General features: G+C 44.5%; 81 protein-coding genes, 6 tRNA genes, 6 rRNA genes and 1 pseudogene (2 of these 94 running past the window's edge). 51 read left to right on the top strand and 43 right to left on the bottom strand.

The genetic code is table 11. From position 1 onward, the window contains the following. The 7 genes from ACSUPM_RS13670 to ACSUPM_RS13640 form a co-directional block, all read right to left on the bottom strand. Positions 1–1910: the 5' portion of an ABC transporter permease gene (locus ACSUPM_RS13670; protein ID WP_025652995.1), read on the bottom strand. It extends 733 nt beyond the left edge of the window; 1910 of the gene's 2643 nt are visible here — the first part of the coding sequence; it begins with the start codon at positions 1908–1910; the stop codon falls past the left edge of the window. Then, positions 1888–2610, bottom strand: a complete 723-nt coding sequence (locus ACSUPM_RS13665) for an ABC transporter ATP-binding protein (protein ID WP_201582718.1) — start codon at positions 2608–2610, stop codon at positions 1888–1890. Before ACSUPM_RS13665 ends, ACSUPM_RS13670 begins: the two co-directional genes overlap by 23 nt. After that, positions 2607–3446, bottom strand: coding sequence for an arylesterase (locus ACSUPM_RS13660; RefSeq protein WP_201566678.1), 840 nt, complete (start codon positions 3444–3446; stop codon positions 2607–2609). Before ACSUPM_RS13660 ends, ACSUPM_RS13665 begins: the two co-directional genes overlap by 4 nt. A gap of 91 nt (positions 3447–3537) precedes the next feature. Beyond that, positions 3538–4806, bottom strand: coding sequence for an MFS transporter (locus ACSUPM_RS13655; protein WP_227687632.1), 1269 nt, complete (start codon positions 4804–4806; stop codon positions 3538–3540). A gap of 486 nt (positions 4807–5292) precedes the next feature. After that, positions 5293–5538 (bottom strand): (Na+)-NQR maturation NqrM, encoded by a 246-nt coding sequence (gene nqrM / locus ACSUPM_RS13650; RefSeq protein ID WP_025652990.1) that lies wholly within the window; start codon positions 5536–5538, stop codon positions 5293–5295. Between the two features lie 307 nt (positions 5539–5845). Then, positions 5846–6991 (bottom strand): FAD:protein FMN transferase, encoded by a 1146-nt coding sequence (locus tag ACSUPM_RS13645; protein WP_025652989.1) that lies wholly within the window; start codon positions 6989–6991, stop codon positions 5846–5848. Between the two features lie 145 nt (positions 6992–7136). After that, on the bottom strand, positions 7137–7937 hold the full coding sequence (locus ACSUPM_RS13640; RefSeq protein ID WP_350588218.1) for an SDR family NAD(P)-dependent oxidoreductase: 801 nt from the start codon (positions 7935–7937) through the stop codon (positions 7137–7139). A gap of 376 nt (positions 7938–8313) precedes the next feature. Between ACSUPM_RS13640 and ACSUPM_RS13635 the strand changes: the two are divergent. Then, positions 8314–9869, top strand: a pseudogene (locus ACSUPM_RS13635) (IS3 family transposase). A 353-nt stretch (positions 9870–10222) separates the two neighbouring features. On the opposite strand, the gene nqrF reads toward ACSUPM_RS13635, so the two are convergent. From nqrF to ACSUPM_RS13605, 6 genes are all read right to left on the bottom strand, one after another. Further along, on the bottom strand, positions 10223–11458 hold the full coding sequence (gene nqrF, locus ACSUPM_RS13630; protein WP_025652987.1) for an NADH:ubiquinone reductase (Na(+)-transporting) subunit F: 1236 nt from the start codon (positions 11456–11458) through the stop codon (positions 10223–10225). A gap of 123 nt (positions 11459–11581) precedes the next feature. Continuing rightward, positions 11582–12190 (bottom strand): NADH:ubiquinone reductase (Na(+)-transporting) subunit E, encoded by a 609-nt coding sequence (gene nqrE / locus ACSUPM_RS13625; protein WP_025652986.1) that lies wholly within the window; start codon positions 12188–12190, stop codon positions 11582–11584. Continuing rightward, positions 12190–12861: an NADH:ubiquinone reductase (Na(+)-transporting) subunit D gene (locus ACSUPM_RS13620; protein WP_025652985.1), complete on the bottom strand. Its 672-nt coding sequence runs from the start codon at positions 12859–12861 to the stop codon at positions 12190–12192. Before ACSUPM_RS13620 ends, nqrE begins: the two co-directional genes overlap by 1 nt. A 1-nt stretch (position 12862) precedes the next feature. Next, positions 12863–13777: a Na(+)-translocating NADH-quinone reductase subunit C gene (locus ACSUPM_RS13615; RefSeq protein WP_025652984.1), complete on the bottom strand. Its 915-nt coding sequence runs from the start codon at positions 13775–13777 to the stop codon at positions 12863–12865. Then, complete coding sequence (locus ACSUPM_RS13610; protein ID WP_025652983.1) at positions 13758–14993, bottom strand: NADH:ubiquinone reductase (Na(+)-transporting) subunit B; 1236 nt, start codon at positions 14991–14993, stop codon at positions 13758–13760. Before ACSUPM_RS13610 ends, ACSUPM_RS13615 begins: the two co-directional genes overlap by 20 nt. A gap of 5 nt (positions 14994–14998) precedes the next feature. Next, complete coding sequence (locus ACSUPM_RS13605) at positions 14999–16351, bottom strand: Na(+)-translocating NADH-quinone reductase subunit A (RefSeq protein WP_025652982.1); 1353 nt, start codon at positions 16349–16351, stop codon at positions 14999–15001. 953 nt (positions 16352–17304) lie between these two features. Here ACSUPM_RS13605 and hisA point away from each other — a divergent pair. From hisA to ACSUPM_RS13590, 3 genes are all read left to right on the top strand, one after another. Beyond that, positions 17305–18042, top strand: a complete 738-nt coding sequence (hisA, locus tag ACSUPM_RS13600; protein WP_025652981.1) for a 1-(5-phosphoribosyl)-5-[(5-phosphoribosylamino)methylideneamino]imidazole-4-carboxamide isomerase — start codon at positions 17305–17307, stop codon at positions 18040–18042. Positions 18043–18176: 134 nt separating this feature from the next. Then, on the top strand, positions 18177–19832 hold the full coding sequence (locus tag ACSUPM_RS13595) for a mechanosensitive ion channel family protein (protein WP_025652979.1): 1656 nt from the start codon (positions 18177–18179) through the stop codon (positions 19830–19832). An 83-nt stretch (positions 19833–19915) separates the two neighbouring features. Beyond that, the gene (locus tag ACSUPM_RS13590; protein WP_025652978.1) at positions 19916–20218 is read left to right on the top strand and encodes a hypothetical protein; all 303 of its coding nucleotides are present in this window, start codon (positions 19916–19918) and stop codon (positions 20216–20218) included. A gap of 88 nt (positions 20219–20306) precedes the next feature. On the opposite strand, the gene rnr is transcribed toward ACSUPM_RS13590, so the two are convergent. The 4 genes from rnr to thrS all read right to left on the bottom strand — a co-directional run bounded on the left by rnr (position 20307) and on the right by thrS (position 26820). Continuing rightward, positions 20307–22574: a ribonuclease R gene (rnr, locus tag ACSUPM_RS13585; RefSeq protein ID WP_025652977.1), complete on the bottom strand. Its 2268-nt coding sequence runs from the start codon at positions 22572–22574 to the stop codon at positions 20307–20309. 141 nt (positions 22575–22715) lie between these two features. Further along, on the bottom strand, positions 22716–23960 hold the full coding sequence (locus ACSUPM_RS13580) for a toxic anion resistance protein (protein WP_025652976.1): 1245 nt from the start codon (positions 23958–23960) through the stop codon (positions 22716–22718). Positions 23961–24358: 398 nt separating this feature from the next. Next, positions 24359–24862 (bottom strand): translation initiation factor IF-3, encoded by a 504-nt coding sequence (infC, locus tag ACSUPM_RS13575; protein WP_021813163.1) that lies wholly within the window; start codon positions 24860–24862, stop codon positions 24359–24361. 23 nt (positions 24863–24885) lie between these two features. Continuing rightward, positions 24886–26820, bottom strand: a complete 1935-nt coding sequence (thrS, locus tag ACSUPM_RS13570) for a threonine--tRNA ligase (protein WP_201566691.1) — start codon at positions 26818–26820, stop codon at positions 24886–24888. 1329 nt (positions 26821–28149) lie between these two features. Here thrS and ACSUPM_RS13565 point away from each other — a divergent pair. The 12 genes from ACSUPM_RS13565 to ACSUPM_RS13510 all read left to right on the top strand — a co-directional run bounded on the left by ACSUPM_RS13565 (position 28150) and on the right by ACSUPM_RS13510 (position 41324). After that, positions 28150–29688: ribosomal RNA gene (locus tag ACSUPM_RS13565) — 16S ribosomal RNA — on the top strand. 92 nt (positions 29689–29780) lie between these two features. Further along, a tRNA-Ile gene (locus ACSUPM_RS13560) sits at positions 29781–29857 on the top strand. Between the two features lie 9 nt (positions 29858–29866). Beyond that, positions 29867–29942 (top strand) — tRNA-Ala (locus ACSUPM_RS13555). Between the two features lie 356 nt (positions 29943–30298). Further along, a 23S ribosomal RNA gene (locus tag ACSUPM_RS13550) occupies positions 30299–33160 on the top strand. Positions 33161–33340: 180 nt separating this feature from the next. After that, positions 33341–33454: ribosomal RNA gene (rrf, locus tag ACSUPM_RS13545) — 5S ribosomal RNA — on the top strand. A 1426-nt stretch (positions 33455–34880) separates the two neighbouring features. After that, positions 34881–36419: ribosomal RNA gene (locus tag ACSUPM_RS13540) — 16S ribosomal RNA — on the top strand. Between the two features lie 92 nt (positions 36420–36511). Further along, a tRNA-Ile gene (locus ACSUPM_RS13535) sits at positions 36512–36588 on the top strand. 10 nt (positions 36589–36598) lie between these two features. Further along, positions 36599–36674 (top strand) — tRNA-Ala (locus ACSUPM_RS13530). A 356-nt stretch (positions 36675–37030) separates the two neighbouring features. After that, a 23S ribosomal RNA gene (locus tag ACSUPM_RS13525) occupies positions 37031–39892 on the top strand. Positions 39893–40072: 180 nt separating this feature from the next. Continuing rightward, positions 40073–40186 (top strand): 5S ribosomal RNA (gene rrf / locus ACSUPM_RS13520). The 16S, 23S and 5S rRNA genes sit together here with 4 tRNA genes alongside, the layout of an rRNA operon. A 248-nt stretch (positions 40187–40434) precedes the next feature. Beyond that, positions 40435–40758 carry a hypothetical protein gene (locus tag ACSUPM_RS13515; protein ID WP_025653175.1) on the top strand — a complete coding sequence of 108 codons (324 nt, stop codon included), beginning with the start codon at positions 40435–40437 and terminating at the stop codon, positions 40756–40758. Positions 40759–40937: 179 nt separating this feature from the next. Continuing rightward, entirely contained in the window at positions 40938–41324 is a 387-nt protein-coding gene (locus tag ACSUPM_RS13510; RefSeq protein WP_025653176.1) for a hypothetical protein, read from the top strand. A gap of 50 nt (positions 41325–41374) precedes the next feature. Here ACSUPM_RS13510 and ACSUPM_RS13505 read toward each other — a convergent pair whose 3' ends face one another. Then, complete coding sequence (locus tag ACSUPM_RS13505) at positions 41375–41635, bottom strand: DUF1289 domain-containing protein (RefSeq protein WP_173240416.1); 261 nt, start codon at positions 41633–41635, stop codon at positions 41375–41377. 187 nt (positions 41636–41822) lie between these two features. Between ACSUPM_RS13505 and ACSUPM_RS13500 the strand changes: the two genes are divergently transcribed. The 3 genes from ACSUPM_RS13500 to ACSUPM_RS13490 all read left to right on the top strand — a co-directional run bounded on the left by ACSUPM_RS13500 (position 41823) and on the right by ACSUPM_RS13490 (position 45291). Next, positions 41823–42455 carry a YqiA/YcfP family alpha/beta fold hydrolase gene (locus ACSUPM_RS13500; RefSeq protein WP_025653178.1) on the top strand — a complete coding sequence of 211 codons (633 nt, stop codon included), beginning with the start codon at positions 41823–41825 and terminating at the stop codon, positions 42453–42455. A 110-nt stretch (positions 42456–42565) separates the two neighbouring features. Beyond that, complete coding sequence (gene parE, locus ACSUPM_RS13495; RefSeq protein ID WP_201567161.1) at positions 42566–44452, top strand: DNA topoisomerase IV subunit B; 1887 nt, start codon at positions 42566–42568, stop codon at positions 44450–44452. Positions 44453–44595: 143 nt separating this feature from the next. After that, positions 44596–45291 carry a lysophospholipid acyltransferase family protein gene (locus ACSUPM_RS13490; RefSeq protein WP_201567163.1) on the top strand — a complete coding sequence of 232 codons (696 nt, stop codon included), beginning with the start codon at positions 44596–44598 and terminating at the stop codon, positions 45289–45291. An 82-nt stretch (positions 45292–45373) separates the two neighbouring features. Here ACSUPM_RS13490 and ACSUPM_RS13485 read toward each other — a convergent pair whose 3' ends face one another. Beyond that, complete coding sequence (locus ACSUPM_RS13485; protein WP_025653181.1) at positions 45374–46156, bottom strand: SDR family NAD(P)-dependent oxidoreductase; 783 nt, start codon at positions 46154–46156, stop codon at positions 45374–45376. A 417-nt stretch (positions 46157–46573) separates the two neighbouring features. Between ACSUPM_RS13485 and ACSUPM_RS13480 the strand changes: the two genes are divergently transcribed. After that, positions 46574–48046: a hypothetical protein gene (locus ACSUPM_RS13480; RefSeq protein WP_201567165.1), complete on the top strand. Its 1473-nt coding sequence runs from the start codon at positions 46574–46576 to the stop codon at positions 48044–48046. A gap of 363 nt (positions 48047–48409) precedes the next feature. Here the strand turns inward: ACSUPM_RS13480 and ACSUPM_RS13475 are convergent, their stop codons facing one another. Continuing rightward, entirely contained in the window at positions 48410–50113 is a 1704-nt protein-coding gene (locus ACSUPM_RS13475) for a mechanosensitive ion channel (RefSeq protein ID WP_101210857.1), read from the bottom strand. 498 nt (positions 50114–50611) lie between these two features. Here ACSUPM_RS13475 and ACSUPM_RS13470 point away from each other — a divergent pair, with 498 nt between their 5' ends. Further along, on the top strand, positions 50612–51343 hold the full coding sequence (locus ACSUPM_RS13470) for an FKBP-type peptidyl-prolyl cis-trans isomerase (RefSeq protein WP_025653184.1): 732 nt from the start codon (positions 50612–50614) through the stop codon (positions 51341–51343). 139 nt (positions 51344–51482) lie between these two features. On the opposite strand, the gene argA is transcribed toward ACSUPM_RS13470, so the two are convergent. Continuing rightward, entirely contained in the window at positions 51483–52805 is a 1323-nt protein-coding gene (gene argA / locus ACSUPM_RS13465) for an amino-acid N-acetyltransferase (protein ID WP_101210856.1), read from the bottom strand. Between the two features lie 529 nt (positions 52806–53334). Between argA and ACSUPM_RS13460 the strand changes: the two genes are divergently transcribed. After that, positions 53335–53934 carry a hypothetical protein gene (locus ACSUPM_RS13460; protein WP_025653186.1) on the top strand — a complete coding sequence of 200 codons (600 nt, stop codon included), beginning with the start codon at positions 53335–53337 and terminating at the stop codon, positions 53932–53934. Between the two features lie 306 nt (positions 53935–54240). Here the strand turns inward: ACSUPM_RS13460 and ACSUPM_RS13455 are convergent, their stop codons facing one another. After that, positions 54241–55260 (bottom strand): patatin-like phospholipase family protein, encoded by a 1020-nt coding sequence (locus ACSUPM_RS13455; RefSeq protein WP_201567167.1) that lies wholly within the window; start codon positions 55258–55260, stop codon positions 54241–54243. Positions 55261–55618: 358 nt separating this feature from the next. Here ACSUPM_RS13455 and recG point away from each other — a divergent pair, with 358 nt between their 5' ends. From recG to ACSUPM_RS13405, 10 genes are all read left to right on the top strand, one after another. Then, entirely contained in the window at positions 55619–57982 is a 2364-nt protein-coding gene (gene recG, locus ACSUPM_RS13450) for an ATP-dependent DNA helicase RecG (RefSeq protein WP_227691775.1), read from the top strand. A 291-nt stretch (positions 57983–58273) separates the two neighbouring features. Beyond that, positions 58274–59155 carry an IS982 family transposase gene (locus ACSUPM_RS13445; protein ID WP_436880028.1) on the top strand — a complete coding sequence of 294 codons (882 nt, stop codon included), beginning with the start codon at positions 58274–58276 and terminating at the stop codon, positions 59153–59155. A 251-nt stretch (positions 59156–59406) separates the two neighbouring features. Continuing rightward, positions 59407–60315 (top strand): OmpW/AlkL family protein, encoded by a 909-nt coding sequence (locus ACSUPM_RS13440; protein ID WP_227687534.1) that lies wholly within the window; start codon positions 59407–59409, stop codon positions 60313–60315. Between the two features lie 387 nt (positions 60316–60702). Then, the gene (locus ACSUPM_RS13435; RefSeq protein WP_201575391.1) at positions 60703–62073 is read left to right on the top strand and encodes an efflux RND transporter periplasmic adaptor subunit; all 1371 of its coding nucleotides are present in this window, start codon (positions 60703–60705) and stop codon (positions 62071–62073) included. Then, positions 62070–65174 carry an efflux RND transporter permease subunit gene (locus tag ACSUPM_RS13430; RefSeq protein ID WP_025653193.1) on the top strand — a complete coding sequence of 1035 codons (3105 nt, stop codon included), beginning with the start codon at positions 62070–62072 and terminating at the stop codon, positions 65172–65174. Before ACSUPM_RS13435 ends, ACSUPM_RS13430 begins: the two co-directional genes overlap by 4 nt. A gap of 168 nt (positions 65175–65342) precedes the next feature. After that, positions 65343–65957: a YceI family protein gene (locus ACSUPM_RS13425; RefSeq protein WP_025653194.1), complete on the top strand. Its 615-nt coding sequence runs from the start codon at positions 65343–65345 to the stop codon at positions 65955–65957. Positions 65958–66514: 557 nt separating this feature from the next. Further along, positions 66515–67537, top strand: coding sequence for a DUF1852 domain-containing protein (locus ACSUPM_RS13420; RefSeq protein ID WP_025653195.1), 1023 nt, complete (start codon positions 66515–66517; stop codon positions 67535–67537). A 61-nt stretch (positions 67538–67598) separates the two neighbouring features. Then, on the top strand, positions 67599–68627 hold the full coding sequence (locus ACSUPM_RS13415) for a methionine synthase (protein WP_025653196.1): 1029 nt from the start codon (positions 67599–67601) through the stop codon (positions 68625–68627). Positions 68628–68832: 205 nt separating this feature from the next. Further along, on the top strand, positions 68833–69336 hold the full coding sequence (locus ACSUPM_RS13410; RefSeq protein WP_025653197.1) for a flavin reductase: 504 nt from the start codon (positions 68833–68835) through the stop codon (positions 69334–69336). A 66-nt stretch (positions 69337–69402) separates the two neighbouring features. Next, complete coding sequence (locus ACSUPM_RS13405; RefSeq protein WP_201575389.1) at positions 69403–70218, top strand: sulfite exporter TauE/SafE family protein; 816 nt, start codon at positions 69403–69405, stop codon at positions 70216–70218. 146 nt (positions 70219–70364) lie between these two features. On the opposite strand, the gene ACSUPM_RS13400 is transcribed toward ACSUPM_RS13405, so the two are convergent. The 8 genes from ACSUPM_RS13400 to hisF all read right to left on the bottom strand — a co-directional run bounded on the left by ACSUPM_RS13400 (position 70365) and on the right by hisF (position 79710). After that, the gene (locus ACSUPM_RS13400) at positions 70365–71174 is read right to left on the bottom strand and encodes a hypothetical protein (protein ID WP_201575387.1); all 810 of its coding nucleotides are present in this window, start codon (positions 71172–71174) and stop codon (positions 70365–70367) included. A 396-nt stretch (positions 71175–71570) separates the two neighbouring features. Next, entirely contained in the window at positions 71571–73415 is a 1845-nt protein-coding gene (glmS, locus tag ACSUPM_RS13395; protein ID WP_201567171.1) for a glutamine--fructose-6-phosphate transaminase (isomerizing), read from the bottom strand. A 191-nt stretch (positions 73416–73606) separates the two neighbouring features. Then, entirely contained in the window at positions 73607–74983 is a 1377-nt protein-coding gene (glmU, locus tag ACSUPM_RS13390) for a bifunctional UDP-N-acetylglucosamine diphosphorylase/glucosamine-1-phosphate N-acetyltransferase GlmU (RefSeq protein WP_201575383.1), read from the bottom strand. Between the two features lie 163 nt (positions 74984–75146). After that, positions 75147–75728 (bottom strand): phosphatidylglycerophosphatase A family protein, encoded by a 582-nt coding sequence (locus ACSUPM_RS13385; protein ID WP_101210846.1) that lies wholly within the window; start codon positions 75726–75728, stop codon positions 75147–75149. Between the two features lie 3 nt (positions 75729–75731). After that, positions 75732–76781, bottom strand: coding sequence for a thiamine-phosphate kinase (gene thiL, locus ACSUPM_RS13380; protein ID WP_201575381.1), 1050 nt, complete (start codon positions 76779–76781; stop codon positions 75732–75734). Positions 76782–76783: 2 nt separating this feature from the next. Next, complete coding sequence (nusB, locus tag ACSUPM_RS13375; RefSeq protein ID WP_201575379.1) at positions 76784–77845, bottom strand: transcription antitermination factor NusB; 1062 nt, start codon at positions 77843–77845, stop codon at positions 76784–76786. Between the two features lie 262 nt (positions 77846–78107). After that, a complete protein-coding gene (gene ribH, locus ACSUPM_RS13370) occupies positions 78108–78629 on the bottom strand; it encodes a 6,7-dimethyl-8-ribityllumazine synthase (RefSeq protein WP_025653207.1) in 522 nt (173 codons plus the stop codon). Positions 78630–78927: 298 nt separating this feature from the next. Beyond that, positions 78928–79710, bottom strand: coding sequence for an imidazole glycerol phosphate synthase subunit HisF (gene hisF / locus ACSUPM_RS13365; protein ID WP_201575377.1), 783 nt, complete (start codon positions 79708–79710; stop codon positions 78928–78930). A 188-nt stretch (positions 79711–79898) separates the two neighbouring features. Here hisF and ACSUPM_RS13360 point away from each other — a divergent pair, with 188 nt between their 5' ends. The 5 genes from ACSUPM_RS13360 (at position 79899) to ACSUPM_RS13340 (ending at position 84088) form a co-directional block, all read left to right on the top strand. Beyond that, positions 79899–81149 carry a homoserine kinase gene (locus ACSUPM_RS13360; RefSeq protein ID WP_201575375.1) on the top strand — a complete coding sequence of 417 codons (1251 nt, stop codon included), beginning with the start codon at positions 79899–79901 and terminating at the stop codon, positions 81147–81149. A gap of 47 nt (positions 81150–81196) precedes the next feature. After that, positions 81197–81529, top strand: coding sequence for a hypothetical protein (locus tag ACSUPM_RS13355; RefSeq protein ID WP_227523180.1), 333 nt, complete (start codon positions 81197–81199; stop codon positions 81527–81529). Further along, a complete protein-coding gene (locus ACSUPM_RS13350) occupies positions 81530–82438 on the top strand; it encodes a class II glutamine amidotransferase (RefSeq protein WP_201575373.1) in 909 nt (302 codons plus the stop codon). 73 nt (positions 82439–82511) lie between these two features. After that, positions 82512–83624: an AAA family ATPase gene (locus tag ACSUPM_RS13345; RefSeq protein WP_025653213.1), complete on the top strand. Its 1113-nt coding sequence runs from the start codon at positions 82512–82514 to the stop codon at positions 83622–83624. After that, the gene (locus tag ACSUPM_RS13340; RefSeq protein WP_025653214.1) at positions 83621–84088 is read left to right on the top strand and encodes a type II toxin-antitoxin system VapC family toxin; all 468 of its coding nucleotides are present in this window, start codon (positions 83621–83623) and stop codon (positions 84086–84088) included. Before ACSUPM_RS13345 ends, ACSUPM_RS13340 begins: the two co-directional genes overlap by 4 nt. A 3-nt stretch (positions 84089–84091) precedes the next feature. Here ACSUPM_RS13340 and ACSUPM_RS13335 read toward each other — a convergent pair whose 3' ends face one another. Together ACSUPM_RS13335 and ACSUPM_RS13330 are read right to left on the bottom strand one after the other, a co-directional pair. Then, positions 84092–84646, bottom strand: a complete 555-nt coding sequence (locus tag ACSUPM_RS13335; RefSeq protein ID WP_436880022.1) for a YchJ family protein — start codon at positions 84644–84646, stop codon at positions 84092–84094. A gap of 44 nt (positions 84647–84690) precedes the next feature. Further along, a complete protein-coding gene (locus ACSUPM_RS13330) occupies positions 84691–85407 on the bottom strand; it encodes a metal-dependent hydrolase (protein WP_201567459.1) in 717 nt (238 codons plus the stop codon). Between the two features lie 113 nt (positions 85408–85520). Here ACSUPM_RS13330 and ACSUPM_RS13325 point away from each other — a divergent pair, with 113 nt between their 5' ends. Continuing rightward, entirely contained in the window at positions 85521–86537 is a 1017-nt protein-coding gene (locus ACSUPM_RS13325; RefSeq protein ID WP_201575366.1) for a DUF3025 domain-containing protein, read from the top strand. A 288-nt stretch (positions 86538–86825) separates the two neighbouring features. After that, positions 86826–89612: an aconitate hydratase AcnA gene (acnA, locus tag ACSUPM_RS13320; RefSeq protein ID WP_201575364.1), complete on the top strand. Its 2787-nt coding sequence runs from the start codon at positions 86826–86828 to the stop codon at positions 89610–89612. A gap of 243 nt (positions 89613–89855) precedes the next feature. Here the strand turns inward: acnA and ACSUPM_RS13315 are convergent, their stop codons facing one another. Together ACSUPM_RS13315 and ACSUPM_RS13310 are read right to left on the bottom strand one after the other, a co-directional pair. Then, positions 89856–90314 (bottom strand): hypothetical protein, encoded by a 459-nt coding sequence (locus ACSUPM_RS13315; protein WP_201575362.1) that lies wholly within the window; start codon positions 90312–90314, stop codon positions 89856–89858. Between the two features lie 32 nt (positions 90315–90346). Next, positions 90347–91000, bottom strand: a complete 654-nt coding sequence (locus ACSUPM_RS13310) for a LysE family translocator (RefSeq protein WP_201575360.1) — start codon at positions 90998–91000, stop codon at positions 90347–90349. A gap of 285 nt (positions 91001–91285) precedes the next feature. On the opposite strand from ACSUPM_RS13310, the gene ACSUPM_RS13305 reads away from it, so the two are divergent. Continuing rightward, positions 91286–91585 (top strand): peptide-binding protein, encoded by a 300-nt coding sequence (locus ACSUPM_RS13305; RefSeq protein ID WP_101210707.1) that lies wholly within the window; start codon positions 91286–91288, stop codon positions 91583–91585. Positions 91586–92044: 459 nt separating this feature from the next. Then, positions 92045–92953: a DMT family transporter gene (locus ACSUPM_RS13300; protein ID WP_201575358.1), complete on the top strand. Its 909-nt coding sequence runs from the start codon at positions 92045–92047 to the stop codon at positions 92951–92953. Positions 92954–93270: 317 nt separating this feature from the next. Here the strand turns inward: ACSUPM_RS13300 and ACSUPM_RS13295 are convergent. The 5 genes from ACSUPM_RS13295 to gltX all read right to left on the bottom strand — a co-directional run bounded on the left by ACSUPM_RS13295 (position 93271) and on the right by gltX (position 97476). Next, positions 93271–93346: transfer RNA gene (locus ACSUPM_RS13295), tRNA-Glu, on the bottom strand. 155 nt (positions 93347–93501) lie between these two features. Next, positions 93502–93577, bottom strand: a tRNA-Ala gene (locus tag ACSUPM_RS13290). A gap of 122 nt (positions 93578–93699) precedes the next feature. Beyond that, positions 93700–94059: a hypothetical protein gene (locus ACSUPM_RS13285; protein WP_201567447.1), complete on the bottom strand. Its 360-nt coding sequence runs from the start codon at positions 94057–94059 to the stop codon at positions 93700–93702. Positions 94060–94143: 84 nt separating this feature from the next. Next, positions 94144–95685: a hypothetical protein gene (locus tag ACSUPM_RS13280; protein ID WP_025653222.1), complete on the bottom strand. Its 1542-nt coding sequence runs from the start codon at positions 95683–95685 to the stop codon at positions 94144–94146. 261 nt (positions 95686–95946) lie between these two features. Further along, on the bottom strand, positions 95947–97476 hold the full coding sequence (gene gltX, locus ACSUPM_RS13275; RefSeq protein ID WP_025653223.1) for a glutamate--tRNA ligase: 1530 nt from the start codon (positions 97474–97476) through the stop codon (positions 95947–95949). Between the two features lie 383 nt (positions 97477–97859). Here gltX and rsmH point away from each other — a divergent pair, with 383 nt between their 5' ends. From rsmH to ACSUPM_RS13240, 7 genes are all read left to right on the top strand, one after another. After that, a complete protein-coding gene (gene rsmH / locus ACSUPM_RS13270) occupies positions 97860–98903 on the top strand; it encodes a 16S rRNA (cytosine(1402)-N(4))-methyltransferase RsmH (RefSeq protein ID WP_407074196.1) in 1044 nt (347 codons plus the stop codon). A gap of 526 nt (positions 98904–99429) precedes the next feature. After that, a complete protein-coding gene (gene ftsL, locus ACSUPM_RS13265; RefSeq protein WP_101211361.1) occupies positions 99430–99912 on the top strand; it encodes a cell division protein FtsL in 483 nt (160 codons plus the stop codon). Continuing rightward, positions 99909–101999, top strand: coding sequence for a peptidoglycan D,D-transpeptidase FtsI family protein (locus tag ACSUPM_RS13260; protein ID WP_101211360.1), 2091 nt, complete (start codon positions 99909–99911; stop codon positions 101997–101999). The genes ftsL and ACSUPM_RS13260 overlap by 4 nt, the downstream gene beginning before the upstream one ends. Before the next feature lie 70 nt (positions 102000–102069). Then, positions 102070–103779 (top strand): UDP-N-acetylmuramoyl-L-alanyl-D-glutamate--2,6-diaminopimelate ligase, encoded by a 1710-nt coding sequence (locus tag ACSUPM_RS13255; protein ID WP_436880017.1) that lies wholly within the window; start codon positions 102070–102072, stop codon positions 103777–103779. Positions 103780–103885: 106 nt separating this feature from the next. Next, positions 103886–105337 carry a UDP-N-acetylmuramoyl-tripeptide--D-alanyl-D-alanine ligase gene (locus ACSUPM_RS13250; protein WP_201575347.1) on the top strand — a complete coding sequence of 484 codons (1452 nt, stop codon included), beginning with the start codon at positions 103886–103888 and terminating at the stop codon, positions 105335–105337. Between the two features lie 3 nt (positions 105338–105340). Continuing rightward, positions 105341–106459, top strand: coding sequence for a phospho-N-acetylmuramoyl-pentapeptide-transferase (mraY, locus tag ACSUPM_RS13245; protein WP_025653232.1), 1119 nt, complete (start codon positions 105341–105343; stop codon positions 106457–106459). Positions 106460–106633: 174 nt separating this feature from the next. Continuing rightward, positions 106634–107620, top strand: coding sequence for a putative RNA methyltransferase (locus ACSUPM_RS13240; RefSeq protein WP_436880015.1), 987 nt, complete (start codon positions 106634–106636; stop codon positions 107618–107620). Between the two features lie 43 nt (positions 107621–107663). Here the strand turns inward: ACSUPM_RS13240 and cls are convergent, their stop codons facing one another. Continuing rightward, on the bottom strand, positions 107664–109115 hold the full coding sequence (gene cls / locus ACSUPM_RS13235; protein ID WP_436880014.1) for a cardiolipin synthase: 1452 nt from the start codon (positions 109113–109115) through the stop codon (positions 107664–107666). A 247-nt stretch (positions 109116–109362) separates the two neighbouring features. On the opposite strand from cls, the gene ACSUPM_RS13230 reads away from it, so the two are divergent. The 3 genes from ACSUPM_RS13230 to ACSUPM_RS13220 all read left to right on the top strand — a co-directional run bounded on the left by ACSUPM_RS13230 (position 109363) and on the right by ACSUPM_RS13220 (position 112589). Then, entirely contained in the window at positions 109363–111123 is a 1761-nt protein-coding gene (locus ACSUPM_RS13230) for a TrkH family potassium uptake protein (protein ID WP_101211355.1), read from the top strand. 124 nt (positions 111124–111247) lie between these two features. Then, the gene (locus ACSUPM_RS13225) at positions 111248–111949 is read left to right on the top strand and encodes a potassium channel family protein (RefSeq protein ID WP_025653236.1); all 702 of its coding nucleotides are present in this window, start codon (positions 111248–111250) and stop codon (positions 111947–111949) included. Between the two features lie 97 nt (positions 111950–112046). Further along, a complete protein-coding gene (locus ACSUPM_RS13220) occupies positions 112047–112589 on the top strand; it encodes a DUF3124 domain-containing protein (RefSeq protein WP_025653237.1) in 543 nt (180 codons plus the stop codon). A 56-nt stretch (positions 112590–112645) separates the two neighbouring features. Here ACSUPM_RS13220 and ACSUPM_RS13215 read toward each other — a convergent pair whose 3' ends face one another. The 3 genes from ACSUPM_RS13215 to ACSUPM_RS13205 all read right to left on the bottom strand — a co-directional run. Beyond that, positions 112646–113434 carry a YdcF family protein gene (locus tag ACSUPM_RS13215; RefSeq protein WP_350588191.1) on the bottom strand — a complete coding sequence of 263 codons (789 nt, stop codon included), beginning with the start codon at positions 113432–113434 and terminating at the stop codon, positions 112646–112648. Positions 113435–114092: 658 nt separating this feature from the next. Next, complete coding sequence (locus tag ACSUPM_RS13210; protein ID WP_101211353.1) at positions 114093–115067, bottom strand: WG repeat-containing protein; 975 nt, start codon at positions 115065–115067, stop codon at positions 114093–114095. A 24-nt stretch (positions 115068–115091) separates the two neighbouring features. Further along, positions 115092–115343: the 3' portion of a hypothetical protein gene (locus ACSUPM_RS13205; protein WP_101211352.1), read on the bottom strand. 417 nt of this gene lie beyond the right edge of the window; 252 of the gene's 669 nt are visible here — the last part of the coding sequence; its start codon lies beyond the right edge, outside the window; the stop codon is at positions 115092–115094.

Genomic DNA, 115343 nt, shown 5'->3' with positions numbered 1-115343 from the left:
GTTTGCGGATCTTGATCTTTGATAGGCGTATAGAGCTTATCTTGAGTCGCGGTATCGCTAATAAACTCGGTATCCATTACGCTATCGGCGTAGCTTAAGTTAAACACTCGCGTCGGGTCGTCTTGGTTGTCAGGGGCATCGATATCGGCAGCGGCAACGTCATTAGCGGTGACCACGCGCGCGCGAATGACAGGATAATAGCTGACAGGCGCTTTGAGTATATTGTTGATCGCTTCATGCTGTTCGGTTTGTACATCGAGCAAGAATATATTGGGCGCATCCTCTGGATAAGCATCGACGAACTGCGCGTTGATGCTGTGATTGAGAGTGGTAATCAGCGTCAATACCGCTACAGATAGCGCTAAGGTCACAAAAAATAATGCCGATTGATTGCCTTTACGCGCCAGATTATGAATGGCGATACGCTGCATCCAACTGACTTTACGACGCTTAGCAATGCCCGCTAGCAGCCCTAACCAACTTCGAGCCAATAGCCAAAACACCGCGACAAAGGCAATTAGGCCAATGAGTAATTGCGCGGATAATATCCATGAGCCGACTTCATAAGCGAAGAACAGATAGAGACCGATAAACATCACCGTATACGACAGCAGTGGCAAACGTTGAAACCAAGATTGATCGGCAGCGGCTTGGCTAGCGCCTTGATTGAGTAGGGTAGCAGGGGTAGTGGTGCTCAGCTCACTGAGACCGCGCTGGGTAATCACTATCGTCAGTAGGATAGCGATAATAAGCGTTTTGACAATGCTAATAGGGTTAATAGCCAAACCAATATCGGCAGGCAAGATAGCCGACAGATAGGGCTGACCAATCTGTAATAGCCCGAGACTGAGCACAGTAGCGGCGATACTAGCGATGATCGAAGTGGTCAATAATAACCGATAATAACTGGCTTTAATCTGCCTAACCGGTTCGCCCATCGCCATACGAATGGCATTATTAGACTGCTGCTTCGTGACAAAAGCGGTGATAACGCCGTACATAGCGACCGCTGATAATAGCAGTACCGCGATAACCAGCAGCTTTAAAAACATCAATACATTGTCAGAGATACGCGAGACTTGCGTGTCCTCAGAGTCTATATCAGAGAGCTGAATGTCAGGATAGCTGACTAAGGTTTGCTGTAATTGCTCATTTAACGTGGTGATGGTTTCCGCGTCACCTGCTATCTCGATACGATAACGCACACGGCTACGCTGACCTAACAGGTTAGTCGCGGCTAAGCCGTCCTCTTGCATCAATACATGCCCGCCAAAATCAAAGGCACTTAGCGGACGATCGGGCTCTTTGGTCAGTATATCGCTGATAGTAAACTCAGCTTCACCGATTTTGATAGTATCGCCAACGCTAGCGTTAAGACCCTGCATGACTTCTGGCGCGACGACTACGGTGTTAGGTTTGAGCTGTTGCCATAGAGGTTTGCCTGAAGCAGTTTGGGCTTCACCGTATAGCGGATAAGCAGGGGTGACGCCCTTGACGCGGACGAGTAAAGTTTGCTGATCGGTCACTGCCATTGAGCTAAACTGATAATCGTAAACGATTTGGTCATCAGGCAAATCTTTGACTTGTTCTATGATTTGCGCAGGCCACTCCTGATTGGCCTCTAACACTAAGTCGCCACCGACGAGCGCGCGCTGATTATCGGTGATGTATTTATCGACAGATTGCTGAATAGAATCAAGGGTTAGATAAGTGGCAAGTGATAAGGTTAAGGTAATTAGGAATAAAACCGGATAAACCCAACGTCGCCACCAGCTACGGGTTAAGGCTTTAGTGCCTAAAGTAGAGGCAAAGACAGCAAGCATAGTAGACATTAAGCTTTGATTTGATTTATCGCTAGATAATCTATTCTTATCATTATTAGCAGTATTATCCATTAACTTTTGATCCATCTATCATCCCATCATGCATAGTAATCACCCGATCCGCCATCTCGGCAAGCGCAGGATCATGAGTGACTACCACTAGCGCGGATCCTGTTTGTTGACGTAGATCTAATAATAGCTGCATGACTTGATCAGCGTTTTGCTCATCTAGATTACCTGTTGGCTCATCAGCGAAGACAATTTTAGGGCGTGAAACCAAAGCGCGCGCGACAGCAGTACGCTGCTGTTCACCGCCTGATAGTTGACTCGGTAAGCTATCACGGCGATGACCCAATCCGACGGCTTCTATTAATTCATCAACGCGCGCTTGATCGGGACGACGAGCGATATCGAGCGGGAAGGCGATATTTTCAGCGACAGTTAAAGTTGGCAATAGATGAAAGGACTGAAAGACAAAACCCATATCGCGTTGACGAATAGCGGCGAGTTTATCTTCATCAAGATTGCTTAAGGTTTGCTCTGCCAATTTAACCGAGCCACTATTAGGATAATCGAGCGCGGCTAGTAAGCCAAGCAAAGTTGATTTGCCTGAGCCGGACTTACCCATAATCACCACGAACTCGCCAGCATTGACATGGATATCGACGTTCTTAATAATTGTCAGCGAACGCTCGCCTACCGAGACCGTTTTGGTTAAGCCAGTAGCGCGGAGCAGTACTTCTTGGTTGGAGGCAAGATTCACATTATTAGCTTTCGTTAGGCTCATTGCGTAGTCTCAGTGGTAGGCGTTTCTACAGGGGTTAGCGAGTTTGCTTGCATGGATTGCAGCATTCTATCGACCTCAGGTTCAAGCACTGGCAAGATATTATTATTAACAATAATGGTATAACCCTCTTTAGTCGGGTGAATAGCGTCGGCCTGATTAAGCTCAGGGTCACCGCCAACGCCTTCTAAAAAGAACGGGATCATTTTAAGATTCATATCTTCAGCGATGCGTGGATAGATAGCTGAGAAGGATTTGACATAATCATTACCGAGATTGTCATAAATCTGCATACCACCCAAGATGACTTCGCTACCATTATCTTGTAGATGGGTAACCGCGGTACGAATATTTTTTTCAACCGTTGCCACATCGAGACCGCGAATCGCGTCATTAGCGCCAATAGTTAATATCGTGATATCAGGTTCGGTCTGGCTCACCCAATCGAGACGATTGACTAATCCGTTACTGGTTTCGCCACTGAGACCTGAATTGACCACATCTACATTGGTATAGCCCATTTGCTTGAGCTTAGCTTCTAGTTGCGCAGGATAGTTATCATCAGGATCGACACCTAAGCCTTCGGTTAGTGAATCGCCAAGGGCTAAAATGGTTATAGGTTGTGACTTTTCTTCCTGATCCGTAGCACTGATACTTGCCGCTCCTTCAACCACTACAGGCTTATTAACCGTTGCCGTTTCAGTGGTTTGTGGCTCGTTAGCAGCTTCTGTTTCAGCAGGTTTTTGACAGCCACTTAACAGCAAAGCTATGCTAAAAATCCCGATAGTTACGCTAAAAATAGACCGCTTAATTAAGCTAAGGTTGTTATTTTTCATCATGTAAGTATCTCTTAATCAATCGAACCAGTTTAGCAAAATAAAGTGATAGTCAATATAAGGGTAAAGTTACGGCAAGTAGGTTAATTCTATCTTAAGCCTTCTGTCCGTCGACCATAATGGGGCGACTGACTAACCACGCAAAACCGACATTAATCACCATCAGGATCAGCATAAGTAACAGTGCTAAGCCCCAATTACCAGTTAATTCATGTAGCCAACCTGTGCCTAACGGACCAAAGAAGGCTAGCAAGTAACCAACGAACTGCGCCATGCCCGATAGCTCGCTGGACTGGTTGGTGGTATAAGTGCGCAGGGAAAACAGCATCATACTGAGCGTAAAGATAGCAGAACAACCTGCTCCCATCAAACCTGACCACAGCCAAGCTAAATCAGGGGTTAGATAACTGACTCCTAACACCCCAATGACGTTGAGCACCGCAGCTAAGATCGCGAGCGCTTGAATAGGGCGGCCACGATTGACGAGCCAAGTCAAACTTAAAATAGAGAGCGGCGCCATAAATTGAAACACCGAGCCCATCTGGCCAGCAGCAACTGGAGTTAAACCCTTACTGACCCAAATAGAAGGTAAAAAGCTGGCAACGGTATAAAACAGTAGTGACTGCAAACCCATAAAGACCGCGATCTGCCAAGCAAAGGCCGTGCGCCACATCGAAATCTTTGAAGATCCTGAGGGCGGCAAAACAGCAGCTTGATGATTAGAAGAGCCCAAACTAAAACGCAAAAATACCCAAATCGCTAGGGCAAATAGTCCCAACAACGACCAACCACCGAGCGACCATTGCCAACCGACACTTTCAGATAACGGTAATACCACCCCTGCGACAATACCCGCAGACACCGTCATGGTCAGGCTAAATAGGCCAGTAATCAATGGAATATGTTGCGGAGTGCGCTGCTTGATAACGGGTGCCGCCAAGGTGTTAGCAAAGCCGATAGCCAAGGTCAGTAATAAAGTACCCGTTAAGAATCCCAGCCAAGTTGGTATGACAGTACGAATAATCATACCTGCCGTTAATAAACCAATCATCGCAATGAGCGTATTCTCAAGACCAAAGCGCTTACCAATCGTTGGTGCGATAAGCGCGCCCACTGCAAACGTTAGCATCGGCACCGCACCCAGCCAACCAATCTGCGTCTCAGAGATATTGAGCGCCTCTTGCACCACTGGTGCAATAGAGCCAAGGGCGACAATAGGCGCACGCATATTGGTCGCCAGTAATATCATGGCGCATAGTACGAGCCAAAAAGTGAAGCGCGATGAAGGCAGCTTAAACGCTGACGAGGTATCTGGGTGAGACTGTGGTGGCAAATCAGACGGCAAATGGGAGGAGGTAGACATAGCAGCACGACTATTATTAAAATGAGAAAAAGGACACGTCATTAAACAACGCCGAAGAATCGTCGCTGATAAATAACACTAAGGAAAACGCACCTAAACGGTGACTAACATTATCAATCAGAATCGCAAATCAGAACTAGACATTACTTGCACAGCGCAAGGAGTACGAGCTTGTTACCCTATAAGCTAGGGTAAACATAATGTATGGGTAGTGGCTTTATATATGAGTAATAGCCTATACGAGTATGGCTTTGAGAGATTGATTGTCGTCAATCACACATAACGTGGCTACGGCATCAGGCGCGCTGAAGCTATTATTGGCACTTTTTTCACTCACCCTTTTATGGACAACTGATCTAAAACCAAGCATATAAACAGCTGATGGCACAATAAAAAATAGCGCCAGCCACTTTCAAAGTGACTAGACGCTATTATAAGAACAGATGTAAGGTAAATGCTACCAGCGTATGGTAACCAATGTGACCTTTATACAGATTTGCCTAATTGAGCAGCTCTAAGCGCGTTTTCTTGCTGCTCTGCGATGATTGAATCGCATTTGTTAGGATCGTTACCACAAAACGAGCAGTTTTCATCGCCCATCAGTTTTGCAACGCCGCCGCAAGATCCTCTAAGCGGCTTTTTTTTGACCATATAACCGATACCCATAAACACAAAGAATAGGATAAATACAGTAAAGGTAATAGCAAGCATGGGAAGTAGTTGGCTAAGCATAGAGGAGGCCTCGTTTTAAAAATAGGGCAGTCATCAGTAAAGATAACTTACTAATAGTATAGCAAATTTTTGCATTGCTCGTTGATACTAATAGGGTGTTCTTTACAGCATTACACTAGGGCATGCCCTCAATTCAACCGATAGCGATCTAAATAGGCTAAAAGTGGTTAAACATCGCCAAATATCGGCCAAACATCATCAAATAGCTAGATAATATCATCGATATGATCTGCGCTATTTTCCTTGTTTGACAGCAATTTACCTTGCTTTTATCCTCATTTCTAAAATGAGGACACGCCCTAGAAATTTACGGTTGTTTATCAGCACGCAGGTTCATCATCGCCGGTGTCTGTACTAGTTGCCAATCGTCGATACTGTCTAAACGTTCTTTGGCTAAAGAATCACTAGGCTTGATACCGTCAGCTAATATCACAAACAGCGCGGCTAGGTTTTGTTCCTTAGCGACTTTTAAGGCCTTTTCATAAGGCATCGCCGTCAGTGCCGTTGCCCAGGCATCTGCCAACGCAACCGAATCTGCAGCCACGGTGACCGAAGGAGCACCACCAACAATAGGCTTGCCAGTGGTGGGATCGATCGTGTGACTATAGTGCTTACCATTAAAGACGACCGAGTTGCGATAGTTCCCTGACGTTGCTAGATGCATCTGATTCGTCGTGTTCATCGGTTGACGGATGGCGGTAATTGTTTGGCGTTCGCTAACGGTGCTACCGTCGATAGGCGCATCAATCGCAATTTGCCACGGTTGCTGTTGGTTATTGACACCAGAGGTCGCAATTTCACCACCAATCTCGACCATATAATTACGGATTTTATAGTTGTTTTTGAGGACGTCAGCGATAACGTCAACTCCGTAGCCTTTTGCCACTGCTGAAAAATCAAGCTCGATGCCGTCTTTGGTTTTAATAAGACCGTTGTCGTTTTGCACCACGCTCTCAAAGTCTACCAAGGCTTTTGCTTGCGCGATGTCTAGCGCAGTTGGCGGGCTTTGTAGGCGCTCAACCGTCATGGTGCTACCAAATCCCCATGTCTCAATCAGTGGCATCACTGTCGGGTCAAAGGCACCGCCTGATTGTTGATAGACTTGCCTAGACGCCTCTAATACATGGCTGAAATCGGAGTCGATAGCAATCGGCGTATCTTTGCCTAATTGATTAAATTTAGAAATAGTAGAGTCCGCTTGATAAGTGGACATGCTGTCATTGATATCTTGCAAACGCTTATCAATCGCGGCTTGGATGGCAGTTTCGTCTACATCATCCGGTAGTTGATAGCTAATATGGTAGCTGGTGCCCATCGTCTCACCGCTCAGATAATTATAATCTGGCGTTTGCTGGCAAGCAGTGAGGCTCACTGTACCGATGAGACCAATGACGCCATATAGGGCGATAGTGTTGTTTTTATTAGTAGACAAGGAATACATTAAATTTTTCATAAGCTCTTTGCTATAGCATCAGGGGTGAATGTGGCTTTAGTTAAGCGTTGCCTATTTTACACCCCTTGCCACCCATAACGCCAATAACTCTAAAATTGCAAAAGTCAGCGAGCGTGTTAATGAGTCCCTAGTATATTTATGCTTATTATTTCACTTGCGACTCACGTATTAACTTATAGAGCTTTGGCGGTGATAGGCGATTGACTCTCGTGGCCAGTTTTTCTTGTTTGCCACCAACGATGATGTATTCTTTATCGTTACTAAGCGCCTTAACGACTTGCTTGGCAAAAGCAGTTGCAGTCAGTCCTTTATTGGTCGCCTCATCCATGGTACCTTGGGCGCTACCATCTCCTGTCAGCGCGTTAATAGAAACGTTGGTTTGGATAAAGCCTGGAAATACGGTCGCAACCTCTATGCCTTGATCATGCAATTCTGCACGTAAACTGTTCGCCCACATATGCAAGGCTGCCTTGGCTGCCCCATAAGCGCCACGATATTGCGTACCGAGTAAGCCGGCCACACTCGATATCATCACGACTTTGCCGCCGCCTTGTGCGATCATATTGGGCAAAACCAATCTTGTGAGACGCGTTTGCGCAAAATAGTCTATCTCCATAATTTGCCGTTCGACCTCTTCACTGGTTTCCATAATAAGCGCGCGTTGACTGACGCCAGCATTATTAATCAGCCAGTCAATGTTCCCTGCTTGTGCGATAGCAGCGTCATAGGCTTCTTTCGCTTGCTCGGCATCACTAATATCAAAAGGCATAATGATATGTTTTTTGCTGTGTTTGCAGCTTTTTTTGACCGCTGCCAATTTTGCCTCATCACGACCACTCAAGATAATCCGAGCACCGCGTTTGGCAAAAGCAATGGCTAAGGCTTCACCGATACCGCTAGAAGCACCAGTAAGCCAAATGGTTAATTCTTTTACTTTGGTTTTCATAAGAATCCTTTCTTAAATAATTGAAGTTTTTCATAGACTTTAGCCAATGATTTTTTTAGCTTAAGAATATTTCTATTTTAAAACCACAAACTGGATACCATCATATATTAAATTTAAAAAAATAAAAAAGGCATCTAATAGGATGCCCTTAATTTCTAATACTTTTCATCACTACATAAACTCTAGAGGTATTCTCTTTAATTTACTCTAGCATTTGTATAACGATAACCTTCTGATTCCATGCAAGAACTAAGTAAACTCTTTTCTCTTTCACTCTTTACATTTGCAATCCCAATTTGATAACGGCATTTCCCCCCTATGGCAGGATAGTTGTCACCCCTAAAGAATAATCCAAATGGGGGCACAAGGACCAATCATGCCACGTTATAGTGACGAACGTAAACAAGCCATACTCAGCAAACTACAACCCCCAAGCAACATGAGCGTAGCCGAAGTTTCAAGAAGTGAAGGCATCGGCTTACAGACCCTGTATAATTGGCGCAATCACGCCAGAGAACAAGGTCAGCCCATGCCCACCAACCACCATACCCCCGATAACTGGACCAGTGACACCAAACTTGCCACCGTCATCGAGACTGCCGCCCTAAGCGAAAGCGAGCTTAGTGAATACTGCCGCAACAAAGGCCTCTATGTCGAACAAATCAAAGCTTGGCGAGCCTCTGCCTTACAAGGATTTAGTAGCAGTAAACAGCAAAGCCTTAAAGACAAGCGTCAGCAGCAGACAGATCGCAAGCAGATTAAGCAACTCACCCGAGAGCTTGCTAGAAAAGACAAAGCCTTAGCTGAAACCGCCGCTTTGCTGGTACTGCGAAAAAAGTTGGATGCGTTTTGGCAAGAGCACGAGGACGACTGACCTCACTTTCAAAGCGCAAGCAGTACATCAACTGGATCCAAGAAGCCAATGGAACAGGGGCAAGACTCACTCTGGCCTGTATTGAGGTGGGCATCAGCATACGCACCTACAGGCGCTGGTATAAAGCGGGTCAAGTGAGTGCTGACCTACGTTCTGACGCCGTGCGCCAAGCCCCGAAGAACAAACTGACATCGACTGAGCAAGCCGCCATTATAGCCGTCTGCAATCAGCCGCGCTTTGCCAGTCTGCCGCCCACCTAAATCGTACCGACCCTGCTAGATGAGGGGGTGTACTATGGCTGTGAGTCCACCTTTTACCGTGTGCTTAAGCAGCACGAGCAACTGGCTCATCGTGGTCGAGCTCTAGCCCCTGGCGCATCAAAGCCACCACAAACCTTTACTGCAACAGGTCCAGGTCAAGTCTTCTGCTGGGACATCACTTATCTGCCAAGTCCTGTACGGGGTCAGTTCTACTATCTGTATATGATAGAGGATGTCTATAGCCGTAAGATTGTCGGTCAGGAGGTGTATGACCACGAGTCAGGAACGTTGGCAGCTAAGTTGCTTGAGCGTACTTTAATCAGTGAGAATGCGCTACATAGCGGTGTGGTGCTACATTCGGACAATGGGGCACCAATGAAAGCACAAACCATGCGCATGAAGGCCTATGAGCTTGGCGTTGTGACGTCATACAGTAGACCAAGGGTCAGTAATGATAACCCCTTTGCAGAGTCGCTGTTCAAGACCTGCAAGTATCGTCCTAATTGGCCCACCGAAGGTTTTAAGAGTTTAGAGGCGGCTCGTGACTGGGTGCTAAGCTTCACACGCTGGTACAATGACGAGCATAAGCACAGCCAGCTTAACTTTGTGACGCCGAGTCAACGCCATACGGGTGAGGATAAGGGAGTACTAGCCAAACGTTATGAGACGATGCAGCAAGCTAAAGCTCAAAATCCGATACGTTGGGGGTCTCAAGAGGTGAGAAACTGCGAGCCTGTGGGTCCGACGACATTGAATCCTGTAAAAGAGCCAGAAAAGATGAGATTACAAGCTGCTTAATTGGGCTTGATGGTGACAACTACCTTGAAAAACTCCGTTTCTGTATGGCGTTATGTGTATCATGCTGAGATATACCTACTTTTTGCCAAGCTGGTTTAGGAGCACTTGAGCAAGCTGATAGTATTAAAGTAGAAGCTAAAATGCTTGTAAACACACTAGTTTTCATAATAGAACCTTTAATTGAATATATTTGCCTGAAATTTAGCTGAGCACCATGTATAAATGATAACCAACAATTATTTAACAGTAACAGAAAACAACTAAAATTGTAAGATTTCAGAAATAAAAAAAGAGCCTCAATTGAGACTCTCTTTTATAGTATTAATTTAATCGTGTTTCTCTAACCAGTCGGCTTAACCACCAAAGTCATCAAGCATGATATTTTCGTCTTCAACACCAAGGCTATGCAACATGTCGATTACCGCCGCGTTCATCATCGGTGGCCCACACATGTAGTATTCACAGTCTTCTGGGTTTGGATGGTCTTTGAGATACTCTTCTAGCAAGACGTTATGGATAAAGCCAGTATAACCATCCCAATTGTCTTCAGGAAGTGGATCAGACAAAGCCACATGCCACTCAAAGTTATCGAACTCTTCTTCTAGTTGATCATAATCTTCAACATAGAACATCTCACGAATAGAGCGTGCACCGTACCAAAAGCTAATCTTACGCTTAGTGTTTAAGCGTTTAAGCTGATCAAAGATGTGTGAGCGCATCGGTGCCATACCTGCACCACCACCCACAAAGATCATCTCAGCTTCGGTGTCTTTGGCAAAGAATTCACCATAAGGACCTGAAACCGTCACTTTATCACCAGGCTTTAAGCTAAATGTCCAAGAAGACATCTTACCTGGTGGGATACCGTCAGGGCCACGTGGCGGTGGACTAGCGATACGAATGTTAAACTTGATAAGGCCTTTTTCTTCTGGGTAGTTGGCCATTGAATAAGCACGAATAACCGGCTCATCAACTTTTGAGACATAGTTGAAGATACCGAATTTTTCCCAGTCTTCTCTATACTCTTCGGCCACATCGAAGTCTTTGTAATGTACTTCATGCGGTGGCGCTTCCAACTGTACATAACCACCAGCGCGGAAGTTAACTTCTTCGCCTTCTGGAATTTTAAGCACTAGCTCTTTAATAAAGGTGGCAACGTTATCGTTAGAGATAACTTCACATTCCCACTTTTGTACATCAAAGAATTCAGGATCAATCTCGATTTTCATGTCTTGCTTAACAGCTACCTGACAAGCCAAGCGCATGTGATTACGGATTTCACCTTGGGTAAAATAGCCTTCTTCGGTAGGCAAAATAGAACCGCCCCCTTCAATAACGCGGCAACGACACTGCGCACACGTACCACCACCACCACAGGCTGAAGATAAGAAAATACCTTCGCTCGCCAGTGTCTGTAGTAGTTTTCCGCCTGCCGGTGTCACGACGTCATTATCGGGATTGTCATTGATATGGATAGTAACATCGCCTGAACTGACCAGTCTTGAGCGCGCTGCCAAAATAATGGCAACGAGTCCCATGATGATCAAGGTAAACATAGCAACGCCACCAATCGCCGTAGCGTAATCCATGGTAGGTATCCTTAATCTATGGAGTAGGGGTGCGAAAAGACGTCATTGCGTGTTTCCTGAACCCCTACCGAATAAATGAATTAAATAGGTCAAATCGCTAAATAGGCTTTTAAGCTTAGCGGTCTAGATTGACATACCGCCGAAAGACATAAAGCCAAGTGACATCAGACCAACCGTGATAAAGGTAATACCGAGACCACGCAGCGGCGCTGGAATGTCTGAGTATTTTAACTTTTCACGGATACCAGCCAATGCAGTGATCGCCAATGCCCAACCGAAGCCTGCGCCGACGCCGTATACCATCGATTCGCCAAAGTTGTAGTCACGCTCAACCATGAACAGCACGCCACCTAAGATGGCACAGTTGACAGTAATGAGCGGTAAGAATACCCCTAGCGCGTTATAGAGACTTGGGACAAACTTATCCAAGAACATCTCTAGAATCTGTACGGTCGCAGCTATCAGACCAATATAACTGAGCAAGCCCAAAAAGCTTAAGTCGATATCTGGGAAGCCTGCCCATGCCAGCGCACCATTTTTTAGAATGAACTGAAATAGTAAGTTGTTTAGCGGCACGGTAATCGCCATCACGACGACTACGGCAACCCCAAGACCAATCGCAGTGGACACTTTCTTCGATACTGCCAAAAAAGTACACATACCTAAGAAGTAGGCCAGCGCCATATTCTCAATAAAGACTGAGGTTATAAATAAACTAACATAATGTCCCATTAGTGACCGCCTCCATGTGCCATGCCTTTAGACTGCGGCTTCATTACAAATTCAGCATCTTCAACCTGTTCTGGTTTCCAAATACGAACGATGGCAATGAATAATCCAATGATAAAGAATGCTGACGGTGGCAACAGTAATAGACCGTTTGGAATATACCAACCGCCATCAGTAACAGGCTGTAGGATGGTAATACCAAACCACGTACCTGCACCTAATAGCTCGCGGATAGTCGCGACAAATAACAGCACCGCCGAGTAGCCAAGACCGTTACCGATACCGTCCAAAAAGCTGGGTACGGGTGGATTGCTCATGGCAAAGGCTTCGGCACGGCCCATAACGATACAGTTGGTGATAATCAAGCCAACGAAGACCGATAGACCTTTACTAACATCATAAGCGACGGCTTTTAGCACTTGATCGACCAAAATAACCAGTGAGGCAATGATGGTCATCTGTACAATAATACGAATACTTGACGGAATTTGCTTACGAATAATAGAGATAAAGAAGCTCGAAAACGCCGTTACCAGAGTCAACGCCACACACATCACCAACGCATTGGACATGCTGGTCGTCACCGCCAGTGCCGAACAGATACCTAATATCTGTAGGGCAATGGGGTTATTATCAAAGATAGGCGAGGTTAAAATACTTTTAGTGTCAGCCATGTTATGCCTCCTTGCCGTTTGCTACTGGTAGGGTCGCTGCCAGTTCGGTTGTCGGTTGAGCGCTCTTATTGTCCGGTGGTGTCGACTGGCTCGCTTGGGCATCAACACTGTCAAGCGTTTGACCGTTCTGTTCGCGTAGCAAATCTAGGTAAGGCTTATAACCTTGCTCACCGAGCCAAAACTGAATCATGTTGCTCACACCGCGACTGGTTAGCGTTGCACCGCTGATACCGTCAACCCAGTTGTCTTTTGGATTACCCGCTTTGGTCACACCCGTTGCCACGTCACCGTTTTCGTCATACGAGTGGATACCGCTCCACATCGCGCGCCATTTTGGCTCTTCGATGCGAGCGCCAAGGCCTGGGGTTTCTTTATGCTCATAGAAACTGATACCTTTAATGGTATTCATGTCGCTCTCAAGCGTTAAGAAACCATAAATCGTACCCCATAGGCCATAGCCTTGAATCGGTAGTACCACCATCTCAGGCTTACCTGCGTCATCTTCTTTGACGTAGACTTTGGCGTATTTAGGCTTGCGACCAATACTGGCTGGATCGTTATCCCCTAAGTCATCGCTCAGTGCTTTGTTCTTGGTCGCTTGGCTAGCGTCATAATCATTACGATCAGGGATGCCCGCGGCTTTTAGCGCGTCATCCTCTACATAATTGCCTTTATTCAAGTCAATGATTTTTACTTCAAAATCTTTGAAGCGCTCAGTAACGTCGTCAGCGGTATCAGATTCAGCATCGTACATACCGGCGGCGACTAAGATGTTTTTGTTGCGGTCTAAGCGTGCGTTTTCGACTTGTGCTGGCTTTAGACCAACAGCAGCTGCTGAGACCAATACGGAACACACCAAGCATAGCGTCAATGCCACACTGATGGTTTTCGCATTATTACTTTTGGGCTTGGACATAGCGAACCCTCCGTGCTGTTTGGCGTTTGATGTTTGCTTGGGTCACAAAGTAATCAAACAATGGAGCAAATAAGTTGGCAAATAGAATGGCCAGCATGATGCCTTCTGGGAAGGCTGGGTTGACGACGCGAATCAATACGGTCATAAAGCCAATCAAGATACCATAAGCCCAGCGGCCTTTATTGGTATGCGCAGCAGAGACTGGATCGGTCGCCATAAAGACAGCACCGAATGCAAAACCACCAATTACTAAATGCCAGTAAAACGGTAGGCTCATCATCAAGTTGTCTTTAGAGCCAATCATATTAAAGACAAGGGAGGTGGCAATCAGACCAACCACACAACCTGCCATGATGCGCCATGAGGCAATACGCGTCCATAACAGAACTGCTGCACCCATTAAGATTGCTAAGGTCGATACTTCACCGATACTGCCTTGCATGTTGCCTAAGAACGCATCACCCCACGTAATGGCATTACCGTAGACATCGACGAAATCCTGAGGTACTACGCCAAGTGCCGCTAGGCCAAGTGGTGTCGCTCCTGAAAAGCCGTCAACTGCTGTCCATACTGAGTCGCCTGACATATAAGCAGGATACGCAAAGTATAGGAACGCACGACCCGATAGGGCAGGGTTAAGGAAGTTCTTACCGGTACCGCCGAAGACTTCTTTGGCCACGACCACACCAAAGATGATACCTAAGGCTACTTGCCATAATGGAATATCTGGTGGTAGACATAGTGCGAATAATACAGAGGTCACAAAAAAACCTTCGTTGACTTCGTGTCCGCGCACCACGGCAAAGATAATTTCACAGAAAATACCGACGGCAAAGGTAACGATATAGATCGGTAAGAACTGCATCGCCCCGTAGACAAAACTCGCCCAAATACTGTCTGGGTTATAGCCTGCCATACTGGTGATGATGGTACGCCAGCCTTCAGGCTGCAAGCCAAGTTGAGTAATAGCTGTCAATGCTTGATGACCGATATTGTACATACCCCAAAACATCGCTGGGAAGGTACATAGCCAGACGGTAATCATAATGCGTTTTAGATCAATCCCGTCACGCACATGTGATGAGGCGTATGTCGTTGAGTCTGGTTGACGCAAAAACGTATCAAACATCTCAAAGATGGCATAGTATTTTTCGTGTTTGCCACCTTTGGTGAAAGACGGCTCCATACGATCGAACATATTGTGTAAAAATTTCATCGTGGTTAGCCCTCCAGTTCAATGCGCGTTAAGTTATCACGCAAAATATCACCGAATTCATATTTGCCAGGAGATACGAAGGTGCATAATGCTAAATCTTCTTCGTCCAATTCAAGTGCGCCCAAGTCTACTGCCGTGATGATGTCTTCGACAATCAACGCGCGTAATAGCTGCGTTGGCAGATAGTCTTGTGGCATGACCTCTTCATAAACCCCGATAGGTACCATCGCGCGCGGTGAGCCGTTACTGGTGGTGGTAAAGTTGTATTTTTTGCGACCGAAGAACTGCGAGATGTAGATAGGCAGTTTTGAGAAACGGTTTGCACCTGGTGTAAAGAAATGGAACGCTGGGCGTTCATGACCTTCAGTTAACACGCTGATTTGATCATGGAAGCGACCAACATAGGCAATATTCGAAAATGACTGGCGACCCGATAGCACTGAACCTGAAATAATACGGTTCTCGCCATCGATCAGTTGACCTTTAGTCAAGGCAGTAATATCTGCACCGCGTTCGGTAGCGATTAGGTGTGGGTTTTTGACCGCAGGGCCTGCTAGGCTTAGCAGGCGACGCGTATATAAGCGCCCAGTGGTAAATAGCTTTCCAATCGCAATCACGTCTTGGTAGCCGATCGTCCAGACGCTCACGCCACGCATGATTGGATGCAAGAAATGAATATGCGTGCCAGCCAGACCTGCTGGATGCTTGCCAGCAAAGCTATGATACGCAGTAACATTATTAGACGCAGTCTTCGCAACTGGCGTCAGCTGGGCATCACCATGATGGCAGACAAAGGTCTTAGGGCTGAGCGTCGATAGTACCGCAAGTCCGTCGTTGAACGCTTGCAGTTGCTCATTGATCAGCAGCATCGGGTCAAACGCTAAGGGATTGGTATCCATCGCGGTGACAAAGATGGCATGCGGACGGGCACCGATTTCAGGAGAACGGCTATAGGGACGCGTACGGAACGCGGTCCATTCACCAGAGGCAAGCAGTTGGGTTTCAACGACTTCAGAATCTAGGTCAGCAAGTTGCTGGGAGTCGTAGCGCTGAAATTCTACTTCTTCACCGTTTGGGTCGACCGCAATCACAAGACTTTCGAACACACGACGCTCACCGCGATTAACGGCGATGACCTTACCAGCAGCAGGGGCAGTGTAGATAACGCCGACACGTTTTTTGTCTTCAAAAACGGGCTGACCTTTAGCTACGATGTCGCCTTCTTTGACATTCATCGTGGGCTTCATGCCCACATAATCATAGCCAATGAGTGCCACATGGGCAGGTCTGTGCTCAGATATCTCGCGGGAGGGTTCACCAGTGATGGGCAAATCCAAACCTTTTTTGATGGTAATCATAAGCGAAAACTTAGTCCATAGTCTAAAACGATACCAGACGTCCTGTTTGGTATATCGGTAGCATGAACGTCACGTTTTTCATCAAAGCCCTTAATCAGCCACATCCTAAAATAGGGCGGAGACAAAGCACTTAAATGTAACGCTGGATCATAACTACTAGTAAGAGTATTAACGCTGACCTTAGACTCCTTAACAACACGTTAATGTCTTATTCGAATTACCAAAGTGGCGACTGGCTACCAAGGTGCATGGCAAAATCATCCAATCAAAGTCTATTGTCAAAGCTGGTTGCTAAAAGCAATTGCTATAAAAAAGACAGTTTTGCCATGCGATTTATTAAAATCTTAAAATTTGTAACTCAGAGTGATTGGCTCAGGGACAAGAGTGAATCAAATAAATAACTGATGAAGGCAACAAACCATTCAAGCAAAAAATTCATTTAGAGTGTAATGGCGCAGGTTGACCTATCGCAGGTGACCTATTTTGAGTTCTAATATCATCCGTTCAACAACGTATCAGCCAATGATCTAAAAACATATATGGCTGTTGTTCGATTCATCCTGACCGCCATGCAACATCAACTCATTTATGAGTGAATAAAAATGTGTAGCGCATGGTTGCTATCACTTAGAAACAAATACAAATTTACCTAGGATTATACGCTAAATTGACCTAAAATTGCCAGTCAGTAATTGAATTTACCTAATGTTGCCAGTGTCTCAGAGTGCTCAAACTTATGGTTATGATTGGCAGATTTTTTCATTTGCTCACACTATTCATTTGTTCATAATATAAGGACAGAGGTTTTCAAATGAGATTTTCAAATACCGTTAGGATTCAATTTTAGACGACTCTCTGTTAGCTCACTGAGTGGGGCTTTTTATCACTGTTTAACTTTTTATTGTTTAACTTTGCTGTTTATTTTTAATATTACGTTTTATAAGGAATGCTATATGTGTGCTGTCCCTGTCATTATCCCGGCTATTGATCTAAAAGATGGTAAATGTGTGCGCTTAAAACAAGGCCGTATGGAAGATGATACGGTGTTCTCGGACGATCCCGTTGCCGTAGCAGCGCGCTGGGTAAACGAGGGTGCGCGCCGATTGCATTTGGTCGATTTGAATGGTGCCTTTGATGGGGTGCCAGTACACAAGCAAGTCGTCAACGACATCGCCAAAGCTTTTCCGCAGTTGCCTATTCAGTTGGGCGGCGGTGTGCGTAATATGAACACCATCGAGCAGTATATCACTGCCGGACTAACCTATATTATTATTGGCACTAAGGCCGTTGAAGATCCTAATTTTGTGGCTGAAGCCTGCCGCGAATTTGCCGGACATATTATCGTTGGTATCGATGCCAAAGACGGCATGGTGGCGACTCATGGCTGGGCGAATGTGACGGATACCAAAGCCACTGAGCTTGCCAAACGCTTTGCTGATGTGGGCGTATCGTCAATCGTTTATACTGATATTGCCCGCGATGGCATGATGCAAGGCGTTAACGCCCCGCAAACGGTTAATTTAGCACGTGAAGGTGGCCTGCCAGTGATTGCTTCGGGCGGCGTGACCAATATGCAAGATATCGAATTGCTTAAGCCTTATGGTGATTGTATTGAAGGCATTATTACTGGCCGCGCTATCTATGAAGGCACATTGGACTTAGCGGAAGCGCAACGTTATTTAGACAGCTAATGGATTTAAACGGTCAATAATGGGCTATCTTAATTACTGTTTTTAGCCCATTTAGTTGTTCACGTTCAGATTGAGGACACTCGCTAGTTTGAAATCACAATATTACCCAAAAAAATACTGAGCAAAGGATGCTTATGGCCGCCTATTTTGACCGCCCGATGACACGCAAGTTTTTAACAGTGTGGGGCCAGCTGCTATTGCTACTAAGCCTCGTTTTTACTTTGCCCGCTTATGCTGTTGGTGAAGACATAGCTGGTGTCACGACGGCCTTGGGTATAGAGAGTACGCCAGAAGAAGTGTCTAATGAAGATGCTGCAACTTCTACAGAAGGCGAGACCTCTGTAGAAGCTGAACCGCAAAACCTCCCCCCTGCTGCCGACCCACCGGTGATTAGTGGTGAGAGCACCAACAATGCTCAAATCGAAACCACCCCCACACCGTTAAAAGACAATGACATTCGTCAACGTATCAACGGTATTTTTTCTGAAATAGAAGGGCTGCAAGCGGTCAGTGTCAGTGTTACTCAAGGCGTTGTGACTTTAGCAGGAGAAACTCCCAACGAAAAAAAGGCGCAACAAGCCATTAATTTGACCAATCGTTTGACGGATGTGGTCACCGTTGAGGACAATATCAATCGAACGCTGGATGTTCAAGATAACGTCACGACGGTTTATCAAGGGCTCAAAGCGCAAGTTAAAAACCTAGTCAAAGCGGTGCCTTTACTCTTGGTCGGCATTGTTATCTTTGGATTGGTTACATGGTTTGGTAGCTGGTTGTCCAATCGAAAAAATATGTGGCAACGGCTCACGCCCAATCCTTTCGTCGCTGAACTGCTGGCACAAACTGTCAAAGTAATCTTTATTATTTTTGGTTTGATCTTGGCATTGAGCTTGATAGGGGCAGAAACGATCCTAAGGACGCTACTTGGCGGTGCGGGTGTTATCGGTATCGCGGTTGGTTTTGCGGTCAAGGATACTATTGAGAACTATATTGCCTCGTTGATGCTGAGTATTCGTCAGCCGTTTCGCGCTCGTGATCAGATTGTCATTAACGGGCAAGAGGGTATTGTGGTGCGTTTGACATCACGTGCGACGATTCTGATGACGTTGGATGGCAATCAGCTACGTATACCAAATGCAGAAGTCTTTAAAGGTACGATTCTAAATTACACCAAAAACCCTGAACGACGTTTTACCTTTGAGCTGGGCGTGGATGCCAATGATGATCCGCTTGCTGCCATCAAAGTAGGTATCGATGCGATATGTCAGTTAGATTTTGTTTTAGATGAACCCAAAGCGATTGCGGTCATTAATAATGTTGGCGATTCCAATATCATTCTTGAGTTTCAGGTTTGGGTGGATCAATCAGAAACGGATTTTGCCAAAGCACGCAGTATCGCCATACGTGAAACCAAACACGCCCTAGAGGATGAAGGCTTTAGTCTTCCTGAGCCTATCTATCGTTTACGCTTCAATAATGAGTTAGAAAAAGCCTTGGAGCATCTACAAGGTAATAATCGCGCTGGCCAAGCTCATGGGGCTAATGCTGATATGACGGTTACGCCGACCACACCGGAATCTATAGCTATCAATAAAGCTGATGATAGCAGTGCTGATGACAAAGACAAAAAACAAGCCAAAGCCCGTGCTAAATACATCTTACAGGGACGTAACGCTGAAGAGGTGCTAAATGCTCGTCCTGATCAGAAGTTAATGGAAAAGGTCGAACAAGAAATTGCCGAAAATTCAGATGAAACCGATTTATTGAGTAATAATAGTCCGCAAGAGTAAATATTTAAAAATCTCACAACTAGGCATAAAAAATGCATGAAAACGTATAAGACAATGATTATTAAAATATATGAGACATTTTTATGCAAATGAAGCATCTGATTATATTCGCCCTAGCTGGTATTGTTATCTTAATTGGTTTCAACATGTTCAATAGTAATCGCCACGAGAGTCGGATAGCGGCGACGACTAGTAGCATCGCCACGTCAATACCGCCGGATACTGCTATCAGCTCTGAAGGCAATACCGTGAGCACCAACACCGATATTGCAAGCCAGCCTCTTGGTAAGCAGCCTAAAGCCATTCTCGATAAAGCCACTGCTAAAATAGAGCAAGCCGAACAGGTCAATCAAGATCGTGTAGAGCAGATGAGTGACGCGCAGTAGTTGACCATCCAGCAACAAATTAACGCGCATAAAAAAAGGCTAAAGATAAACTTTAGCCTTTTTTATTACGATTGGTTTTTACTCAACGTTAGCTTTTTTTGCTAGTGCCTTTATTGTTTCGGCTACTGTTTTTTCTAGCAGGGCTTTTCTTTGGTTGATCTTTTTTCGTTTGATTCATCTCGCTAGATTGCAGCTTCGCTTTAAGATCAAAGTCTATTTGTAGCAGATCCATATTGACGCCGGCCACTTTTACTTTGACCAAATCACCCAAGCCAAATAGCGTACCTTTATCTTTACCAATGAGTTGCTGTTGCTGCTCATCATAGACAAAGAAATCATCACCAACATTGGAGATATGTACTAAGCCATCGATATATAAGTCAGTTAAGGTGACGAATAGACCGAAGCTAGTAACCGTCGTTACCACACCGTCGAACTCTTCACCGACGTGATCTTTCATATAATGACATTTGAGCCAAGATTCTACGTAGCGTGATGCTTTCTCAGCGCGGCGCTCAGTATCTGACGTCTGCGTGCCAGCACCCTCTAAAGAGAAGTCCATCACTGGTTGCTTAGTGTTAGTGACTTTTGCTTTAATCGCGCGATGCAGCATGAGGTCAGGATAACGGCGAATCGGCGAGGTAAAGTGGCTATACTCGTCATAAGCTAAGCCAAAGTGACCAATATTGTCAGGCGAATAATTCGCTTGCATCATTGAGCGCAGTAGCATGCTGTGGATACTGATCGCATCGGGACGGTCTTTGGTGGCTTCGATAATCCGCTGATAATCTGCTTGCGTTGGGTTTTCTTCTGGGAAGCTTAAGCCAAAGTTTTTCGCGTATTCATGGACACGCATCGACTTTTCACCATCAGGTTTGTCATGGTTACGATACAACACTGGCAGCTCATTTTTTAACGCAAAATTAGCGGCACAGGTATTGGCGAGCAGCATACACTCTTCAATAAGCTTATGCGCGTCACCACGAGTACGCGGCAAGATGGCTGCAATACCCCCTTTTTCGTTAAACTTAATATAAGTCTCAACCGTTTCAAACTCCATTGCATGACGCTCTTCACGCTTTTGCAGCAGCAGCTCATACAATTGATGTAGAGTATCGACCGATTTTTTGACCCCTTTATTACCGGTTAATGACTTAGGAATACTCGGGTCTTGTGGATCCTCAAGATAGCTATTCACTTGATTATAAGTCAAGCGTGCCTGTGAATGAATCACCCCAGGATAGAAGTCATAGCCGGTGACCTTGCCTGCGCGAGATATCTTTATATCCGCAACCATACACAGACGATCAAGATCAGGGTTCAATGAACACAGACCGTTAGACAGTACTTCAGGCAGCATCGGAATCACACGATGCGGGAAATATACCGACGTACCGCGCTCGTAAGCATCTTGGTCAAGCGGCGAATTTGGCGTGACGTAATGGCTCACATCAGCAATTGCTACCAAGACACGGTAGTTACCACCCGAGCGTTTTTCAGCAAATACGGCATCATCAAAGTCACGCGCATCTTCACCATCAATGGTGATGAGCGGTAAATCACGCAAGTCCGTACGACCTTTTAAGTCTTTCTCAGTCGGCTCTTGATAATCATTGGCTTGTTTAAGCGCCGCTTCACTAAAATCAGACGGAATGTCATAGTTGAGCAGGGTGGTCTCGATGATTAATTCACGATCGTTATCATCAGACAGCACTTCAGTGATTTTACCCGTAGCAAACTCATGCTGATTTGGCCAGTCGATAATATCTACTTTCACTGGAGCGCCTTGCTTAGCTTCGAAAGCCTGCACATTCTCTTCAGTGACTGTAATCGGCTGATGGTTGTTAGGACTGCCAAGCTCGACACAGTAGCCGTCTTCGTCACGCGCCAATGTACCGATGAAATTATTCTGGCGACGCTCAACGACATCGACGATACGCCCTTCGGTACGACCGCGGTTGTCTGTTGAGGTACCAACTGCTTCGACGGTATCGCCATTAAAGACCCAGCGCATTTGTTTTTCATGCAAGAATAGGTCGGGCATATCACTTAGCAATACAAAGCCAAAGCCTTTTGGGTGGGCTGACACAGTACCAGTAACCACATCGTGCTGGGTCACCGTACGATAGCGATAAGGACGTCCATCACGATTTACTTGTCCATCACGTGCCATCGCTTTGAGGCGATTACCTAAAGCATCAAATTGGTCAGGATCATCAATATTAAAGGCTTTTGCCAATTGTTGATGGGTGACTTCGCCATGCTCATTAATCGTGCTGAGTATCAGCTCGCGACTAGGGATGGGATTGTCATATTTTTTTGCCTCACTTGAGGCGTTTGGATCGTTCCAACTCATAAATTACCGTATCTATTTTTAAAATTATTAATAAGGACTATCTTAACACGAACGACGTTGCAATATCTTGCGTCAATTGTCTTATATGTATTCGATAGCGGGTGGCTGTCACCGTCAATCAGCGACAGCACTCGAGGTATCTCAAATATCGATATCAACCGTATTCGATTGGTTTGTAATCTTTTTACTGTTTAATTCTTTAGATACTTCTAGCACTGTTGTTTGATTAGACTTGTCGAGATACTTCTGGGCTTTATCCACTTCAGTGGTCAAAGTATTGACCGTCTGCTTCATATTCTCTAGCGCTTCAATTTTATAATTACTAATCATATCCATCGTGTCATAGACATTATTAAAGGCATTTTGCAGTTTATCTAGCTCGATAGTGCTATTGGTCGCTTGCTCGTGAATTTCACCTGATTGACGTTTGAGCATCGCTGACGTTGACTCAATCAAGCTGCTAGTGGTTTTGTTTAAAGCAGTGATTTGGTCAAGGACCAGTTTTTGATTGGTCATTGCTTGTGCCACCACGACAGCCGTGCGCAGCGCCGATACCGTGGTTGTCGTTGCGCGATCCACACCCTTAATCAGCTCTAGGTTGTTTCTACGAATGGTATCAAGCGCCAGATAGCCTTGGACGTTAACGGCTAACTGGGTTAAAAAATCCGTATTCTTTTGGCGCACATAAAACAGCATTTCCTCTTTGATAACCCGAGCTTTTTCAGGGTCGGTCGCTTCTATAGCATATACTTTTTGCTCAAGTTGCTCGTCGATTTTTTTGCCCACATAGACGTATTGACGGATAGATTGCATCAACTCCCACATATTGACTTTTTCTTGCTCAATCATCGCATTGTCTTTGAGCAGCTCGTCTTTACCATTATAAAGACTGGTGACGACAGCATTGATATGCGACTGCGCTGACTCGTATTGGCGGAAGTAATCTTGTACTTTATTGCCAAAAGGTATGAGACCAAACAGCTTACGCGAACTGGTCAGCTCTTTTTTACTCGGGTCTAAATCTTCGACGATACCGCGCAGCTCAGTCAATGACTTGGCGATAGGGGAGTTGTCAAACAAGCTGTCATTCAGGCTTTTCGCAGGCAACTCTAACATACGGTTAGATATTTGCGCGGATTCACGAATTTCTTTGGTACCCAAATTATGAATAGATTGCACATTTTGCTGAAATTCAGCGCTGCGGACAGAGTTATTAAGCACGTGATCGACGAACGCATCGACCTTGGCATCAAGTTCTGGAATTTGGCTTTCATCCAACTTGACCATCTGATCGGCTTCACTTTTTTGTATTTCTTTGACCGGTTCAGGTGGCGTCAAAGAAATACTTGGCGTAGAGGCGTTTTCGGGTGGGGTCAATTCTTGCATGAAGTTTCCTATAATATCTGAGAGGGGCTGTGTCTTTTGCCAACGACGTTAATGGTCGTGGTACACAATGTTTTTATATGTTTAATAGTTTTTATTGGCATAGATTTCTTGTATAGAGATGATTGAATATAAAACTGTCCTTTAGACTACCTTGTAATCGAAAGACTGAGAAGACGGATTTTGTAAACCAAACTCAGTCTAATATAACTATGCGCTATTTGCACCGCTATTGTTTGCATGACTAAGCTGTTTTTTACATGATTGGATAGTAAAAAACCATCAATATCCCGCAGCATATTGATGGTTAAGATTATAACTATCTATCTCAACGAACTGTCTATATTAAATAGCAGTCAAATTGATTCACAGCCACCACTAACAGTCATCTAAAGAATAGATTACTTTTTCTTAGTTGGCCCAAGCAGCATACCCATTTGACGGCCTTCCATCTTGGGATACTGTTCGACGTTTGAGATATCAGCGGTATCTTCAATGATACGATCAAGTTGTTTGCGACCGATATCTTGGTGCGCCATTTCACGTCCACGGAAGCGGATGCTAATTTTAACTTTATCTTGATCTTCCAAGAAGCTGACGATTTTACGCAGTTTGACCTGATAATCGGCTTCTTCAGTGCTAGGACGTAGCTTCATCTCTTTGAGCTGAGTCTGCTTTTGGTTCTTTTTAGCTTCTTTTGCCTTTTGCTTTTGATCATAGAGGAAATGCTTATAATCCATGATTTTGCATACTGGCGGTTTGGCTTCAGGAACCAATTCGACCAAATCTAAATTGTCTTCGCGTGCCGCTTTCATCGCGGTGTCGATATCGACCACGCCCATTTGTTCGCCGTCTTCTTTAACCAGACGGACTTCTTTGGCACTGATATCTTCGTTGATGTTCAAACGGTTGGACTGTTTAATAGGTATTACTCCTCATCTGTTTTTGGGGTCTGTCGGCCTTTTTTACCAACAGCGGTCTGTACTAATGCTATAAATTCAGAAACACTCATCACGCCAAGGTTCTCACCTTCGCGAGTACGGACATTGACACTGCCCGTCTCGATTTCTTTGTCCCCTAATACTAGCATATAGGGAATACGTTCTAATGTTTTCTCTCGTATCTTAAATCCAATCTTTTCGTTACGCAAGTCGCTAATAGCACGCAAACCTGCATTTTTGAGCTCGCTGACCACGTTTTCGCAGGCATCGGCTTGTTTATCGGTAATATTCATCACAACGACTTGTTGCGGTGCGAGCCAAACTGGCATCCAACCAGCGTAGTTCTCAATTAAGATACCGATAAAGCGCTCAAATGAACCCAAGATGGCACGGTGCAACATAATAGGTACTTCGCGCTCATTTTGCTCGTTGACGAATTCCGCATCAAGACGTTCAGGCATATTTGGGTCAACCTGAATAGTACCGCACTGCCACACGCGCCCTAAACTGTCTTTTAGACTGAACTCAATTTTCGGACCATAAAACGCGCCTTCGCCGGGTAGATAATCCCAATCTAATCCTGAGCTATCAAGGGCATCAGCAAGCGCCTTTTCGGCAAAGTCCCAAGACTCATCGCTACCAACACGTTTTTCAGGACGGGTTGAGAGCTTCATAATAATCTTGTCAAAGCCAAAGTCTTCATAAACAGCAAGCGTCAGCTTAATAAAATCCGCCACTTCTTGTTGAATTTGCGCTTGGGTACAGAATATATGCGCATCATCTTGCGTAAAACCACGAACGCGCATCAAACCATGCAGTGAACCTGACGGCTCATTACGATGACACGAGCCAAATTCTGCCATACGGAGTGGCAAATCACGGTAAGACTTTAAACCTTGATTAAATACCTGTACGTGACACGGACAGTTCATCGGTTTTACCGCATAATCACGGTTTTCGCTTGAAGTGGTAAACATATTGGTTGCATAGTTACCCCAATGTCCTGAGCGTTCCCATAAACTGCGATCCACAATTTGCGGGGTTTTAATTTCTTCATAACCATTATCGTACTGTACTTTACGCATATATTGCTCAAGCACTTGATAAATTGTCCAACCATTGGCATGCCAAAACACCATACCCGGCGCTTGCTCTTGCATATGAAACAGGTTCAAAGCCTTACCAATCTTACGATGGTCACGCTTTTCCGCTTCTTCGATACGCTGGATATAGGCTTTTAAATCTTTTTTATCTGCCCACGCCGTCCCATAAATACGTTGTAGCTGTTCGTTCTTAGCATCACCGCGCCAATATGCGCCAGACATTTTAGTCAGCTTGAATACCTTTAAGAATCGCGTGTTCGGCACGTGGGGGCCACGGCACATATCGACATATTCTTGATGATGATAGAGGCCAAAAGCCTCTTCACCTGGCATATCATTAATGAGCTTGAGCTTATAATCTTCGCCGCGTTCTTCAAAGATCTTAATGACTTCATCGCGAGGTGTCATTTTTTTGATGACGTCATAATCTTGCTTAATCAACGCCATCATACGTTTTTCAATGGCTTCCATATGTTCAGGGGTGAACGGCGTCTCACTATAGATGTCATAATAAAAGCCATCTTCGATAACAGGACCAATCACCATCTTCACATCGGGATAAAGCTGTTTGACCGCGTGCCCTAATAAGTGAGCGGCCGAGTGACGAATGATATCGACACCATCAGCATCTTTTGGCGTAACGATTTCTACTTTAGCATCACGGGTGATAGGATCAGAGGCATCCACCAATTGACCATCTACACGTCCTGCAACCGTCGCTTTTGCTAGGCCAGCTCCAATGCTTTGCGCCACTTCCATGACGGTTGTCTTGCCTTCGAAGTTCTTTACGCTACCATCGGGTAAAGTAATCGCTACCATAATCTATTCACCTTTTTGCGTCCGTTGGCAGTGATGATTGCAACAATCAATCATATAACCGTAAGACTGCGTCAATTATATCCAACCACTGTGATATGTTGTAAGAGATAGGCATTACTTAAAAGTGCAGACATATATATCATCACGATTTATAGCCATCTAATAATCTATAATCGCATAACCATAATAGAGAGCGAGCTGCCTTTTATAATAAGGTTAAGCAGAACTACTCTTAAGTAATGTTATAAAAGCGGCCATTATAGCAAAAACCGTCTATAAACACTAGATAGCAAGGGGTTAGGTAAGCTTCTATATATAGGTGCTATTGATGTAAATATCAAGAAGGATAAATATGTATAACTAAGGACATAGCGAAGCAGGTTATTAATAAGCACCATGGCAGTAATAAGACTTTCAACTACTTAATACATCTAGCTGTCTTATTATCTACAAGTTTTCGAGCTTCTTTATTAATCATACTTCTCTCTTGTTTCATCACACCCTATAAACGCGATTGTTTCTTATTTAAACAAATCATAATCAGTTACTGCTTGTCCTGCTGCCTAGGTAAGGAAAACGAATAATCTGGGTAAGATGAAAGGGTGTGCCGCGTGCAACAATTGGTAGGTTAGCAAAGTAAATAAAATAGTACTGTAAGACAGCTCAATATCACAACGTTGCTTACTGGTTAGCTATAAATAGTCTACTAAGGAATACAGTTAGGTTAATTTAGCTAAAATCAAAAACAGCCCTTGACCCTCTTTCAAATACGCGTATAATGCGTCCCAGTCGGAAGGGAAGGCGGATTAGGAGATGGGTTACCATTGAATGATCTAGCTGACCAAATAAATTACTTTTAAATAGAATAATTTATTTCTTGACACAGCATTAAAAGCGTCTATAATACGCACCTCAGCAAGCGAAGCTGGCAAATAAGTTAACAAGCTTATAACCCAGATAACCAGTTGAAACGAATTAGAACAAAGGGTTGACAGACTATTTCAATATGATATACTAGTCGGCTCGCTAAACAAGATAAGCACATTGCTTTGATTGAATAGCGTAATAATCACCTACTGGACGACAGTAGATGAACACTATTTAAAAGCATAACTAAAGAACAACTTGTGTGGATTTTTGCTGATTCAGAATGCTAAAAAATAAAGTTGACTATCTTTTCTTTTCGGAGAGATTATTAACTATAAAAATTATCATTTAAGACAGCAGAAAAACTCAAAGTTAATTCATTACGAACATAATTTTTAGCGATTTTGCCAGATTAGATGAGCCAAGTTTAGTAGCCTCTTTAAAGGGTTGCATAGCAAGATTAAACTGAAGAGTTTGATCATGGCTCAGATTGAACGCTGGCGGCAGGCTTAACACATGCAAGTCGAGCGGAAACGATGGTAGCTTGCTACCAGGCGTCGAGCGGCGGACGGGTGAGTAATACTTAGGAATCTACCTAGTAGTGGGGGATAGCACGGGGAAACTCGTATTAATACCGCATACGACCTACGGGAGAAAGGGGGCAGTTTACTGCTCTCGCTATTAGATGAGCCTAAGTCGGATTAGCTAGATGGTGGGGTAAAGGCCTACCATGGCGACGATCTGTAGCTGGTCTGAGAGGATGATCAGCCACACCGGGACTGAGACACGGCCCGGACTCCTACGGGAGGCAGCAGTGGGGAATATTGGACAATGGGGGAAACCCTGATCCAGCCATGCCGCGTGTGTGAAGAAGGCCTTTTGGTTGTAAAGCACTTTAAGCAGTGAAGAAGACTCCGTGGTTAATACCCACGGACGATGACATTAGCTGCAGAATAAGCACCGGCTAACTCTGTGCCAGCAGCCGCGGTAATACAGAGGGTGCAAGCGTTAATCGGAATTACTGGGCGTAAAGGGAGCGTAGGTGGCTCGATAAGTCAGATGTGAAATCCCCGGGCTCAACCTGGGAACTGCATCTGATACTGTTGAGCTAGAGTATGTGAGAGGAAGGTAGAATTCCAGGTGTAGCGGTGAAATGCGTAGAGATCTGGAGGAATACCGATGGCGAAGGCAGCCTTCTGGCATAATACTGACACTGAGGCTCGAAAGCGTGGGTAGCAAACAGGATTAGATACCCTGGTAGTCCACGCCGTAAACGATGTCTACTAGTCGTTGGGTCCCTTGAGGACTTAGTGACGCAGCTAACGCAATAAGTAGACCGCCTGGGGAGTACGGCCGCAAGGTTAAAACTCAAATGAATTGACGGGGGCCCGCACAAGCGGTGGAGCATGTGGTTTAATTCGATGCAACGCGAAGAACCTTACCTGGTCTTGACATATCTAGAATCCTGCAGAGATGCGGGAGTGCCTTCGGGAATTAGAATACAGGTGCTGCATGGCTGTCGTCAGCTCGTGTCGTGAGATGTTGGGTTAAGTCCCGCAACGAGCGCAACCCTTGTCCTTAGTTACCAGCGGGTTAAGCCGGGAACTCTAAGGATACTGCCAGTGACAAACTGGAGGAAGGCGGGGACGACGTCAAGTCATCATGGCCCTTACGACCAGGGCTACACACGTGCTACAATGGTAGGTACAGAGGGCAGCTACACAGCGATGTGATGCGAATCTCAAAAAGCCTATCGTAGTCCAGATTGGAGTCTGCAACTCGACTCCATGAAGTAGGAATCGCTAGTAATCGCGGATCAGAATGCCGCGGTGAATACGTTCCCGGGCCTTGTACACACCGCCCGTCACACCATGGGAGTTGATTGCACCAGAAGTGGATAGCTTAACCTTCGGGGGAGCGTTCACCACGGTGTGGTTGATGACTGGGGTGAAGTCGTAACAAGGTAGCCGTAGGGGAACCTGCGGCTGGATCACCTCCTTATAGATGGCATTCGGTCAGCAAGAATTCACAACAAGTTGTTCTTTAGTTTAGCTAGTATTTATTATTAGCGCTTTGCCTTGACAGGCAGACACAGGCCTGTAGCTCAGCTGGTTAGAGCACCGTGTTGATAACGCGGGGGTCGGCAGTTCAAGTCTGCCCAGGCCTACCATTTATTTACGGGGCCATAGCTCAGTTGGTAGAGCGCCTGCCTTGCACGCAGGAGGTCAACGGTTCGACTCCGTTTGGCTCCACCATAATAAATACGATAGTAACTATATAAACAAGCATAAACAGAAACAAATAATTCAGATATTACATCATACGATTATTTCTTTCTGTTTTATACAGAATCTGTGACTTGACGAGAGCATAGAGACTATTTAAAAACATAGATATGAGTCTGGGTTAGGAACACGTGTTCACGCGTTGTTCCTAACCTTAATAACTCACTACTTAACGACATCAGTTGTTATCCCAGTAGTGAGTTATTAAAAAAGTAAAGAGAACTGAATCAAGCGTATAAACATAGGTGATATCGTTATCATAATTAGACTTTATGACACTTTGAAGTTAAAACTTATTTATAAGTTAAGACTACTTGGGGTTGTATGGTCAAGTAATGAAGCGCACATGGTGGATGCCTTGGCAGTCAGAGGCGATGAAAGACGTGACAGCCTGCGATAAGCTTCGGGGAGGCGGCAATATCCTGTGATCCGGAGATTTCTGAATGGGGAAACCCACTTACCATAAGGTAGGTATCTTGTACTTGTACAAGAAGCGAACGAGGGGAAGTGAAACATCTCAGTACCCTTAGGAATAGACATCAAATGAGATTCCCCAAGTAGCGGCGAGCGAACGGGGAGAAGCCGATTAGTGCTAATGTAGAAGAACAGCGTGGGAAAGCTGACCGTAGTAGGTGATAGTCCTGTATTCGAAACATTAGCGTTAACATATTAAGTAGAGCGGGGCACGAGAAATCCTGTTTGAAGATGGGGGGACCATCCTCCAAGGCTAAATACTCCTGACTGACCGATAGTGAACCAGTACCGTGAGGGAAAGGCGAAAAGAACCCCTGTGAGGGGAGTGAAATAGAACCTGAAACCGTGTGCGTACAAGCAGTGGGAGCCTTAATTTATTAGGGTGACCGCGTACCTTTTGTATAATGGGTCAGCGACTTATGTTCTGTAGCAAGGTTAACCGTTTAGGGGAGCCGTAGGGAAACCGAGTCTTAATAGGGCGTTTAGTTGCAGGGCATAGACCCGAAACCGAGTGATCTATCCATGAGCAGGTTGAAAGTGCCGTAACAGGCACCGGAGGACCGAACCCACTGTCGTTGAAAAGCCAGGGGATGACTTGTGGATAGGGGTGAAAGGCTAATCAAACTCGGTGATAGCTGGTTCTCCCCGAAAGCTATTTAGGTAGCGCCTCGGACGAACACCATTGGGGGTAGAGCACTGTTTCGGCTAGGGGGTCATACCGACTTACCAAACCGATGCAAACTCCGAATACCGATGAGTGATATCCGGGAGACACACAGTGGGTGCTAACGTCCATTGTGGAGAGGGAAACAACCCAGACCGCCAGCTAAGGCCCCAAATTCCTAGTTAAGTGGGAAACGAGGTGGGAAGGCATAGACAGCTAGGAGGTTGGCTTAGAAGCAGCCATCCTTTAAAGAAAGCGTAATAGCTCACTAGTCGAGTCGGCCCGCGCGGAAGATGTAACGGGGCTCAAACTAGGAGCCGAAGCTGCGGATTTGAATTTGTTTTCAAGTGGTAGGGGAGCGTTGTGTAAGCCTGTGAAGGTGTGTCGTAAGGCATGCTGGAGGTATCACAAGAGCGAATGCTGACGTGAGTAACGATAATGCGAGTGAAAAGCTCGCACGCCGGAAGATCAAGGGTTCCAGTCCAACGTTAATCGGGGCTGGGTGAGTCGACCCCTAAGGCGAGGCCGAAAGGCGTAGTCGATGGGAAATCGGTTAATATTCCGATACTTGTTTATAATGCGATGGAGGGACGGAGAAGGTTATGTCAGCCTGGCGTTGGTTGTCCAGGTGAAAGGATGTAGGCTTACAACTTAGGTAAATCCGGGTTGTTATATGGCTGAGATCTGATAGCAAGCTGTACTTGTACAGCGAAGTGGCAAATACCATGCTTCCAGGAAAAGCTTCTAAGCAATAGTTATAAACGAATCGTACCCTAAACCGACACAGGTGATCAGGTAGAGAATACCAAGGCGCTTGAGAGAACTCTGCTGAAGGAACTAGGCAAAATGGTACCGTAACTTCGGGAGAAGGTACGCTGTTGATGGTGATAGGACTTGCTCCTTGAGCTGTTGACAGTCGCAGATACCAGGCTGCTGCAACTGTTTATTAAAAACACAGCACTCTGCAAACACGAAAGTGGACGTATAGGGTGTGATGCCTGCCCGGTGCTGGAAGGTTAATTGATGGGGTTAGCGTAAGCGAAGCTCTTGATCGAAGCCCCAGTAAACGGCGGCCGTAACTATAACGGTCCTAAGGTAGCGAAATTCCTTGTCGGGTAAGTTCCGACCTGCACGAATGGCATAATGATGGCAGCGCTGTCTCCAGCAGAGACTCAGTGAAATCGAAATCGCAGTGAAGATGCTGTGTACCCGCGGCTAGACGGAAAGACCCCGTGAACCTTTACTACAGCTTTACATTGAACTTTGACCTGACTTGTGCAGGATAGGTGGGAGGCTTTGAAGCCGAGACGCTAGTCTTGGTGGAGCCAATCTTGAAATACCACCCTGGTCATGTTGGGGTTCTAACTCAGGTATAACAATACCGAGGACAATGTATGGTGGGTAGTTTGACTGGGGCGGTCTCCTCCTAAAGAGTAACGGAGGAGTACGAAGGTGCGCTCAGACCGGTCGGAAATCGGTCGTAGAGTATAAAGGCAAAAGCGCGCTTAACTGCGAGACCCACAAGTCGAGCAGGTACGAAAGTAGGTCTTAGTGATCCGGTGGTTCTGTATGGAAGGGCCATCGCTCAACGGATAAAAGGTACTCTGGGGATAACAGGCTGATACCGCCCAAGAGTTCATATCGACGGCGGTGTTTGGCACCTCGATGTCGGCTCATCTCATCCTAGGGCTGAAGCAGGTCCTAAGGGTATGGCTGTTCGCCATTTAAAGAGGTACGCGAGCTGGGTTTAGAACGTCGTGAGACAGTTCGGTCCCTATCTACCGTGGGCGTTGGAAATTTGAGAGGATCTGCTCCTAGTACGAGAGGACCAGAGTGGACGAACCTCTGGTGTTCGGGTTGTCACGCCAGTGGCATTGCCCGGTAGCTACGTTCGGATGGGATAACCGCTGAAAGCATCTAAGCGGGAAGCCCACCTCAAGATTAGATTTCCCTAAAGAGCCGTTGAAGACTACGACGTTGATAGGCAGGGTGTGGAAGCACAGCGATGTGTGTAGCTAACCTGTACTAATTGCTCGTTTGGCTTGACCATACAACACCCAAGTGGTTTGTATCAAAGCTCTAATTAATCTATCTTGTATAAGCGAAAGCTTATAGAATATATATATTTCGATATCACCTTTAACCTTGATTCAGTTAGGTTACAAGTTGGTCGACCAATAGATAATATCTTGACGTCATAATAACATCAGACTCATATCTAACCCCCTTTGCTGACGACAATAGCGCGATGGCCCCACCTGATCCCTTCCCGAACTCAGAAGTGAAACATCGTTGCGCCAATGGTAGTGTGGTTCGCCCATGTGAGAGTAGGTCATCGTCAGCTCTCTATTCTAAAAAAGAGTCATCCTTAATTGGATGGCTCTTTTTTTTATCTTTTATTCCTAGTGACCTACATAGTAAATCCTATTTGAAGGTGAGCAAGGAATAACGACTGTCTGGGAGACAGTCGTCCGCAGCGCAAGACGGAAGGCTATGCCTGTAGATCTCTTGTGCTGCCTTGAGGAGGAACAAGAGAAACACTGTTTCGCCCGACGCAAGACAAGAGTCAGTGAAAAGTAATATAGACACATCACGCACTGCTGATATCTATTTTTCTTGCTTGCTGTGCCTGCGCAAACAGAGGCTACAAAAAATCGATATCAGCATTATCATAGCGATTTTAGGATATTTTGACTACAAGGCTGTGCTCACAGTTAATATGCTTTGCCCTAATAACGCTCCCGTCGTTCGTCAGCTCTTTATTTCTGAAATATCTCTAATTTATTTAGTAGGAGCTTTCTACGATCTCACATTGGTTTCTTAGGTTGATGTGACCTGTGTAGGAAAACCTGTTTTAAGAGGAAAGATCAATGACTATCCTTAGTGGCCAGAGAGGGGTGCAACTTGTTTCTAGCCTCTAGAATTGACCCTCGCACGTCCCAAACTAAATAGTAATACCGATCTATCCAAGATTCAAAAAGTATAAATATATTTTTTCATCTGTATACATGCTATTTTGTAGTCTATATAGAGAGATTAATTATTCTAACCTTGAAAGGATGAGTAGAGTTTGATCAATGTAAAAGTGATTTATTTCAGTTAGTTATAATAACTATAAAATAAAAGTTAATATTACCTTGACCCTCATCTCAAAGCGCGTATAATGCGTCCCAGTCGGAAGGGAAGCTACTTAAGAAAATGATTTATCATTAATTAAGGGAGCAATTAGTTTAAGAGTTCAGAGCGACTATTTAGATAGTTAATTAGAAGCCTTTAAACTAAATAAAATAACCACTTGACTTACCAAATAAAGCGTCTATAATACGCACCTCATTAAGGCAAAGCAGGAAAGCTTATATGTAAATTACATATAAATAACCTGACTAACTTACTGAAACAAATTATAAAAAAGCTTGACAATCCCAATCATTATGATAAGATAGTCGGCTCGCTAGATAGCTTAACCCGCAAGGGATTAGAGCTAAATGGTGAAAGAGACACCCTATATAATCACCTACTGGACGACAGTAGATGAACACTATTTAAAAGCATAACTAAAGAACAACTTGTGTGGATTTTTGCTGATTCAGAATGCTAAAAAATAAAGTTGACTATCTTTTCTTTTCGGAGAGATTATTAACTATAAAAATTATCATTTAAGACAGCAGAAAAACTCAAAGTTAATTCATTACGAACATAATTTTTAGCGATTTTGCCAGATTAGATGAGCCAAGTTTAGTAGCCTCTTTAAAGGGTTACATAGCAAGATTAAACTGAAGAGTTTGATCATGGCTCAGATTGAACGCTGGCGGCAGGCTTAACACATGCAAGTCGAGCGGAAACGATGGTAGCTTGCTACCAGGCGTCGAGCGGCGGACGGGTGAGTAATACTTAGGAATCTACCTAGTAGTGGGGGATAGCTCGGGGAAACTCGAATTAATACCGCATACGACCTACGGGAGAAAGGGGGCAGTTTACTGCTCTCGCTATTAGATGAGCCTAAGTCGGATTAGCTAGATGGTGGGGTAAAGGCCTACCATGGCGACGATCTGTAGCTGGTCTGAGAGGATGATCAGCCACACCGGGACTGAGACACGGCCCGGACTCCTACGGGAGGCAGCAGTGGGGAATATTGGACAATGGGGGAAACCCTGATCCAGCCATGCCGCGTGTGTGAAGAAGGCCTTTTGGTTGTAAAGCACTTTAAGCAGTGAAGAAGACTCCGTGGTTAATACCCACGGACGATGACATTAGCTGCAGAATAAGCACCGGCTAACTCTGTGCCAGCAGCCGCGGTAATACAGAGGGTGCAAGCGTTAATCGGAATTACTGGGCGTAAAGGGAGCGTAGGTGGCTCGATAAGTCAGATGTGAAATCCCCGGGCTCAACCTGGGAACTGCATCTGATACTGTTGAGCTAGAGTATGTGAGAGGAAGGTAGAATTCCAGGTGTAGCGGTGAAATGCGTAGAGATCTGGAGGAATACCGATGGCGAAGGCAGCCTTCTGGCATAATACTGACACTGAGGCTCGAAAGCGTGGGTAGCAAACAGGATTAGATACCCTGGTAGTCCACGCCGTAAACGATGTCTACTAGTCGTTGGGTCCCTTGAGGACTTAGTGACGCAGCTAACGCAATAAGTAGACCGCCTGGGGAGTACGGCCGCAAGGTTAAAACTCAAATGAATTGACGGGGGCCCGCACAAGCGGTGGAGCATGTGGTTTAATTCGATGCAACGCGAAGAACCTTACCTGGTCTTGACATATCTAGAATCCTGCAGAGATGCGGGAGTGCCTTCGGGAATTAGAATACAGGTGCTGCATGGCTGTCGTCAGCTCGTGTCGTGAGATGTTGGGTTAAGTCCCGCAACGAGCGCAACCCTTGTCCTTAGTTACCAGCGGGTTAAGCCGGGAACTCTAAGGATACTGCCAGTGACAAACTGGAGGAAGGCGGGGACGACGTCAAGTCATCATGGCCCTTACGACCAGGGCTACACACGTGCTACAATGGTAGGTACAGAGGGCAGCTACACAGCGATGTGATGCGAATCTCAAAAAGCCTATCGTAGTCCAGATTGGAGTCTGCAACTCGACTCCATGAAGTAGGAATCGCTAGTAATCGCGGATCAGAATGCCGCGGTGAATACGTTCCCGGGCCTTGTACACACCGCCCGTCACACCATGGGAGTTGATTGCACCAGAAGTGGATAGCTTAACCTTCGGGGGAGCGTTCACCACGGTGTGGTTGATGACTGGGGTGAAGTCGTAACAAGGTAGCCGTAGGGGAACCTGCGGCTGGATCACCTCCTTATAGATGGCATTCGGTCAGCAAGAATTCACAACAAGTTGTTCTTTAGTTTAGCTAGTATTTATTATTAGCGCTTTGCCTTGACAGGCAGACACAGGCCTGTAGCTCAGCTGGTTAGAGCACCGTGTTGATAACGCGGGGGTCGGCAGTTCAAGTCTGCCCAGGCCTACCATTTATTTTACGGGGCCATAGCTCAGTTGGTAGAGCGCCTGCCTTGCACGCAGGAGGTCAACGGTTCGACTCCGTTTGGCTCCACCATAATAAATACGATAGTAGATATATTAAACAAGCATAAACAGAAAAAAATAATTCAGATATTACATCATACGATTATTTCTTTCTGTTTTATACAGAACTTATGACTCGACGAGAGCGTAAGAACTATTTAAAAACATAGATATGAGTCTGGGTTAGAGTGGCGTGTTCACGCGACACTCTAACCTTAGTAACCGACCTCTTAACGACATCAGTTGTTATCCCAGGGGTTGGTTACTAAAAAAGTAAAGAGAACTGAATCAAGCGTATAAACATAGGTGATATCGTTATCATAATTAGACTTTATGACACTTTGAAGTTAAAACTTATTTATAAGTTAAGACTACTTGGGGTTGTATGGTCAAGTAATGAAGCGCACATGGTGGATGCCTTGGCAGTCAGAGGCGATGAAAGACGTGACAGCCTGCGATAAGCTTCGGGGAGGCGGCAATATCCTGTGATCCGGAGATTTCTGAATGGGGAAACCCACTTACCATAAGGTAGGTATCTTGTACTTGTACAAGAAGCGAACGAGGGGAAGTGAAACATCTCAGTACCCTTAGGAATAGACATCAAATGAGATTCCCCAAGTAGCGGCGAGCGAACGGGGAGAAGCCGATTAATGCTAATGTAGAAGAACAGCGTGGGAAAGCTGACCGTAGTAGGTGATAGTCCTGTATTCGAAACATTAGCGTTAACATATTAAGTAGAGCGGGGCACGAGAAATCCTGTTTGAAGATGGGGGGACCATCCTCCAAGGCTAAATACTCCTGACTGACCGATAGTGAACCAGTACCGTGAGGGAAAGGCGAAAAGAACCCCTGTGAGGGGAGTGAAATAGAACCTGAAACCGTGTGCGTACAAGCAGTGGGAGCCTTAATTTATTAGGGTGACCGCGTACCTTTTGTATAATGGGTCAGCGACTTATGTTCTGTAGCAAGGTTAACCGTTTAGGGGAGCCGTAGGGAAACCGAGTCTTAATAGGGCGTTTAGTTGCAGGGCATAGACCCGAAACCGAGTGATCTATCCATGAGCAGGTTGAAAGTGCCGTAACAGGCACCGGAGGACCGAACCCACTGTCGTTGAAAAGCCAGGGGATGACTTGTGGATAGGGGTGAAAGGCTAATCAAACTCGGTGATAGCTGGTTCTCCCCGAAAGCTATTTAGGTAGCGCCTCGGACGAACACCATTGGGGGTAGAGCACTGTTTCGGCTAGGGGGTCATACCGACTTACCAAACCGATGCAAACTCCGAATACCGATGAGTGATATCCGGGAGACACACAGTGGGTGCTAACGTCCATTGTGGAGAGGGAAACAACCCAGACCGCCAGCTAAGGCCCCAAATTCCTAGTTAAGTGGGAAACGAGGTGGGAAGGCATAGACAGCTAGGAGGTTGGCTTAGAAGCAGCCATCCTTTAAAGAAAGCGTAATAGCTCACTAGTCGAGTCGGCCCGCGCGGAAGATGTAACGGGGCTCAAACTAGGAGCCGAAGCTGCGGATTTGAATTTGTTTTCAAGTGGTAGGGGAGCGTTGTGTAAGCCTGTGAAGGTGTGTCGTAAGGCATGCTGGAGGTATCACAAGAGCGAATGCTGACGTGAGTAACGATAATGCGAGTGAAAAGCTCGCACGCCGGAAGATCAAGGGTTCCAGTCCAACGTTAATCGGGGCTGGGTGAGTCGACCCCTAAGGCGAGGCCGAAAGGCGTAGTCGATGGGAAATCGGTTAATATTCCGATACTTGTTTATAATGCGATGGAGGGACGGAGAAGGTTATGTCAGCCTGGCGTTGGTTGTCCAGGTGAAAGGATGTAGGCTTACAACTTAGGTAAATCCGGGTTGTTATATGGCTGAGATCTGATAGCAAGCTGTACTTGTACAGCGAAGTGGCAAATACCATGCTTCCAGGAAAAGCTTCTAAGCAATAGTTATAAACGAATCGTACCCTAAACCGACACAGGTGATCAGGTAGAGAATACCAAGGCGCTTGAGAGAACTCTGCTGAAGGAACTAGGCAAAATGGTACCGTAACTTCGGGAGAAGGTACGCTGTTGATGGTGATAGGACTTGCTCCTTGAGCTGTTGACAGTCGCAGATACCAGGCTGCTGCAACTGTTTATTAAAAACACAGCACTCTGCAAACACGAAAGTGGACGTATAGGGTGTGATGCCTGCCCGGTGCTGGAAGGTTAATTGATGGGGTTAGCGTAAGCGAAGCTCTTGATCGAAGCCCCAGTAAACGGCGGCCGTAACTATAACGGTCCTAAGGTAGCGAAATTCCTTGTCGGGTAAGTTCCGACCTGCACGAATGGCATAATGATGGCAGCGCTGTCTCCAGCAGAGACTCAGTGAAATCGAAATCGCAGTGAAGATGCTGTGTACCCGCGGCTAGACGGAAAGACCCCGTGAACCTTTACTACAGCTTTACATTGAACTTTGACCTGACTTGTGCAGGATAGGTGGGAGGCTTTGAAGCCGAGACGCTAGTCTTGGTGGAGCCAATCTTGAAATACCACCCTGGTCATGTTGGGGTTCTAACTCAGGTATAACAATACCGAGGACAATGTATGGTGGGTAGTTTGACTGGGGCGGTCTCCTCCTAAAGAGTAACGGAGGAGTACGAAGGTGCGCTCAGACCGGTCGGAAATCGGTCGTAGAGTATAAAGGCAAAAGCGCGCTTAACTGCGAGACCCACAAGTCGAGCAGGTACGAAAGTAGGTCTTAGTGATCCGGTGGTTCTGTATGGAAGGGCCATCGCTCAACGGATAAAAGGTACTCTGGGGATAACAGGCTGATACCGCCCAAGAGTTCATATCGACGGCGGTGTTTGGCACCTCGATGTCGGCTCATCTCATCCTAGGGCTGAAGCAGGTCCTAAGGGTATGGCTGTTCGCCATTTAAAGAGGTACGCGAGCTGGGTTTAGAACGTCGTGAGACAGTTCGGTCCCTATCTACCGTGGGCGTTGGAAATTTGAGAGGATCTGCTCCTAGTACGAGAGGACCAGAGTGGACGAACCTCTGGTGTTCGGGTTGTCACGCCAGTGGCATTGCCCGGTAGCTACGTTCGGATGGGATAACCGCTGAAAGCATCTAAGCGGGAAGCCCACCTCAAGATTAGATTTCCCTAAAGAGCCGTTGAAGACTACGACGTTGATAGGCAGGGTGTGGAAGCACAGCGATGTGTGTAGCTAACCTGTACTAATTGCTCGTTTGGCTTGACCATACAACACCCAAGTGGTTTGTATCAAAGCTCTAATTAATCTATCTTGTATAAGCGAAAGCTTATAGAATATATATATTTCGATATCACCTTTAACCTTGATTCAGTTAGGTTACAAGTTGGTCGACCAATAGATAATATCTTGACGTCATAATAACATCAGACTCATATCTAACCCCCTTTGCTGACGACAATAGCGCGATGGCCCCACCTGATCCCTTCCCGAACTCAGAAGTGAAACATCGTTGCGCCAATGGTAGTGTGGTTCGCCCATGTGAGAGTAGGTCATCGTCAGCTCTCTATACTTGAAAAGCCCCTTAATACTAGCGTATTAAGGGGCTTTTCTTTGTGCGTGGGTTTGAGATTTTATTGACGTTCATCATGCCGTAATTTATATACAGATTAAAGCTGAAATCTGCTCGAGATATTGATTCTATGCAGCTGTAAAAGAGTGCGTGATATAGATTTCATTGGTATATTATTGATTGTTATATTGCTGTTAAATATACATGATAATAAATTTTTAGATATTTATGGAGTATTGCTTGGATTTAGTATTAATAATAGCTACCTTACTAGGCGGTATTACTGCTATTTGGTTTCTATACGATAAAAGTACATCCATATTAGCTTGGTTTAAATTAAGTGAAAATAATGTTTCTGACCCAACGATTCTTAGCATTTCAGATAATGATTTCGGTTTCCTTGAATCCAATTTAAAACTACTCACTGGAGTAGGTTATGTGCCTAAAAATAACTCTGAGACAGAAGCCTGCATCTCTTTATTAAATCAAAGAATATTAAAAAAATCGTCCTCTGATAAATTCAAGTTGACTCGTGTCGGTAAAAAAATGTTTTACCAAAAATAGAGAATCCCAATAAATTTATTAAATAGAATCAAAATGCTATCAGTGTTCGTTATTTTTATCTTTTATCTAACCATTCTGTTGCGTTCAACAAAGCTTAATATTTGTAGGAGTATAAACTCATCATTGAATTTTTAAAAAGTTATGTCTTCTTAGCTCCATATGTAACTGCTTTAGGAGTTATGGTTGCTATATATCAAGTTCGGAAAAATACAGAGCAATCTATAACAGCTTTTGAGGATTCTATTTCTAAAGAGTATCGAGATATATCTAACAATATCCCATATAACGCACTCATAGGGAAAACTTTAACTGGTGAAGAAATCACTCAAGCTTCAAATGTAATATATAACTATATAGATTTCTGTAACGAACAAATATTTCTACGTAGAACAGGTAGAGTAAGAGAGGATACTTGGAACAATTGGCAAAAAGGTATGAGTATTAACTTTTCACTGCCTATATTTATATATATATCTGAAGAAGTGTTTAAAGAATTACCTGATTCGTTTACAGGACTAAAAAGAGTTATGTCTGAAAACTATAGTACTGATCCAAAAAATTGGTAAGAGAGCTGATGAAAAGTCCAAAGTACAAATGATGTTTGACCTTTAACCTTTTAAAACAACTCACCAATCTCAATCACTTCTTCAAAATCAAATCCTAGCTGTTCGCCTTTACGCTGTTTCATTTGTTCGATACGTTGCTTGCGTCCAGCGACGAGCCGTAATACCTCACGGCGCTGCTCAGTCGTCATGTCATGCCATAACTGCCGCTCAGGACGACTGCGCAGGCAACCAAAGCAATAGCCTTTTTTATTGCTCGTGCACACACCAATACACGGATTGGCAATCTCGAACAGCTCAAACTGTTGATTCATGGCGGCTCCATCGCACTTATCGTTATTCCCTTAACTTGTCTTATCTTATTTTGAAACACTATTATGTCGTAAATAACGAATAATAGTGTGCCGCTTTATTGTTACTGTTTTTGGCGAGGCAATGCTATGCTTAGCTTTTATAGCATATATAAAGTCATCATAACAAAATTAATAAGTGAGATTGTACGTGAACATTATTTATATTCATGGATTGGATAGTGATGCCAACTCGACCAAAGGCATATTATTAGAAAGCTATGGCCAGCAGCATCATGCTGATATTAACGTATATCGCCCTGATCTTAACAGCGCCCCTGAGCAAGTGTTTGAGCAACTAGTTAAATTGGTAACCGAACTCAATAAAGAAGACAAAACTGTACTGATTGGCAGCTCGTTAGGAGGCTATTTTTCTACCTTGGTGAGTAATCATACAGGTTGCCCCGCACTATTGCTAAACCCTAGCACTCAGCCTCATGTTACTCTACAGCGTTTTTCTGACATCTCAGTATCAAATAAAAAAAGCAGTGACGAGTTATCTCATAGTAATGTCCTGCATACGACCGCTGGCGGTTGGGAAATAACCCCTGCAGATTTACAATGGTTTGCAGATCATCAATTGGTATCCATTAATTATCCGAATAAAATTGAGGTCTTGCTAAAAGAAGATGACGAGCTGCTAAGTGCTGAGCTATCAAAAGACTTTTATCAAACGCAGGGAGCGACGGTAACTGTGCAAGCGGGTGGCGATCATAGATTTACGGATTTTGGTGAGCAATTACCGATGGTGATAGATATGCTACAGCGTTTGTTATCGACTTAAAGAGACGACATTATCTGACGTGAGCGATAGACTATTGGCCTTAACATCGCTATTTTTCGTTATAATGGTTCAATAGAATGAATGATCTGTGAATATTAAGGGAAGCATTTGTGAGTGAATATAATGCGCAATCGTTAGAAGTTTTAGAAGGGCTTGAGCCGGTACGTCGTCGTCCCGGTATGTATACGGATACCACGCGCCCCAACCACTTGGCACAAGAGGTGATTGATAACTCAGTGGATGAGGCATTGGCGGGTTATGCTAAAACCATCAAAGTTCAATTGTATAGTGATGGCTCGCTGTCAGTTGAGGATGACGGGCGCGGTATGCCGACCGATATCCATCCTGAGTTTAAACAGTCAGGGATTGAGCTGATTTTGACCCGCTTACATGCTGGTGGTAAGTTTTCGACCTCTAATTATGAAGTTTCAGGTGGTCTGCATGGCGTTGGTATCTCGGTCGTCAATGCGCTATCCACGCGAGTGGAAGTCACCGTATGGCGTGATAGTACCCAGTTTGAAATGGTCTTTGAAAATGGTGCACCAGTTACGCCTTTGACGGAAACGATCAGCTCAAACAAGCGTAAACGCGGTACTAAAGTACATTTTTGGGCAGATGGTAGTTTCTTCGATACGCCAAAATTTAATGTTAAACAACTCAAGCACAATCTAAAAGCCAAAGCGGTGTTGGCCGCGGGTTTGACGATTGAGTTCGTCGATGATATTAATAATGAAAAAGTTGTCTGGCAGTTTGCTGATGGCGTCGTTGAATATTTAAACGAACAGTTAGATGGGCTTGAGACGTTGCCTGAAGCACCGTTCTATTATAATTACGATGCGAAAGCGGGCGAACGTGCCGCCATTACCTTTGCCTTGTCTTGGTTGCCAGATGGGGGTACGCCCATTCAAGAAAGCTATGTGAACCTTATCCCGACGGCTCAGGGGGGCACGCATGTTAATGGTCTGCGCACAGGTATTTTAGAGGCCTTACGTGAGTTCTGTGATATTCATAACTTATTGCCGCGTAGTGTCAAGCTGACCGCAGAAGATGTATGGGATGGGGTCAATTATATCCTGTCGCTTAAGTTTTCTGAACCGCAGTTTTCAGGGCAAACCAAAGAGCGTTTATCGAGTCGAGAAGCCGCTGGCGCAGTACAGACATTGGCAAAAGATGCCTTTAGTTTGTGGTTAAATCAGCATGCCGATATGGGTGCTCAGATCGCCGAGTTGGCGATTAATAAAGCAGGACGTCGCCTAAAATCTGCCAAAAAAGTCGCGCGTAAAAAGATTACTCAAGGTCCTGCCTTACCGGGTAAATTGGCTGATTGCCGTGGTGATTTACGTGATGGTGCAGAGTTATTTTTGGTGGAAGGAGATTCGGCGGGCGGTAGTGCCAAACAGGCACGAGATCGTCATTATCAGGCTATATTGCCACTGCGCGGTAAGATTCTAAATACATGGGAAGTATCCTCAGATACCGTGCTGTCGAGCCAAGAGATCCATGATATCGCCATCGCTATCGGTGTCGATCCAGCGTCAGACGATTTGTCCGAATTACGCTACGATAAAGTATGTATTTTAGCGGATGCGGATTCTGATGGTCTGCATATTGCCACCTTGATTTGCGCGTTGTTCGTTAAGCATTTTCCAGCGTTGGTTGATGCAGGACATCTATTTGTCGCCATGCCTCCGTTATATCGCGTGGATGTCGGTAAAGACGTACATTATGCGTTAGATGAGCCTGAGCTTGCCCATATTTTGGCTAATGTACCGGGTAATAAAAAAGCACAAATTACCCGCTTTAAAGGGCTGGGAGAGATGAGTGCAGAGCAGCTACGTGAGACGACCATGAATCGTGATACCCGCCGCTTAGTCCAGCTAGACATGGACGACATGGTATTAACCAATAGTGTGATGGATATGCTGCTCGCTAAGAAACGCTCTGCTGATCGTAAGACTTGGCTTGAGGACAAAGGTAACTTGGCTGATATCTCATAAACTATAGTAACAACGAGTATTAGGTAGGCTGATGCTCGCTGTAGGATTGAGTAAGAGACAGCACGATAAAAGATTATAAAAGGCAATTTAGTGGCATAAGGTTAATGTTATTATGTTGATATCTTTTATTATCTGGTGCCGTTATGACATCGAAATTTAGCCATCGCTCTAAAACTGTTACTTCTCAGTCTGTACGCTCTAAAATTTTACCAAAACTCGGCAAAAAAGATTTGGGTGACTTAATTCCCAAACGCGGCGGTACTATTACGCCTGTTATCGGTGCGCGTTTGTTAAAAGTATTAGGCTGGCGTACCGTCGGCGATATCCCAAATGTGTCGCAAGCAGTCGTCTTGGCTTTGCCGCATACTTCTTATTTGGATGGTCTCTATGCTTTGCCCGGTTTGTTTGCTATTGATTTAAAAGTTAGCATTATGGGTAAGCACACACTATTCAAAGTCCCAGTACTGTCACAGATATTACTATGGTTGGGTATTATTCCCATCGATCGTGGCAATAAGGGCTCAGTGCTACAAGCAAGTATTGCTAAGTTTAAGACTGGTGAGCCGCTGTTTTTGGGGCTATCTCCAGAAGGCACTCGCGATTATAGAAAAGAGTGGAAAACCGGTTTTTATTATTTAGCCTTGGGCGCTGATGTTCCTATTTTGCCAGTGGCATTGGATTATAAAACCAAAGAAATACGTTTTTTGACCGCTGTCTATCCTACTGGAGATATCGAGGCTGACTTGCCAAAAATCTATGCTCAATATAAAGGCGTATTACCAAAATATCCTGAGCGCTTGTCGCAGCCACTACAGGATGTTAATCAATCAGCCGATTAGATATGTCTTGCGAATATGAGTATTTAAGCCTCTTAGGGATGGCTAGCAAAATACTCATATTCAATTACAAAGAGAGCAATAGCTAAAACTGAGGCTGACCGTTAGAAGCACTAACCCCGCCGTCCACCGCAAGATTGACGCCAGTAATCATCGACGCATCGTCACTTGCCAAAAAAGTAATGGCAGCGGCAATGTCCTCTGGCGTGGCCAAACGACCAAGTGGACAACGATCTAAGAATTTATCGGTCTTGGCATCATTATCTTGAATGGCACTGGTCATGTTTGTCTTAGTCACGCTCGGATTAACCGCGTTGACACGTACCCCATCAGGACCATGATCTAAAGCCAGCGTCCGTGTTAGATTGCTAACGCCAGCTTTGGCGGCATTGTAAGCTGCCATATTCCAATCACCGCCGACCCCTGACAATGATGAGACATTGACGATATTACCTTTGGTTGCTATCAAGTGCGGCATGGCTGCCTGACAGACATAAAAAGTACCATTTAAATTCACATCAATCGCTGACTTCCAGTCTTCAGCCGTTAGCTCAGTAATTTTACCTTGAGTGGCTTTGCCCGCATTGTTGACCAAAACATCGATTTTTTCAAACTTATCGATGGCTCTTTTAATCATTTCTTGTACTTGGCTCTGCACACTAATATCACAGGTAATGGTCATATAATTATCGGTATGAATCCAAGTGCGATCTGTCGGAAACTCCTTAGCGGTTTCTGCCAAACTATCAGCTGTACGTCCTACTAAAACGACGCTAGCGCCTTCTTGAGCAAAACGAATGGCAGTTGCGCGACCGATACCTGAGCCGGCCCCTGTGACGATGACGGTTTTTTCTTTAAAACGTTTCATGATGTTCAGTCCTTGTTATCATATGCAGATAATAGTCACTACATAAAAAATGAGTAAGCAAACCCTAAGTGGTGGGTGAGTTATAAATCGATGCATCAGCTTTGCTGCTTTTATGTCATCATAACAAGTCATTGCTTTGAAAGCGACTTTGTATAATTGCACTTATGTATAGTCAGTGAAAAGTAATATTGATACCTCACGCACTGTTGATATCCATTTTTCTTGCTTGCTGTGTCTACGCTGACAGAGGCTATAAAAAATTGATATCAGCAATAAGGTCGCGTTTTTAGGATATTTTGACTATAGTTTAGTTTTTCTTTAGCGAAGAATGCTTATTATCCTTGCAAGAAGGGCATTATCGTTCTCAGTGGCATTATGGGATGCGTTATATTCAATTGATAATAAAAGGTTGGAACTGTGTTAAATTCGACTACTGCCACATCTGAATGGGGTTATTTAGCTGATGAATTGGTTTGTTATCTGCAAGCAGCTGCGTCAGAGATTGTTTTACCTAATCTCCAAACCATAGAGGCGCGTTATGAGGCTCGGCAGTATCACTATCAGTTGCGACTAGGTAAGCTGCAGCTATTAACGCTCACGGTAACTCTGCCTTCTGAGACGAGCTTGGCTAAGATTGAGTCAGTGCGGATGGCAGCAGTCAAAGCAGCGCTGGCATGGCATAAGAGTTACACCTCTCAAAGTAAAGACGCTCAGCTGCTCAGCTATGAGGTATTGGTCGTCGATATCCAGTTTAGTGAGCACGCTAAAAATAGCATTAACAATGGTGGCGACAATGACAACAGTAGCGATAGTGGTAATAACCGTAATATTGAAAACAATAGTGATTTTGAAAGTAATCGTCAGCCAAGTAAGTTGCCCAAGCGTCTAAAGCATGAGTTTGCTGCGCGCTACTTTATGGAAGATTTAGTCGTTGATATGAGTGACAGTGGTCAGCAACTTCAAATATTCAGCTGGCATGATTGGTGTTCGATAATGCTAGCGTTGCAGACACCATGCGAGCTATGGCGGTTTTTGGGATATCATCTAGAGCAGCTACAGCAGTCGGTATCTAGTCACATCGCGAGCTTTGAGTCCGAAGAAAGAATTATCAGGCAGTTTTTAAGCAGTGTATCTTTATTTAACCACGCTATCACGGTCGATAACGCGCTTATCAAATACGGTATTCAGCAAGCGCCCAATTCTGCATTGATAGCCATGAGCCTAGCGCAAAAGAATCAAAGCAAAACGGCACCGATGTATGAAAAACATATGGCGCAGGCCGCGACACTTTGGTCGCAGCTTAGTGCGCAGATGATTCATACGGTCAGTGCAGAGCTAAAAGCTAAGGCAGATAAAGAGTCAATAACACCCTCATTTTCTGTTTGGCAGCAGCAACTCTTAGATGAGTCTTTGTTTTCGCGGCATGAGCTTATCCGCACTTTATATAGACACCCAAAACAACAGCAGGCGTTGCAAGAAACTGGCTATGTAGTACATCAGCATTCGTATGAAAATCTCGGTCGGCATTATGTGCTGATATTCTATGGTCAAGATGGGCAGGGGCAGAATAGTAAGGCGGCTATTCAGCCAAACTTACAGCAAATTGCGCAAGATGTTGCCACGCGGCTACCGATGGCTGAGCTGCATCACGTCATTGTACTTGGTATAGACTTTATCTCTGAGGCAGGCGAGACCTTTATAGATATCGATCTGTGGATTCAACCTATGAATAGTATGACCCAGCGCGAGCGTCAACTTACCAAGCAAATACAGCGCCTTAAACAACAAGGTACTGAGCAGCCTACGAGCAAGAAATTGACGCAGCAAGCAAACGATTTGCCTCAAGTTCGTCTCAACCTTTCTATTCCCGCCCGCAAAGATAAACCATAAATAGTGGCACGCCTTGGTAATTAGGTAAATGCGTAGGCGTTCAATCTTAAAAAGTATAGTTGAATCACTATAAAAAAATACAGTGCTGCTGGGATGAATTTTGTGCAGCCTCTGTCAGCGCAGACACAGCACGCAAGTAAAATTTATACCAGTAGCACTGGTAATATTAGCGTATCGGTTTTATGTCGAATTGACTACATCTATACAACTATTGAAATAACCAACACGAACCAATATAGTCAATGGAAAGTAATATTGATACATCAGCAATACCGTCGCGTTCTTAGGATGTTTTGATTATATCCACAAAAAAAGACAGCCTAAGCTGTCTTTTTTCATGCAAAATTATACTGTCATAAAGACTTATTTATTAGTGTTGTCGATAAGACCACTACCAGGTAATAAATCATTATCTGTCTGAATTCCAGGAGTTCTAGTCGTTCCAACATCAGTAGTATCTACAGGGTCAGTACCAAGTTTTGTGGTATCGACTGTATCTGTACGTAAGTTAGTTGCCGAGGTAGTTGGTGCACTCGGCGTATTCTCACGAACTGAATCAGCAACTTTGTCTTGCGTCGATGAATTAGGCGTCAAAGCAGACTTCGCTTTTGCTTCAGTACGCTCTTTGTCCATTTTATCCTGCATCTTGCGGAGGAAACGTGCTGCTGCTTCTTGACCACCAAGACCGAATGATAGAGCAAAGGCAACTGCAACGGCACCTAGTGTTAGACCAAATGCTAGGTTAACGATAGAGTCAGCAATACCCATCGCTTTTAGACCCATGGCTAGTACCAAACCCATGATTAATACACGTACGATGTTTGCTAAGAACTGTGAGCCTTGCTCAGAGCGCTCAACGACACCAGCAATGATATTGGCAAGCCAAAAACCGATGAATAGGATAATCGCGCCCAAGATGATGTTGGCACCGAAAGCAATAAACATCGCGATGATAGCTGAGATAGGCTCAAAACCTAATAAATCAGCGGCAGCGATAGAAGCGAATAACATCGCAAAGAAGATGATCGCATAGCTAACGAGGTCTGAAACTTTCTTATCGCCCATCGTTTCTTGCAAGCCAACTTTGGCAGGCAATTGGTTGATCTGAGTGTTTTCGATCAAGCCTTTGATGATGTTAGCGACCATACGTACCACGTAGAAAGTCACAACGAGGATAGCAACTGCCATAAAGATATTTGGCAACGCTTCCATGATTTTGTTCAGCATGTTCGTCGCAGGACGAGCAATCACTTCGATTTTTAACGCATTTAATGCTGCGATAATCGTTGGGATAATCACAACTAAAAAGGCTAATGAACCCGCAATATTAGGTAGGCTGTTTTGTTCGCTTAAACCTGCTTTTGTTGCCAGTTTTTGCACATCAAAAGTAGAAACAAGGTTGGTCACAATGCCGCGTACTACTTTAGCAATGATATAACCAACGACAAACACAACACCAGCAATTAAGATGTTCGGAATAAAGCTGAAGATTTTATCAACCATATTAGTCAATGGTGCAAATAGACCATCAAGCTCTAATTGACCCAATACCATGGTTAGAACAACCAATAAGATGAACCAATAAACCATATCAGCAATTGTGCTGCTCATTGGTTTGACGCCAGCTTGTGCACTTAAACGCTCATCCATTGATGTTTTGGCCAATGCAGCATTGATCGCTGTGCGGGCAACAGTTGCCACTACCCAACCAATCACACCAAGGGCGATAGCACCGATAAGGTTAGGGATAAAGGCCAATACTTGGTTGACCATGTTTGCAAATGGTGCCGAAATAGAGTTCAAGTTCAATTGGCTAAGAGCCCCTGAAATTGCGATGATAAAGATAAACCAAAAAACAATCTTAGAGATAATACCCTCTAGATCGTAGGTTTTACCAGTGGAAGAGTTCATGCGTTGGTTAAGGTTCACTTTAGACAACACACCACGTACCAACGCCGCGATACCTAGTGCCACGAGCCAGCCAATAATAAATATCAAAATCGCGCCAATGATAGAGCCGATGGGCCCACCAAGATAACCGTTAAAAGATGTAAACATTGGATTCATCTTATCCTCCTTTAATCATCATACATGAGCCACAAAATAACAAGAATAGCTGGCACAATTGTCATGTACCCAGCACCGTTATTATTCAGCAAAACCATATAGATGGTAATTATAAATAGTATTTTTAATTTAAGTTATACAGGGATATTATAATGACTGAATCAGTAATACTATTATGGTAAACATAGGCTTGCGCTGGTGATACATTTGTGCTGCGCAGCGCTGCTACCGATACCTAAACATATATTAGTAAAACTTACGTTCAGTTACTTATCACCTTAACTAATTTAGCTTAGCTGATGTATTGATAGATTTAAAGACAGAAAGCTTAACCTGTTACTATATTTGTGTGATAACTTGTTATTTTTATGATAAATTTTAACACAGACTGTACATTAGCCCGATAATTTTATCCTAACCGTGGCTCCTAAAACTAAGATTTGTTATTATAGAAATATGTGACATCTCGCCACTATTCTTACAATTTGAGAGTAATATATGAAAAAAATCACCACTTTAAGCGTTAGTGCACTTGCTAGTGCTATGTTATTAGTTACCGGTTGTAGTACTAATAATGGTAATCAAGAAACTTCTACCCAAAGCGTTTCAGTCACTGAAAAAAGCCCAGCCAATGAAAAAGTAGGTTATAGCTTGGGCTATATGATGGCTGAAGGTAACAAAGAAGCGGTCGGTGATCTAAATCTTGATACCTTTGAAAAAGGCTTCCGTGATGGTTATGAAGGCAATGATTCCGCATTGACGCAAGAGCAAATGCAAGAAGTATTGATGACCTATCAAAAAGAGCAAGAAGCGAAGTTTGTCAAAGATATGGAAAGCAAAGCGACTGACAATAAAGCTGCTGGTGAAGCATTCTTAGCGGCAAACGCGAAAAAAGAAGGCGTAAAAGAGACGGCTTCTGGCTTACAATATAAAGTCATCACCCCAGGTACTGGTAAATCACCAAAAGCAACTGACGTGGTCGAAGTAAACTACGAAGGCAAATTGATTGACGGTACGGTATTTGACAGCTCTTATGAGCGTGGTGAGCCAATTGAGTTCCCACTGAATCAAGTCATCGCTGGCTGGACCGAAGGTCTACAGTTGATGAAAGAGGGCGGCAAATATGAGTTTTATATCCCATCAGACATCGCTTATGGCGAAGCGGGCAACTCAGGTATCGAGCCTAACAGCACATTGATCTTTACGGTTGAGCTGTTAAAAGTAAAATAATGCGTTATTAGACTTTTAACCTATAGTGGTTATAAGAAATAAGAAAGCCCTCATAACTATTATGAGGGCTTTTTCGTGTGCGGTAATTAAGTGAGCTTTTAACGACTTAACCTAGGCGCTGACTATAGAGATTTCGGTGCTATAGCGTTTTTTGGAACACTTTAGAGTTACGACCGTTATTATATTTTTCACGGCGCGCTTCTGGTAAAGCGCTTGCCTCAACTTCCGCAAAGCCTTGCTCAACGAACCAATGCGCGGTACGAGTGGTCAGAACAAATAACTTATGCAGACCATGGCTGCGTGCTTGCTGCTCTAAAAATGCTAGCAAGTCAGCACCGCGGCTACCGCTACGATATTCAGGATGAACCGCGACACAAGCCACTTCTGCAGCATCCGCATCTAATGGATAGAGCGCTGCACAGCCCAAAATCATACCATCACGCTCAATGACACTATAGTGATCAATCTCTTGCTCTAAGCGTTCGCGCGAGCGGCTGACTAAGATGCCTTGTTCTTCTAATGGCGATAACAGCTCAATAAGTCCCACGACATCGTCGATATCTGCGCGGCGAATCTCTTCATAAGGGTCGTGGCTAATGAGCGTACCAGAGCCATCACGGGTGAATAGCTCTTCCAATAGCGCGCCATCTTTGGCGTAAGAGATAATATGGGTGCGATGGACACCTTGGCGACAAGCGTTACTGGCGCAATTTAAGAAGTAGTTAATCTCACAGTTTAAGTCCCGATCCCGTAAGAAGCGATCGACTTCGTTTGGAATCATCTCGCGTAGCAAGCGGTCATCGTCATTGATGCCGGCTTCTTCACCCAAAAATATAAGCTTGTCCGCGCCAAGTGCCACCGCAGCGCTCAATGCTACATCTTCGGCGAGTAAATTAAAGACTTCACCTGTCGCCGAATAACCCATTGAGCCTAAAATCACAATATGATCGTGGAGTAGGTTATTTTTAATCGCCTCAACGTCGATAGAGCGCACTTCACCGGTCATCTGATAATCGACACCATTACGAATGCCATAGGGACGAGCAGTGACAAAATTGCCCGAAACGGCATCGATGCGCGAGCCATACATGGGTGAGTTGGCCAGTCCCATCGACAGCTGTGCTTCTATCTGTAAGCGGATGGCACCAACGGCTTGTAAGATAGAAGGCATCGCCACACGCGGCGTCACTCGAATGTCTTCATGCAACGGCGAGGTGATATCAGTCCCTTGCAGGTTCTTTTCGATCTGCGGTCGTGCTCCATGTACCAAGACTAGCTTGATACCCAAGCTATGTAACAAGGCAAAGTCATGAATAAGCGTGCTGAAATTCGAATGATTGACCGCTTCACCACCAAACATAATCACGAAAGTCTTACCGCGATGGGTATTAATGTAGGGGGCAGAGTTGCGGAACCAATGAACGTATTCAGGATTAATCTGTGGCATGGCGCTAGTAGTCATAATAGGAGCAATAGTAGTCAGAATAAGAAAAGGGGCGTGACAAAAGATACCTGTCGCTAAAGAATTACCATAGCAAAAAACGCCGTTATGAGCTATCTTTTATTTCAGTAGCGTTAATCAATCTTTATAGTAGATTGACGATATACACAACCTCAACACGCGGTTAGTGTACCTACAAACGCTTTTTGCTATGCTAATCGCTATTGCTTTACAGACGGCTAACGCAGATAATCAATAAAAATAACCGTTATTAGTACTCAGTGTATACGATGATGACTGGTCTATCTATAGCCAGAGATGGTAGCCATTAAATACATTGCTTATATAAAGTCTCATCTATTCAAATCGTCAAAAACTTAAGACGTTAAAACGCAATGTTGCAGCGATAAGTTTTATATTAAAAAGTATTCAGAAGTCAGTGCTGATAAAAAAGCATTAACAAGACAGTATTACTAAGAAGGTATTAACAAGACAGTCAAGTTTTGCCAGCTACGTTTTACCGATACATTAACTAGGGATAATGAAAGTCATGAAAAAAAGTAACCATCTTGCCAATCCTTTTAGCGCTTTTAGCGGCCACCGCTTGTTTCACGTGATAGCCGGTACGCTTGTCGGTGTTATGGCTGTCACCCAAGCATCAGCGATGTTGCCGACGCCAGAGCAAGCGATCGATACTTCAGTTGCTGTGCAGTCCAACAGCAATCAAGCAAGCACCAATAGCGGTAACTCTACCGTGCAAGCCGTTAATAGCAAAATTACCGCCTCGCTGATTAGTGTTGATGCCAATGGTCAAGAGGTCTTGGTGCCGGTTAATGCCAATACGCGTTTGCAGTCAGGCAATGTCTTAGAGTATCAAGGGTATTTTACCAATACCAATGCTGATCGCGTCCGTAAAATGACGGTCACCATGAGTATCCCTGAGCAAGTAGAACTATTGCGCGCGGTCTCTCCTGACTTTCCCTATGGTAGCACCGATGGCAATACTTTCGCCCGTATGCCGCTACGTGGCAAAGTAGACAACCAACTGCAAGAAATCCCATTGAAATACTATAAATCGGTACGCTGGGATATCGAAGGGGTTGGCCTTAATGACACCGTGGCAGTGAAATATCGCGCCCGCGTTAAATAAATTTGCTTATTAATTGATGCCGTCTGTTTAAGCAGAATTGATCTAGCTAACAGTAAAAAGCACCACGGTTTATGACTGCGGTGCTTTTTTAATGGCTGAAATTCTAGGGCGTGTCCTCATTTTAAAAATGGTGATAAAAGTGAGGTCAATTGCAGTCAAACAAGGAAAATAGCGCAGATAATATCGAGACATTACGCACTGCTGATATCAATTTTCTTTGCTGTAATGTACCTGCGCAGACAGAGACGACAAAAAATTGATATCAGCAATACCATGGCGTTTTTAGGGTATTTTGATTATATATCGTTATAGAGTCGCATATTTACTCTTTGATTTTTCTTTAATTAATTGCTTAATCGCAGTGATTTGCGGTGTGGTGGCTTGCGCGCCAGCCGTAATAAGGGCACTACGTTGACTGGTATCTAATGAGCTAATATGACCCACATCAGGGGTAATGACGATGTCAGCGCGTCCGCGTTCATTGCGTATCGATGCGCTGTGTTTGGCGTCTGCATAAGCAACGTTGGAAGTGTTATTAGGTGCTACATTAGAGGATAGATTGTTTTCAAGTAATGCCCAAAAGCCACTCAATGAGGTGATAGCAGGTAAAAGATTGTTCGTTACGTTCTTTTTGCTAGTAGGCACTGTCACGTCGACAGCGATGATGATATCTGCCCCCAAATCACGCGCGCTATCGACAGGCACTAAGCTGACCACACCGCCATCAATATATTTTTTGCCAACTTTTTCGGGAATACGCGGGGCAATAAAAATATTGGGCACGCTACAAGACGCTTGAACGGCAAGTCCAGCATCTCCCGTGCTAAAGACCGCTTTTTTTAGTGTGTGCTTCTCAGCCGCGACCGCAGCGAAGTGTATGGGAAAAGACTCTATAGGGCGTCCGCCAACTTTGGTATTAATAAAGTTTTTGAGTTTGATACCTTCTATAAAGCCTTGGTTGGATAAGGTAAAGTCCGTCAATTCGCTATCAGTGGTGGTCAATGCCAAGCGCTCAAGCTGTGCTGGCGTGTAACCGCTAGCATATAGACTACCAACCAAGCTGCCGACGCTAGTGCCAACGACCAAAGTTGGTTTGATGCCGTTTGCTTCTAACGCCTTAATTACGCCAACATGCGCAAAACCTTTGGCACCGCCGCCGCCCAATACTAATGCAACTTTTGGTGCATCTGCTATGGGTGCTACTGATGTTGGTGGCGGTGTCAGCGTGCTACAAGCGTTGATACTTAGGGACAATATGGCAAGCACACTGATACGCAGGAATATCAAATGATGATAAGATTGAGGCAGTAAAGTGGGCGCAAACATAAAAAAGACCTTATAAAATCATCATAAGTTAGGGCATTGGTTGATTGTTTATACGTTTAATTCTTGAGACATTTATTTATCAAGCAAGCTATTTATCGATAAAGTTTCTTATCGGTAAAGTTGCTAATCCATAAAGGATAGATTGGATGTATGTCTCCACAAAGCATCACAGCATCTAGACGCAGTATTACTAAATAGCTTAGCATAATCAATCATATTGTCAGTTATAATGAGTCTGACTCAGTATTTTTATAGCCAGTTGATTATCATCGCTTTTATAGGTCGTAAGTAGTATCAGAGTGCCTAATAAACTATTTTGCACTTACGCAATGTAAAACCAATATCGTTAGGATTTTTGATGCCCATATCGGTTAGTCACGCTTCAGCTCCTTCCTCAACTCAGTCAGCCGCTCATGGGAGATCTGAGCAGCCTATGTCGGCACTCGATATGCCAGTGACGGCGCTGGCAGGTGTTGGCTCCAAGGTTGCCGAGCAACTGGCACAGTTGAGTATTGTGCGAATCTTTGATTTGCTACTGCACCTGCCACGAGATTATGAAGACCGTAGCCGACTGGTATCGATAGCAGACGTGGGGCATGGACAAGCAGCGTTAATCACTGGGCGCGTGGTACACGTCGATGTCAAGCGCAGTGGCATGACCGTGATTATAGATGATGACACTGGGACGATATCTTTACGGTTTTTTAAAGTCTATCGAGGTCTGGCGCAGACCATGAGTTTGGGCACGCAATTGCAATTGTTCGGCGAAGTAAAAGTCAGCCGTTATGGTAAGCAGATGCATCATCCCGAGTATCAAATCATTACTGATAGCAGCGCCATGACCAATACTGGGTTGCAGCCCATTTATCCTAGTGTCAAAGGCTTGCATCAGAATAAATTGCGTACTTTGATTAAGTTGGCGCTACAAACTGTGCGCAGTCAAGGTCTACCGATGACGCTGTTTACCAATGAGGATTTTGCCATGGTCGCTGATTTACCGTTAGCGCCCTTTGAGCCTACTAAATCAGCAATTGTAGAAGATGATTTTCCGGACGATATTTTTTCAACGCTTGCCCGCAGTGTGCCTGACAATTCGATTAATAATAGTGTCAATAAAACCAGCCCTTCTACTTATAGTGCAAATAATGAACCCCATACAGCCGCTGCTAGTATTGCCAATAGTAATGTCTATAACCTGACGATATTTGAAGCCTTAGTGTTATTGCACACGCCGCCCACTTATACCGATGCTGGTCGGCAATATCAGCTGCTCACTCAATTAAGTGCTCGTACTCATGCGGCATGCCAGCGATTAATCATTGAAGAGTTAACCGCGCATCAACTCAGTTTGTTATATCGACGTCAGCAATTACATCAGCATAAAGCACCTAAATGTGCCGCTCAAAGCCCGCTTGCGGATAAGTTGTTTGCCGCTTTACCCTTTGATTTAACAGGCGCACAGCAACGGGTGATGAAAGACATCACAGCTGATATGGCGACTTCTATTCCGATGTTGCGACTGGTACAAGGCGATGTGGGCGCTGGTAAAACGTTGGTCGCGGCAGGTGCGGCAGGCTATGCGCTCGACAGTGGCTGGCAAGTGGCGGTTATGGCACCCACAGAGATTTTAGCAGAGCAGCATTTGGTCAATTTTAAAAACTGGTTTGAACCCTTAGGTGTTGGGGTCGGCTGGTTGGCTGGCAAACAAACCGCGAAGCAGCGCCGCGAAGCATTAGAGGCGGTGAGTGAGAATACGGTGCAAATAGTGGTTGGGACTCATGCGTTGTTTCAAGAAACAGTACAGTTTGCCAAGTTGGGCTTGGTCATTATCGATGAGCAGCATCGTTTTGGCGTTGAGCAGCGTATGGCCTTGACCAATAAAGGCGTAGCCAATAGCACGCCGCATCAGCTGATTATGACGGCAACGCCCATTCCGCGTACGCTGGCGATGAGCGTCTATGGTGATATGGATACCTCTATCATTGATGAGTTGCCACCCGGTCGTACACCAATTACGACAGTGACCATTGACCGTAATCGCCGCGATGAGGTGATTGAGCGTATTGCGATTAATTGTGAGGCGGGCAGGCAGGCCTATTGGGTCTGCTCATTAGTAGAAGAATCTAGTGTGCTGGATGCGCAAGCGGCGGAAGCCACTTATGAAGACCTAAATGAGCGCTTAAATATTCGCATTGGTCTCGTCCATGGCAAGATGAAGTCCGCTGACAAACAAGCCATCATGCAAGCATTCAAATCCGGAAATCTTGATCTGCTCATTGCCACAACGGTCATCGAGGTTGGCGTCGATGTGCCGAATGCGTCGCTCATGGTCATTGAAAATGCCGAACGTTTAGGGTTGTCACAGCTACATCAATTGCGTGGACGCGTCGGGCGTGGTTCGACCAAAAGCTACTGTGTGTTGTTATACCAAAAGCCGTTGTCAGAAACAGGCACGGAGCGCTTAAATGTATTGCGCGACAGTACCGATGGCTTTGTCATTGCCCAAAAAGACTTAGAGCTGCGCGGGCCGGGTGAGCTGCTGGGTAAACGTCAAACGGGCAATGTCGGTTATTATTTGGCCGATCTGATTCGTGATGAGCAATTATTTGCCATTGCCCAGCACCTTGCCAAACACTTAATTGCTGATCCTGCACGTAAAGCAGATGTCAGTCAGCTTATCCATCGCTGGATGCCAGAAGCCAGCCGTTACACCAATGCATAGCAGGTTTTTTATCCGTATAGTCAATCCTATATAAATTAGACTCATTAAGTTTACTACTTGTCTTACTTTCACTCGTCTTCCTTTTACCTGAATTATCTTGAGCCAACCATACTATTATCGAATAATTTATAAAGTTATGTTTTATTACTGTTTATATTTATTAGCTAATATCAATTTATGAATATAAAATATGATTATAATCACCCCACTCTCAACTTTAAAAGTGATTGAAAAAAGAAGAGCACCTCACTAATCTATTGTTTTCGACCAAGAATACAATGGAGTTGTGAGATGCCCATAGACGAATTTATCATCAATATCTATTTAATGGTAGAGCAATATTACAAAATAGTCGTCACCCAGCCCTTGCGAGGTGCAGGTTACGCACCAAAGTTGAGTGATCCTGAGATCATTTGCATGGAGATGGTCGGTGAATTTTTACACCTTGATCAAGACAAACAAATTTGGCAATACTTTACCCAGCATTGGCAAGACTGGTTTCCAGCCATCGGCTCATACCCTAACTTCGCAAAGCACTGCGCCAATCTGTGGCAAGTCAAACAGCAGATACAAGATAAAGTCAGTGAACTTGAGGGCCGTGACAACATCCATTTTATGGATGGCTTTCCGATACCCGTCTGTCATTATGGACGCGCTTATCGGCATAAAAACTATCAAGACTTAGCGGCTTTTAGCTACTGTGCGGCTAAGCAAGAGAGGTACTATGGCTTTGAAGGACATTTGCTTGTTAACTTATCGGGCATGATTAAAGGCTTTACCTTTGCTCCTGCCAATGTTGATGAAAGAGCGGTTGCCCCAGAAATCACCACTCATATTCATGGGCTACTTGGCGCTGATAAAGGGTATATCAGCCCTAGTCTGACATCGTACTACGACGCTCAAGGCGTGGATTTACAAACGCCACTCAGAGCTAACATGAAAGAGGATAGACCCAAACCTGTGGTAAGGCGGCTAATGAAAGCCCGCCGTATCGTTGAAACAGTCATTGGTCAGCTATCAGAACGATTTAATATACAAAGAGTGAGAGCAAGAGATTTATGGCATTTGTCTCATCGATTGATTCGTAAAATCCTGTCACACAATCTGTGCTTTGTACTCAACAAAAAACTTGGTAATCCGCCTCTTCAGTTTGAATTGCTTATTTCAAGTTGAGAGTGGGGTTATAATCAATTGTTTATAGTTTATCTGTATTGCGATAGCTTTCGCTCAAATATTCGCGCTCAAATATCTTAATAAACTAATATTGACTTATTTGTTCGATAATTTCGGTTGATATATGTTCACTACTATGGCAGTTTATGTTGCTGCATCACTACTTGTGACCGTGCTGGTTTGCTAGTATGTGGCTGTTTTGGCGTTTTAGTTAGAACGAAAAGTGGCCAAATAATACTATAGTCGTTGCTTTGATAGCTTCTAACAGGACGTTAGAAAATGGTAGTGTACGTATCTCAACGGTTCGAGAAGTCATCGACCCTGATCAAGATTCCGGCACATTAAGAGCCGTAAATGGGCTGTTAGGTATTTTGCCAGCTGATACGGATCTAGGAGAGTTGGGTGCATCGGGCACAGTCAACGTTAATGGCTTAGAGAGCTGGACCAGTGCTGGTACTGGTTTAGAATCTGATGATGTCGATACGGCAGGTTTGTTGTTCAACTATTATTTTGATGACAACTGGTCAGTAGAGTTCAAAGCGGGCATACCACCAAAAGTAGATATCATGGGTAAGGGTCAGGTCTTCGCCCCCTTTACTGGTGAGGTTAATGCTAGTGGGATAGGCTCGGTATTGCCAGAGTTTGCGATTAAAAAAGACATTCCGATTACGGACTTAGAGCAAGGCAATGGGGTGGCATCAACGGCGCGAGCTTGGCTACCAGCAGCTGGTATACAGTATCAATTTGGCCAATCTGGCGTCAATAAATTCCGCCCTTACGTGGTAGCAGGCGTCATGTATGCCTACTTTAATGATATCGATTTGAATGACGGTATCCGTCAAGACTTGGAGCGTGCTGGCGATCAAATCCAAAATATCAAAGATGGCAAAGCAGGCGCTGCTTTAGAAAATGTAAAATCTAGTAGTGCGATGAAGGTTGATGTCGAGGCCGATAGCGCCTTTGCCCCTATCCTCACTCTTGGTGCGACTTATGACTTTAATGACAGATGGTTTGGCGTCGGCTCTTTGTCCTATGCAAAACTCGATAGCGACACAACTATTACGGTCAAAAACGAAGCTGGCGAAAAACTGACTCGTGCCAAGTCTAACCTTGATATCGATCCATACATTACTTATCTTGGCGTCGGCTATCGCTTCTAATTTACTGGTGATAGATGCTCGAACTTGATTAATGACAACGCACATTCTTAGGGGTGTGCGTTGTGTTATGTGGCTACTTCGTTTTATAGTCAAATTACTATAAAAATGTTACGGCGTTGACCTCGTTTGAAGTATGACCTATACATCTGCACTCGGCTGCCTTGTACTATTTCCAAATTGAACCGACTATATAAAAAACAAGATGACGATTAGATTGTGCTATCCTCAATTATTTTATAGATTATTGCAATAATAAACATCAGCTTAGAGACTGCCTCTACTTTCTGCCATTTTTATTATTACTATCATTTATAGCTATGACTAGGCTTAACAACCTATGCTAATTGTTTTGAATTTTATTATTGCCCGTACTTATAGAGACTTATCATGAGCGATCTTGAAGAAACCAACCCTAAACTATCTCCTGAATCTGAGCTGCCACCATACCGTCAAGCTGACACGCTAGGTAATAAACCTTCGTCAAAGATGCCGCTGTGGTTGTTGCCAGTGCTCGGTATTGTGCTGGTCATTGGTGTCCTGCTCGGAAAATATTGGGGCGCTGGTGATGAGGCGCTCAGCGATGGGTCACCAACATCGGCAAGCACACAAAACGATGGCAAAAATCCGAGCGATGCCAGTACGGAGCAGTCTGTGCTATCGGTAGAAACCGTGATGCCAAGCCAAGATACGATTGGCAATACTTTGAGTGCGGACGGTACCATCAGTGCCAAAGATGTCGCTAATGTCAGCCCTAAAGTAAATGGTGTGGCTATCGAGCAGGTGTTGGTTGAAGAAGGCGATCGGGTCAAAGCGGGGCAAGTCCTGGCGATATTTGATACTGATGCCATGCGGCAGCAAGTCTTGCAGGCAGAAGCCGATGTTGCCGAAGCCGAAGCAACGCTTGCCAATGCAACTGCCGATGCCGCTCGTGTCCTACCGCTGATTGAGATTGATGCCATTAGTAGGCAAGAAGCGGATCGCTATCGTACCTCAAAGCTACAGGCAGAGGCGGCCTTGCAAGCGTCGAAAGCGCGTCTTAGTACCCAACGCTTGAGTGTGAAGAACGCCAATGTGCTCGCGCCAGTCAGCGGTGTTATCAGTGAAAAAATGGCGGAAGTCGGTATGGTTGCTGGAGGCGTTGCTGGAGGCGTTGCTGGAGGCGAGCCATTATTTACCATTATTAAAGGCGGTATTTTAGAGTGGCGTGCGGATATCGATCCTAAGCTGCTAGGCGAAGTGAGTGTCGGTACGCCAGTGCGCGTCAGCTTGCCGGGAGGCGATTCTGTGATGGGGCAGGTGAGCCGTATTGCTCCAACTGCCGACGATAACCGCCAAATTACTATTTACGCCAGTCTCGCTGCTAACTCAAAGGTACGGGCAGGCATGTATCAAACGGGCGAGTTCTTGTTAGGTAGTGCGAGCACTCAAACCGTACCCAATAGTGCGATCGTGAGCAACGATGGCTATGACTATGTGATGCTAATCACCAACGTTATGACGAAAGACGGCAAAACCATGGGCCGTGTCAAACAACAAAGAGTGACGTTGGGCGAGCGCCTCGGTGATAATGTGGCAGTCGCCGAGCCGTTAGCGGCTGACAGTCAGATTGTTAAGCAAGGTGGTAGCTTTTTGAATGATGGGGATTTAGTGCGTATCGTTGATGGGCTGAACCAAATCAATGACAAAACAGGCAAGCAAACGGATGCTACCACCGCGAATAAAGCCGCTACTAACACAGCTACGCAGGCGCGCTCATGAGTTTAAACGTATCAGCTTACTCGATTAAAAACCCTTTAGTGGCTATTTTGCTGTTTGTGCTGCTGACTTTGGGCGGTCTCTACGGCTTTATGCAAATGAAGGTGCAGCAGTTTCCAGATATTGATTTGCCAGCGGTCGTGGTCACGGTGACTTTGCCGGGTGCCGCACCGTCGCAGCTCGAAAACGATATTGCCAAAAAGATAGAAAATAAGCTCACTAGTATTGAAGGTGTCAAGCATATTCGGACGACGCTACAAACTGGGGCGGCCACGATGGTCACTGAGTTTGTCTTAGAAAAAGATATCCAAGAAGCGGTCGACGATGTGCGTTCAGCGGTCGGTGAAGTGCAGGGCGACCTACCAGCAGCGGCCAATGATCCTATCATTACGAAGGTCTCAACTGCCGGATTCCCAGTCGTCACCTATTCGGTGGCTGCTGATAACATGAATGTAGAAGACCTCTCTTGGTTCGTGGATGATACCGTTACCAAGCGTCTCTCTGACATTCCGGGCGTCAGTACGGTAAGCCGGATCGGTGGTTTACAGCGTGAGATTACCGTCGCGGCGGATCCTATCGCTTTGAGTGGGCTAAAGTATTCTATTACTCAGCTGTCGCAACAAATAGCGGGTATTCAACAAGACAGCTCAGGTGGTGAAGCGGAAGTGGGCACAACCACGCAAACCATTCGGGTGTTGGGTGCGGTCGAGCGCGCAGGTGAGCTGAATGATCTGCAAGTAGCTGTACCAACAGGTGGCACCCAAGCGCTTGGGCGTATGGCACAAATCACTGATGGCGCGGCTGATCCAAGCTCTATTGCCAAACTCGATGGACAAACGGTGGTGGCGTTTAATATTACGCGCTCACGCGGCGCCAGTGAAGTTGAAGTGATGGAGCTGGTCGATGCAGAGCTTGCCAAGCTGTCCGCAGACGTCGGCAATATCAATATTGAAAAAGTCTATGACCGGGCCACTCCCATTGCAGAAGACTATCAAGCCTCACTACGTATGCTCATTGAAGGCGGTTTGCTCGCCGTAGTAGTGGTATTCCTGTTTTTAAAGAATATTCGTGCCACCATCGTAGCGGCAGTGGCGTTGCCGCTATCCGTCATTCCTACTTTTTTAGGCATGTATCTGTTTGGCTTTAGTCTCAATATTATCTCCCTGTTAGCACTGTCACTGGTCATTGGCGTACTGGTCGATGATGCCATCGTTGAGGTCGAAAACATCATTCGCCATCTGCGTATGGGTAAGACGCCTTATGAGGCGGCGATGGAAGCCGCCGATGAGATTGGGTTGGCAGTAGTCGCCACGACTTTTACCCTAATTGCAGTATTTTTGCCCACCGCTTTTATGGGTGGTATTGTCGGTCAGTTCTTTCGTCAGTTTGGTTGGACGGCCGCCTTATCAATTTTTGCCTCATTAATGGTGGCGCGTTTGATCACGCCCATGATGGCGGCCTATATCCTACGACCAGAAAAAAAGTACGTCGAAAAACAAAGCAAAATGATGACGTGGTATCTCAAGATAGTCTCATGGACGTTGCAGCATCGCTGGCTCACGATGGGCGCAACCTTGGTCTTGTTTGTGGCCTCGCTGGCATTGGTAAAACTGCTACCGACGTCTTTTATTCCCGATAACGATATTAACCAAACGCGTGTGGCAATTGAGCTTACGCCTGATGTGGCCTTAGAGGATACTGAGCGCGTTGCCGCACTGGCCAGTGCGCGTATTTTAGCCATGCCTGAAGTGACCAATATCTTTACCTCAGTGGGGGAAGCGCAGCAGGAGATGGATTCCGCTTCAAGCGGGGGTAAAGCAGAAAACATCGCTGGCTTGGATATTGTGCTAGCGCCGCGAGCAGAGCGTATCTCTAAACAAGAGATTGAACGAAAAATTAGTAATATGTTGGCAGAAGTACCGGGTGCTCGTTTTACGGTCGGTCTATCGAGCGGCGGTGAGACAGGATATAATTTTTCTTTAACCAGTACCAATCCAGAAGTATTAGAACAGACCGTCCAGCAGATCATGTCAGATATCCGTGCGTTACCGAGTGCTGGATCAGTGACCAGCGACCGCAGTTTGCCGCGTCAGGAGCTGACAGTGACGCCGAACCGATTGGCGATGGCTGATAAAGGGGTGACCACCCAAGATATCGCTACCACGTTACGTATAGCGACCGTTGGTGACTATGAGCAGCGTTTATCCAAGCTGAACTTAGACACGCGGCAGATACCTATCGTGGTGCGCTTGCCAGATATTGCCAAGCAAAATGTCAGCCAACTAGAGGGTTTGTATGTGCCGAATACCCAGCCTGCAGGTCAAGGGGTGCGGGTCGGTGAGGTTGCGTCGCTAAACTTTGGCACAGGACCTGCTCAGATTAATAGGCTTGATAGAGAGCGCGCTATTACGATTACTGTCCAGCCTGCCAGTGGCGAGCTGGGTGATTTGGTGCAAGCGGTCAAAAGTACACCGACGATGCAGCAACTACCATCGTCAATTACTGTCATTGATCAAGGTCAGGCAGAAAACATGGCCGAGTTATTCAGCGGCTTTATTATCGCTATGTCTGTCGGTGTGGTCTGTATCTTAGGCGTGCTTATTCTGTTATTTGGACGTCTGCTACAACCTTTCACCATTCTGATGGCATTGCCTTTGTCTATTGGTGGTGCCTTCGTCGGCTTGGTGATTACCAATAGTAGTCTGTCTATGCCATCGATGATTGGCTTTATCATGCTAATGGGTATCGCTACCAAGAACTCTATCTTGCTGGTCGATTATGCGCTGATTGCACAGCGTCGTGGCATGGCACGTTTTGAGGCAATTATTGATGCCTGTCATAAGCGCGCGCGTCCTATCATTATGACCACTATTGCGATGGGTGCTGGCATGTTGCCATTGGTGTTTGGCTGGGGCGATGCGGATCCTACTTTCCGTCGTCCGATGGCAGCTGCTGTTCTTGGTGGTCTGGTAACCTCCACATTATTAAGCTTAGTGGTGATTCCAGTGGTTTATACCTTGATGGATGATTTGTCAGGCTGGTTTGCTAAATGGCTAATGCCGCATGGCAAAGAAAAGCAGGCAACGATGGAGGAAAAGGTCTAGGGCATACCCTATTGTAGGGCATTAATAGGTCGTGAATGATGACATGATGATGGCGCAAGACAATATTTATTGCTTAAATAGGGTCTTAGCGTCATTATATATGGACAAAGTTGTTGATCACAGCGGACGTGATTGACCTACCATAGACCGCTACAAAGGAATGTCGTTATGCGTCGATTCTCACTACCACCCGTCGTTTTATCTTATCGTAAGCCTCTGGCAGCGCTTCTATTGCTTGCTTTAGGTATCACTAGTAGTCAAGCTACCACCTATAATATCGATCCAACCCATGCCAATGCCCGCTTTGCGATTGACCATTTTGGTACTTCTACCAATACAGGTGGCTTTTACAATATAACGGGTCAGGTAGAGTACGACCCAGAGTCTAAGCTAGGCAATGTCTCGTTGGTTATTCCGCTAAACAGTCTAAATACTGGCAACAAAGAATTTGATAACACTCTTAAAAGTGCAGATTTCTTTGATATTGAAAAGTTCCCATTGGCTTCTTTTAAGTCTACTAAGTGGCATTTTGCAGATGAAAAAGGCAGCGCCGGGGTCACTAAAGTTGATGGCATGCTGACAATGCATGGTAAGACCAACCCTATTACGTTAACAGCAACCAAATTCAACTGCTATTTTAGCTTTATACTAAAAAAATCCGTGTGCGGTGGAGATTTTAAGACGACGCTTGATCGAACCAAGTGGGGCATTAGCAAATATACCTTGTTAGGTATCACTGAAAAAGTTGATTTGGATATTCAGATTGAGGCGGCAAAGCAGTAGATTTCTAGGGCGTGTCCTCATTTTAAAAATGGTCATAAAAATAAGATAAATTGCCGTCAAAAGAGGAAAGTAGCGCAAATAATATCGAGATATTAATCAGCTATTTGACAATGTTTGGCAAAATTTAGCCATTTTTAGTCCATTTAGATACAAGCGTTTGAATTGAGGACACGCTCTAGGCTTAGAAGCAGATTTTTTATGTAACCGTGTGAAGTATATTTGTCATGGTAAGCAGAAAAACCAAGACTTATAGAGTTTTGGTTTTTTTATTGAGTCATTACTTATCGCCAGACTCTTCCTATCTTCCTTATTGGTGCCTACTTAGCTCTTGCATTAGATAGGGCTGCCGTATCCATCATATAGTCAAAATATCCTAAAAACGCGACGATATTGCTGATATCAGTTTTCTTCTATCGTGTGGCAACTCTTCTAACATGAATAATATTCATCTTATATTAAAATTGTATCGTTTTTATTCATGTATTGATTTAGGTATGATTACCACATACAAAAATTTGGTGTTATCTCAGTCAATGAGATTAGGGTAGGAGATTATCATGAGTAAACAATTTACATATTCCATCTCGAGCATTCGTTTTGATGAAAACTATCAGCCAGCAGACAGCACACGTCTGACGACTAACTTTGCCAATTTGGCGCGTGGCGAGAGACGTCAAGAGAACTTACGCAAAACGCTGACTATGATAAATAACCGTTTTAATGATCTCGCGCATTGGGATAACCCAACAGCCGACCGTTATTCCGTTGAAGTTGATATCATCTCTGCTGACTTGGATATCGAAGGCAATGGTCATACATTCCCAGTCATTGAGACCTTAAAAACAACGATTGTGGATCATAAAGAAAACAAGCGTATTGACGGTATGATTGGCAATAGCTTCTCCTCTTATGTGCGCGATTATGACTTTAGCATTGTACTGCCGGAACATTTTGAGAAAAACCCAAAATCGCCACCAGCAGCCGATTTTGGTGATTTGCACGGCAAACTGTTTCAACACTTATTGAACTCAGAGGCCTATCAAACCAACTTTGATAAACAACCTGTGATTTGTCTGAGTGTGTCAAGTAGTAAAGTCTATCAGCGTACTGGCAATCAGCATCCTGTACTAGGGCTTGAATACAAGCAAGATGAGTATTCCTTAACCGATGACTATTTCCATAAAATGGGCTTAACAGTGCGCTACTTTATGCCTGCCGGTAGTGTGGCGCCTTTAGCATTTTATTTCGCGGGCGATTTGCTGAGTGATTACACCGACCTTGAGCTAATCAGTGCCATCAGTACCATGGAGACTTTTCAAAAGATTTACCGCCCTGAAATCTATAATGCCAACTCAACCGCTGGTCACGTATATCAGCCAAGTTTGAAATACCAAGATTATTCACTGACTCAAATTGTCTATGACCGCGAGGAGCGCAGCCAGATGGCGGTGACGCAAGGCAAATTTACCGAAGATGAGTTCATTAAACCATATCAGGCTATTCTTGATGAGTGGGCGGCAAACTATGTAGTGACAAGTGAGACTGTGCAAAAAGAAGCGGTAAAAAAACGCGCGGCTTAATAGACCTTTATCAACCGACATATAAAAAACTAAAAGACTAAAATATAAAAGAGTAACCAATATGGAATTATTATTACCAACCTCAACCGCTGGCAGCTTACCGAAACCTTCTTGGTTGGCAGAACCTGAGAAAATTTGGTCACCTTGGGCATTAGAAGGCGAGCAACTGCTTGAAGCTAAACAAGATGCCTTACGTTTGACATTGCAAGAACAGCAGCATGCTGGGATTGATATCGTCAGTGATGGCGAGCAGACCCGTCAGCATTTTGTGACTACCTTCATTGAGCATCTAGATGGCGTCGATTTTGAGAATCGTAAAACCGTTAAGATCCGTGATCGCTATGAGGCCAGTGTGCCGTCAGTCGTTGGGGCGGTGAGCCGTCAAAAGCCAGTGTTTGTAGACGACGCTAAGTTTTTGCGGGCGCAAACCGATCAGCCAATCAAATGGGCGCTGCCAGGGCCTATGACGATGATTGATACACTGTATGATGGCCATTATAAAAGCCGTGAAAAATTGGCGTGGGAGTTTGCCAAAATTCTGAATCAAGAGGCGAGAGAGCTTGAGGCAGCTGGCGTGGATATTATCCAATTCGATGAGCCTGCGTTTAATGTGTTCTTTGATGACGTAAACGACTGGGGTATTGCCACTTTAGAGCGTGCTATTGAAGGTCTAAAGTGTGAAACGGCGGTGCATATCTGCTACGGCTATGGCATCAAGGCTAATAATGACTGGAAAAAAACACTGGGTTCCGAGTGGCGTCAATATGAGCAAGCGTTTCCAAAATTGCAGCAGTCAAGCATTGATATCGTCTCGCTTGAGTGCCAAAACTCGCACGTGCCGATGGATTTGATTGAACTGATTCGCGGTAAAAAAGTAATGGTCGGCGCTATCGATGTGGCAACCAATACTATTGAAACCCCTGAAGAAGTGGCAGATACCCTACGCAAAGTTCTACAATTCGTCGATGCCGATAAGCTCTATCCCTCGACCAATTGCGGCATGGCACCTTTGCCTCGCGAGGTAGCACGCGGCAAGTTGAAAGCGTTGAGCGAGGGCGCGGCAATCATTCGCAAAGAGCTAAGCGTTTAGCATTTCTTAACAAGCCCTAGCTTGTTTAAGCCCATGAATGGCCTCAGTTATTACTAAACAAACTTATAGCTATAAAATTTAATTATTGTAGGCTGGGTTTTTAACTCAGCTTCTATATTTTTAAAAATACAATGCTGGGTCAAAAACCCAGCCTACAGCTGAGCGCGTTTTAAAAATAATCTGTGATAAATTTAGGACTGAAATTATGATTGAAGCCACCGACTTTAGAGATGCCATGTCGCTATTGACGACTGCCGTTAATGTGGTTACCACAAAAGGTAACTCTGGTATTCATGGGTTTACGGCATCTGCGGTATGTAGCGTCACAGACACACCGCCTACCTTGCTGGTCTGTATGAATCAGACCTCTCGCTCACATGCCCACTTTCTTGAAAATAAAACCTTGAGTGTCAATGTACTAGGCGCACAGCATGAGCCAATATCTAATGCCTTTGCCTCAAAATTAAGTTCGGAAGAACGATTTAAACAGGGCGCTTGGACGCAATTAGCGACAGGTGCGCCTGTTTTAGAGGATGCGCTGGTCAGTTTTGATTGTGAGATTGAGCATATTCAAGAAGTAGGCACACATAGCGTCTTTATGTGTCGTGTAGTCGCCATCAAGCACGCCGTATCACAAGGTGGCACTGATGAAAGTTTGGTGTATTTTAATCGTGCTTACCATCAAGTAGGTCAGATAGAAATCGTTTAAGATAACGTATCTATTTTATTTAGCATCGACTATAAAACTATCCTTTAACCGAGAAGTAACTATCCCGTGGAAATACTCATTTTTTTAATAATTGGGGCGCTGGCAGGTTTTGCTGCAGGGCTATTTGGCGTGGGCGGTGGCACCATCATCGTACCATTATTATTTATTGTCTTTACTCAAATGGGCTACAGCCCTGACAATATCATGCATTTGGCGTTAGGGACATCACTAGCAACCATCATTGTCACCTCTATTAGCTCGCTCATGGCGCATAATAAAAAGGGCGCGGTCATGTGGCCTGTCTTTAAAAATCTCGCACCAGGTCTAGCGCTTGGTTGCTTTTTGGGCGCAGGAATAGCAGGGCAAATATCTGGGCTATATCTCCAGCTTATCGTTGGCGTATTCTTACTTTGGGTCGCTTATAAAATGTTTTTTGGGGGTAAAAAGCAGGTCGCTAGTCATTCTAATGATGTTAATCCAGAACTGCCGTCTAAGCCTAAGCAATTAGCAGCAGGCGGGGTTATCGGTGTCGCTTCTGCCATTTTTGGTATCGGTGGTGGCAGCTTAACCGTTCCTTATCTCACGCGTTATGGCGTGGTCATGCAAAAAGCCGTTGGCACATCAGCAGCCTGTGGATTGCCGATTGCCATTGCTGGTGCGTTGGGCTTTATGATTTTTGGCATGCAGCAGCAAGTCGATGTGCCCAATACCATTGGCTTCGTCCATATTTATGCCTTTTTAGGCATTAGTATTATGAGCTTTTTCACCGCTAAGCTAGGGGCGAAAGTCGCTCATATACTGTCACCACAATTACTAAAAAAATGTTTTGCGTTATTATTAACCGTGGTAGGGTTTTACTTTCTTTATAAAGGGCTGGTTTAAATATTGACGTATTTAAGATGCAAAGTTGATGAACGGAATTATATTACTTAGTGCCGAAAATCATATTTAGCTTAGTGGTCTGTTAATAGGTTTGAAGGGTGAAATAGCTGGTTTCCTTGGGGTATAGCTTAAAGAAGCCACATATATTAGACCCTGAAGAATCTAAGAAATGACCGTTTTTTGAGGCCTCCTTCAAAATTTGGTTTTTGTACGTTGGGCATATTGTCATAACACTTAAGAAGCGTCTGTTCTGGCGTTAAATTTTTATCGTTATGCCAATATACTATTTTTAACCACATAGCCGCTGTAGAGTACTGACCATAGCCTAGCCATGGGTGATCTTCCAAATTAGCTACCAATAATTTTCTACCTAACTCAATCATAGTTGCATCATTATGAACGAGGTTTAACTTATTTTGACAAACTAAATAACCATAGTATCTAGGTGTTATCGTTTTTGTTTTTAACGAAATTTTTTTCTGCCCATGATATTTTTCAAATTCATCAATTCCAGCTTGATAACTTTCTGCTTGGATACATAAGGCTAAATAATTGTCCAAAGCATCTGTTCTTAGTTTCCTTGTTTCGTACCATTTCCCAGAGGTATAGTTATCAACGAAAAGAACCCTAGCATGTTGCCAGTCTTTTTGGCTATCTACGCCTGTATATAACCATTTAGCAAGTGCTAAGTGTTTATATAGGTTATATTTATGGAAAGTTGCACTTTCATAAGGGCCATCAAAAACCTCATTAGTGTCAATAGCCATTTGTAGCCACTCAATGCGACTGGGTAGAATGACCTCATTTTCTGGTTTTAAGCCGACTATCCAATCACCAATAAGCATATTTATACCGCTCAAAGCAACGTTACCCATCGGTCTTTCTGCATCATATTCAGTATTTATCAAGAAATCGATCATTGCAGTTTCTCTTCGTCTCACTGGATTGAATAGCATGCGTTACTCCAAATAAATATTTTACACCATCTCTATTTTTGAATTCGTTATCTCAAATATTATCCAGTACTTTACTTTTAATACCTAGGCAAAGTTTACTACCTTAGATCACTACCTTTCACTATCTAAAATGGGCAGTAGAGAACCCAAAAACCCCTATTGCTTCCATAACGGTGATTATGGTAAATAGGTTGAAAAACGAGTATTTTAATTGTTTTCGACATGTTTATCGTCTTAATAGTAATCTTATATTAAGTCATTTTCTAACTAAATTGGCTCTATCTATTGTTGTTATCCATAAAAAAATCCTGCGTCATCTCGTTATAAAGATAGCGCAGGATTCAGCAGTACATAATACTATTATAGTTAAATATGTATTAAAATCAATGTCTTAATCTACTCAACCGTAACTGATTTTGCGAGGTTACGTGGCTGATCGACGTCAGTACCACGCATGACTGCCACATGATAGGACAATAGCTGGACGGGTACACTGTAGACGATAGGGGCTAGCGTCTCGCAAACATCAGGCACATAGACCACGTGCATTCTATCTTCTGCGACCATCTTGCTTTCTTCACTGGCGAATACAAACAGCTCACCGTGACGCGCATGTACTTCTTGCATGTTGGCTTTTAGCTTATCAAACATACTGTCTTTGGGCGCTAGTACAACGATGGGCATGTCTTTATCGACCAATGCCAATGGACCGTGTTTCAGCTCACCTGCTGCATAGCCTTCTGCGTGAATATAAGAGATTTCTTTTAGCTTCAATGCGCCTTCTAAGGCAATTGGGAACTGCAGGCCACGACCTAAAAACAAGCAGCTTTTCTTATATTCAAAGTGTTCACTCATGGCTTTGATAGGGGCGTCGAGGTTTAAGCTGGCATGCAGTTGACCACGTAGTTCTTGTAATTGACCTAGCAGGGTACTCAAGTTTTCGCCAGTCATACGCTCTTGCACGACACCCACTTTTAAGACCAATAGCATCAAAGCGGCAAGCTGAGTCGTAAAGGCTTTGGTAGAAGCAACGCCGATCTCGGGACCGGCAAGCGTGGGTAAAAAGATATCCGTCTCACGTACCAGTGATGATGTCGGTACATTACACAAGGCCAAGCTGACCAGACCTATTGGTGCTTGCTTTTGAGTATCACGTAGCGCTGACAAAGTATCGGCCGTCTCACCAGATTGCGAAATACAAATGACTAATGTGTTATCAACGACGACCGGATTACGGTAGCGGAACTCACTAGCGACTTCAACGGAACAAGGCACACGAATTAGGCTCTCAAACCAATATTTTGCCACCAAACCTGAGTGATAACTGGTGCCACAAGCGATGACTTGGACATGTTTAATGCCTTTTAATTGTGCTTCATGACGCTGTAAAAAGTCATCGCGCAGTTTAGACGGCTCATCGCTATCTAACGCCATCTCAACCGTACGAGCGACCGCATCTGGCTGCTCATAGATTTCTTTGAGCATATAATGCTTAAACTCGCCTTTATCAGCATTATGCTGGGCGGCGTCGATCTCATGTATTTGACGTTTCACCTCGACACCCTCGGCATAAACTTTAATGCTGCTACGCGTCAATTTGGCGATATCGCCTTCTTCTAAATACATAAAGCGATTGGTCACGGGTAAAAGCGCTAATTGGTCGGAGGCGATAAAGTTCTCACCAATGCCCACACCGATGACCAGTGGCGAGCCCAAACGGACGGTAATCAGCTCGTTTGGGCAATCAATATGCACAATACCAAGGGCAAAAGCACCATGTAATAAAGGAATAACCGCACGAACTGCTTCTAATAAATCAGGTGTGCTTTTGTAGATATCATTGATTAAATGAGCGACGACTTCGGTATCGGTTTGCGAGGTGAACTCATAGCCTTTAGCAATCAGCTCTTCTTTTAGCTCGGCGTAGTTCTCAACGATACCATTGTGGACAACAGCAATTTTACCGGATACGTGCGGATGGGCGTTACGTTGGGCGGGCTCGCCATGCGTGGCCCAACGTGTATGCGCAATACCAATATGACCATCAAAAAACTCTGGATTGACTGCGACGGCATCGACCAAGGCTTGTACTTTGCCTACTTGACGCTCACGGTGTAATTCGCCATCACGAATGACGGTCAAACCGGCGGAATCGTAGCCGCGATACTCTAAACGTTTAAGACCTTCAAGTAAGATATTAGCGATATTACGCTCAGCAACTGCCCCGACTATTCCGCACATAGTGATTCCTTAAATTCGATGTTTCATGTTTTGATGTTTCGATATTTCAATAGTTTAGATTTTGATGATGTTTCGATATGTAATGATGTTTGTTTAATCTATAAATATAAATAAGCAGCACCACAAATCATTGTCGTACTGCTTAAGTTTGCTCAGAGCTAGCTTCATTGAACTAACTGTCAAAGCTGCCGTTATTTTTTAGTCGGTCGCTGGAAGTCATCTTTTTGCGTTTGGCGCGCGCGACCAAAGGCTAATGCTTTATTATCGACATTTTTAGTAATCACTGAACCTGCTGCAACCGTAGCGGTATCACCAATGGTTACTGGCGCGACCAAGCTGGCGTTAGAGCCGATAAAAGCATTGTCTTCAATGATGGTTTGCGATTTATTGGCGCCGTCGTAATTACAAGTAATGACACCAGCACCAATATTGACGCCTGTACCAACCGTGGCATCGCCAACATAGCTTAAATGATTGACTTTGCTGCCATGACCGATCGTCGATTTTTTGATTTCGACAAAATTTCCAACTTTACTGTTGTCAGCCAAGACGGTCTCAGGACGCAAATGGGCAAAAGGACCAACATCGACACCTGCACCAATCTCAGCATGATCAATCACACAATAAGGTTTGATATGACAGGCATTACCAATTTTCGCGTTTTTGATGACACAACCCGCTTCGATATAAACGTTGTCACCCAAGACACAATCGCCCTCAAACACCACGCCAACATCGACGAATACATCTTGACCTGCGCTCAAGCTACCGCGAATATCAACGCGCGTCGGATCAGCAAACTGGACGCCCGCTTCTTGTAAGTCTGCAACCAGTTTACCCTGCCATGTGCGCTCCAAGCTGGCCAGCTGTTGACGGTTATTGACACCTTCAATCTCAAACGTATGTTCAGGCTCTATCGCGGCAATCGTAATGCCATCAGCAACGGCCATTTTGACAATATCAGTGAGATAATATTCTTGCTGCGCATTGTCATTAGAGAGCTTGGGCAGATATTTATGCAGTAGGGCATTGTCAACGCAATAGATACCGCTATTAATCTCTTGGATATTCTGCTCATCAGCGCTGGCATCTTTTTGCTCGACGATGGCTTCGATATTGCCGTTTGTATCACGTTTGATACGACCGAGGCCAAATGGATTATCAACCGTTAACGTCAGCATCGACATGCCACTAGTGTTAGCTGCCTTCAATGCCGCTAGCGTCTGGCAGCTGACCAATGGCACATCACCATACAGAATGAGACTCTGTCCCTCTGCTGGTAAGTCAGCTAAGGTTACTTTGACCGCATGCCCTGTGCCTAATTGCTCAGTCTGGGCGACCCAAGTAATTGAGGACTGCGCATATTGGCTGGTAATTTCTGATTTTACTTGCTCGCCACCAAAACCATGGACGATGATAGTCTCATCCACCGTCAGCTGATGACAGGTATCTAATACGTGGCTTAACAATGATTTGCCAGCCAGTGTCTGTAGCACTTTTGGCTTAGCCGACTGCATACGTGTGCCTTTACCGGCAGCAAGGATAATGACAGAAAGAGGAGAGGTCATAGTAGCTCGTTAAATGTAACAAAATATAATCTATTATTATAACGCAAATGTTGAGACGAAAAAACGCAATGCCGTGCAAGCTTTGTAACTTAAAGTTATATAAAAAGTTACATAACAATTAATATAAGAAAGCTTAACTGCGCATCTGCTTATAGAGTATTGACTATAACAGCATACCGAGCATCACAATTATCCATACCGCTGCCGCCATTACGCCAGCAATAATATCATCAAGCATAATACCGAGACCGCCAGCGACCTTCTTATCTGCCCAACCAATTGGTGGTGGCTTAATAATGTCAAAAAAGCGAAACAAAACGAAAGCGATGATAAGCGCAATGACCGATAAGCTCTGTGAGATGTCTTGCCAATAACTGGCAGTAGAGACACTCATATAAGAAAATGGCAGTAAAGTAATCCAGATACCAGCCCATTCGTCCCAGACGATATGCGGATCATCATGACCTTGCATCAGCTCAGAGGTACGACCACATATCCAAATACCAATGAGGCAGGATAGGATAGTAATAATCAAAAATGGCACAAAACCTAAGCTCATTAGAGGTATGGCGACGATTAAACCACCCACCGACCCCCAAGTACCGGGCGCACGGCGAGGCAAGCCACTACCTAAACCAATACCAAGCCAATAAACCGCACGATCAAGCAGGCTAGCATTTGCTGGTAGCGGTGGGCAGTCATTTGCTTGTCGGATATCAGGCTTGGAGAGGTCTTGATCGGTCATGGATTAACCTGCAAAATGTTGGTAACCAGTAAGGTCGGGCCATGTTGAAAATGGCGCGGAATGAGTTGGGGTGACTAGTTGTCCTTGATAAAATAACTCAGGACGTAAAGCGGTAGATGTGTCTGTGTATTTATGATTTGTCATCGCAGTCACCTCACCGATACAGGTGACTGGCGTGTTGCTGTTGTTATTAACACGAGGTTCGATATCAGCAGGCAAAGTAAAAGCCAATTCGTAATCATCACCACCCGTCAGTTGGCATAATAAGCGCTCAGATAAATCTACGCTTGCTAATGGCTTGCTAGTAGGTAGCTGCTCCAGATTAAGGCGCATACTAACGCCGCTTTGCTGGCAGATATGGCTAAGGTCTTGATAGAGACCGTCAGAGATATCTATCATCGCTGTAGCACCAATTTTTGCTAAGGCTGCCCCTAAGGCAATACGCGGGGTCGGCATGTGCAATCGATGTGCAAGCTCTAGGCCTTGAGCATTGTCAGGATGTTGTAGGGCATAGGCGGCATCGCCGAGCGACCCTGATACATATATTTTATCGCCCACTTTCGCCCCTGAGCGGTAAACAGCTGCCGTGTTGGCATCAAGCAATCCTTGTGCGCTGACACTTAATATTAAGCTATCACTACGCGTGGTATCACCACCAATAAGGGCAACCCCGAATAATTGGCAGGCATGAAACAAGCCTTTAGCAAATTCACTTAACCATTGCTCATTTGCCAAACGCTCAGGTAAGGCCAACGCTAGCAGAATGCTATGCGGGGTTGCACCCATCGCAGCAATGTCTGAGACGTTAACCGCAACCGCTTTATAACCGATGGCAAATGCCAGTTCATTGACTTGTTGCCAATCAGCGCTAAAGTGACGACCTTGGACGAGTGTATCGATGCAACTGACCAAGCGCGCGCCTGCAGGCAAGCTCATCACCGCGGCATCATCACCAATGCCTTTTTCGACACTGCTTTTTTTGACAATGTTGGACAATGACTGTGGCATTTGCATTTGGGAAAATATGCGCTCGATCAGCTCAAATTCGTTCATGGTTAGTCTTGGCTTTTTGCATCAGGGCTAACAGTTTCATCAGAACTAACAAGATTAGAGTCAATTAGACCAATATCAACGGCCGTATTTTCTTCGTTGCTGTCATTATTGACAGCGTCAGCAGCTACCTTTTCTTCTGCAGGCTGTTCATCAACGACGATATCTTTTTTAACAATGCCTTCTTCAACAATTGGTTCTGCCGCAGTCGCTGTTTTAACAGTATCATTTTCAACCGTGTTTTCAGCAGCATTTTTCTTAGTTGCCTTAAAGTCACTAATATTCGCACTGGCTTTACTAGCGCTGTTGCGTTTGACGGTGGCATTATTGGCACTGATACGTGGCTTGTTTGAAGCAGTTGACTTTTCTTCAATACTTTGTGTATCAGCACTATTTTCTATATTGCTATCAGTTTTTACTGCAGGTTTAGCAGCCGCTTTTTGTGAGGTGCGTAGATTGGCTTTACTATCTGCTTCTACTTCGACAGCACGTAGCTCAACCGCCATTTTATCAAGGACGGCGTTAATCAGTTTATGAGCGTCAGTGGCACCAAAGTGATTATTCAGCTTCATCGCTTCATCAAGCACGACTTTATAAGGGATTTCTAAACGATTTTGCAGCTCATAAGCACCAATCAAAAGAATAGCGTGTTCAACGGTATCCAATTTATCGATTTCACGATCAAGATGCTGACTAATAAGCGCATCTAACGCCTCAATCTGCTCAGGAATATCGCGCATCATTTCATGGTAATAGCCGATATGTACCGTATGCATGGCATTGGTCGCACGCGTACGAGCAGCGATATCATGCGGCGCATTGGCCTTCCAGCCAAGCTTACCATCAATATCGAAGCGGCGGTCAGTGACGAGCCATTCGTATAGACCTTGCATCGCAAAGCGGCGCGCTTTACGGATAGCGGTGTGACTGGTCTTGTAAGAAGACTCACTCATGTCGAAGGTTTGATCACCCGCACTGCTGCTCGCAATACGCGTGGCTTCAGCTTGACTATCATTGGTTTGGGCGGTTTTCGCAGCGCTGATAGCGCGCTTGAGTTGGTCAGTCATAAGGGGTCTATACCTAATTCTAAAGTAATAAGTTTTAAGATAAGAAGTTTTAAAATAAAATGTTAAATAGTAGTCGGCTGGTAAATTTACCAGACAGTTTTGGATACTGCTGTTGAACATTTACACTGCACACTTAGGGCTATTGCAATAACCATAGCCCTAAATAGTTTAATCAACAATAATGCTTATTAATAATCAACGATGCTTAATCTGACTTATTCATACTCAAATGTTAATGAGTATGAATAAGTAACGAGTTTAATTAAGCGTCATCGCTATCGTCATCAATGTCTAGCTGTGATAGCACTGCAATCATCTCTAGCACGACCATGGCGGCTTCTGAGCCTTTGTTACCGGCTTTCGTGCCAGAACGCTCAATCGCTTGCTCGATGCTGTCAGTCGTCAATACACCGTTGGCAACAGGAATATTATAATCAATCGCAACGCTGCTTAGGCCTTTGGCTGATTCACTCGCCACAAAGTCAAAATGCGGCGTGCTACCGCGAATAATCGCGCCTAACGCAATGATGGCGTCAAAGCGATCTGACTCAGCCGCGCGTTGGGCAACCAATGGCAACTCAAATGCACCAGGTACACGGATGACGGTAATATTGCTACCCAATACACCATGGCGCAGTAGGGCATCGATTGCACCATCTACCAATGATTCCACGACAAAACCGTTAAAACGACCGACGACGATACCAATACGAGCGCCTTCATTTTGATGCAGGTTGCCATCGATATGGGTCACGTCATTGCGTTGTTGTTGTAAATTCGACATAAAAACATCCTTCGCCTCATGGGCTTTTAATTAAAATGTAGGAGTAGCTAAATATAATGATAGATTCAAATAATACCAAACCCAAAAAGTACGATTAGCTGTGTCAAACTTGTTTAGTCTACAATGCGTAGTACTTACACTCGTTTTCCTTGCTACTCTAATTTTTGTGATTGGTATCACTTATTTGATTGGTTATCACGCAAACGAATTGAGCGTTAAATGAACGAAAACCAAATGATGATAAGCAGTTAGCGCTATGATAACATTTTTTCTAATTTATTTGCATTTTACCAACGTATTACAGGCGCATCTGTATCCCTTGCGCTGCCATATATTCTTTGGCTTCTTGCACCGTATATTCACCGAAGTGAAAAATACTGGCGGCAAGCACAGCATCGACCCCGCCTTGTAATACTCCTTCCGCTAAATGTTGCAGGTTGCCGACGCCGCCTGAGGCAATGACAGGCACATTGACGCGGCTGGTAATTTGCTTCATTAAGGCCAAGTCATAGCCTTTTTTAGTACCGTCACCGTCCATCGACGTCACTAATAATTCGCCAGCGCCGAGTTCAGCCATTTTACTTGCCCAAGCGACGGCATCGATGCCCGTTGGCTTGCGACCGCCATGGGTAAAAATCTCCCAACGCGGCATGATGATGCCATCAACATCAATATCCGCGACACGTTTGGCGTCGATAGCCACGACAATACATTGATTGCCAAATTTTTGCGCCGCTTCACCGACGAACTCTGGGGTAAATACTGCTGCTGAATTAATTGCTACTTTATCCGCGCCTGCATTGAGCAAGTTACGAATATCAGCGATTTTACGCACACCGCCGCCGACCGTTAATGGCACAAACACGGTTTCTGCCATACGTTCAACGGTATGATAGGTGGTGTCGCGCTCGTCATTGGTGGCCGTAATGTCCAAAAAAGTAATCTCGTCAGCGCCTTGTTCGTTATAGCGCTTGGCGACTTCAACAGGGTCGCCAGCGTCTTTAATATCAACAAACTGCACGCCTTTGACCACGCGTCCATTATCAACGTCCAAACAAGGAATGATACGCTTTGCTAACATAGGGTCTTTCACCTTATAATCAATTCTCTCAATGCGCTAGTCTAGCAAAATCACCGCCATATCAGGCAGATTTTCGCAAGATTATTACGCTTTTCGCTATCGTTTGCCCAAGCGCGCTACAATTGTCGCCATTGCTGTTTAAATCTATCCTATTTAACTTTTTATTTAATTGCCAAAAGTGAGATGTCATGTCCGTCTATACCCAGTTAACCAATGATCAGTTTGCCGCCTTTTGCCAACGCTTTGGCGTCTCGTTTGCGCGTGCCATTCCGATTACCCAAGGTATCAAAAACTCTAACTGGTTTATTCAGACGACTGATGATGTAGATGGCGCGCACTCTTATGTATTTACTTTATTTGAAGAGCGTCCACCAGAAGACATCGAAAAGATGGCGGTTATCCTCAATCAATTGGATGGTAAATTACCGGTCGCCGCGCCGTTAGCATTGCTTGATTTAGGCGCTGATAGCGCAGAAAAATGCTATGTCATACGCTATGATAATAAAGCGATTACGCTAGTGCCTTGTTTGGCTGGCGCGCACCCACAGCAGACTACACAAGCCATGTGTCATGAAATTGGCGCCGCTTTAGCCATGCTACATGAGACTTTGCAAGCATTACAGCCTGCGGAAGAATATGGCGTACCTTTATACCCATGGGCGGAAGTGCGTGACCGTGAAATGCAGTTTATGCCCGGTGACGAAGCCAAGCTCATGAGTGATATTTGGCAGTCATATAGCGAATTACCGCTTGCGACCTTGCCAAAAGGCTTGTGTCATCTAGATATGTTTGCTGATAATACGCTGTGGAACTTATCGTTAAATAATATCCAAAAAGGTGAAGAGCGCCTCACAGGCTTGTTAGACTTTACCGAAGTCAGCGTCGAGCATTATGTGATGGATATTGCCATTACGATTAATGATTTTTGTACCACGTGGGGCGATGCTGAGCAAGGCGAGTCGGTGAATTTTGATCACAGTAAAATGGTGGCTTTTTTGCAAGGCTATGAGTCAAAACGTCAGCTTGGCGAAGATGAAAAACGAGCGTTGCCTGTTATGCTGGCCAAAGCGGCGGTTATTTTTTGGCTATTGCGTTTAAACGTTATCCATTACAACCGTACCGAAGGGCGTACTGGCGATAATATCATGGTCAAAAACCCTGACCTGATGAAACGCCTTGCTGCTTATCATTGGTCACATGTTGAAAAAGCGCAAAATACGGTGTTTGTTTTAGAACACGCGCTTTATAAAGACGATGATAAAAACAACGATGTCGAAGATTTTAAATTAATCGGCGTATTTGCTACTGAGCAACAAGCGCAAGCAGCTATCAACCAATTAAAATCACAACCTGGTTTTAAAGAGTATCCAAACGGTTTTCATATTGATGCTTATCCGCTAAATCAAATTAACTGGTCATCAGGTTTTGACTTCTATTAAATTCATCTGTATTAACAAGACATTTAACTGTTTAAAAGGAATTTACCATGACCGATCAAGTTGATAACTGGCACAAACTGGCACGCTACGACACCAATATGCAAGGCGAGCTGCATGCCAATCTGCTGCGCAACAATGGCATTACCGTGTCCTTGCAACCGCTCAGTGCGATTCCCGGGATGAATTCTGGTGTCGTGCTGTGGGTAGAAAACACGGATTTGGCACAAGCCCAGCGTATCCTAGATGGTGTTGAAAGCGATGACAATACTGGGGCGGATTTGTTGGCTAGTATGAGTGATATAGAACTTGGTATTGTGTCAGGTAATCCGGTTAATCATGACGCAGCAGACAATCAATATAATAAAGGTGGTAACGCGTAAATGTGTCAACTCTTAGGAATGAACTGTAATACCCCGACGGATATTGGTTTTAGCTTTGCAGGATTTCGTCGTCGCGGCGGTATGACTGACAGTCATGAAGATGGCTTTGGCATTGCGTTTTTTGAGCGTAGCGAATGCACTAATAGTGAAAAACCAGAGAATGCTTCAACTGGTCTACGCTTGTTCCACGATAATAAACCAAGCCATCTATCACCAGTCGCCGACCTAGTCAATAATTATCCAATCAAGGCCATGAACGTTATCGCGCATATTCGTAAAGCGACTCAAGGGCAGAATTGCTTGGCGAATACCCATCCGTTCGTCCGTGAAGTGTGGGGCGAGCAGTGGGTGTTTGCGCATAATGGGCAGATGAATAGCGAGTTTATTAAACGCTGTCAGCGCTTGCAAGACAACGGTAACGCCTCACATTGCCAGCCAGTAGGCAATACTGACTCTGAAATGGCATTTTGTTATCTGGTCAATCGTCTAAAAAGTAGCTTTAAAACCCGTCCCGATGATCAAACGCTGTTTAACTTTTTGACCACCCAATGTCGTTATTTATCCGCTAATGGCCTCTTTAATTGCTTGATATCGAATGGTAGCTGGCAATTGGCTTATGCGGGTAGCTTATTGTTTTATCTCACGCGCCAAGCACCTTTTGGGGAAGCCAAACTGGCTGATGATGATTTGGCGATTAACTTTGGTGATGTGACCACAGATCAGGATAAAGTCACTATCTTAGTCACCGTGCCATTGACTGAAAATGAAAAATGGCAACAACTGGCGGTCAATGAATGTCTCATCTTCCAAGACGGCGAGATCCTCTTTAAAGACAGCCCAAGCCAGCGTAAGTTTTTGACGGTTGACGAAGGAATTGCGGTGGCACGGGCGGTTGGGGCGAGTGTTTAGGATGGTTGGCTTGTATTTTTAAATTGGTTGTTCCACTATGAAATTAATAGTTTAATAAAAATTAGGTGAAGCCATGTTAGGCAATGACATTCAAATAAAACAGCTAGTAGGTGTCGGTGATGTACATCTTAGCTTTGAGCCTGAGCAAAGAGTGTATTGTCTGATTGGTGAGAACGGTATCGGCAAGACGAAGTGTTTGGAGGCTTTGTTTACTCTATGCTTCACTACCAACGGACTCCTTTATGCCAATATTATGAGTGACGAACTATTTGCATTTAACAATATAATTTCTGATGGACGTATATTTAATCATATCTCTGATAAAAGCTTAAAGGGCTTCGAAAGTCATAATTCAGCTGTAGTCATGATTGGTGCTTTGAATCGTGGAACCATTGATTATGAAGAAATAGATGTAAATAAGAACATTGGTACTCGGGATACACGTTTAAAAAAGTATATTGATGAAAGTTTTTCGACTTTGAATAATAAAAAAATGCATAGTTTAGGAATGGGTGAACTATTAAACCAATGGATAATTCAGCGTGCTCAATCTGCTAACCCTTACCAAACTGCCGAAGATAATCGCGAAGTTGAAATCACCACACTGCTAAATTTACTTAACAAAGTAGACGAACGAATTGATAGTAAGTTTCTTGAAATATCAGGTAGCAATCGCGTATTTATCAAGGTAGCTGAACAGAAAACTGAGCTGTCTGAATTATCTAGTGGCTTTGCCTCAATACTAAAAATCATGCAGTCCATTATCGCAGGTTACAGTTATTTCACTAATGAAACCAATATCGCTCATGTCAAAGGGGTGGTCTTCATTGATGAAATAGAAAGCCATCTTCATACCAAATGGCAAGCGACTATTATTCCTACCTTGAAACGTCTATTCCCTAATACTACCTTTTATATCACTACTCACTCCGCAATTGTTTTGAGCCAATTACAACATGGTGAAGCTTATGAGTTATACCGTGATAAAGCAGATGGCGTAGTAAAAACGGAACTGATAAATCATCCTAATAATGCCGCATTTATAGACTTGTTAAAAGATGCTTTTGATATTGATATTAATCAGCTTAAGTTAGCGCGAGATAATGCGCCACAGCAAGCAGAAGCAAAGCAGATGCTTATCAGTTTATTAGATGAAAAAATCAAACAACTAGAGGCAGGGCAATGATGAGTGAAAGAGAACTATTGCTTGATGCCAATTATTTAATTTATTTACTAGAGGGTAAGGTTGACGAAAATGACGCTAATCTTTTGCAAAAATTAAAGACTTTACGTGCTGAAATAGCTTCAAATAACGTCGAAGTAGTCATCACACCACTCATCCGTTATGAGTTTCTAAGATACTTTTTATGGAAGAAAGGAGATGACGAGGTTAAAAGATATGTTAACGTGATGAACATGCTCACCACTTTAGATATCAGTCAAGATGTCGCAGATTTAGCTGCTGACTTATACCGACTAGATAAATTTATTGCCAACGAAAATAATGTCAATAAAAATATTGATAAACGTCAGTTTGATATATTTCATTTTGCTACGGCTAAGGTTAATGATATAGAATTGCTATCTAATGACAAGCACTTGCCGCAGCTTGAGAAGCTATATACTCTTTACGAAGGAAAACTAATTTAGTTTCTAACTCAAGTACACCCCACAACACCTTTTGAACTTCTCACCTGAACCACAGATACACGGCTGCTTTTGGCTGACAGACATTGAAACGGTTGGATCTAAGAAGTACCAACGCTCATCATTATTGATTTTGTCTGTCACTTTCACAAAGGCAGACAACTCATGATGTGCTTGCAAATCCTCATTTGTCTTGAAGTAAGCCTTAAACTCAACCTGCGCATGGCGTTTACCAAGTTTTGGTGTATGCGCTACGATTTCTAATCCTGCCCAATCTGTCCCTGTTGCCCAAGACTCAATCGCCTGAATATCTAGCAAGTTTTGCTGCGTGGGTAGCGAGGTCTTGACGATATATTCTGGTTTAATCAAGACAAACGCACTATAACGCGACCGCATGAGACGCTCAGCAGAGCCCGCTTTTACGCCGTCTGTCTTATCAGCTTCTTCGCTCAATAAACTGTCATGATAAGGCTGACAGCAGTCTTGATAAAGTAGCGGTGAGCTTATAACGTTTGAGGATGGGTTAATTTGGCAAGGGCATGTTTTTAGGGAAATCGACATTATTTACTCGAGTTGTTAGTCATTTTTTAACAGTTTTATAAATTTCAATTTAGCATGTTTTTTATCAATTCTGGCCATAGACCGAGTTTTAGCTTTGCCCAAGGTGCTGGGTCACGTAATTGCTGCCAAAATTCATCGAAAGGCGGTGCAAAGTATATTAATAATGCAAGGATGACATACAGCAGCAGATACCACCACTTATCTTTATGCTGATAAAACTTCATCGCCGTACCCGATGAGCGCTTCATTTTCATATTTGATAAATTGACGCTATATAGCTCATCTAATGCCAAATGTACCATGGCACCGCCGAATAAAAACAAACCGTAAAACCAGCTGGCAGTCAGAGGAAGGTGCAAGCCATAATAGCTTAAGCAGCTCAGTCCCAGCCCCAGTATCGCCATGTAAGGAACGGAATGAATGACACCGCGATGTACCGTCATATTGGTAAAGATAGCGAACACCACGTAACGCATAAAGCCGTAGCCAACTAGCCATAAGGCTATTAGCGCCAGTAAACTCAGCTCATTGCGCCAATGCATCACCAGACCAAAGGCAAAGATAAACGAGGTAATATTAAAGCCCAGCTTAATCGGTGTCGAATGATCAGAATCCAAATCAGGCAACAGCCCACCGATGGTACCAAGCGCCACGCACATCAAAAACCCTGAATCATCAATCAATCCTGCTTTATAAACCGCGAGACTCATCGTACCACTGGCCATGAATGCGACATTTAAGTGGGTATTAAAATTTGCCATAAAGAGTTGCCATAAAATATCGCTAAAAAGGGTGTTTAGAGCTGCCTATCTAGCAGCAAAAAAGCGCTCTATGATACCATAGACAAGCCCTACGTCTAATAGAGATAGTGAACATGACCGCCACTGATTTACCTGCCAAACCTTATTCAACGGCTTCTTCTGAAGCGCCTATAATCAGTCTGTCTACACGCGCCGGCAGTGTTGACAAAAGCTTTGCTAAGATTGATTGGCAAGCACCGTGGTTGGCTCATTTACAGCAGTTAGACTATATCAATAGAGCCATCACACAGCTCAGTGGCTTAAATAATGAGCCTGCTCAGACAGATAAAGTCGAACATACACCTGATATTCTCGCTAAGGTTTTAAATACCGCATTACAGCAACAGGCGGAAGACCTACAGCAGTCATTGCCACAAACCAAACCTGCGCTCAATAATCAGGCGCAAACCTTACAATTCGTCTCGCAAAATGCGTTGCCAGAAGGCGAAGCGTACGAGCGCTTTATCGCCACGACAGGCAATATCCCGACACGTGATAACTTGCATGATTTATTTAACGGCAGTATTTGGCTGACTTTTCCAAAGACTAAAGCGCTGCTTAATTATTATCATATGGCGGAGATTGCCCAGCAGGGGATTGGTGCTAGCCGAGGACGCGTCCGCGATACCATTACTGTGTTTGATGAAAACGGGGCAGTGCTAGTGACGTCTGAGCCGCGTATTGGCGAGGCTTTGATTAATTTCGATTGGCAGGCAAGTTTGGTAAGTACGCGCGCGCAGTGGGACAATCCGCAGCAACCGAATACAAACGCGCAAGCAGCGGTTTATATTTTTGGTCATGCACTGCTGGAGCAGTTGATCCAACCGCGCAAAGCTTTATGTGCGCACAGTATCGTTATCCTTGTACCGCAAGATTTCTTCGCCTTGCCGTTATCTGAGCGTATGCAATATTTAGATAATGAAGTTGCCAAACATATGGATAACTTGTTATCACAAGATAATGTCACACCGCGCCAGCTGGCTCCCTTGCCTATTTTGGGCGTGCCACATTTTTGGGCAGAAAATGCTGATATGAGCTTTTATGAAGATAACTATGTGTTTCGTCATGGTCGCCGTCAAAAGAAAAAGTGAAAAATCATTGAACACCTTATTAATAAACCTCTAAGCGGCTGTTACGTTTACGATTGTGCCACGATTTGACACCGTCTAGGCGTTAACAAAGGGCTCTAAATTTGTTATGGTGAAGGGGAGTCGTTATAAACGACGGAAACACTATTTATCTTTTTCTTTGATTCCAGTGGTCAGTCGATGCAAATTTTATCAGCCTTTTTTCTTTAAGCTCATAAATTCACAGTTAATCTAGCCACCAGTTATAACAATAAATTCATAACAATCTACCCAGTAGATAAGGAAGCTACCATGAGTGATATCTTTAACGTAAAAGACACCTTGTCGGTCGATGGCAAGGAACATGCCTACTACAGCCTGCCTGAGCTAACCAAAACCTATAGCAATATCAGTAAGCTGCCATATTGCATGAAAGTCGTATTAGAAAACCTACTGCGTAACGAAGATGATGGTCAGTCTGTGGGCAAAAACCACATCGAAGCTGTCGCCAATTGGGACGCAGGTGCTGAGGCGTCAAAAGAAATCGCCTTTATGCCTGCTCGTGTCGTCTTGCAGGATTTCACTGGCGTGCCATCGGTGGTCGATTTGGCCGCTATGCGTGATGCCGTGGTTGAGCTGGGTGGTAAAGCCGAGCAAATTAACCCGTTTATTCCCAGTGAATTGGTCGTCGATCACTCGGTACAAGTCGATGCTTATGGCCGCGAAGATGCGCTAGATTTGAATGAAAAGATCGAATTTAAGCGTAATAATGAGCGCTATGAGTTCTTGCATTGGGGTCGTAACGCTTTTGAAAACTTTGTCGTCGTACCACCTGCGACCGGTATCGTTCATCAGGTTAACCTTGAGTATTTAGCGCGTGTGGTGATGGCCGCTGATGTCAACGGTGAGCTTACTGCCTATCCTGATACGGTGTTTGGTACTGACAGTCATACCACCATGATTAATGGTATTGGCGTGCTTGGTTGGGGCGTGGGCGGTATTGAAGCAGAGGCTGCCATGCTTGGACAGCCATCATCGATGTTGATTCCACAAGTCGTTGGTTTTGAGATGACGGGTAAATTGACCGAAGGCGTCACCGCCACGGATTTGGTATTGCGTGTGGTTGAAATGCTACGTGCCCATGGTGTGGTTGGTAAGTTTGTCGAATTCTACGGTGAAGGCCTGCACAGCATGCCGCTTGCCGATCGTGCGACGATTGCCAATATGTCACCAGAATATGGCGCAACTTGTGGTATTTTCCCAATTGACCAAATGGCGATTGATTATCTGCGTCTATCAGGCCGCGACGAAGCGCAAATTGAGCTGGTCGAAAAATATGCCAAAGCACAAGGCATGTGGCACGATGCCGACACCCCAGCGGCGACCTATTCAAGCAATTTGCATCTAGACTTGTCCTCAGTACAGCCTGCGCTGGCTGGTCCTAACTTGCCACAACAGCGTATCAACTTGTCTGATATGCACGAAAAATTTGGCGAAACGCTAGAAAAAATGACCAAAGATCGCAAGTCGGAAGTTGAAGGTAAAGTACGTTTCGATCAAGAAGGCGGTGAGCAAGAGCAAGCAGACAGACTCTATGCCAAACCAAACGTTTACTCTGACATCAATATCAATGACAAAACACACAAATTGCGCGATGGTTCAGTCGTTATTGCAGCGATTACCTCTTGTACCAACACCTCAAACCCTGCGGTGATGATTGGTGCAGGTTTGGTTGCCAAAAAAGCTGCTGCTAAAGGTCTAAAGGCTAAACCTTGGGTGAAAACCTCATTGGCACCGGGCTCTAAAGTCGTGACTGATTACCTAGAAAAAACCAAACTGATGGATGAGTTGGAAAAAACAGGTTTTTACTTGGTCGGTTATGGTTGTACGACTTGTATCGGTAACTCAGGACCGCTGCTCGAATCTATCGAAAAAGGTATTGAGGATAACGACCTAGTTGCCGCCGCCGTGTTATCAGGTAACCGTAACTTTGAAGGTCGTATTCACTCGCACGTCAAAGCAAGCTACTTGGCGTCACCACCGTTGGTTGTTGCCTATGCGTTAGCTGGTACGGTCGATATCGACTTGACCACGCATCCACTAGGTCAGGATCAAGATGGCAATGATGTGTTCTTAAAAGATATCTGGCCAACGTCAGATGAGATCAATGAGCTGATTGCCAATAATATCGACGCTGAAATGTTCCGCAAAAACTACGGCGAAGTGTTTGACGGTAGTGCTGCTTGGAACGCTATTAGCTCAGCCGATAGCCAGCTGTATCCATGGGATGAAGGCTCAACATATATTAAAAACCCACCGTTCTTTGATGGTATGACCATGGAGCCAGAAGGTATCCCTGATATCGAAGGCGCTCGCATTTTAGGTCTGTTCGGCGATTCAATCACCACCGATCACATCTCACCAGCGGGTAATATCGATCCAGACTCGCCTGCAGGCAAATACTTGCAAGAGCGCGGCGTCATGCAAGCTGACTTCAACAGCTATGGCTCACGCCGTGGTAATGATGCGGTCATGACTCGTGGTACCTTTGCCAACATCCGTATCAAAAATACCATGATGGGCGGTAAGGAAGGCGGCTATACCTATTACTTCAAGGGTGACAGCGCGACGCTACAAGATGGTGAAGAAATGGCCATCTATGATGCCGCAATGAAGTATAAAGAAGACAAGCGTCCGCTCGTTGTTCTTGGCGGCGCGGAGTATGGTTCTGGTTCTAGCCGTGATTGGGCAGCCAAAGGTACTATTTTGCTCGGTGTCAAAGCGGTATTGACCAGCTCATTTGAGCGTATTCACCGCTCAAACCTAGTGGGCATGGGCGTGTTGCCATTGACCTTTAAAGAAGGTGAAAACGCTGAGACTTACAAGCTTGATGGTTCAGAAGTCATCAGCATTAGTGGTCTCGATAATGGTGAAAGCAAAACCGCCAAAGTTACCGCTACTCGCGCTGATGGATCAACAGAAACCTTTGAGGTCAACGTTGGTCTACAAACGCCAAAAGAGCGCGAATATGTGCGTCATGGCGGCGTGTTGCACTATGTACTACGCCAATTAGCAGCAGAGAGTAAAGACGCTGCTTAATGGCTGATTAGAGTTAGAACGAGAAAAGCCCAATCCCACTAAAATAGGGGATTGGGCTTTTTTATTGGGTGAGGAAAAAGGAAACTATAGTCAAAATATTCCAAAAACGCTACGATACTGCTGATATCAATTTTTTGTAGCCTCTGTCTGTAAAGGCACAGCAAGCAAGAAAAATTGATATCAGCAGTGCGTGATGTATCGATATTACTTTTCACTATCGTATCTGGAAACTATTTCATTGAATCATCTGAAGTTCTCATTCCAGCTCTCTTTAAATACTTTATTTAAGAACGTTTCTTTATCGAGGCTACCGTCATTGTTCAAGCAAGTCTTATCGACGAAAAGATAATTCGTCCAGTTAATATCAGGAGACAGTTCATTGATTTCATTTACTATGTCAACTTCGCTAATGTCAGAAAAATCTTTAATAATAAGCTTTTGAGCTAATTCTAAAATGCGACTCTTTGTTCTATACTCATGAGAATTTGGATACTCAGAAATTTTATCCAAAAATCCCTCGTAATTTATACTTAAATCTTCGTTTACATACTCCTCACTCCAGAATATATAATCACTCCAAAATGGATCGGGTGATAATTTATTTACTTCAAGATTTATTTCTATTTGCCTTGCTTCTGAGCATGTGGTGTTAAGTAACTCTTCAAGTAATAAAGTGATTTTCTGCTTAGTGTCATCGTTCATTATTATTTCCCTCATCATTTATTCCCACTGTTTCAACCTTTCTCAGTCAACAGCCTAATTCCCAGCCCGATAAATACCACACCACTGATTCTATTTAACATCGTTTCAATAGAGGGGTTTTCCCGCAGACGTGTACTAAACCGCGCAGCCAATAGCGCCAAACTCAAGCACCATATAAAGCCAGTGGTAGCAAAAGTCAGTCCCAACATCAAAAATGACAGCATGCCATAAGCATAACTAGCATCGATAAACTGAGGAAAGAACGCTAAGAAGAACAAAGCCACTTTTGGATTAAACACATTGGTCAACACACCTTGCTTATAGATTTTCCAGCCGTCGACATCCTTTTGACTAGTAACGTGCTGATCTTTGGACAAACTGTTTGCTATTGAGTTTGAGCTTTTGCTCGTTAGCATCTTAAAGCCTAAATAACACAAGTAACTGGCACCAATATATTTGACGAGCATAAATGCCGTAGGAGAGTTGGCAAGCAATACTGATAACCCGAGCGACGCCAATAACGTATGAATCAACGCACCGGAAGTCACGCCTAGTACTGAATAAAACCCAGCTTTTTGCCCTTGTGAGACACTACGAGTAATGATGTACATGCTATCGGTGCCGGGTGTTAGGTTTAATAAAATGGCAGCAGCGATAAATCCTAGATAATTTTCAATACCAAACATAGCCAAATATTTCCTGTGATAGCCCTAGAAATCCCTATGTTATAGAGTGTTTATATATTTTATAAGTTTTTTATAGGGTAGATAGTAGTGAGCATTGTAAGAGTTGGCAATAGAGTAAATCACCCAATGAGTACCCATATTAAAAATCATAAGGTAGGTTGTGCTCTCAGCCTTCATAAAAATTGATAAAACATAAATTTCTTATGTAAATCGCCCATACAGTAATATAAATTCTGATAATATGTCTAAACTAAATAAGACATTTGTTTGCTATAGGAATTTGAAATGACCCGACTAACTGGTACTCTTGCTTTATCTATTTTTGCGGTGATTATTGGAATGAATGCGGCGCACGCCGAGAGAGTCTGTAAAGTAACGGACCCGACTGGTACTCCGTTAAATATTCGCGACCAACCTAATGGTAAGGTCATTAATAAACTACGTAATGAGCGCGAAGTTTATATCACCGAAACGACTTACGATAATAGAAGCCGTCCGTGGGTATATTTGGAAGGATATTATAAGGGAGAATACAGACACTGGGGCTGGGCGATTAGAGAATTCGTTTCTTGCTACGATCGTTAGTAGGGTGATTTGTCAGTTTTGGATGAGAATAGATAGCTAAATTTGCTAAGCCTAAATGTCTTAGGCAATAAATTAGTGGCTATTAGAATTTTGGTACAGTGTTGATCTATAAGAAACCAGCCTAAAAAATACGAGATATTTTTTAGGCTGGCTTTTTTCAGCTTTCGTAAGTTTAATGAGCAAAAACACCGCTCGCTCATCACGCTTTAATCATACACGATATCCGCAAAATCACCCTCGCTCAAGCCCAATGAGATCGAGCAATGCTCATCCAGACGACATTCATCCTATGCGCTCACTAAAACGCCATAAATCGTACCTATCCGTTTGTATAAATCCCGCAAAAATACATAAAAACAGCATCTCTAAAGCCATTAAAACGGTATCATCACGATATTTTATGACTTAACCAAACCAGCCAACACTGCTGGATAAATAGCCTGCCAAATTGAGTGAACCATGACCAGACGCGACCTTATTACCTTCTTTGCGCTTTCCTTTATGTGGTCGCTCTCATTTATATTTTATCGGGTGGGTGTCCCTGAGTTTGGCTCGTTGGCATTTGCCAGCCTGCGCGTGGTATTTGCTGGACTGACCATGCTTATTTTTATATTAATGAGTGCGAAAAACCGCAAAGGTATTAAAGAAAGCTACAAAGTGCTAACCATCGTTGGGCTGTTCTCGGCTGCCATTCCATTCGTGTTATTTTCCTTTTCAGCGCAGACGGTGAACGCTGGGGTATTGGCAGTGCTTAATGCCTCTGTACCAATGATGAGCGGCTTTATCGCCAGTATGTTCTTTAAAGAAAGACTGACCAAGCGGCAAACGCTAGGATTGGTCATTGGTCTGGTTGGGGTGATTATCCTCATGAGTGGGAACTTATTTGGTGAGGAGGGGCAGGGCTTGGGGACGGATTTAGGCTCAGCGTTGCTACCGATGGGTTATGCGCTATTTGCCAGTGTTGGTTATGCGATAGGGGCAAATATCACCAGAAATTATTTACAGGATATCTCCCCGATTGCGATTACGGCAGGCTCCCTCATTATCGCTAGTGTGGTGATGACGCCGATTGCCGTCTACAAATTCCCTTATGGCACAAGTATCAGCCTGCAAGCTTGGGTATCGGTGATCTGTATCGGGGTATTTTCGACCGCCATTGCCCTCATCTTTATGAACCAGTTGATCAAAAATATCGGCCCGATGCGCGCGACCAGTATTACGCTGGTTATCCCTATTTTTGCGATATTTTTTGGTTATATCTTGCTTGGCGAAGCACTGGATATCGGCGCGATCATTGGCTCAGTCGTGATCTTGTTTGGCACTTATTTATCATTAAACTTGTCATTAAAAGGCTTGGTCAAGTCGTAAACTGCTTTATCGGACAGGCTAACGGTTTGTCCGATAAACGCTCAAGCGATGAATGGTATAGTCGGTTCAATATAATTTGGATACAAGGAAGACGAGTGAAAGTACTGCAAATAGTAGGCTAAGCGAGACTGACACCGTATCTGAGTTATATAGGATTGACTATATTTGAAGTAAGTTGCAACAAGCCATTATAAAAACGACAGACGTAAAAAAGCCCAGTCGCCGTATGATGACTGGGCTTTTATATTGTTCGCTTATTAGTCTTACCTGATGCTTAAAGGTACTAAGCAAAAGTGCTAATAAGTGACGCCGTATAGTGGCGTCCCCAGGGGGATTCGAACCCCCGTTACCGCCGTGAAAGGGCGGTGTCCTAGGCCTCTAGACGATGGGGACGCATAGAGTGTCATAACCAAATGGCTACAACGGTACTTCACAATATCAGAGAGCTTATCTATTAATAGAGCAAGCCTTGCCTAGGTGCTGATATCGTCCTACTAGCGAGTATTTATTCTAAAGTTTCAGTAAACTGAGCTTTGTCGTAAATAGTATGGTGGAGCTAAACGGAGTCGAACCGTTGACCCCTTGCATGCCATGCAAGTGCTCTACCAACTGAGCTATAGCCCCTCGCTAAGAGTGTGCGTATTTTAGGTAACAGCAGCAGTCTTGTCAACCGCTATTTTCAAAATAATCGATAAATATGCGAAAAAAAGCGTTTAAAGCGGATTTAGCTACTTAATAAGCCTAAATTAGCGTGGATTTTGCTGACTAGCAATCTCTTTAATGGCTTTATCGGTAAAGAATTCTTCTTCGGTGCCATCTAAAAAAACAATAGCAGCACATTCTGTGGGGATATATTGCCCGCCTTTTTGTTGTACTGTGCTGATACCTTTAAAGCCTATAATCTCAGACTCATTTAATCGCGCTGATTTATTATAATCAGAGTAAGTCGTATATATCCACTTTAGATCTTCAAAATCTTGACCCTTTGTCAGGGTGAGTTTGGCATCATAAAGCTCTTTTACGATGGTATCATAGTATTTCTGCGCTTCTTTTAGGGTGTTGAAGACATAATCTTTACTTTCTATCGTGACGGTTTTGGCGGCCATGTTTATTCCAGTTAAATTTTAAATGCTGATACTAACGTAAAGAGGAGGCAGTCTTCAGTGGGTTTTAGTTATTTTTGAATCAGTTTACTTGTTATCCAATAATATAGTGGGGTTTTGATTACTACTGTCTTCAATCTTATCTAAAGGCGCTACATTGATCTCATCAAGCAAATGCCAAATAGCTTCTTCTATCTCTTCCCAGTCCTCATAAGAGTCAGTTACAGTAGACCATTCTACAATGATACCGCTATATCTATTAGAACTTGAACGACTGCGTATAATAAATAATTCACCATCATGAATAGGGTCAGCAGTCAAATATACTTCAGATAAAATTGGGTCTTTTGGCTGACCAATACAAGATAAATCCCCATGTTCCTTCGGATAGCATTCCAAATTATTTTTAACGAATTTCGTGTCTGTTATGATAATAGCGTGTTTCAATAAATGATTGATTTTTGCTCTTGCTGACAAAAAAACAGGGTTAGTTATGCCTGCACTGTCTGTTACATTAACCATTACACGATTGGGTGAAGGTCCTGACCGTATATAGTGGTCTTTGAGACCATTACGAAAGAGGACAAACTTAAGCGAGTCATTCAAGGTCGGAGTTCTAACCTCTTTAATGTCGCTCTTAGCTGGCTTAGAAGGTATGAATTCGATTGGAAATTGACCCAAAAAATTCCCCGACGACTTTCGATTGTAAGGGTTGGTTTCATCCTTTTTAACACTAACAATCAGTTTTGGTGTGACTTCAAGCGTAAAAATTTCACCAGTTTTGGCTTTTGGTGTATCAGTCTTTGACAAATCTTCTCTTGGATTATCTATAAGATGCTGGATTTTAATAACAGGTGAGACATTCCAAGCCTCTAATAGTCGCCATATATTAGCGTCTATTTCCTTCCACTGGTGCAGATTATCCTTATGCACATACCATGATAACTCAATTCCTCCATAAATAAGCTCAGAGTAGCTGACGCTCACTTTAGGTTCAGAATCCCAAATATCAACCACTAATCCAGATATTTTAGGGTTATTAGATTCTCCGAAACATTGATAGCGATATTCCAGTTTATGACATTGCATGCCGTATTTATCCGACATTGTCGGGTCATACTTTCTATTTTCGAGCGGTGAATATTTTAAATAGTTTTGCTCGGTGGTCAGATAGGAGGAGTCACGATCAGTTTCCTTTATGTTGACTTTTACCTGATCAAGATGATCTAAGCTACCCGTTATCATACCGCTTCTATCAGTTGGTTGGATAGTTGACCCATTTAGCATGAGACTAAACTCTAAGCCATCAAACGAGCTTCTTCGTTTAATGGGTATTTGCTTTGCTTCTGACTCAGTTAAAAGCGCATACTTTTTTGGCTGATAATCAAGAGGGAATTGTCCAAGATACATTTCATTTTCTGGATTATAGGAAAGTTTAGTAGGAGGTACGTGCTCTCGTCTTTGCCCTAGTTCAAGTTTGACAATAAAATTCTCGTTGAACATCCAAGTAACCAGCTCACCTTCGCTCCATGGGTCTACTCTTTCTTTGCGCAGACAACCAGCTTGCAGAAGGCATAACACCACAATGATGAGAAAACTTGATACTGAGAATTTATTTGATAGGCTCATGAATTAGCTTATTATTATCGACATCTGGGATGTCACGCTCGCTTGAGAGTAACTCAATACCGCTTACTACCGAAAGATTATGTAAAAAACTTTATATTGTTCTAAATATAAACTTTATTCAAGTCTCAAAATAGAAACGCGAGCCTTGCTATTGCAAAACTCGCGTCCTATCTAAATGAAGTATTGAAAATTCTTTTTAAAGGATTTCCCTTATGGGCCTAAATTTGAAGTAGCTTTTCAAGAGTGAACGTTCTAACTAAACTATTCAGCCGCCAAAAAGTCTGGCAACTCAGCCGCTTGTTTCTCTAGTTTTTTAAGCTTCTTTTTACCCAAGCCGCCTAGTACATCAACCGCATGACGCAAGCGCGTCAACGTCATATCAGCACCGATAATCGCCATAGAGTTCATGACGGGTGTCGATGAGGTGCTACCAGCGATAGCGATAAAGAACGGTGCCATAAAGTCACGCATCTTAATATCGAGATGAGCCGCAAGCCCTTTTAAAGTGGCGTAGATATTTTCTTCTGACCACGTTGGCAAGACTTCTAGCTGCCATAATGACAGCTGAAGCATCTCGATAATTTGCTCAGGTGTCAATGACTTATGGGTGAAGCTTTCGGCATTAATATCTGGGAGATTTTGGAAATAAAAGCCGCCCCAATTGACTGCATCAGACAGTAGTTCGATACGTGGCTGAATGGCTGCTGCGATAGCCGTTAATTTATCGCTATTACTTGCCCAGTCGAGTATTTTATTTTTTAGCTCTTCAGGAGTAAGTGCACGTAGCCATTCGCTATTGACCCAATTAAGTTTCTCAATGTCGAAAATAGGGCCACCAAGCGATACACGCTGAATATCAAAGCTGGCAATCATCTCGTCCAAGGTGAATTTTTCTGCTTCGTCAGGCATGGAGTAGCCCATACGTCCAAGGTAATTCAGCAAAGCTTCAGGTAGTACGCCAGCATCACGATAATAGGTGATAGAGGTTGGGTTTTTACGCTTAGACAATTTTGATTTATCTGGGTTACGCAGCAGTGGCATATGGCAAAGCACCGGCATCTCCCAACCAAAATACTCATAAAGTAGCTGATGCTTCGGTGCAGAGTTCAGCCATTCCTCACCACGTAGTACATGGCTGATATCCATCAAGTGGTCATCGACAACGTTGGCTAAATGATAAGTCGGCATACCGTCGGTTTTTAGCAGCACTTGCATATCGACCTGCGTCCAAGGAATCTCAACGGTGCCGCGTAGCATGTCTTGTACCTGACAGACGCCTTCGCTTGGCACGCGCATACGAATCACGTGAGGCATGCCTGCTGCAACAAGTCCAAGAGCCTTTTCAGAGCTTAAATGTGCGCAGCGACCGTCATAGCGTGGCGTCTCGCCATTGGCCATTTGCTCAGCGCGCATGGTATCTAGCTCTTCGCTGGTACAAAAGCAGCGGAACGCATGATCGTTTTCTATCAGCTGCTCAGCGTGTTTTTTGTAAATATCGCTACGCTCGCTCTGACGATAAGGCGCGTGCGGACCGCCGATGTCTGGACCTTCCGCCCAGTCAAGGCCGACCCAACGCAGCGCATCCAAAATCATTTTTTCAGATTGCTCCGTTGAGCGTGTTTGGTCGGTGTCTTCGATACGTAAAATAAATTCGCCGCCATGGGCTTTAGCAAAGGCTAAATTAAATAGGGCGATATAAGCAGTGCCGACATGAGGAAAGCCAGTCGGTGAGGGTGCAATGCGGGTACGAACAGGGCGTGTGCCGCTAGTAGAAGTCGATGGTTGCATCATAAAAATCTCAGAATAGGGTAGTTAATGAATAGGGCAGTGAAAAATGCTAATCAAAGCTTTGAACAAAAAATACGGATGAAACAATAGCCGTCAAGGTAGAAAAATAGCGTAAAATATAGCGCTAGTATAACAGAGAGATGGGATATTTTTAATGAAAAGCCCTTCTAGCGCTTGACTACCAGTGTATCCTTGCGATAATAATGCTAGGTAAGTCATAACTTGTTTATTTTCATCCGATTTTTTACTATTACTGGCCACGATGGTCGTCATCTACTGAGTTGTTTGTGTCATTATCAAAATCTAAGCCAAAGCCAAATGTTAACGCCAGTCCTGCTGCTACCGATAGCGCTGAGTCAGTGGTTAGCCGATCTTCTGTGGAAGACATTTCTGCGCAAGATTCTAGTCAAGGCCATAAAGTGTCGGATGAATTAAGTTTTGTCCACGATGCTGTGCTGCTACAAGAAGCGGTCGCGGCGGTGTTGGGTGTCAAATCACTGCCCAAGCAAACCGGCGACGCAGGACAAAACAGTGACAACCAAAGCAGCTTACGAATGAGCGGCATCTACGTCGATGCAACCTTTGGCCGTGGTGGCCATAGCCGCTTGCTATTAAGCCAGCTGGCTGACGATGCCACCTTGATTGTGTTTGATAAAGACCCAACAGCCATTAGTGTGGCGCGCGAACTAGCAAATACCGATAGTCGCGTAAAAGTGGTGCATGACAGCTTTGCGACCTTGACGGACAGCTTAGCCGCTATGGGTATCACTGAGGTCGATGGTCTGATGGCAGATTTGGGCATTTCTTCACCGCAAATTGATGATGGTAGTCGCGGTTTTAGCTTTATGCGCGATGGTGCGGTCGATATGCGCATGGATACCAGTCGTGGTCAATCCGTCGCTGAATGGCTTGCCAAAGTCGATGATGAAACCTTAGCCAATGTGCTTTATGAGTTTGGCGAAGAGCGTCACAGCCGTCGTATTGCACGTGCAATTAAGCAGATGGACAGTTTTGAGTCCACACTTGAGCTGGCAGAAGTGATAAAAGTGGCGCATCCAAACTGGCAGCGTGGTAAGCATCCAGCGACGCAGAGCTTTCAGGCGATGCGTATCTTCATTAACAATGAGCTTGGCGATGTCGATGATTTTTTAGCACAAAGCATCCCGATTCTAAAGTCAGGCGGGCAGCTGGCAGTCATTAGTTTTCATTCATTAGAGGATCGCCGCATTAAGCAATTTTTGCAGCGTCATAGTAAAGGGCAGTATCCAGAAGACGAGAATTTGCCGATGCCGCCTAAGCGTCCGCGTTATTTTAGCAAGCCAAAACGCGTGGGCCCTAGCAAAGATGAGGTGAGTCAAAATCCACGCTCACGTAGCGCATGGTTACGCATGGCGACTCGTACCGATACTGAGTATCAACAGACGCTATAGCAGTAAAAGCGTTTTTAGCCCATTTAGATCGCTATCAGTTGAATTCAGGACACACCCTAGTGTGCTGTTTAGTGGATGTGACTAAATGTCTTAATGTTTACGCAACTGTTAAAAAGCTGTAAATATTATCTGCTAGGCTCAGCAGCTAGTTTTTTGTTTATGTCTGCGCTAATTTAGCGATGATCATTAGCTATTATTTTCTTTGTCAGCTTAGAGTAGAAGACAGTTATAGTCAGTAAAAAGTAATATCGAACCATCACGCACTGCTGATATCTATTTTTCTGGCTTGCTGTGCCTGCGCAGACAGAGGCGACAAAAAATTGATATCAGCAATAGCATCGCGTTTTTAGGATATTTTGATTATAGCTTGTAGAGTAAATGTCAATCATAGCGGGTTTTTATGGCTATCATTGCACAGCGCGTTTGGTTTTATTTTTATTGAGGGTACTGATCAGGGATGAGATTTTTATAACCCTTATACAGTCGCCGCTCTTTTATATTTGAAGTTTACTTTTTTGAGATCGTCATGGCAATATCTGACAAACCTGCAAACCGTCGCGCCGCAATGGCCAATACCACTGATGTTGGCGAGCTATTCGTGCGCCGCTTTAATGTGGTCAGCATTTATGTGGCGGTGTTGTTGCTATTGGCAGCAGCCATCGTCTGGAGCGGTATCAAAACGGCTGAGGAAGTGCAGCAATATCATCAGGATTATAGAACCTTGCAAGACATGAAAAAACAAGAACGCAAACTGCAAATTGAGCACCAGCGCCTATTAATTGAACAGCAAACCTTTAGTGCCACACCGCAAATTGCCAGTCGCGCCGTTGCCGAGCTTGGTATGTTTTCACCCACTCTCAAGGATAAGCTGATCATTCAGCCGGGTGCGGCCGTCGCATTGGCACCAGCCCAGCCAACTAGCGCAGAGCTGATTAGAGCCAATGATTCAGACGTTGTCGAAACCGATGCTCCCGTGAGCGACGCCAATCTTGCGGAGGCAGGACAATGAGTGATAAAAAGCCAAACGCCAATGGTGGTAAAACATCAGCAAAAAACCCCAGCAAAAAACCCGCCAGTGGCAAAGTAACCAAACCATTACGCCGAGCCAGTGCTGCTAAATCTGGGCAAACTGACAGCAAATCTTCAGACAATCGCAAAGCCAAGCTCTTTGGTCGCCTCAAAAAGAATGAAGATCAAGGCGCGTATACCAGTGTCAAAAACCGTAAAAAAATTGTATTTAATAAGGCCACTGGTGCCTCCTCTCGTGGCGGCTTTGAGTATGACAAAAACCGATTCCGTACCGTTTGGGGCGTGGCGCTTGTGGTGTTGGCGCTACTGATAGGGCGTGCCTACTATATTCAAGTGGCTAACGCACAGTTTTATCAAGATAAAGGTGACGAGCTTATCACCAGCGTACGGACGCAAAAGTCCTATCGCGGTATGATTACCGATCGCAATAATTTACCCTTAGCTGTTAGTGCGCCGCTTGCGACTGTCTCCTTTAGTCCGCATGATTATTCGCGCGAATACTATGAGCTTAAACGTATCAAAATTACCAATCCGAATAGTCCACAGTTACAAGCGCGTATGCAAAAACGTCTGGATAATATGGATCTGACTCGGCTGGCAGCGGCCGCCAACATTCCGGTCAGTGAGCTAAAGAAAGTCACTGCTGTCGATGACAGTATTGATGTGACTGATGAAGAAGCGGTAAAAGCCGCCCTGCCATCGGGCGCAGGCTCGCATTATTTGCCACTACTCAACAAAGTCACGCCTGAAATAGCCGAAAGTGTTAGCTCGCTTGACTTCCCGGGCGTGTATGAGAAAAACTTCTTTCAGCGTTATTATCCGCAGCCACAACCAAACTCGCAGCTGTTGGGTTTTATGGGGCAAAATGCCAACGATCCTGAAGGTGGTTACGAAGGACGGGCAGGCATAGAGCGTCAATTCGAAAAAGAGCTGGCGGGTGATGATGGTAAAGTACTGGTACTCAAAGACGCCAAACAAAACAGCCTAAAAGAGATTAAACAGATTGAGCCAGAAATACCTGGCAAAGATGTGGCGTTGACCATTGATTCGCGTCTACAGTATCTGCTCTATAAAGAACTAGAGAAAGTAGGACGTGTGCAAAAAGCGCGCTGGTCAACTGGTATGGTCGTCGATGTACAAACTGGCGAAGTGTTGGCACTATCGACATGGCCATCATTTAACTCCAATAACCTGAATGAGATGACTGGTGAAAACCAGCGTAACCGTGCGCTCCTCGATGTATTTGAGCCGGGTTCAGTCATGAAGCCATTTACCGTGGCTGCGGCTCTCAATTCGGGCAAATACACACCGACTACTTTAATTGATACCAATCCGGGTTCAATTCGTGTGCGTGGCTATACCATTCGTGATCATAACAATTTGGGCACCATCAATCTTGCCACACTCTTACAAAAATCAAGTAACGTGGCCTCGACCAAGATAGCCTTATCTTTGCCCGCTGATGCCATTACCAACATGCAAAAGCAATTTGGCTTCGGTGCAAAGACACCGCTACAGTTCCCAGCGGAAGGCAGTGGGCTTGTGGTTACACCGGAAGAAAAAGAGACCTCACGTCGTGCAACGATCAGTTATGGTTATGGTATGGAGGCGACTGTAGCGCAGGTGGCGCAGGCTTATTCGGCATTAGCGGCAGGCGGAGTCATGCATCCTCTAACCTTGGTTAAGAGCGACAAAGTACAACCAAGCAAACGCATCATGGCGCACGAACAAGCCATGTCTATTGTCCAGATGTTAGAGAGCGTCACCGAAGAGGGTGGTACCGCCAAAGCAGCGGCGATTGATGGCTATCGAGTGGCGGGTAAAACAGGGACGTCGCGTCGTATCAACCCAAAAGGTGGTTATTATACCGATCAGTATCGCAACGTCTTTGCGGGCATGGCACCAGCATCAAACCCAAGACTGGTCGGTGTTATCTTAGTAGAAGACCCTCGAGGGCTGCATTATGCCGGTCTGACAGCGGCGCCCGTATTCCATAACGTCATGAAAGAAGCGCTACGTCTCTATAATGTGCCATTAGATAAACCCTTAAAAACTGAAGCCCAGTAGGCATAGATATGGATATTTACGTATTCAGCTATTAATGATTTGATTTGTTTTAACCGATTAGGATTTGCTCATGACCATGCTCAACTCATCGCTGACCAGTGCCACTGTTACCCTGCAACAGCTTATAAATGCTAGCAATTGTAATAGTCATCATCTAGCGCAGGCATTATCAGCAATGAGAATAGCAGCAGATAAAACATTAACGAACCAATCAGCCTCCAATCAACGACTTACGCTTGTCAATTTACCGTTTCAGCAGTTTCGTTTAGACAGCCGTCAGGTAGCGTCAAATGACGTGTTTGTACTACTAAAGAGCCATACACCAAACTGCCAAAAAAGCCGTGATTACCTTTATCAAGCCGCTAAAAATGCGGCTTTTATCCTATCAGAAATCGATCCTATCGCCTTGCTTGCCACGGCTAATGTGCCGCCACATGCTAATATTGAATTGATTGATAATGCTCAAGCTACGGCGCAGCAGCAATTAGATTCCTTGCCTTGCCCCGTCGTATACGCGCCCAACATCCGTGACTTTTTGGGTGACTTAATTCAAGCGCGTTTGCAGCATCAGCAGCCCGTAACATTACCAGCAGTGGTGGCGGTGACGGGCACCAATGGCAAAACCACCATCAGTCAACTGGTGGCGCAATTAACCCAGCTGACTGGCATGAGCAGCGCCGTCATGGGTACGGCAGGTAATGGTAGGCTTGGCACTTTGGTACAAGCCAGTCATACCACGGGCGATGCCTTAGCGGTTCAGCAATTTCTATATCAAGTGGGTCGCGAAGGGGCACAGCTACTGGCGTTAGAGGCCAGCTCACATGGTTTGGATCAGCAGCGTTTGCAAGGCATGCCGGTGTCGGTGGCAATTTATACCAATCTTAGCCGTGACCACTTAGACTATCATGCCGATATGGCAGAGTACGCGGCAGCCAAAGCCAAACTGTTTGATAAAGCACACTTCCCAGATTTGACTCACGCCATTGTCAACATCGACGATGAGCATGCGCAGATTATGCTGGATACCGCCCATGCTAGTGAATTGACGGTTTGGACCTATAGTTTGGATGCTACAAAAACGGCTACCTTTGTCGCTGCTAAAATCAAGCCCAGCTTACAAGGTGTTGAGATTAGCCTTCGTACAGATTTTGGCGATGGTAACGTTAATAATTTAGATATCGTCAGTCCATTACTTGGACGTTTTAACGTGGCGAATTTGCTTGCGGCTATGGCAGCTGCCGTAGCTTTAGAGATTAGTTTGGAGCGTATTGCGCCAGTCGTGCCACAGCTACAAGGTGCCGTAGGTCGTATGCAACGTGTGCCATCTAATGATGGTTGTTTTATCGTTGATTATGCGCATACGCCCGACGCCTTAAGTCAGGTATTAGCCAGTCTTAAAACCCATTGTAAGGGTCAATTATGGGCGGTATTTGGCTGCGGTGGCGACCGTGATGCTGGCAAGCGCCCATTGATGGCGCAAGCGGGGCTGGCAGGCGCGGATCAAGTGATTCTAACGGCAGACAATCCTCGCACTGAAGATCCACAGGCGATTTTGCAAGATATGCAAGCAGGTATGAGTGCGGAGCAATATCAGCGTACCCATATCGAACCAGCACGGCAAAAAGCGATTGAATATGCCGTCAATCAAGCGGCTACCGATGATATTGTGGTCATCGCTGGCAAGGGTCATGAGACTTATCAAGAAATCAATAATGTCCGTTATGATTTTGACGACAGTATTATTTTACAAAACGCCCTAGAGCATGCTGGCCGCGTATAAAAAAGTGCTGTCTGAGTGTTTAGCAACACTAATTTTTAATAATATTTATAAGTTTTAACATGCAGTTATAAAAAATAAGTAATCATCATATAAGGTAATCACTACTATGACAGCCGACAACGATAACACCATACAGTCGCAAGGGCTGTATGTCTGGCAGGCAGGTAATCTGCTTACAGCAACAGCGGCGCTTGATAGTCACTGGCAGCTAGATGCAGGACAGCTAAGTGAAGAACAAGCAGGATCGAGCAATGATGTTACGAGCACGCGCATTGCCACTGATACCCGCACGATAAAATCCGGTGATATCTTTTTGGCCTTAACGGGTGACAATTTTGACGGTCACGATTATATCGCTACTGCTATGAAACAAGGTGCGGTTGCTGCTATCGTCTCACGGCCAATCTCTACCAATATCCCGCAGCTAGTCGTGAGCGATACCCGTTTAGCGCTAGGGCAATTGGCTGCGTATCGTCGTCAACAGCATCAAAATTTAACCGTCATTGCTATTACTGGCTCTAGTGGTAAGACCACCTGTAAAGAGATGCTGGGTAGCATCTTCGGCAGATTAGCACCGACGCTCATCACTCGTGGCAATCTCAATAATGACTTGGGTGTACCGATGATGCTGCTCGAATTATCCGATCACCATCGCTATGCCATCTTAGAGTTGGGCGCCAATCATATTGGTGAGATTGCCTATACCACTGAGATTGTCCGTCCGGATGTGGCTTGTATTCTGAACATCGGCACGGCGCATCTGGGTGAGTTTGGTAGCCGCGAAGGGATTTGCCAGACCAAGGCAGAGATTTATCATACCTTGAATGATGCACAATTTGCGATCGTTCCAGATAAAGATGACTTTACCAATCAATTACGCCGTATTGCTGAAAAGCATACCTCACATGTCATTGGCTTTGGTAATACCGATGTCAGCGCCAGTCACTTAGATGTCGAGCCTGAGCGCAGTGAGTTTAAGCTACACATTGGCAACCAAGTCCATGATATTAGCTTGCCACTAGCAGGGGAGCATAACGTCAATAATGCTTTGGCGGCGGCGGCTTGTGCTCATGCCTTGAATATCGACGTCGATGACATTGTAATCGGACTTGAGAATGCGCGTCCCGCTAAAGGCCGCTTGAACAGTCAGCTGCTCGGTATGCATCGCCTGATTGATGATACTTATAATGCCAATCCACATTCAGTGCGCGCAGCTGCTAAGGTATTGGCGGCGCAAACTGGTACGCAGGTGATGGTGCTAGGAGATATTGCTGAATTGGGTGAGGCGGCGGTGAGCGAGCATCAAAGCTTGGGTCGTACTATCGCAACCACAGGCATCAATGTGCTGCTATGTGTTGGTGAGTACGCGCCTTATACTGTGGCTGGGGCGCAAGAGATTTCTGAGATTAGTGCTCATGCATTCGCTAATAAAGAGAGTCTGCTGCAGTATTTACAGTCTTACTTGCAAGCGCAACAGGCTGAGCCTTGTACGGTGTTGTTCAAAGGCTCTCGTTCCATGCAAATGGAAACACTTATTCATGCGCTAGTAGAGGAGTAGGCGGTGTTAGTTTGGTTGTTTGGCTGGCTTGGCCAGTATTATACACCGTTTTCTGCGGTTTCTTCGTTGACGCTACGAGCGTTACTTGCGGTCGTCACAGCACTGGCATTTAGTATGTTTTTAGGCGGACCGGTCATCAGACGTCTACGGGCACTAAAGTATGGTCAGGCCATTCGTAATGATGGTCCGCAGTCGCATTTGGCAAAGACTGGTACACCGACCATGGGCGGGGTATTGATTTTGAGCGCCATCGGGGTATCGACCTTACTGTGGGCACGCCTTAACAATCCTTATGTGTGGATTTTGCTGATCGTGATGATTATCTTTGGCGCGGTTGGCTGGGCTGATGATTGGCTCAAAATCAAATATAAAAACCCCAAAGGTTTGATTGCTCGCAAAAAATACTTTTGGTTGTCGATGGGAGCATTGTTCGTCGGTGTGTCTTTATATTATATCGCCACCTTGCAACCGGACATCGCCACCACCCGCGAGATGCAGGATTTATTAATACCCATTTTTAAGGATTGGATGATTCCGTTTTCAGCCGTACCTTTTGGTATTGGCTTTATTATCTTTACCTATTTTGTGATTAATGGCGCTTCCAATGCTGTCAACTTGACCGATGGCTTAGATGGTTTGGCGATTTTGCCCGTTGTATTAGTTGCAGCTGGTTTAGGCGCGATGGCTTATGTCTCGGGTGACGTACGCTTTGCCGATTATTTGCATGTCCCTTATATTGCCTATAACTCTGAAGTGATTATTGTCTGTGGTTCGATGATTGGTGCTGGTCTTGGCTTCTTATGGTTTAATGCGCATCCCGCGCAAGTCTTTATGGGGGATGTGGGTGCACTTGCCCTCGGTGCGATGCTCGGTACGATTGCCGTCATGACCCGCCAAGAGATTGCTTTTGCCATTATGGGTGGTCTATTTGTCGCCGAGGCACTATCGGTTATGCTGCAAGTTGGCTCCTATAAACTGCGCAAAAAACGTGTCTTTCGGATGGCGCCATTGCATCATCATTTTGAAGAAATTGGCTGGAAAGAAACACAAGTGGTCGCTAGATTTTGGATTATCGCCATTTTATTGGTCATACTTGGTTTGATGACATTGAAGCTGCGCTAAAATAGTATTAACCTAGGTGCTGTAGTAAATAAGTATTTATGTGATTAAAAAAGCCATCTCAGCAATCACTGAGGTGGCTTTTTGTTTTTCTTAGACCTTTTTTTAACTGCTTCTTTTATCCATTAACCCACGCAATTTTTGTTAAAATGGCAACCATATTGCGATGATCTTGAGATGCTTGTGTCCTTATTTATTTGTCCCCTTTGTCAGTCACCTCTGCAGCCTGCCGCCGATACGTGGCGCTGTGATGGTAGTTTAAACCCTAAGCAAACCACCCATCCGTTTGATGTGGCGCGTCAAGGGTATGTCAATCTACTGCCTGTGCAACAAAAAAAATCCAAAGCGCCTGGGGATAGCCAGCAATCTATTGAAGCGCGCAAGCGGTTTTTAGCAGCTGGACATTATGAGCCGCTACAGACAGTGATCTGTCAGCAAATGGAACAATTATTAGCGCAAAACGAGGTCATCTCTGAGCCAATTACTGCATCAATCACTTCATCAGCAAACGCTCACGATAAAAACCCTGTCAACTGGTTGGATATCGGCTGCGGGGAAGGCTATTACACGCAGGCGATGGCGCAGATGGGCTCAGATAGTATCACTACTTTGATAGCGGCTGATATCAGCAAGCCCGCGTTGGTTGAATTGGCTAAAGTGAGCAAAGCAGCCAGTCAGCTGTGGTATCAACAACATAAAGACGAAGCGGAAAAGACGACGGTGATTTACCCGTTAGTCACTAGTGCGGCGCATCTACCACTTCGTGCTCATAGTGTCACGGGTATCAGCAGTATTTTTAGTCCTATTTTGCCTGAGGCTTTTGCCAAGGTATTGGCTGATAAGGGGTTTCTAATCATTGCCAAGCCCGATGTCGGACATTTAGCAACGATGCGCGATGCACTATTTGATAGCGTGCGCGAGCATGATTCTGATAAGTTTTTGCATGAGCTAGCACCATACTTTACGCTAATAGAGACGCATCGCGTCAGTACCGAGATGACATTATCAGCGTCTGACTTAGCCGATTTGCTGACCATGACCCCTTATGCCTACCGTGCCCGTAGCGAAAAAAGACAAGCGTTACTGGCAGCGGTTGAACAGCAAGCATTTAGTACCGAAGCAAAATTTGTGGTCTATGTTTTGCAAAAAAGCGCTGATAAATAGCGCTGATAAATAATGAGGACACGCTCTAGCATCCAACCGTTATTTATAAGATGGGCCCCATGGTAGCAACAATATTGTGCCAAATTCTATAGGGTAGCGGCCAGTTTTCGACCTCCTCGCGTGTCACTTCATCAGAGTCAGCGATATATTGAGACTGGCGTTCCATGATGTCAGTGGTTAAGGCGCTATCGCTAAAGACAATATTGTTTTCATAATTTAAATCAAAGCTGCGCAAATCTAAGTTGGTCGAGCCAATTAAGCTTAGCTGGCCATCGACGGTCAAGGTCTTCGCATGTAGCAATCCCGGCTTGTACTCATAAATTTTTACTCCTGCTTCTAGTAATTGCCAATAATAACTGCGGCTGGTCGCAGCGACTACTAAGGAGTCGTTGTGTTTGGGGAAGATCATTGTGACCTTTACGCCGCGATAGGCGGTGGCGCACAAGACATTGATTAGGGAATAATCTGGGACAAAGTAAGGGGTTGAGATGGTCAGGGTTTGCTGGGCTTGGCTAATAAGCGCGCCTAAAAATTGTGGCGTTGCGCCCGAGCGTTGGGTAGGACCATCGGCAAAGACTTGTGCGGCGAAGCCTGTAGAGGCTGATGAGTCTGGTTGTGCGGTAGGATAACAAAAGCTTTCGACCGCTGTGTCGGGGTTTTCAATCAGCCAATCACTGGCGAAAAGCATCTGGTTCTGTGCCACCACTGGTCCTTCAACGCGCAGCATAATGTCGACCCACGGGGCAAAATTGGGCTTTACGCGAAACTCAGGATCTGCGCAGTTGCGACTACCAGAGTAGCCAATGTTGCCATCGATCACGGTGATCTTTCGGTGATTGCGCAGATCAATTCGGCTAAATAATAATACCTTTATAAGATTGCTAATCGGTAGAGCCACGCTGACTTGCACGCCAGCATTTTTCATTTCTTGCCATATCTTTGAGCCCACCATTTTGCGTGAGCCCATGCCATCGACCATCGCTCGACAAGTCACACCGCGCCGTGCTGCGCGCATTAGCGCTTGGGCGATATCGATACCTGTGCCATCAATCAGCCAAATATAATACAGCACATGAATATGATCGGTTGCCGCCTCAAAATCCGCTAGCATTCGTTTGTGGGTTTCAGCCGCATCCGCCATTAGTTCCGCATGATTGCCCACGGTAGTATGAAAGCCTGTGACGTTCGCAGAATAAGCAAACGCTGCTTGATACTCAGGTTTTATCGCTTGCGTTAAAGCCGCGTCGCTACCGAGCACTTCAGGATTGTGGGTATGCAGTTTATTAATAATTTGCTCATGCTGGCGGTTAAAGTTACGCCCTAAATGTATCTCACCAAACATCCAGTAAACCACGACGCCGACATAAGGCAATATAAACAGCACCACCATCCATGCTAGCCTAGCCGATGAGGTCAAATCATGACGCGAGAGTATCCGTAAGGATATCAGCACGAGTAATATAAAATGAATGGTTAATAAGATGTCCAGTACCATGGCGCCGTCCTTTGTGATTATTGTTATGCAGGGTGCTGCAGCCTTTATTTAATAATCCGTACTTTATCATGGCATCTCATTTCGACCGTAGCCAACTTGTCATCAGATTGTCATCAATACGGTCAGTCCATTTAATCACTTTCGATAATTCGTTCATAACTGGTTACGATTTTCTAAAATCAGTCTTAGTTAATAGTCAAAAAAAGGAGTATAAATATCGTGGTTATTCCTCTCATGGACTCAGGCTATGCACGCCGCCATACGCTATCGATTACTTAATAATTTTACGATTTTTATTAGCATCATTGGGGTCGCAGTGGCACTTCTCGATAGTGGTTTTACGCTACCGAACTGGCTACAGCATGTTTTTCATCTCTTTTATTTGCTCATTATCTTTTTAGGTTTTATCGTCACGGCAGGGCGTTACCTCTATAGCAAAAAACCGCTAACGATTAACAAAGTGGCTGTCTTTGACTTGTTGACCAGTATCGCTATCGTCATTTTACTCGTGGCGCATTTCACCGATTTAATACGCTCAGGCTTGGCGGTTTCCGTTGATGGCTTTGTCGCGATTAAGGTTGCGGTACTAGTGACCTTTATCCGTGAAATCTCTGATCACGACTTCAATCTCGACCGTACTTTTTTGAACCCAGCCCAATTCTTTATTCTAAGTTTTTTGTCGGTGGTACTGGTTGGCGCCTTGCTATTAATGATGCCCAACGCGACGACCCAGCCTTTATCATTTATCGATGCATTATTTACTGCGACCAGTGCGGTGTGTGTTACTGGGCTTATCGTGGTAGACACCGCGACCTATTACACGACCTTTGGCCAAGTCATTATTATGGGTCTGATCCAAATAGGCGGTCTAGGGATTTTGACCTTTGTCACATATTTTAGCTATTTCTTTAAGGGCGGTGTCAGCTACGAGACTCAGCTGAGCATCAGTGAGATGTCCTATATGCGCGGTACGGGTAATGTGGTGGCAACCCTCAAATCTATCTTATATGTCACCTTTGCTGTTGAGGCGTTGGCGGCGGCATTCATTTACGCCAGTATTTACGATTTACCCGGCATGGACGTATCCGAGCGCTTATTTTTTTCCATTTTCCATGCGGTTTCGGCTTTTTGTAATGCCGGATTTTCTACTTTTAGTGCGGGCTTATATGATGACGCGCTGCGCTTTAATTATCCTCTGCAGCTGATTATTGGCATTACCTTTATCTTTGGCGGTATGGGCTTTGTGATTGTGGTCAATGTGCTGCGGTATTTACGCTATCGTGCCCAGCGCCTGATATATTGTCGCAATCAGCGCTACGCTTATCGCCCGTGGCTGCTCAATATCAATAGCCGAATCACTCTGATTACCACGGGTGCACTGTTGCTAGTCGGACTCATTGGGGTCATGTTGTTTGAATATAATGGCGTGTTGGCTGACCATGGCAGTTTTTATGGCAAGTTAGTGACAGGGATATTTACCGCTGCCACCCCGCGAACCGCTGGGTTTAATAGCATTGATATGGGTGACCTAGCCTTTCCGACGATTATGTTGACGATTTTTTTGATGTGGATTGGCGCGTCACCGAACTCGACGGGCGGTGGTATCAAAACCAGCACCTTTGCCATTGCGCTATTAAATACCTTGAGTTTGGCGCGTGGGCAGACGAGAGTAGAAGTCTTCAAACGGGAAATCGCTGAGATTTCGATTCGTCGTGCCTTTTCTATCATGTGGCTGTCGTTATTGGTCATTGGGACTGGGGTGACGCTCATCAGTTATGATCAACCTGAGCTGGATTTGATTAAAGTGGTTTTTGAGTGCTTTTCTGCTTATAGCACCGTCGGTTTGAGTTTGAATTTGACCACCGAGTTGTCGGATTTTAGCAAAATGGTGATTTCGGTGATTATGTTTGTTGGACGGGTGGGCATGTTAACCCTGTTTATCGCCTTACTCAAAAACATGCGCGAGCGTAACTATCGCTATCCCACGGAAGAGATTACTATTAACTAAGTTGTTATTAAATGATTTGTTATTAAATGATTTCTTGCTAATTGAACCTGTTAACTAAGATTTTGTTAATTAAAGTTCTATTACCTCAAGTGTGGCACTATTATTAAGGCACAAAAAGGACAATATGAAATATATCATCGTAGGATTGGGGAATTTTGGCTCGTCGCTGGGTATAGCGTTGACCAGTCAAGGTCACGAAGTAATTGCTATCGATAGCAGTATGCAAAAAGTCGAGGCTTATAAAGAAGTCATCTCGCATACCGTCTGTATGGATGCCACCGACGAGTATACCGTCACCGGTTTACCCATTATCGATACCGATATCGTCGTGGTCGCAATCGGCGAAGACCAAGGCGCAAATGTCATGGCAACGGCGCTATTTAAGACCTTAAAAGCACGGCGCTTGATCAGCCGCAGTATCAATCCATTGCACCAAAAAGTGCTGCAAGCCATCGGTGTGGACGATCTTATTTTGCCCGAAAAAGAAGCCGCTGACCGCTGGGCAAAACGCTTGTCACTGCGCTACTTTGTAGATTCGTTTGAGCTTACCGATCATTTTAGTATCGTTGAGCTTAGTATTCCAAACGCCTTGATTGGAAAGACCGTCGACGACTTACAGCTTGAGCAAAAATTCAATATTCGATTGCTTAGTACCATGCGCTATGAGTATTATGAAGATAGCTTTGGACGTACGCAACGTAAGCCAAGTATCGAAGGATTGGCCGAGCCTGAGCAGGTGCTACAAGATAAAGATGTCTTGATAATCTATGGCGCAAACAAGCATATTAACCAGTTTTTGCGTAGCGTTGGGGTAAAAGTGCAGTAGCGGGCTAAATCTAAATAAAGGGTATATTGTCTACCTATTAATGACGACATAAGCGTTATTTAAATAGCCGCGCTATGACATTATAAAAGGGAAAGTTATGAATAAGCGTCACATATCCATCCTAATGCTTGCCATGACGGCACTATTATCAGGCTGTGATCAATCGTCGCAAGACCCGAATGTCATGCTGTCAGAAGGGCAAAAAGACCCAATCAAACAGCTGGAGATCACCTCAAAAATTGATCATAGTAAACTTGGCTATCAGCAAACCTTTTATGTGCCGATTTACTCTGACATTTATACCGATAGAGACAATCGTAAGGTCTTGCTGTCTGCGACTTTGAGTGTGCGTAATACCACCTTAAAAAAATCACTTTATATCAATAAAATCGATTACTACGATACCCGTGGGGCTTTCGTAAAATCATATCTGAATAAACCTATCGAGCTACCAGCAATGGGCACGCTCAATTATATTGTCGAAAAAGAAGAAGACAAAGGCGGCTCTGGAGCTAACTTCATCATTGAAGTCGAAGGTATTGATGAGACCGTCGCCCCAGTCATTGAGGCGGTGATGATAGGCAATTTTAGCAATAAAGCCTTTGCCTTTACCACGCAAGGCACGCCAGTTATACATTGATAAATGCTATATTACTAAAGGCTTACTTATAAGGGCTGTGAAGTGCTGTGAGCTTTTTAATACTCCCCCAACAGCCAACCACTGGCAAAGGCAAAATATTCTCGAAACCATGCATTATAACGAATGGATAAAGGGGTCGGGCTAGCCACCGTAATTGGCTGTTGATAGCCTTGATGCCTTGCAATGGCTGCTGCCCGAATGGTATGAAAATCACTGGTCACGATAGCAATAGGGTCAGTGATAGAGACGCCTTGCGCCGCTAATAGGGCTTGGCTATTGGCTAAATTTTCTTCTGTACTGGTGCTTTTACCTTCTTGTAGAATGCGTTCAAACGGGATGCGGTACGTCTCGTGTAAGTAGGACGCCATGATATCAGCCTCGCTACGGCTACGCTGAAAACCAACACCACCGCTGGTTATTACTATGGCGTTTGGTTGTGCATCAATGAGAGGCGCCGCAGTATCTAAGCGCTTGGCTAAGGTAGGAGTGGGTTTGCCTGCGACTGTGCCTGAACCTAATACAATGATAGCTGCCACTGTCGGCGCTGGCTGCTGGCTTCGTTCAATCTGCTGCTGCAGTGACCAAACAAACACCATAAAGCTGATAAGCCATAGGATAAATAAGCCCCATAAGCCATACCATACTCGCTTAAATAGAGGGTGATGCCTGATGAAACGGCGAATTCGTTCCCAGTAAATGCCATGAATGACAAAAATTACGCCAATAATAAATGGCACTACTGAGCCAAAGTTAATCTTGCCAATAATCATCAATACAGCGCAGTCTATGGTGATGATGATACCGACAATGAGTAGGAGTATACGGATGAGTAAGGTTTTGGACATAGCTGAAAACTGCTTGTGTTTAATGAACTGCAAGATAATTATAATACCAACGATATAATCCTTGAGCTAGCTACCGTTAACTTAGATTTTTAGTAAAATATAATATTTTGATTATAAGATATTGACGGATGAGCTGTTTAAGACCCATCAGCGCTCATGAAGATAGGGCATTCATGTCGATGACAGTAGTGGCTGATACTCAAAAAATAGCAGCTGGGATACTGAGAAAAAACAGCGAGGCGTCCAGTAAAGGCGCGGGCGGGGTTTAGTAAATAAGTTTAAATAGGAATAACTAGAAAAATCAGGCAAGATAAAGTTAAGCGTTATTGCTTAACACTTAGGAGATGTTTTAAAGAAATTTGGATAGAGTGTAAAACTAGAGGCTTTGATAAAGCAGAATAAGATTGGCGGTGAAGGAGGAAGTCTAACTATATTTTCAAGTGATTGATATAAATGTATTTAATATACTGTAGCTAAGTATTAGACCATCAAATAGACCAACAGGTTTGTAGTATTGGATGTAAGGTAAATAATGGGATTTATCTCATGATTAATCGTAACTAAATATTTCTAAAGCATTATTTAGTTTCAAACATATACTATCACTAAAAAGCGTTTTTTGGTTATTAAGGTTTCCTTCCCATTCACTAAAGATCTTTTAAAAAGAAATTTCGCCAAATATATCGTCGTAACTGTCATAAGTTTGACGCTTAATTTCATTACCTTGCTTATCAATAATGACCTGCGTGATTTGGTCACCTTCTAAGTACATAGTGGCCAGACCATTGATAAAATAACCGTCGCTGACATCTGTGTATAAAGATAAGTCGCCCACATCGGGAGAGGCTGCATTATATTTTGGCTCAATGACTACTCGACCTGCGTGGTCAATAAATCCCCATTTCAACTTATCGTTATCTCCGACACCTACCGCCGCCAGACCTTCAGAAAAATCCAATGCGGCATCCCATGTAGAGGCAATAACTGGCTGACCTTTAGTGTTTATATATCCTACTTTTTGGTCATCTGTCAGACTAAAATTTGCTAGACCTTCCTTAAAGTTGCCAAGCTGTTGGTATCGAAAATCAATGACGGTATCGCCATTACTGTCAATGGCACCAAATTTTTCATTTCTTAACACCGTTACCAGTCCATTTGAGAAATCTCCAACATAGCGATAGACATAAGGAATGACGAGCTTGCCTTGCTTGTCCATAAAGCCCCATTTGTCATCTTTATAAACCGCAACTCGACCTTCACTAAAATTATGCATCTCAGGTACGAAGTCAAAAAAGATAGGATAAATAACAGGTATGGCAACCTTACCTTGAATATCGACATAACCAATCGTGTCATAACCGTGCGTCACGTAAGCCATGCCGTCATGGAACTCACCGCAATGATCATAGATAGCAGGGGTAATAACATTCCCAGCGCTGTTCTTAAATCCACAAGTGTCGTCATGACCTTCTATTGAGCTATGATATTCAACGGGCAAGTCGGGACTGACACCACGCGTGCTATCACTCGAAGATGAGGGCATAACGCTTGTTCCCCATGAATCCGTCGCTACGTCGGCTGCTGTACAGCCGATTAAGAAAGCTAGTAATGTACATAATCCTAGAGCTTTCATATGAGTCCTTTTCAATAGGTCTTCTTATGAAAAGTTGATAGTCGCCAACTGCACTTGTATCGGCGGTGGGACCGTAATTTTCATATCCACGATAGCACCACTGCGCGTAACCTGATAGCACTCATCCGCAGCAACGTCCTCTGGTGATGAGGGCTCCGTAAGAGTGGTGTGCAGGCACAACCAAGCAGTATTGTCAGTGGCTTGCTTAAGCGACCAGGTTTGAATGGCTGTCTGTGTTAGGTCATTATCATATTCTGTTGGCATCACACTTTTCGC

Origin of the sequence: Psychrobacter okhotskensis, from assembly GCF_965638355.1 — a bacterium.
Classification (GTDB): domain Bacteria; phylum Pseudomonadota; class Gammaproteobacteria; order Pseudomonadales; family Moraxellaceae; genus Psychrobacter; species Psychrobacter okhotskensis.
This window is presented reverse-complemented; position numbering and strand designations above follow the sequence as displayed.

Bases quoted from the DNA above. Each gene is read 5' to 3' on its own strand.
- ACSUPM_RS13665 (WP_201582718.1), bottom strand. From the start codon at position 2,610: ATGAGCCTAACGAAAGCTAATAATGTGAATCTTGCCTCCAACCAAGAA.
- ACSUPM_RS13660 (WP_201566678.1), bottom strand. From the start codon at position 3,446: ATGATGAAAAATAACAACCTTAGCTTAATTAAGCGGTCTATTTTTAGC.
- ACSUPM_RS13655 (WP_227687632.1), bottom strand. From the start codon at position 4,806: ATGTCTACCTCCTCCCATTTGCCGTCTGATTTGCCACCACAGTCTCAC.
- nqrM (WP_025652990.1), bottom strand. From the start codon at position 5,538: ATGCTTAGCCAACTACTTCCCATGCTTGCTATTACCTTTACTGTATTT.
- ACSUPM_RS13645 (WP_025652989.1), bottom strand. From the start codon at position 6,991: ATGAAAAATTTAATGTATTCCTTGTCTACTAATAAAAACAACACTATC.
- ACSUPM_RS13640 (WP_350588218.1), bottom strand. From the start codon at position 7,937: ATGAAAACCAAAGTAAAAGAATTAACCATTTGGCTTACTGGTGCTTCT.
- nqrF (WP_025652987.1), bottom strand. From the start codon at position 11,458: ATGGATTACGCTACGGCGATTGGTGGCGTTGCTATGTTTACCTTGATC.
- nqrE (WP_025652986.1), bottom strand. From the start codon at position 12,190: ATGGGACATTATGTTAGTTTATTTATAACCTCAGTCTTTATTGAGAAT.
- ACSUPM_RS13620 (WP_025652985.1), bottom strand. From the start codon at position 12,861: ATGGCTGACACTAAAAGTATTTTAACCTCGCCTATCTTTGATAATAAC.
- ACSUPM_RS13615 (WP_025652984.1), bottom strand. From the start codon at position 13,777: ATGTCCAAGCCCAAAAGTAATAATGCGAAAACCATCAGTGTGGCATTG.
- ACSUPM_RS13610 (WP_025652983.1), bottom strand. From the start codon at position 14,993: ATGAAATTTTTACACAATATGTTCGATCGTATGGAGCCGTCTTTCACC.
- ACSUPM_RS13605 (WP_025652982.1), bottom strand. From the start codon at position 16,351: ATGATTACCATCAAAAAAGGTTTGGATTTGCCCATCACTGGTGAACCC.
- hisA (WP_025652981.1), top strand. From the start codon at position 17,305: ATGTGTGCTGTCCCTGTCATTATCCCGGCTATTGATCTAAAAGATGGT.
- ACSUPM_RS13595 (WP_025652979.1), top strand. From the start codon at position 18,177: ATGGCCGCCTATTTTGACCGCCCGATGACACGCAAGTTTTTAACAGTG.
- ACSUPM_RS13590 (WP_025652978.1), top strand. From the start codon at position 19,916: ATGCAAATGAAGCATCTGATTATATTCGCCCTAGCTGGTATTGTTATC.
- rnr (WP_025652977.1), bottom strand. From the start codon at position 22,574: ATGAGTTGGAACGATCCAAACGCCTCAAGTGAGGCAAAAAAATATGAC.
- ACSUPM_RS13580 (WP_025652976.1), bottom strand. From the start codon at position 23,960: ATGCAAGAATTGACCCCACCCGAAAACGCCTCTACGCCAAGTATTTCT.
- thrS (WP_201566691.1), bottom strand. From the start codon at position 26,820: ATGGTAGCGATTACTTTACCCGATGGTAGCGTAAAGAACTTCGAAGGC.
- ACSUPM_RS13510 (WP_025653176.1), top strand. From the start codon at position 40,938: ATGGTTGCTATATATCAAGTTCGGAAAAATACAGAGCAATCTATAACA.
- ACSUPM_RS13505 (WP_173240416.1), bottom strand. From the start codon at position 41,635: ATGAATCAACAGTTTGAGCTGTTCGAGATTGCCAATCCGTGTATTGGT.
- ACSUPM_RS13490 (WP_201567163.1), top strand. From the start codon at position 44,596: ATGACATCGAAATTTAGCCATCGCTCTAAAACTGTTACTTCTCAGTCT.
- ACSUPM_RS13485 (WP_025653181.1), bottom strand. From the start codon at position 46,156: ATGAAACGTTTTAAAGAAAAAACCGTCATCGTCACAGGGGCCGGCTCA.
- ACSUPM_RS13475 (WP_101210857.1), bottom strand. From the start codon at position 50,113: ATGAATCCAATGTTTACATCTTTTAACGGTTATCTTGGTGGGCCCATC.
- ACSUPM_RS13470 (WP_025653184.1), top strand. From the start codon at position 50,612: ATGAAAAAAATCACCACTTTAAGCGTTAGTGCACTTGCTAGTGCTATG.
- argA (WP_101210856.1), bottom strand. From the start codon at position 52,805: ATGACTACTAGCGCCATGCCACAGATTAATCCTGAATACGTTCATTGG.
- ACSUPM_RS13460 (WP_025653186.1), top strand. From the start codon at position 53,335: ATGAAAAAAAGTAACCATCTTGCCAATCCTTTTAGCGCTTTTAGCGGC.
- ACSUPM_RS13455 (WP_201567167.1), bottom strand. From the start codon at position 55,260: ATGTTTGCGCCCACTTTACTGCCTCAATCTTATCATCATTTGATATTC.
- recG (WP_227691775.1), top strand. From the start codon at position 55,619: ATGCCCATATCGGTTAGTCACGCTTCAGCTCCTTCCTCAACTCAGTCA.
- ACSUPM_RS13445 (WP_436880028.1), top strand. From the start codon at position 58,274: ATGCCCATAGACGAATTTATCATCAATATCTATTTAATGGTAGAGCAA.
- ACSUPM_RS13435 (WP_201575391.1), top strand. From the start codon at position 60,703: ATGAGCGATCTTGAAGAAACCAACCCTAAACTATCTCCTGAATCTGAG.
- ACSUPM_RS13430 (WP_025653193.1), top strand. From the start codon at position 62,070: ATGAGTTTAAACGTATCAGCTTACTCGATTAAAAACCCTTTAGTGGCT.
- ACSUPM_RS13425 (WP_025653194.1), top strand. From the start codon at position 65,343: ATGCGTCGATTCTCACTACCACCCGTCGTTTTATCTTATCGTAAGCCT.
- ACSUPM_RS13420 (WP_025653195.1), top strand. From the start codon at position 66,515: ATGAGTAAACAATTTACATATTCCATCTCGAGCATTCGTTTTGATGAA.
- ACSUPM_RS13415 (WP_025653196.1), top strand. From the start codon at position 67,599: ATGGAATTATTATTACCAACCTCAACCGCTGGCAGCTTACCGAAACCT.
- ACSUPM_RS13410 (WP_025653197.1), top strand. From the start codon at position 68,833: ATGATTGAAGCCACCGACTTTAGAGATGCCATGTCGCTATTGACGACT.
- ACSUPM_RS13400 (WP_201575387.1), bottom strand. From the start codon at position 71,174: ATGCTATTCAATCCAGTGAGACGAAGAGAAACTGCAATGATCGATTTC.
- glmS (WP_201567171.1), bottom strand. From the start codon at position 73,415: ATGTGCGGAATAGTCGGGGCAGTTGCTGAGCGTAATATCGCTAATATC.
- glmU (WP_201575383.1), bottom strand. From the start codon at position 74,983: ATGACCTCTCCTCTTTCTGTCATTATCCTTGCTGCCGGTAAAGGCACA.
- ACSUPM_RS13385 (WP_101210846.1), bottom strand. From the start codon at position 75,728: ATGACCGATCAAGACCTCTCCAAGCCTGATATCCGACAAGCAAATGAC.
- thiL (WP_201575381.1), bottom strand. From the start codon at position 76,781: ATGAACGAATTTGAGCTGATCGAGCGCATATTTTCCCAAATGCAAATG.
- nusB (WP_201575379.1), bottom strand. From the start codon at position 77,845: ATGACTGACCAACTCAAGCGCGCTATCAGCGCTGCGAAAACCGCCCAA.
- ribH (WP_025653207.1), bottom strand. From the start codon at position 78,629: ATGTCGAATTTACAACAACAACGCAATGACGTGACCCATATCGATGGC.
- hisF (WP_201575377.1), bottom strand. From the start codon at position 79,710: ATGTTAGCAAAGCGTATCATTCCTTGTTTGGACGTTGATAATGGACGC.
- ACSUPM_RS13360 (WP_201575375.1), top strand. From the start codon at position 79,899: ATGTCCGTCTATACCCAGTTAACCAATGATCAGTTTGCCGCCTTTTGC.
- ACSUPM_RS13355 (WP_227523180.1), top strand. From the start codon at position 81,197: ATGACCGATCAAGTTGATAACTGGCACAAACTGGCACGCTACGACACC.
- ACSUPM_RS13350 (WP_201575373.1), top strand. From the start codon at position 81,530: ATGTGTCAACTCTTAGGAATGAACTGTAATACCCCGACGGATATTGGT.
- ACSUPM_RS13345 (WP_025653213.1), top strand. From the start codon at position 82,512: ATGTTAGGCAATGACATTCAAATAAAACAGCTAGTAGGTGTCGGTGAT.
- ACSUPM_RS13340 (WP_025653214.1), top strand. From the start codon at position 83,621: ATGATGAGTGAAAGAGAACTATTGCTTGATGCCAATTATTTAATTTAT.
- ACSUPM_RS13335 (WP_436880022.1), bottom strand. From the start codon at position 84,646: ATGTCGATTTCCCTAAAAACATGCCCTTGCCAAATTAACCCATCCTCA.
- ACSUPM_RS13330 (WP_201567459.1), bottom strand. From the start codon at position 85,407: ATGGCAAATTTTAATACCCACTTAAATGTCGCATTCATGGCCAGTGGT.
- ACSUPM_RS13325 (WP_201575366.1), top strand. From the start codon at position 85,521: ATGACCGCCACTGATTTACCTGCCAAACCTTATTCAACGGCTTCTTCT.
- acnA (WP_201575364.1), top strand. From the start codon at position 86,826: ATGAGTGATATCTTTAACGTAAAAGACACCTTGTCGGTCGATGGCAAG.
- ACSUPM_RS13315 (WP_201575362.1), bottom strand. From the start codon at position 90,314: ATGAACGATGACACTAAGCAGAAAATCACTTTATTACTTGAAGAGTTA.
- ACSUPM_RS13310 (WP_201575360.1), bottom strand. From the start codon at position 91,000: ATGTTTGGTATTGAAAATTATCTAGGATTTATCGCTGCTGCCATTTTA.
- ACSUPM_RS13305 (WP_101210707.1), top strand. From the start codon at position 91,286: ATGACCCGACTAACTGGTACTCTTGCTTTATCTATTTTTGCGGTGATT.
- ACSUPM_RS13300 (WP_201575358.1), top strand. From the start codon at position 92,045: ATGACCAGACGCGACCTTATTACCTTCTTTGCGCTTTCCTTTATGTGG.
- ACSUPM_RS13285 (WP_201567447.1), bottom strand. From the start codon at position 94,059: ATGGCCGCCAAAACCGTCACGATAGAAAGTAAAGATTATGTCTTCAAC.
- ACSUPM_RS13280 (WP_025653222.1), bottom strand. From the start codon at position 95,685: ATGAGCCTATCAAATAAATTCTCAGTATCAAGTTTTCTCATCATTGTG.
- gltX (WP_025653223.1), bottom strand. From the start codon at position 97,476: ATGATGCAACCATCGACTTCTACTAGCGGCACACGCCCTGTTCGTACC.
- ftsL (WP_101211361.1), top strand. From the start codon at position 99,430: ATGGCAATATCTGACAAACCTGCAAACCGTCGCGCCGCAATGGCCAAT.
- ACSUPM_RS13260 (WP_101211360.1), top strand. From the start codon at position 99,909: ATGAGTGATAAAAAGCCAAACGCCAATGGTGGTAAAACATCAGCAAAA.
- ACSUPM_RS13255 (WP_436880017.1), top strand. From the start codon at position 102,070: ATGACCATGCTCAACTCATCGCTGACCAGTGCCACTGTTACCCTGCAA.
- ACSUPM_RS13250 (WP_201575347.1), top strand. From the start codon at position 103,886: ATGACAGCCGACAACGATAACACCATACAGTCGCAAGGGCTGTATGTC.
- ACSUPM_RS13240 (WP_436880015.1), top strand. From the start codon at position 106,634: ATGCTTGTGTCCTTATTTATTTGTCCCCTTTGTCAGTCACCTCTGCAG.
- cls (WP_436880014.1), bottom strand. From the start codon at position 109,115: ATGGTACTGGACATCTTATTAACCATTCATTTTATATTACTCGTGCTG.
- ACSUPM_RS13230 (WP_101211355.1), top strand. From the start codon at position 109,363: ATGCACGCCGCCATACGCTATCGATTACTTAATAATTTTACGATTTTT.
- ACSUPM_RS13225 (WP_025653236.1), top strand. From the start codon at position 111,248: ATGAAATATATCATCGTAGGATTGGGGAATTTTGGCTCGTCGCTGGGT.
- ACSUPM_RS13220 (WP_025653237.1), top strand. From the start codon at position 112,047: ATGAATAAGCGTCACATATCCATCCTAATGCTTGCCATGACGGCACTA.
- ACSUPM_RS13215 (WP_350588191.1), bottom strand. From the start codon at position 113,434: ATGTCCAAAACCTTACTCATCCGTATACTCCTACTCATTGTCGGTATC.
- ACSUPM_RS13210 (WP_101211353.1), bottom strand. From the start codon at position 115,067: ATGAAAGCTCTAGGATTATGTACATTACTAGCTTTCTTAATCGGCTGT.